Annotated in this window: 122 protein-coding genes and 2 pseudogenes (2 of these 124 cut by a window edge); 94 read left to right on the top strand and 30 right to left on the bottom strand. The window is 33.5% G+C overall.

Annotation, left to right across the window (positions count from 1 at the left end; all coding sequences use genetic code 11):
- The 4 genes from dapA to BAQ48_RS16670 all read left to right on the top strand — a co-directional run.
- Nucleotides 1-438, top strand: the end of a protein-coding gene (dapA, locus tag BAQ48_RS16655; RefSeq protein WP_071711964.1) for a 4-hydroxy-tetrahydrodipicolinate synthase. 459 nt of this gene lie to the left of the window's left edge; the window shows 438 of its 897 coding nt (coding positions 460-897); the start codon falls outside the window, past its left edge; the stop codon is at nucleotides 436-438.
- An 18-nt stretch (nucleotides 439-456) separates the two neighbouring features.
- Nucleotides 457-1,941 (top strand): aldehyde dehydrogenase family protein, encoded by a 1,485-nt coding sequence (locus tag BAQ48_RS16660; protein WP_071711965.1) that lies wholly within the window; start codon nucleotides 457-459, stop codon nucleotides 1,939-1,941.
- A 137-nt stretch (nucleotides 1,942-2,078) separates the two neighbouring features.
- A complete protein-coding gene (locus BAQ48_RS16665; RefSeq protein WP_071711966.1) occupies nucleotides 2,079-3,569 on the top strand; it encodes an alanine/glycine:cation symporter family protein in 1,491 nt (496 codons plus the stop codon).
- A 102-nt stretch (nucleotides 3,570-3,671) separates the two neighbouring features.
- Entirely contained in the window at nucleotides 3,672-4,037 is a 366-nt protein-coding gene (locus BAQ48_RS16670; protein WP_071711967.1) for a carboxymuconolactone decarboxylase family protein, read from the top strand.
- Between the two features lie 66 nt (nucleotides 4,038-4,103).
- On the opposite strand, the gene BAQ48_RS16675 is transcribed toward BAQ48_RS16670, so the two are convergent.
- Entirely contained in the window at nucleotides 4,104-4,745 is a 642-nt protein-coding gene (locus BAQ48_RS16675) for an HD domain-containing protein (RefSeq protein ID WP_071711968.1), read from the bottom strand.
- 106 nt (nucleotides 4,746-4,851) lie between these two features.
- Here BAQ48_RS16675 and BAQ48_RS16680 point away from each other — a divergent pair, with 106 nt between their 5' ends.
- The 3 genes from BAQ48_RS16680 (at nucleotide 4,852) to ppaC (ending at nucleotide 7,349) form a co-directional block, all read left to right on the top strand.
- Nucleotides 4,852-5,355, top strand: coding sequence for a GNAT family N-acetyltransferase (locus tag BAQ48_RS16680; RefSeq protein ID WP_071711969.1), 504 nt, complete (start codon nucleotides 4,852-4,854; stop codon nucleotides 5,353-5,355).
- Between the two features lie 238 nt (nucleotides 5,356-5,593).
- Complete coding sequence (locus BAQ48_RS16685) at nucleotides 5,594-6,259, top strand: lytic polysaccharide monooxygenase (protein ID WP_071711970.1); 666 nt, start codon at nucleotides 5,594-5,596, stop codon at nucleotides 6,257-6,259.
- A 160-nt stretch (nucleotides 6,260-6,419) separates the two neighbouring features.
- Nucleotides 6,420-7,349 (top strand): manganese-dependent inorganic pyrophosphatase, encoded by a 930-nt coding sequence (ppaC, locus tag BAQ48_RS16690; protein WP_071711971.1) that lies wholly within the window; start codon nucleotides 6,420-6,422, stop codon nucleotides 7,347-7,349.
- 261 nt (nucleotides 7,350-7,610) lie between these two features.
- On the opposite strand, the gene BAQ48_RS16695 is transcribed toward ppaC, so the two are convergent.
- Complete coding sequence (locus BAQ48_RS16695; RefSeq protein ID WP_071711972.1) at nucleotides 7,611-7,799, bottom strand: DUF4017 family protein; 189 nt, start codon at nucleotides 7,797-7,799, stop codon at nucleotides 7,611-7,613.
- Between the two features lie 253 nt (nucleotides 7,800-8,052).
- Here BAQ48_RS16695 and BAQ48_RS16700 point away from each other — a divergent pair, with 253 nt between their 5' ends.
- Together BAQ48_RS16700 and BAQ48_RS16705 are read left to right on the top strand one after the other, a co-directional pair.
- The gene (locus BAQ48_RS16700) at nucleotides 8,053-8,502 is read left to right on the top strand and encodes a DUF6884 domain-containing protein (protein ID WP_071711973.1); all 450 of its coding nucleotides are present in this window, start codon (nucleotides 8,053-8,055) and stop codon (nucleotides 8,500-8,502) included.
- A gap of 438 nt (nucleotides 8,503-8,940) precedes the next feature.
- A complete protein-coding gene (locus tag BAQ48_RS16705) occupies nucleotides 8,941-9,750 on the top strand; it encodes a GH25 family lysozyme (protein WP_071711974.1) in 810 nt (269 codons plus the stop codon).
- Between the two features lie 571 nt (nucleotides 9,751-10,321).
- Here the strand turns inward: BAQ48_RS16705 and BAQ48_RS16715 are convergent.
- From BAQ48_RS16715 to BAQ48_RS27980, 4 genes are all read right to left on the bottom strand, one after another.
- The gene (locus BAQ48_RS16715) at nucleotides 10,322-10,774 is read right to left on the bottom strand and encodes a hypothetical protein (RefSeq protein ID WP_071711975.1); all 453 of its coding nucleotides are present in this window, start codon (nucleotides 10,772-10,774) and stop codon (nucleotides 10,322-10,324) included.
- A 142-nt stretch (nucleotides 10,775-10,916) separates the two neighbouring features.
- A complete protein-coding gene (locus tag BAQ48_RS16720; protein WP_000606231.1) occupies nucleotides 10,917-11,273 on the bottom strand; it encodes a hypothetical protein in 357 nt (118 codons plus the stop codon).
- A 129-nt stretch (nucleotides 11,274-11,402) separates the two neighbouring features.
- The gene (locus BAQ48_RS16725) at nucleotides 11,403-12,026 is read right to left on the bottom strand and encodes an acetylglutamate kinase (protein WP_071711976.1); all 624 of its coding nucleotides are present in this window, start codon (nucleotides 12,024-12,026) and stop codon (nucleotides 11,403-11,405) included.
- Between the two features lie 687 nt (nucleotides 12,027-12,713).
- Nucleotides 12,714-12,875: a hypothetical protein gene (locus BAQ48_RS27980; RefSeq protein ID WP_165613802.1), complete on the bottom strand. Its 162-nt coding sequence runs from the start codon at nucleotides 12,873-12,875 to the stop codon at nucleotides 12,714-12,716.
- 261 nt (nucleotides 12,876-13,136) lie between these two features.
- Between BAQ48_RS27980 and recQ the strand changes: the two genes are divergently transcribed.
- The 19 genes from recQ to BAQ48_RS16820 all read left to right on the top strand — a co-directional run bounded on the left by recQ (nucleotide 13,137) and on the right by BAQ48_RS16820 (nucleotide 28,019).
- Nucleotides 13,137-15,254, top strand: coding sequence for a DNA helicase RecQ (gene recQ / locus BAQ48_RS16730; RefSeq protein WP_071711977.1), 2,118 nt, complete (start codon nucleotides 13,137-13,139; stop codon nucleotides 15,252-15,254).
- Nucleotides 15,255-15,279: 25 nt separating this feature from the next.
- Nucleotides 15,280-15,663, top strand: coding sequence for a gamma-glutamylcyclotransferase family protein (locus BAQ48_RS16735; protein ID WP_071711978.1), 384 nt, complete (start codon nucleotides 15,280-15,282; stop codon nucleotides 15,661-15,663).
- A 163-nt stretch (nucleotides 15,664-15,826) separates the two neighbouring features.
- Nucleotides 15,827-16,114 (top strand): hypothetical protein, encoded by a 288-nt coding sequence (locus BAQ48_RS16740; RefSeq protein WP_000812679.1) that lies wholly within the window; start codon nucleotides 15,827-15,829, stop codon nucleotides 16,112-16,114.
- Between the two features lie 171 nt (nucleotides 16,115-16,285).
- Nucleotides 16,286-18,355: a HelD family protein gene (locus tag BAQ48_RS16745; RefSeq protein WP_071711979.1), complete on the top strand. Its 2,070-nt coding sequence runs from the start codon at nucleotides 16,286-16,288 to the stop codon at nucleotides 18,353-18,355.
- 85 nt (nucleotides 18,356-18,440) lie between these two features.
- A complete protein-coding gene (locus tag BAQ48_RS16750) occupies nucleotides 18,441-18,773 on the top strand; it encodes a DUF952 domain-containing protein (protein ID WP_071711980.1) in 333 nt (110 codons plus the stop codon).
- Nucleotides 18,774-18,941: 168 nt separating this feature from the next.
- Nucleotides 18,942-19,289, top strand: coding sequence for a PadR family transcriptional regulator (locus BAQ48_RS16755; RefSeq protein ID WP_071711981.1), 348 nt, complete (start codon nucleotides 18,942-18,944; stop codon nucleotides 19,287-19,289).
- On the top strand, nucleotides 19,276-20,277 hold the full coding sequence (locus BAQ48_RS16760; protein ID WP_071711982.1) for an HAAS signaling domain-containing protein: 1,002 nt from the start codon (nucleotides 19,276-19,278) through the stop codon (nucleotides 20,275-20,277). The genes BAQ48_RS16755 and BAQ48_RS16760 overlap by 14 nt, the downstream gene beginning before the upstream one ends.
- Before the next feature lie 50 nt (nucleotides 20,278-20,327).
- Complete coding sequence (locus tag BAQ48_RS16765) at nucleotides 20,328-20,840, top strand: GNAT family N-acetyltransferase (RefSeq protein ID WP_071711983.1); 513 nt, start codon at nucleotides 20,328-20,330, stop codon at nucleotides 20,838-20,840.
- Nucleotides 20,841-20,993: 153 nt separating this feature from the next.
- The gene (locus BAQ48_RS16770) at nucleotides 20,994-21,770 is read left to right on the top strand and encodes a serine hydrolase (protein ID WP_071711984.1); all 777 of its coding nucleotides are present in this window, start codon (nucleotides 20,994-20,996) and stop codon (nucleotides 21,768-21,770) included.
- Nucleotides 21,767-22,138 carry a hypothetical protein gene (locus tag BAQ48_RS16775; protein WP_071711985.1) on the top strand — a complete coding sequence of 124 codons (372 nt, stop codon included), beginning with the start codon at nucleotides 21,767-21,769 and terminating at the stop codon, nucleotides 22,136-22,138. Before BAQ48_RS16770 ends, BAQ48_RS16775 begins: the two co-directional genes overlap by 4 nt.
- A gap of 26 nt (nucleotides 22,139-22,164) precedes the next feature.
- Entirely contained in the window at nucleotides 22,165-22,581 is a 417-nt protein-coding gene (locus BAQ48_RS16780; RefSeq protein WP_071711986.1) for a GNAT family N-acetyltransferase, read from the top strand.
- Between the two features lie 35 nt (nucleotides 22,582-22,616).
- A complete protein-coding gene (locus BAQ48_RS16785; protein ID WP_071711987.1) occupies nucleotides 22,617-23,021 on the top strand; it encodes a GNAT family N-acetyltransferase in 405 nt (134 codons plus the stop codon).
- A 15-nt stretch (nucleotides 23,022-23,036) separates the two neighbouring features.
- The gene (locus tag BAQ48_RS16790; protein ID WP_071711988.1) at nucleotides 23,037-23,417 is read left to right on the top strand and encodes an MmcQ/YjbR family DNA-binding protein; all 381 of its coding nucleotides are present in this window, start codon (nucleotides 23,037-23,039) and stop codon (nucleotides 23,415-23,417) included.
- Between the two features lie 73 nt (nucleotides 23,418-23,490).
- Nucleotides 23,491-23,877, top strand: a complete 387-nt coding sequence (locus BAQ48_RS16795) for a ribosomal maturation YjgA family protein (RefSeq protein ID WP_071711989.1) — start codon at nucleotides 23,491-23,493, stop codon at nucleotides 23,875-23,877.
- A gap of 24 nt (nucleotides 23,878-23,901) precedes the next feature.
- Nucleotides 23,902-24,831 carry a phosphotransferase enzyme family protein gene (locus tag BAQ48_RS16800; RefSeq protein WP_071711990.1) on the top strand — a complete coding sequence of 310 codons (930 nt, stop codon included), beginning with the start codon at nucleotides 23,902-23,904 and terminating at the stop codon, nucleotides 24,829-24,831.
- Nucleotides 24,828-25,334 carry a DNA topology modulation protein gene (locus tag BAQ48_RS16805; protein WP_071711991.1) on the top strand — a complete coding sequence of 169 codons (507 nt, stop codon included), beginning with the start codon at nucleotides 24,828-24,830 and terminating at the stop codon, nucleotides 25,332-25,334. Before BAQ48_RS16800 ends, BAQ48_RS16805 begins: the two co-directional genes overlap by 4 nt.
- 158 nt (nucleotides 25,335-25,492) lie before the next feature.
- Complete coding sequence (locus BAQ48_RS16810; protein ID WP_071711992.1) at nucleotides 25,493-26,173, top strand: formylglycine-generating enzyme family protein; 681 nt, start codon at nucleotides 25,493-25,495, stop codon at nucleotides 26,171-26,173.
- A gap of 83 nt (nucleotides 26,174-26,256) precedes the next feature.
- Nucleotides 26,257-27,453, top strand: a complete 1,197-nt coding sequence (locus BAQ48_RS16815; protein WP_071711993.1) for a macrolide family glycosyltransferase — start codon at nucleotides 26,257-26,259, stop codon at nucleotides 27,451-27,453.
- A 53-nt stretch (nucleotides 27,454-27,506) separates the two neighbouring features.
- Nucleotides 27,507-28,019, top strand: coding sequence for a hypothetical protein (locus BAQ48_RS16820; RefSeq protein ID WP_071711994.1), 513 nt, complete (start codon nucleotides 27,507-27,509; stop codon nucleotides 28,017-28,019).
- 55 nt (nucleotides 28,020-28,074) lie between these two features.
- On the opposite strand, the gene BAQ48_RS16825 is transcribed toward BAQ48_RS16820, so the two are convergent.
- The 3 genes from BAQ48_RS16825 to BAQ48_RS16835 form a co-directional block, all read right to left on the bottom strand.
- Nucleotides 28,075-28,509 carry a GNAT family N-acetyltransferase gene (locus BAQ48_RS16825; protein ID WP_071711995.1) on the bottom strand — a complete coding sequence of 145 codons (435 nt, stop codon included), beginning with the start codon at nucleotides 28,507-28,509 and terminating at the stop codon, nucleotides 28,075-28,077.
- A gap of 111 nt (nucleotides 28,510-28,620) precedes the next feature.
- Nucleotides 28,621-29,286: a ribose 5-phosphate isomerase A gene (rpiA, locus tag BAQ48_RS16830; RefSeq protein ID WP_071712144.1), complete on the bottom strand. Its 666-nt coding sequence runs from the start codon at nucleotides 29,284-29,286 to the stop codon at nucleotides 28,621-28,623.
- A 4-nt stretch (nucleotides 29,287-29,290) separates the two neighbouring features.
- The gene (locus BAQ48_RS16835; RefSeq protein ID WP_071711996.1) at nucleotides 29,291-29,611 is read right to left on the bottom strand and encodes a 2Fe-2S iron-sulfur cluster-binding protein; all 321 of its coding nucleotides are present in this window, start codon (nucleotides 29,609-29,611) and stop codon (nucleotides 29,291-29,293) included.
- A gap of 142 nt (nucleotides 29,612-29,753) precedes the next feature.
- On the opposite strand from BAQ48_RS16835, the gene BAQ48_RS16840 reads away from it, so the two are divergent.
- Together BAQ48_RS16840 and clpP are read left to right on the top strand one after the other, a co-directional pair.
- Nucleotides 29,754-30,440: an RNA polymerase subunit sigma-70 gene (locus tag BAQ48_RS16840; protein ID WP_071711997.1), complete on the top strand. Its 687-nt coding sequence runs from the start codon at nucleotides 29,754-29,756 to the stop codon at nucleotides 30,438-30,440.
- Between the two features lie 20 nt (nucleotides 30,441-30,460).
- On the top strand, nucleotides 30,461-31,042 hold the full coding sequence (gene clpP / locus BAQ48_RS16845) for an ATP-dependent Clp endopeptidase proteolytic subunit ClpP (protein WP_071711998.1): 582 nt from the start codon (nucleotides 30,461-30,463) through the stop codon (nucleotides 31,040-31,042).
- Between the two features lie 44 nt (nucleotides 31,043-31,086).
- Here the strand turns inward: clpP and BAQ48_RS16850 are convergent, their stop codons facing one another.
- Nucleotides 31,087-31,944, bottom strand: coding sequence for a glycine betaine ABC transporter substrate-binding protein (locus BAQ48_RS16850; protein ID WP_071711999.1), 858 nt, complete (start codon nucleotides 31,942-31,944; stop codon nucleotides 31,087-31,089).
- Nucleotides 31,945-32,115: 171 nt separating this feature from the next.
- On the opposite strand from BAQ48_RS16850, the gene BAQ48_RS16855 reads away from it, so the two are divergent.
- Both BAQ48_RS16855 and BAQ48_RS16860 read left to right on the top strand, forming a co-directional pair.
- Nucleotides 32,116-33,321 carry a quaternary amine ABC transporter ATP-binding protein gene (locus BAQ48_RS16855; protein WP_071712000.1) on the top strand — a complete coding sequence of 402 codons (1,206 nt, stop codon included), beginning with the start codon at nucleotides 32,116-32,118 and terminating at the stop codon, nucleotides 33,319-33,321.
- Nucleotides 33,314-34,150: an ABC transporter permease gene (locus tag BAQ48_RS16860; protein ID WP_071712001.1), complete on the top strand. Its 837-nt coding sequence runs from the start codon at nucleotides 33,314-33,316 to the stop codon at nucleotides 34,148-34,150. The genes BAQ48_RS16855 and BAQ48_RS16860 overlap by 8 nt, the downstream gene beginning before the upstream one ends.
- Nucleotides 34,151-34,199: 49 nt before the next feature.
- Here BAQ48_RS16860 and BAQ48_RS16865 read toward each other — a convergent pair whose 3' ends face one another.
- The gene (locus BAQ48_RS16865; RefSeq protein WP_071712002.1) at nucleotides 34,200-34,436 is read right to left on the bottom strand and encodes a hypothetical protein; all 237 of its coding nucleotides are present in this window, start codon (nucleotides 34,434-34,436) and stop codon (nucleotides 34,200-34,202) included.
- A gap of 215 nt (nucleotides 34,437-34,651) precedes the next feature.
- Here BAQ48_RS16865 and BAQ48_RS16870 point away from each other — a divergent pair, with 215 nt between their 5' ends.
- From BAQ48_RS16870 to BAQ48_RS16900, 7 genes are all read left to right on the top strand, one after another.
- Nucleotides 34,652-34,819 carry a glycine zipper domain-containing protein gene (locus tag BAQ48_RS16870; RefSeq protein ID WP_071712145.1) on the top strand — a complete coding sequence of 56 codons (168 nt, stop codon included), beginning with the start codon at nucleotides 34,652-34,654 and terminating at the stop codon, nucleotides 34,817-34,819.
- Nucleotides 34,820-34,930: 111 nt separating this feature from the next.
- Nucleotides 34,931-35,410: an HIT family protein gene (locus BAQ48_RS16875; RefSeq protein WP_084064757.1), complete on the top strand. Its 480-nt coding sequence runs from the start codon at nucleotides 34,931-34,933 to the stop codon at nucleotides 35,408-35,410.
- Nucleotides 35,394-36,230, top strand: coding sequence for a PP2C family serine/threonine-protein phosphatase (locus BAQ48_RS16880; protein WP_084064760.1), 837 nt, complete (start codon nucleotides 35,394-35,396; stop codon nucleotides 36,228-36,230). Before BAQ48_RS16875 ends, BAQ48_RS16880 begins: the two co-directional genes overlap by 17 nt.
- Before the next feature lie 63 nt (nucleotides 36,231-36,293).
- Nucleotides 36,294-36,611 carry a DUF4181 domain-containing protein gene (locus tag BAQ48_RS16885; protein WP_071712004.1) on the top strand — a complete coding sequence of 106 codons (318 nt, stop codon included), beginning with the start codon at nucleotides 36,294-36,296 and terminating at the stop codon, nucleotides 36,609-36,611.
- A gap of 35 nt (nucleotides 36,612-36,646) precedes the next feature.
- On the top strand, nucleotides 36,647-37,093 hold the full coding sequence (locus tag BAQ48_RS16890) for an NUDIX domain-containing protein (RefSeq protein WP_071712005.1): 447 nt from the start codon (nucleotides 36,647-36,649) through the stop codon (nucleotides 37,091-37,093).
- Nucleotides 37,094-37,107: 14 nt separating this feature from the next.
- Nucleotides 37,108-37,491, top strand: a complete 384-nt coding sequence (locus BAQ48_RS16895) for a DUF4181 domain-containing protein (RefSeq protein ID WP_071712006.1) — start codon at nucleotides 37,108-37,110, stop codon at nucleotides 37,489-37,491.
- 120 nt (nucleotides 37,492-37,611) lie between these two features.
- Nucleotides 37,612-37,977, top strand: a complete 366-nt coding sequence (locus tag BAQ48_RS16900) for a DUF4181 domain-containing protein (RefSeq protein ID WP_071712007.1) — start codon at nucleotides 37,612-37,614, stop codon at nucleotides 37,975-37,977.
- 88 nt (nucleotides 37,978-38,065) lie between these two features.
- Here BAQ48_RS16900 and BAQ48_RS16905 read toward each other — a convergent pair whose 3' ends face one another.
- Both BAQ48_RS16905 and BAQ48_RS16910 read right to left on the bottom strand, forming a co-directional pair.
- A complete protein-coding gene (locus tag BAQ48_RS16905; RefSeq protein ID WP_071712008.1) occupies nucleotides 38,066-38,575 on the bottom strand; it encodes a GrpB family protein in 510 nt (169 codons plus the stop codon).
- A 41-nt stretch (nucleotides 38,576-38,616) separates the two neighbouring features.
- Complete coding sequence (locus BAQ48_RS16910) at nucleotides 38,617-39,462, bottom strand: oxidoreductase (protein ID WP_071712009.1); 846 nt, start codon at nucleotides 39,460-39,462, stop codon at nucleotides 38,617-38,619.
- Nucleotides 39,463-39,709: 247 nt separating this feature from the next.
- On the opposite strand from BAQ48_RS16910, the gene BAQ48_RS16915 reads away from it, so the two are divergent.
- The 5 genes from BAQ48_RS16915 (at nucleotide 39,710) to lpdA (ending at nucleotide 45,036) form a co-directional block, all read left to right on the top strand.
- A complete protein-coding gene (locus BAQ48_RS16915; RefSeq protein ID WP_071712010.1) occupies nucleotides 39,710-40,189 on the top strand; it encodes a DinB family protein in 480 nt (159 codons plus the stop codon).
- 169 nt (nucleotides 40,190-40,358) lie between these two features.
- Complete coding sequence (gene acoA / locus BAQ48_RS16920) at nucleotides 40,359-41,357, top strand: acetoin:2,6-dichlorophenolindophenol oxidoreductase subunit alpha (RefSeq protein WP_071712011.1); 999 nt, start codon at nucleotides 40,359-40,361, stop codon at nucleotides 41,355-41,357.
- Between the two features lie 17 nt (nucleotides 41,358-41,374).
- The gene (gene acoB / locus BAQ48_RS16925; protein ID WP_071712012.1) at nucleotides 41,375-42,409 is read left to right on the top strand and encodes an acetoin:2,6-dichlorophenolindophenol oxidoreductase subunit beta; all 1,035 of its coding nucleotides are present in this window, start codon (nucleotides 41,375-41,377) and stop codon (nucleotides 42,407-42,409) included.
- 26 nt (nucleotides 42,410-42,435) lie between these two features.
- Entirely contained in the window at nucleotides 42,436-43,641 is a 1,206-nt protein-coding gene (locus tag BAQ48_RS16930; protein WP_071712013.1) for a dihydrolipoamide acetyltransferase family protein, read from the top strand.
- 15 nt (nucleotides 43,642-43,656) lie between these two features.
- Entirely contained in the window at nucleotides 43,657-45,036 is a 1,380-nt protein-coding gene (lpdA, locus tag BAQ48_RS16935) for a dihydrolipoyl dehydrogenase (protein WP_071712014.1), read from the top strand.
- Nucleotides 45,037-45,118: 82 nt separating this feature from the next.
- On the opposite strand, the gene BAQ48_RS16940 is transcribed toward lpdA, so the two are convergent.
- Nucleotides 45,119-45,715, bottom strand: a complete 597-nt coding sequence (locus BAQ48_RS16940; RefSeq protein ID WP_071712015.1) for a hypothetical protein — start codon at nucleotides 45,713-45,715, stop codon at nucleotides 45,119-45,121.
- Between the two features lie 221 nt (nucleotides 45,716-45,936).
- Here BAQ48_RS16940 and BAQ48_RS16945 point away from each other — a divergent pair, with 221 nt between their 5' ends.
- Nucleotides 45,937-46,593, top strand: a complete 657-nt coding sequence (locus BAQ48_RS16945; RefSeq protein ID WP_071712016.1) for a DUF4085 family protein — start codon at nucleotides 45,937-45,939, stop codon at nucleotides 46,591-46,593.
- A gap of 46 nt (nucleotides 46,594-46,639) precedes the next feature.
- Here BAQ48_RS16945 and BAQ48_RS16950 read toward each other — a convergent pair whose 3' ends face one another.
- Nucleotides 46,640-47,131 (bottom strand): hypothetical protein, encoded by a 492-nt coding sequence (locus tag BAQ48_RS16950; RefSeq protein WP_071712017.1) that lies wholly within the window; start codon nucleotides 47,129-47,131, stop codon nucleotides 46,640-46,642.
- A 251-nt stretch (nucleotides 47,132-47,382) separates the two neighbouring features.
- Here BAQ48_RS16950 and BAQ48_RS16960 point away from each other — a divergent pair, with 251 nt between their 5' ends.
- The 7 genes and pseudogenes from BAQ48_RS16960 to BAQ48_RS27145 form a co-directional block, all read left to right on the top strand.
- Nucleotides 47,383-48,153, top strand: coding sequence for a DeoR/GlpR family DNA-binding transcription regulator (locus BAQ48_RS16960; protein WP_071712018.1), 771 nt, complete (start codon nucleotides 47,383-47,385; stop codon nucleotides 48,151-48,153).
- A 12-nt stretch (nucleotides 48,154-48,165) separates the two neighbouring features.
- Nucleotides 48,166-48,720, top strand: coding sequence for a GNAT family N-acetyltransferase (locus BAQ48_RS16965; protein ID WP_071712019.1), 555 nt, complete (start codon nucleotides 48,166-48,168; stop codon nucleotides 48,718-48,720).
- 15 nt (nucleotides 48,721-48,735) lie between these two features.
- Nucleotides 48,736-49,074 (top strand): NIPSNAP family protein, encoded by a 339-nt coding sequence (locus BAQ48_RS16970; protein WP_071712020.1) that lies wholly within the window; start codon nucleotides 48,736-48,738, stop codon nucleotides 49,072-49,074.
- Nucleotides 49,075-49,387: 313 nt separating this feature from the next.
- Complete coding sequence (locus tag BAQ48_RS16975) at nucleotides 49,388-51,238, top strand: sigma-54-dependent Fis family transcriptional regulator (RefSeq protein ID WP_071712021.1); 1,851 nt, start codon at nucleotides 49,388-49,390, stop codon at nucleotides 51,236-51,238.
- 112 nt (nucleotides 51,239-51,350) lie between these two features.
- The gene (locus tag BAQ48_RS16980) at nucleotides 51,351-51,605 is read left to right on the top strand and encodes a DUF3977 family protein (protein WP_071712022.1); all 255 of its coding nucleotides are present in this window, start codon (nucleotides 51,351-51,353) and stop codon (nucleotides 51,603-51,605) included.
- 262 nt (nucleotides 51,606-51,867) lie between these two features.
- A complete protein-coding gene (locus BAQ48_RS16985) occupies nucleotides 51,868-52,335 on the top strand; it encodes an SRPBCC family protein (RefSeq protein WP_071712023.1) in 468 nt (155 codons plus the stop codon).
- Between the two features lie 62 nt (nucleotides 52,336-52,397).
- Nucleotides 52,398-52,505: pseudogene (locus BAQ48_RS27145) on the top strand (NUDIX hydrolase); the annotation flags it as partial.
- A 35-nt stretch (nucleotides 52,506-52,540) separates the two neighbouring features.
- On the opposite strand, the gene BAQ48_RS16990 reads toward BAQ48_RS27145, so the two are convergent.
- Nucleotides 52,541-53,152 carry a TetR/AcrR family transcriptional regulator gene (locus BAQ48_RS16990; protein WP_071712024.1) on the bottom strand — a complete coding sequence of 204 codons (612 nt, stop codon included), beginning with the start codon at nucleotides 53,150-53,152 and terminating at the stop codon, nucleotides 52,541-52,543.
- 159 nt (nucleotides 53,153-53,311) lie between these two features.
- Here BAQ48_RS16990 and kynU point away from each other — a divergent pair, with 159 nt between their 5' ends.
- From kynU to BAQ48_RS17015, 5 genes and pseudogenes are all read left to right on the top strand, one after another.
- A complete protein-coding gene (kynU, locus tag BAQ48_RS16995; protein WP_071712025.1) occupies nucleotides 53,312-54,598 on the top strand; it encodes a kynureninase in 1,287 nt (428 codons plus the stop codon).
- A 2-nt stretch (nucleotides 54,599-54,600) separates the two neighbouring features.
- Nucleotides 54,601-55,230 (top strand): arylformamidase, encoded by a 630-nt coding sequence (kynB, locus tag BAQ48_RS17000; RefSeq protein WP_071712026.1) that lies wholly within the window; start codon nucleotides 54,601-54,603, stop codon nucleotides 55,228-55,230.
- Nucleotides 55,231-55,263: 33 nt separating this feature from the next.
- Nucleotides 55,264-56,109, top strand: coding sequence for a tryptophan 2,3-dioxygenase (gene kynA, locus BAQ48_RS17005; protein WP_071712027.1), 846 nt, complete (start codon nucleotides 55,264-55,266; stop codon nucleotides 56,107-56,109).
- A 110-nt stretch (nucleotides 56,110-56,219) separates the two neighbouring features.
- Nucleotides 56,220-57,137, top strand: a complete 918-nt coding sequence (locus BAQ48_RS17010) for a serine hydrolase domain-containing protein (protein WP_071712028.1) — start codon at nucleotides 56,220-56,222, stop codon at nucleotides 57,135-57,137.
- 16 nt (nucleotides 57,138-57,153) lie between these two features.
- Nucleotides 57,154-57,779 (top strand): annotated as a pseudogene (locus tag BAQ48_RS17015) (Pr6Pr family membrane protein).
- 50 nt (nucleotides 57,780-57,829) lie between these two features.
- On the opposite strand, the gene BAQ48_RS17020 reads toward BAQ48_RS17015, so the two are convergent.
- Nucleotides 57,830-58,162 carry a YqzG/YhdC family protein gene (locus BAQ48_RS17020; protein ID WP_071712029.1) on the bottom strand — a complete coding sequence of 111 codons (333 nt, stop codon included), beginning with the start codon at nucleotides 58,160-58,162 and terminating at the stop codon, nucleotides 57,830-57,832.
- Nucleotides 58,163-58,307: 145 nt separating this feature from the next.
- On the opposite strand from BAQ48_RS17020, the gene sleB reads away from it, so the two are divergent.
- From sleB to BAQ48_RS17050, 6 genes are all read left to right on the top strand, one after another.
- Entirely contained in the window at nucleotides 58,308-59,087 is a 780-nt protein-coding gene (gene sleB / locus BAQ48_RS17025; protein ID WP_001249057.1) for a spore cortex-lytic enzyme, read from the top strand.
- A 15-nt stretch (nucleotides 59,088-59,102) separates the two neighbouring features.
- Nucleotides 59,103-60,443, top strand: a complete 1,341-nt coding sequence (gene ypeB / locus BAQ48_RS17030; protein WP_071712030.1) for a germination protein YpeB — start codon at nucleotides 59,103-59,105, stop codon at nucleotides 60,441-60,443.
- 26 nt (nucleotides 60,444-60,469) lie between these two features.
- The gene (locus tag BAQ48_RS17035) at nucleotides 60,470-61,066 is read left to right on the top strand and encodes a YhcN/YlaJ family sporulation lipoprotein (RefSeq protein WP_071712031.1); all 597 of its coding nucleotides are present in this window, start codon (nucleotides 60,470-60,472) and stop codon (nucleotides 61,064-61,066) included.
- A gap of 108 nt (nucleotides 61,067-61,174) precedes the next feature.
- Nucleotides 61,175-61,531, top strand: coding sequence for a hypothetical protein (locus BAQ48_RS17040; RefSeq protein ID WP_071712032.1), 357 nt, complete (start codon nucleotides 61,175-61,177; stop codon nucleotides 61,529-61,531).
- 26 nt (nucleotides 61,532-61,557) lie between these two features.
- Entirely contained in the window at nucleotides 61,558-62,055 is a 498-nt protein-coding gene (locus tag BAQ48_RS17045; RefSeq protein ID WP_071712034.1) for a GNAT family N-acetyltransferase, read from the top strand.
- Between the two features lie 123 nt (nucleotides 62,056-62,178).
- Nucleotides 62,179-62,715, top strand: a complete 537-nt coding sequence (locus tag BAQ48_RS17050; protein WP_071712035.1) for a DUF1697 domain-containing protein — start codon at nucleotides 62,179-62,181, stop codon at nucleotides 62,713-62,715.
- Between the two features lie 44 nt (nucleotides 62,716-62,759).
- Here BAQ48_RS17050 and BAQ48_RS17055 read toward each other — a convergent pair whose 3' ends face one another.
- Nucleotides 62,760-63,161 carry a hypothetical protein gene (locus BAQ48_RS17055; protein WP_084064764.1) on the bottom strand — a complete coding sequence of 134 codons (402 nt, stop codon included), beginning with the start codon at nucleotides 63,159-63,161 and terminating at the stop codon, nucleotides 62,760-62,762.
- Between the two features lie 208 nt (nucleotides 63,162-63,369).
- On the opposite strand from BAQ48_RS17055, the gene BAQ48_RS17060 reads away from it, so the two are divergent.
- Both BAQ48_RS17060 and BAQ48_RS17065 read left to right on the top strand, forming a co-directional pair.
- On the top strand, nucleotides 63,370-64,539 hold the full coding sequence (locus BAQ48_RS17060) for a ParM/StbA family protein (protein ID WP_071712037.1): 1,170 nt from the start codon (nucleotides 63,370-63,372) through the stop codon (nucleotides 64,537-64,539).
- Between the two features lie 11 nt (nucleotides 64,540-64,550).
- On the top strand, nucleotides 64,551-64,886 hold the full coding sequence (locus tag BAQ48_RS17065) for a hypothetical protein (RefSeq protein WP_071712039.1): 336 nt from the start codon (nucleotides 64,551-64,553) through the stop codon (nucleotides 64,884-64,886).
- Between the two features lie 122 nt (nucleotides 64,887-65,008).
- On the opposite strand, the gene mleBCA is transcribed toward BAQ48_RS17065, so the two are convergent.
- Nucleotides 65,009-65,863, bottom strand: a complete 855-nt coding sequence (gene mleBCA / locus BAQ48_RS17070; protein ID WP_071712040.1) for a BCA family alpha/beta fold macrolide esterase — start codon at nucleotides 65,861-65,863, stop codon at nucleotides 65,009-65,011.
- Nucleotides 65,864-66,058: 195 nt separating this feature from the next.
- Here mleBCA and BAQ48_RS17075 point away from each other — a divergent pair, with 195 nt between their 5' ends.
- Nucleotides 66,059-66,985: an NADP-dependent oxidoreductase gene (locus tag BAQ48_RS17075; protein ID WP_071712042.1), complete on the top strand. Its 927-nt coding sequence runs from the start codon at nucleotides 66,059-66,061 to the stop codon at nucleotides 66,983-66,985.
- Nucleotides 66,986-67,082: 97 nt separating this feature from the next.
- Here the strand turns inward: BAQ48_RS17075 and pdxR are convergent, their stop codons facing one another.
- A complete protein-coding gene (pdxR, locus tag BAQ48_RS17080) occupies nucleotides 67,083-68,516 on the bottom strand; it encodes a MocR-like pyridoxine biosynthesis transcription factor PdxR (protein WP_071712044.1) in 1,434 nt (477 codons plus the stop codon).
- Between the two features lie 148 nt (nucleotides 68,517-68,664).
- Here pdxR and BAQ48_RS17085 point away from each other — a divergent pair, with 148 nt between their 5' ends.
- On the top strand, nucleotides 68,665-69,582 hold the full coding sequence (locus tag BAQ48_RS17085; protein WP_071712046.1) for a DMT family transporter: 918 nt from the start codon (nucleotides 68,665-68,667) through the stop codon (nucleotides 69,580-69,582).
- 391 nt (nucleotides 69,583-69,973) lie between these two features.
- Here the strand turns inward: BAQ48_RS17085 and secY are convergent, their stop codons facing one another.
- A complete protein-coding gene (gene secY / locus BAQ48_RS17090) occupies nucleotides 69,974-71,281 on the bottom strand; it encodes a preprotein translocase subunit SecY (protein WP_071712048.1) in 1,308 nt (435 codons plus the stop codon).
- Between the two features lie 534 nt (nucleotides 71,282-71,815).
- Here secY and BAQ48_RS17095 point away from each other — a divergent pair.
- The 7 genes from BAQ48_RS17095 to BAQ48_RS17125 all read left to right on the top strand — a co-directional run bounded on the left by BAQ48_RS17095 (nucleotide 71,816) and on the right by BAQ48_RS17125 (nucleotide 90,339).
- Nucleotides 71,816-72,331 (top strand): DinB family protein, encoded by a 516-nt coding sequence (locus BAQ48_RS17095; protein WP_001020419.1) that lies wholly within the window; start codon nucleotides 71,816-71,818, stop codon nucleotides 72,329-72,331.
- 583 nt (nucleotides 72,332-72,914) lie between these two features.
- Nucleotides 72,915-74,873 (top strand): bifunctional metallophosphatase/5'-nucleotidase, encoded by a 1,959-nt coding sequence (locus BAQ48_RS17100; RefSeq protein ID WP_071712148.1) that lies wholly within the window; start codon nucleotides 72,915-72,917, stop codon nucleotides 74,871-74,873.
- Between the two features lie 334 nt (nucleotides 74,874-75,207).
- Entirely contained in the window at nucleotides 75,208-76,911 is a 1,704-nt protein-coding gene (locus BAQ48_RS17105; protein WP_002018517.1) for a M4 family metallopeptidase, read from the top strand.
- Nucleotides 76,912-77,395: 484 nt separating this feature from the next.
- Entirely contained in the window at nucleotides 77,396-79,954 is a 2,559-nt protein-coding gene (pulA, locus tag BAQ48_RS17110) for a type I pullulanase (protein WP_071712050.1), read from the top strand.
- 854 nt (nucleotides 79,955-80,808) lie between these two features.
- Nucleotides 80,809-81,786, top strand: a complete 978-nt coding sequence (locus BAQ48_RS17115; RefSeq protein WP_071712052.1) for a SagB/ThcOx family dehydrogenase — start codon at nucleotides 80,809-80,811, stop codon at nucleotides 81,784-81,786.
- A 32-nt stretch (nucleotides 81,787-81,818) separates the two neighbouring features.
- Complete coding sequence (locus BAQ48_RS17120) at nucleotides 81,819-88,829, top strand: non-ribosomal peptide synthetase (protein ID WP_071712054.1); 7,011 nt, start codon at nucleotides 81,819-81,821, stop codon at nucleotides 88,827-88,829.
- 55 nt (nucleotides 88,830-88,884) lie between these two features.
- Nucleotides 88,885-90,339: a pyridoxal phosphate-dependent decarboxylase family protein gene (locus tag BAQ48_RS17125; protein ID WP_071712055.1), complete on the top strand. Its 1,455-nt coding sequence runs from the start codon at nucleotides 88,885-88,887 to the stop codon at nucleotides 90,337-90,339.
- A gap of 120 nt (nucleotides 90,340-90,459) precedes the next feature.
- Here the strand turns inward: BAQ48_RS17125 and BAQ48_RS17130 are convergent, their stop codons facing one another.
- Nucleotides 90,460-91,416: an alpha/beta hydrolase gene (locus BAQ48_RS17130; protein WP_071712057.1), complete on the bottom strand. Its 957-nt coding sequence runs from the start codon at nucleotides 91,414-91,416 to the stop codon at nucleotides 90,460-90,462.
- 508 nt (nucleotides 91,417-91,924) lie between these two features.
- The gene (locus tag BAQ48_RS17135; RefSeq protein WP_000577713.1) at nucleotides 91,925-92,926 is read right to left on the bottom strand and encodes an alpha/beta hydrolase; all 1,002 of its coding nucleotides are present in this window, start codon (nucleotides 92,924-92,926) and stop codon (nucleotides 91,925-91,927) included.
- A 582-nt stretch (nucleotides 92,927-93,508) separates the two neighbouring features.
- Between BAQ48_RS17135 and BAQ48_RS17140 the strand changes: the two genes are divergently transcribed.
- Nucleotides 93,509-94,939, top strand: coding sequence for an ABC transporter permease (locus tag BAQ48_RS17140; RefSeq protein ID WP_071712058.1), 1,431 nt, complete (start codon nucleotides 93,509-93,511; stop codon nucleotides 94,937-94,939).
- An 11-nt stretch (nucleotides 94,940-94,950) separates the two neighbouring features.
- Nucleotides 94,951-95,628, top strand: coding sequence for an ABC transporter ATP-binding protein (locus BAQ48_RS17145; protein WP_000447849.1), 678 nt, complete (start codon nucleotides 94,951-94,953; stop codon nucleotides 95,626-95,628).
- Nucleotides 95,629-95,923: 295 nt separating this feature from the next.
- On the opposite strand, the gene BAQ48_RS17150 is transcribed toward BAQ48_RS17145, so the two are convergent.
- The 4 genes from BAQ48_RS17150 to BAQ48_RS17165 form a co-directional block, all read right to left on the bottom strand.
- The gene (locus tag BAQ48_RS17150; RefSeq protein WP_000273233.1) at nucleotides 95,924-96,106 is read right to left on the bottom strand and encodes a hypothetical protein; all 183 of its coding nucleotides are present in this window, start codon (nucleotides 96,104-96,106) and stop codon (nucleotides 95,924-95,926) included.
- 201 nt (nucleotides 96,107-96,307) lie between these two features.
- Entirely contained in the window at nucleotides 96,308-96,844 is a 537-nt protein-coding gene (locus tag BAQ48_RS17155; protein ID WP_001167130.1) for a DinB family protein, read from the bottom strand.
- A gap of 319 nt (nucleotides 96,845-97,163) precedes the next feature.
- Entirely contained in the window at nucleotides 97,164-98,636 is a 1,473-nt protein-coding gene (locus BAQ48_RS17160) for a sensor histidine kinase (RefSeq protein ID WP_071712060.1), read from the bottom strand.
- A complete protein-coding gene (locus BAQ48_RS17165; RefSeq protein ID WP_000800739.1) occupies nucleotides 98,629-99,294 on the bottom strand; it encodes a response regulator transcription factor in 666 nt (221 codons plus the stop codon). The genes BAQ48_RS17160 and BAQ48_RS17165 overlap by 8 nt, the downstream gene beginning before the upstream one ends.
- Nucleotides 99,295-99,740: 446 nt before the next feature.
- On the opposite strand from BAQ48_RS17165, the gene BAQ48_RS17170 reads away from it, so the two are divergent.
- The 4 genes from BAQ48_RS17170 (at nucleotide 99,741) to BAQ48_RS17185 (ending at nucleotide 102,494) form a co-directional block, all read left to right on the top strand.
- A complete protein-coding gene (locus BAQ48_RS17170; RefSeq protein WP_071712062.1) occupies nucleotides 99,741-100,433 on the top strand; it encodes an HAD family hydrolase in 693 nt (230 codons plus the stop codon).
- A gap of 174 nt (nucleotides 100,434-100,607) precedes the next feature.
- A complete protein-coding gene (locus BAQ48_RS17175; protein WP_071712064.1) occupies nucleotides 100,608-100,979 on the top strand; it encodes a DUF4180 domain-containing protein in 372 nt (123 codons plus the stop codon).
- An 84-nt stretch (nucleotides 100,980-101,063) separates the two neighbouring features.
- Nucleotides 101,064-101,588, top strand: coding sequence for a MepB family protein (locus BAQ48_RS17180; RefSeq protein ID WP_084064772.1), 525 nt, complete (start codon nucleotides 101,064-101,066; stop codon nucleotides 101,586-101,588).
- Between the two features lie 138 nt (nucleotides 101,589-101,726).
- Nucleotides 101,727-102,494 carry an arylamine N-acetyltransferase family protein gene (locus tag BAQ48_RS17185; protein WP_071712067.1) on the top strand — a complete coding sequence of 256 codons (768 nt, stop codon included), beginning with the start codon at nucleotides 101,727-101,729 and terminating at the stop codon, nucleotides 102,492-102,494.
- A gap of 19 nt (nucleotides 102,495-102,513) precedes the next feature.
- On the opposite strand, the gene BAQ48_RS17190 is transcribed toward BAQ48_RS17185, so the two are convergent.
- Nucleotides 102,514-102,696 (bottom strand): hypothetical protein, encoded by a 183-nt coding sequence (locus BAQ48_RS17190; protein WP_071712068.1) that lies wholly within the window; start codon nucleotides 102,694-102,696, stop codon nucleotides 102,514-102,516.
- Nucleotides 102,697-102,840: 144 nt separating this feature from the next.
- Between BAQ48_RS17190 and BAQ48_RS17195 the strand changes: the two genes are divergently transcribed.
- The 8 genes from BAQ48_RS17195 (at nucleotide 102,841) to BAQ48_RS17230 (ending at nucleotide 109,891) form a co-directional block, all read left to right on the top strand.
- Nucleotides 102,841-103,494 (top strand): YdeI/OmpD-associated family protein, encoded by a 654-nt coding sequence (locus BAQ48_RS17195; RefSeq protein ID WP_071712069.1) that lies wholly within the window; start codon nucleotides 102,841-102,843, stop codon nucleotides 103,492-103,494.
- A gap of 127 nt (nucleotides 103,495-103,621) precedes the next feature.
- Nucleotides 103,622-104,737, top strand: coding sequence for an NAD(P)/FAD-dependent oxidoreductase (locus tag BAQ48_RS17200; RefSeq protein WP_071712070.1), 1,116 nt, complete (start codon nucleotides 103,622-103,624; stop codon nucleotides 104,735-104,737).
- Nucleotides 104,738-104,907: 170 nt separating this feature from the next.
- Nucleotides 104,908-105,357, top strand: a complete 450-nt coding sequence (locus BAQ48_RS17205; RefSeq protein WP_071712071.1) for an NUDIX hydrolase — start codon at nucleotides 104,908-104,910, stop codon at nucleotides 105,355-105,357.
- Between the two features lie 179 nt (nucleotides 105,358-105,536).
- A complete protein-coding gene (locus BAQ48_RS17210; protein ID WP_071712072.1) occupies nucleotides 105,537-106,499 on the top strand; it encodes a helix-turn-helix transcriptional regulator in 963 nt (320 codons plus the stop codon).
- Nucleotides 106,500-106,573: 74 nt separating this feature from the next.
- A complete protein-coding gene (locus tag BAQ48_RS17215; RefSeq protein ID WP_071712073.1) occupies nucleotides 106,574-107,206 on the top strand; it encodes a type 1 glutamine amidotransferase family protein in 633 nt (210 codons plus the stop codon).
- Between the two features lie 433 nt (nucleotides 107,207-107,639).
- Nucleotides 107,640-108,212, top strand: a complete 573-nt coding sequence (locus tag BAQ48_RS17220) for a histidine phosphatase family protein (RefSeq protein ID WP_071712149.1) — start codon at nucleotides 107,640-107,642, stop codon at nucleotides 108,210-108,212.
- A gap of 195 nt (nucleotides 108,213-108,407) precedes the next feature.
- Nucleotides 108,408-108,791, top strand: a complete 384-nt coding sequence (locus tag BAQ48_RS17225) for a hypothetical protein (RefSeq protein WP_071712074.1) — start codon at nucleotides 108,408-108,410, stop codon at nucleotides 108,789-108,791.
- A gap of 440 nt (nucleotides 108,792-109,231) precedes the next feature.
- Nucleotides 109,232-109,891 carry a protein kinase family protein gene (locus BAQ48_RS17230; RefSeq protein WP_071712075.1) on the top strand — a complete coding sequence of 220 codons (660 nt, stop codon included), beginning with the start codon at nucleotides 109,232-109,234 and terminating at the stop codon, nucleotides 109,889-109,891.
- A gap of 144 nt (nucleotides 109,892-110,035) precedes the next feature.
- Here the strand turns inward: BAQ48_RS17230 and BAQ48_RS17235 are convergent, their stop codons facing one another.
- Nucleotides 110,036-110,293, bottom strand: coding sequence for a hypothetical protein (locus BAQ48_RS17235; protein ID WP_071712076.1), 258 nt, complete (start codon nucleotides 110,291-110,293; stop codon nucleotides 110,036-110,038).
- 137 nt (nucleotides 110,294-110,430) lie between these two features.
- Here BAQ48_RS17235 and BAQ48_RS17240 point away from each other — a divergent pair, with 137 nt between their 5' ends.
- From BAQ48_RS17240 to BAQ48_RS17255, 4 genes are all read left to right on the top strand, one after another.
- The gene (locus BAQ48_RS17240) at nucleotides 110,431-111,861 is read left to right on the top strand and encodes a PQQ-dependent sugar dehydrogenase (RefSeq protein WP_071712077.1); all 1,431 of its coding nucleotides are present in this window, start codon (nucleotides 110,431-110,433) and stop codon (nucleotides 111,859-111,861) included.
- 122 nt (nucleotides 111,862-111,983) lie between these two features.
- The gene (locus BAQ48_RS17245; RefSeq protein ID WP_071712078.1) at nucleotides 111,984-112,556 is read left to right on the top strand and encodes a YybS family protein; all 573 of its coding nucleotides are present in this window, start codon (nucleotides 111,984-111,986) and stop codon (nucleotides 112,554-112,556) included.
- A gap of 27 nt (nucleotides 112,557-112,583) precedes the next feature.
- Nucleotides 112,584-113,147: a GNAT family N-acetyltransferase gene (locus BAQ48_RS17250; RefSeq protein WP_071712079.1), complete on the top strand. Its 564-nt coding sequence runs from the start codon at nucleotides 112,584-112,586 to the stop codon at nucleotides 113,145-113,147.
- A gap of 77 nt (nucleotides 113,148-113,224) precedes the next feature.
- Nucleotides 113,225-113,605: a nucleotide excision repair endonuclease gene (locus BAQ48_RS17255; RefSeq protein WP_071712080.1), complete on the top strand. Its 381-nt coding sequence runs from the start codon at nucleotides 113,225-113,227 to the stop codon at nucleotides 113,603-113,605.
- 51 nt (nucleotides 113,606-113,656) lie between these two features.
- On the opposite strand, the gene BAQ48_RS17260 is transcribed toward BAQ48_RS17255, so the two are convergent.
- Nucleotides 113,657-113,863 (bottom strand): hypothetical protein, encoded by a 207-nt coding sequence (locus tag BAQ48_RS17260; protein WP_071712081.1) that lies wholly within the window; start codon nucleotides 113,861-113,863, stop codon nucleotides 113,657-113,659.
- A 132-nt stretch (nucleotides 113,864-113,995) separates the two neighbouring features.
- Between BAQ48_RS17260 and BAQ48_RS17265 the strand changes: the two genes are divergently transcribed.
- Complete coding sequence (locus tag BAQ48_RS17265; protein ID WP_071712082.1) at nucleotides 113,996-114,775, top strand: undecaprenyl-diphosphate phosphatase; 780 nt, start codon at nucleotides 113,996-113,998, stop codon at nucleotides 114,773-114,775.
- A gap of 72 nt (nucleotides 114,776-114,847) precedes the next feature.
- Nucleotides 114,848-115,343: the start of an FAD-dependent monooxygenase gene (locus BAQ48_RS17270; protein WP_071712083.1), read on the top strand. It continues 827 nt past the right edge of the window; 496 of the gene's 1,323 nt are visible here — the first part of the coding sequence; it begins with the start codon at nucleotides 114,848-114,850; its stop codon lies off the right edge, out of view.

The raw sequence follows: 115,343 nt of genomic DNA on the forward strand, positions 1-115,343 counted from the left end.
GGAAAAGAGTGTGAAAATGTTACACATATTAAAGAATCTAGCGGAGATGTTCGTAAAGCGAGAGATTTAGTAAGACAAGGCAAGGGTGCTTTTCAAGTTTTCTGTGGATCTGAAGATTTAGTTATGGAATCTTATTTAGTTGGTGCCTCGGGATGGGTTTCAGTAGCAGGAAATATCGTTCCAGGTCTCGTTACGAAAATGTATGAGCATTTTCAAAATGGTGAACTAGAAAAAGCGTGGGAAATAAACGATGCTATTCTACCTCTTTGCGAGTTTCTTGAAGGATCAGGGAAATATGTACAAATCGTTAAACGTTCAATGGAATTACACGGGCAAGCCGGAGGGCCTTCTCGCTATCCAAGACTAGGATTAACGGAAGAAGAAGATCAAAAGCTTCAATCAATTTTATCAAATATCACAGCTCATACAGCTGTTTAATTGAGGAGGAGTGTATTTATGTTAACGACAAACATTGAGTTGAAACCAAAAGTGAAAGCGTTTTTAAATGAAGAAATTAAAATGTTTATTAATGGTGAATTTGTTTCTTCTATTAGTGGGAAGACGTTTGAAACATATAATCCAGCAACAGAAGATGTTCTAGCTGTCGTATGTGAAGCGCAAGAAGAAGATATTGATGTCGCAGTAAAAGCAGCAAGAGCTGCATTTGAAAGTGGACCTTGGGCAGAAATGACTACGGCTGAAAGAGCACATCTTATTTATAAATTAGCAGACTTAATTGAAGAGCATGGAGAAGAATTAGCACAGCTAGAGGCGTTAGATAATGGAAAACCATATCAAGTAGCACTCGATGATGATATTGCAGCGACTGTAGAAAATTATCGTTACTACGCGGGATGGGCTACAAAAATTGTCGGGCAAACCATTCCGATTTCAAAAGATTATTTAAATTATACACGCCATGAACCGGTTGGCGTTGTAGGACAAATTATTCCGTGGAATTTTCCGCTCGTTATGTCTTCTTGGAAGATGGGGGCTGCACTTGCGACAGGTTGTACAATCGTATTAAAACCAGCAGAACAAACGCCTTTATCATTATTATATACAGCGAAGCTTTTTAAAGAAGCTGGTTTTCCAAACGGTGTTGTAAACTTTGTACCAGGTTTTGGTCCTGAAGCAGGAGCGGCAATTGTAAACCATCATGATGTTGATAAAGTAGCCTTTACTGGTTCAACAGTTACGGGAAAATATATAATGCGTCAATCAGCTGAAACAATTAAACATGTAACGTTAGAACTTGGTGGTAAGTCCCCAAATATCATTTTAGAAGACGCTGACTTAGAAGAAGCGATTAACGGTGCGTTCCAAGGAATTATGTACAATCATGGTCAAAATTGTAGTGCGGGATCTCGTGTGTTCGTTCATAGAAAGCACTATGAAACAGTCGTAAATGAACTTGTAAAAATGGCAAATGACGTAAAGCTTGGAGCAGGTATGGAGAAGGAAACTGAAATGGGTCCACTCGTATCTAAAAAACAACAAGAGCGTGTGCTACATTATATTGAACAAGGAAAAGCTGAAGGCGCTACTGTTGCTGCTGGTGGTGAACGTGCATTTGAAAAAGGTTATTTTGTACAGCCGACAGTATTCACAAATGTTACGGATGATATGACAATTGTTAAGGAAGAAATTTTTGGACCGGTTGTCGTTGTACTTCCATTTGATTCGACGGAAGAAGTAATTGAAAGAGCAAATAACTCTTCGTATGGGCTTGCTGCAGGGGTATGGACACAAAATATTAAAACTGGACATCAAGTTGCTAATAAGTTAAAGGCAGGAACAGTGTGGATTAATGATTATAACCTAGAAAATGCAGCGGCACCATTTGGTGGGTTTAAACAATCTGGTATCGGTCGTGAGTTAGGTTCATATGCGCTAGATAATTATACAGAAGTGAAAAGTGTTTGGGTCAATATTAAGTGAAACGTTATTTAATAGAAGCCTTATAGCCCGTAAATAATGAGATAAATAAGAGAAGCGGACAACTGGAATGCAAGTCAAAGGTTGTCCGCTTTCTATATATAAATATTCTTTTCAAAACAAGTAAGAGGGGGACTTTGATGGAACAGTTAGTAGAATGGCTAGTAGGGCAAGTATGGAGTATTGGTTTAGTTGTTTTTGCATTAGGGGCAGGCATATATTTCACAATTGCGACACGCTTTTTACAAATTCGTTATTTTAAAGAGATGATTACATTACTATTCGAAGGGAAAAGCTCAGAGACTGGAATTTCATCTTTCCAAGCATTCTGTTTGGCCTTATCAGGTAGGGTCGGAATAGGTAATATTGCAGGGGTTGCGACAGCTATCGCTTTTGGCGGTCCTGGAGCTGTATTTTGGATGTGGATAATGGCTCTTTTAGGAGCAGCAAGTGCGTTCGTTGAATCAACATTATCTCAAGTGTATAAAAGTAAAGTTGGGAATGAATACCGCGGTGGTACACCATATTTCATTGAAAAAGGTTTAAAAATGAAATGGTTTGCAGTCATTGTAGCTGTGGTTGTAACACTTTCATATGGCGTTTTATTACCAGGTATTCAATCAAGTAGTATCGCTGTTGCATTTGAAAACTCTAATGGTATTAGTAAATATATTACTGGTATATTGTTAGTTGTATTGTTAGCAGCAATTATATTTGGAGGCGTAAAGAGAATTGCTGGTGTGTCTCAAATGCTTGTTCCTTTTATGGCAATTGGTTATGTAATTGTGACATGTATCGTTTTAATTGCGAATGTAACAGAAATTCCAAATATGTTTGCTTTAATTTTCTCAAGTGCATTTGGTGTAAATGAAATGTTTGGCGGTATCGTTGGTGCAGCTATTGCCTGGGGCGTAAAAAGAGCTGTATTTTCAAACGTTGCTGGTGTTGGAGAAGCGACATATAGTTCAGCTGCTGCTGAAGTATCACATCCTGCAAAACAAGGATTAGTTCAAGCGTTTTCCGTATATATCGATACAATTGTCGTTTGTACAGCGACAGCGCTTATGATTTTAATTACAGGTATGTACAATGTAATACCTGAAGGAAAAAAGGCTATTGTACAAAATATAGGAAATGTAGAAGCAGGTCCAATTTATACACAACAAGCAGTTGAAACTGTTATGACGGGATTTGGTCCAATATTTATTTCAATTGCAATCTTCTTCTTCGCATTTACAACTTTGCTTGCTTACTATTATATCGCTGAAACAACACTTACTTATTTAGATCGTGAGCTTAAATATAACTGGCTAAAACCCGTTTTAAAAATTGGATTTTTAATTATGGCTTACATCGGTAGCGTAGAATCAGCATCACTATTATGGAACCTTGGAGATTTAGGAATTGGTAGTATGGCATGGTTAAACCTTATTGCGATTCTATTATTAAGTAAAACGGCATTAAAAGTATTAAAAGATTATGAAGCGCAGAAAAAAGAAGGGAAAGATCCAGTGTTCGATCCAGAGAGTGTGGGGATTGAAGGCTTAACATTTTGGGAAGAGAGAAGTAAAGAAGTTGAAAGAAAAAGCTCTAAAGAACAAGCGGTAATGGATGATAGTCTGAAATTGTAATTGTAATAAACTGAATATTCATTCTATTAATCGGGGTATATTGCCTTCTTTTCATCACATACTACAGTAGGTACAGATCATTTGAATGGGGGTAATAATAAGATGGAACACGAACAACATAATTCAGTAAATGACGTTCTACATCATTATAAAGAAGGAATCGGTAGTTTTACAAACAAAATTCCTGAAATTGCTGAAACATATAATGCATTCACGCAAGCTTGTTTTCAAGAGGGCGCTTTAACAAAAAGGGAAAAACAACTTATTGCATTAGGAATTAGTCTAGCAACGCAAGATGAATATTGTACCATTTATCATACAAAAGGTTGCCTTGATCAAGGGTGTTCAGATAAAGAAATTCTGGAAGCATGTGGTGTGTCAGCAGCATTTGCTGGCGGAGCTGCGATGAGTCAAGCGGTAACTTTAGTGCAGGAATGTTTAACAGAACTGAAAAACCAACAGCATTGAATATAAAAAACGTTTTAAACTTTATGTTTAAAACGTTTTTTATGTGAAATTAAATTTGTATTCACTTTAATATTCTATATCTTCATAAATCGAATTCTCTATGTCAGGAAGAACTGTGTATATGTTTTTACCGATTAAAGCTTCTAATTCTTTCTTAATTGCATAAAATCCTTTCCAATGTAATGATGTATGAGACGTTGTACCATGACGTAAACCAACGGAAATCAATCTTCTTTCCAGCGTAGTAAAACCATCCGCTTCAGCAAGAGCATCACAAAGAGTAATTACTTTATTGTATAAATCGTAGTTACAATATTCATTCAATATTTCAACTAACTGGATTCTCATATGGTCAGGAACGAGACTCCACTCTGCTGCGATATCTATATGTTCATTTTTGCATGGGAATGAGTGTGTAACACAAATAACAGCGTTTCCTGTATACCCTAAATCATTCATATACATATAACCATCATAGGAATGAATGACCGATTTGGTAAAACCTTTGTATCTTCCGATATCATGCAAAAGGGCAGCATTATATGCTATATCAGCATTTAGGTCGTACCCATTATTAATAAGTTCTACAATTATGTTTTCAGTTGCAAGTGCAACATTACATGAATGTTCGAACCACGGACCTGGGTTTTGTTCATATGCCCACTCGAGTAGTTCTCTCGCGTATGTCCTATCTAATATATATTTCATATAGGTATCCTTTCTCTAAAAATTCATATTTTAAATAATTTCATCTTAATATTTAATTATTCCTGCTTTAAAAATTGTTAAAATAAAAATAAAAGGGGGAAAAGTAATGGGGAATTTAGTAATTGAAGAAATTAAGAAATTAGAAAACAATATTGAAGAGCTTACTAAACTTTTGAAAACTGTAGTAGATGATGGGGCATCAATCGGATTTTTACCGCCAATGGAACGAGAAGAAGCGACGAAGTATTGGCAATCTGTCTTAGTGCCGGAAGTGATATTATATGTCGCTAAAATAAACAATGAAGTAGCAGGAAGTGTTCAATTACATTTAGTTACAAAGCCAAATGGTAGCCATAGAGCCGAAATTTGTAAGTTAATGACTCATCCAAACTTTAGACGAAATGGCATTGGGCGTTTGCTTATGCAAGAAGCAGAGAAGCGAGCGAAATTAGAAAAAAGGTCTCTTATAGTGTTAGATACGAGAGAAGGAGATCCGTCTAATAGATTGTATAAATCTTTAAACTATCAAGAAGCTGGAAAAATACCAGAATATGCAATATCTCCGAATGGTCATTTAGACGCCACCGTTATTTATTATAAAGTGATATAAAGTGTGATCAAAAGGTTATCATATTTAAAATAATAAACTCCGATTTTTGACACCGTCTATATTTCTCTAGCGGTGTTATTTGAAATTATCAATAATATTTATTCAACGTACTAATTGAATTTGAGAAAGTTTTTAGAGGGTTCTGTTTGTATGGTCTCTCAACTTATAATGAATGTAGAGAAGATGACTAGCCGACTATAGTTATTTTCGTTTTATTATAGGGAAGGGGGATGTAAGAATGAAAAAGAATACTTTTCAAAAGATGAAGAAGGTTATACTAAGCGGCGGGATATTACTTACAGGACTTTTAACATTTGGTTTTTCAGAAAAAGCTTCAGCTCATGGATATGTAGAATCACCAGCGAGCCGTTCTTACTTATGTAAGCAAGGGGTAAATGTAAATTGCGGTCCAATTCAATATGAACCACAAAGTGTAGAAGGAATAGGTGGATTCCCGCAATTAGGACCTTCTGATGGACAAATCGCAGGGGCTGGCCATTTTCCTGCTTTAGACGTTCAAACAGCTGATAGGTGGAAGAAAGTTACGTTAAACGGCGGGACGAATACATTCAAGTGGAAACTAACGGCACCTCATAGTACGAAAGAATGGAAATACTATATTACGAAAAAAGATTGGAATCCAAATAAGCCTTTAACAAGGTCTGATTTAGATTTAGTGCCGTTCTATGTGAAAAATGATGGGGGAGTAAGACCAGGGACTTCAGTAACACATGAAGCGAATATACCAGCTGACCGTAGTGGTTACCATCTTATTTTAGCGGTTTGGGAAATTGCAGATACTGGGAATGCATTTTATCAAGTGATAGATGTTAACCTTGTAAATAATGGTTTGGCATCGAATTTCGCGTTAAATCATGTAGTGCAAGTTCCTACACTATTTTAAATAAAGTATACATTTCGATCATCTAATTCTTTTTAGATGATCTTTTTTATGAAAACGATGAAAAATATAGAAGAAAGTGCAATTATTTATAAAAAAATACGCTTTAAATATTGTCATATTTGCTTCTTTAAGATATCCTTTTCATGAAGAGGTGGAAAACATGGAAAAAGTACTAGTTTTCGGGCATAAAAACCCAGATACAGATGCAATTTGTTCTGCAATTGCTTATGCAGAATTGAAAAAAGAATTAGGAATGAATGCTGAGCCTATACGTTTAGGCGAAATCAGCGGTGAAACTCAATTTGCGTTAGATTATTTTAAAGTAGAAGGACCGCGTTTTGTTGAGACAGTTGCAAGCGAAGTGGACAACGTTATTTTAGTTGACCATAACGAGCGTCAACAAAGTGCTAACGATATCGAATCTGTTCGTGTGTTAGAAGTTATTGACCATCACCGTATTGCTAACTTTGAAACAAGCGATCCTATATACTACCGTTGTGAGCCAGTTGGTTGTACAGCTACAATCTTAAACAAAATGTACAAAGAAAACGGCGTTACAATTCGTAAAGAAGTTGCAGGTTTAATGTTATCTGCAATCATTTCAGATTCTTTATTATTCAAATCTCCAACTTGCACAGAGCAAGACGTAGCAGCAGCTCAAGAATTAGCGGAAATTGCTGGTGTAGATGCAGATAGCTACGGCTTAGAAATGTTAAAAGCTGGTGCTGACTTAAGCGGAAAAACAATGGAGCAATTAATCTCTCTTGACGCTAAAGAATTCCAAATGGGTAACGCGAAAGTTGAAATCGCACAAGTAAACGCTGTTGATACAAACGACGTTCTTGTACACCAAGCGGAACTTGAAAAAGTTATCTCTGCTGTAGTAGAAGAAAAAGGTTTAGACCTATTCTTATTCGTTGTAACTGACATCTTAACTAACGATTCTGTTGGCCTTGCGATCGGTAAAGCAGCAAACGTAGTTGAGAAAGCTTACGATGTATCACTAGAAAACAACACAGCTACTTTAAAAGGTGTTGTATCTCGTAAAAAACAAATCGTACCTGTATTAACAGAAGCATTCCAAGCTTAATATTATTGGATACGGATAAATAGGAAGGACAAGTAGTCAGATTGGCTACTTGTCCTTTTCTCTTTTAAATGGCGGGAAATCTAGGTTTTTAATTAGAGGGAATTGTATCTATTGAATGGCGCAAAGTTGTTAAATTTGGATGAACATAAGAAATGTTATGACTTGGAAACATTAAAAAATTTGATTTTTCGCAAGGAGTAGTACAAAATATGTTCGGGGCAATATTCGATATGATAAGTGAATAAAAAAGGATAGCATTTGCTATCCTTTTAAACGATTCTTATTCACATAAAAAGTAACAATAGCAACAACGAGGAAAATAGGAATTGCATATACTTGCCCAACAAATAATTTCCAACCTACAGTATTATAGCCGTCAGATGCTGGTAGGGTAATTACAATAACGCAAACAATTAAATAAACAAATAGTGCAGGGATAATATTTTTCATTGCTGTTCACCTCCTCCTCAAACTTTAATATATAACATTTGTATATCATGATATTATTAAATAGAGTTGGATAAAAGCAAGTAATTTAAATTTGATTTATATACGTATGTTTTAAAAGACTAATTGTAAATGAAACTAATGAAAAACGTGGAAAATAATGTATTTTCCTTTAGGGTTATTATATAGTGTTTTGTGAAGAAAATGTACAAAAAATTTAACTTTATATAGGAAAGAAAAGAGGTAAGACATAAATATGAAGAGACTATGCATAATCCCATGTGGAAAAAAGAAAATTTGGGATAAGTATGTAGATTACGGGGAGACAGAGGCAAAGTATGTGTATATTAGTCCATTTGGAAAAGCATGCCAGGCATACGCAACTATGTTCTTTGAGAACTGGGTTATCTTATCAGCGAAGCATGGATTTTTAAGACCGAATGATATTGTGAAAGAAAACTATGATCTTGCATTTGATTCAAAGAGTAATGAAATTATTAGTATTGAACAATTACAACAACAGATGGTTGATAAAGAGTTACTTCAGTTTGACGAAATCGTTTTGCTTGCTGGGAAGAAACATAAAAAAGTAGTGACGAAATTATATTCGGAAGAAATCATTACATATCCGTTAGAAGGATGTAAAGGAATTGGGTATATGCTGCAGAATTTGAAGAGGGCAGTGCAGGAAGGAAAAGAATTATAGTTTTGGTTTACTCTTTTTGATTGGCCACAAATTTGGTCACATTTTAATAATCTTTTCGAGTTCTTCAGATAGGGACTTATCCATACTCAGTAACACGTGAGAGTATATATCGAGCCTCTCAGCTTGATGATATATTACATTGAAAGATAAAAATAAGACCGTTTATCCCCACTGCAAGGCATTCTTCTTTTTTATTTTATTCTTCGCCTTCAAAATCACGTAGGCTATCGAGCAATCATGTAAAAGACAAACAGGATAAGTGGGAATCTTCCATTTCCTCTTCTTCGTGGGTATTGAATTGTTTTCAAACGCTAGAAAATGCAGGACACATTGTAATCCGATTTCTACAGTCGTTAAACGTATGTAGTTAAAATTTTAGACGATAATAGCAAAAAGACAAGCTATGAATATGATAATAAAAAAAGGAGATGTTGAAAAATGGGTTACATTGTAGATATTTCGAAATGGAATGGCGATATTAACTGGGATGTAGCAGCACCACAATTAGATTTCGTAATTGCACGTGTGCAAGACGGTTCAAATTATGTAGATCCTCTATATAAAAATTATGTACAAGCAATGAAAGCGAGAAATCTTCCATTTGGTAACTATGCATTTTGCCGTTTCGTTTCAGTAGAAGATGCGAAAGTAGAAGCACGTAATTTTTGGAACCGTGGGGATAAAAGTGCTACGGTTTGGGCTGCAGATGTTGAAGTGAAAACGATGGACGATATGCGAACAGGTACACAAGCTTTTATCGACGAATTACGCCGATTAGGTGCTAAGAAAGTTGGTTTATATGTTGGTCATCATATGTATGAACCTTTTGGCATGGCAAATGTGAAATGTGACTTTGTATGGATTCCGAGATATGGGGGAAATAAGCCGGCGTATCCATGTGACCTTTGGCAGTACACTGAAACAGGGAATGTTCCTGGCATCGGTAAATGTGACCTTAATTCACTCATAGGAAATAAACCTCTATCTTGGTTTACTGGAACAGTACAACAACCAGTACAACCTGTGCAAGTACAAGCAAATAAACAAAACATCATCCAATCTGGAGCTTTTTCACCATATGAAACGCCTGATGTTATGGGAGCATTAACTTCTTTAAAGATGACAGCTAAGTTCGTTTTACAATCGGATGGATTAACATACTTCATTTCTGATCCAACTTCAGACACGCAATTGAATGCGATGAAAGATTATCTTGAGCGTAAAAAATGGTGGTATAAAGTAATATAATAATCGAAGTTTATACCATAGAGCATAATCCACCTAAAAAAATAGCTTCGTATAGAAGGTAAAATAGTATTCTCTTCGAAATGTACCCTCTTATATGTACAAAATATATTTTCTATGTATAAAATAATAGATTATAAGTAATTGTTTTGTGGAAAACCCAAAAAATGGTAGTGTTCATTAAAGATGATATATGTTCTCTAAATCTTAAAACTAGACAAGTACACAAGCCCTTCTATTATTTTAAACATAGAATATAATGAATTCTATTTAGGAGGAAGTATATTCATGGGGAATCATTGTCATTGTAGACGTTCATTTTGGGATGGTTTAATGTTTGGAGGATGTCAATGCAGGAATTGTCATACATGCAGTTGCAAAGAGAAACCGAAATGCAATTGTGAAAAGTGTAGTTGCAAGGAGAAACCGAAGTGTGATTGTGAAGAGTGTAAGTGTAAAGAGAAACCGAAGTGTGATTGTGAAGAGTGTAAGCATAAAGAGAAACCGAAATGCCATTGTAAACATGAAGGATACTAGTAAAAAAGAGTACGCAAAGTACTCTTTTTTTATTAGTTTATATTCCATTTTGAACTGATTTTTTTTCAATTTCCCATGAATCTTTCTTTTTAATTTTTATAGATACATAAGATCCGTTAGATTCTTGATAAAAGATATAACCATTATTCGATTTCACATATGTTAATGGTTCACCTATGCAATCTCGTGAACAAGACGTATTAATTAGTTCGATTAATGATAGATTACTTGGATCAGTCTTACTTGTATCTATAAGGGTATCGAGATTTGTTTTACGAAACCCTTGTAAATTTATATTAAAATTTTTTTCGATTTCCCCAGTACCGTTCGTATTTATTACTTCGGCGGAGTTTTTCTTTTCGAGAAGAAAACCACTTGTATAAAGGAATTTTGTATATCCTATCCAGGTGATTAAAATGATTATCAAAAATATACTTGCTGTTCTAAGTTTGCGGAGCCGTTTGCTTACAATTGTTTCTGAGTATTTCATTCAGTCTAATCCTCCAATGTTTTTTTATTTAAAGTATGCCTGGACACATATATTTAGAAGAGGATGAAAGGGAACGAACGGGTTCTTGATTCAAAAAAGAAAGCATCCAGTATGAGATGCTTTCTTTTTTGAATATTTTCTGCTATCTGTTAGTTACTTGTTTCATAAGTGGCCTTATTTCTTTCACAGGAGGCTTTTTATCATATGCATCAACGTAAGAAAAATAATAATTTAAGTTTCTAAGAAGGCCTTTTCCTATTTTTGCGCTTAAGAAGGGGAATACTTGTCCCGTATAATCATCGAGGGATTTACAATAATATTTTTCATCTAAATATATACTGTATTTACACGTTAGTTCTACTAATGGGTTGCCTTCATCATCAAATACTTCCTTAGAATCAATAATGTCTATTAATGCGAATTTTTCATTCAAATAAACTTTCTTTTTTTTCTCGTGCTTATTTGTGAGAATAAATACGAGACCAATGGCGTTAATCAAACTATGTCCTCCTATAAAAAACGGATATTAATAAAATATATCGATATAAGCTAAATGTAAAGAGTCTATGTGAAATATCATGAATAGAAAACGTAATAAGCCGATTTGTTTTTTCAAATCGGCTTATTATTATTGAAATACTTGCGGGAATTGTTTTACGATTGCGTTTGTTATCATGTCTGCCATTTCTAATGCTTCTTTTTCAATTTTATCGTACAGTTTTACTCCTGCTTCATAATCTTTATTTAAGAAGGAAAGTGCTTCTGCTTTCGTTAGTGCTAAATGTTCATAGAACATTTTTCTAAATTCCTCTTTTTCTATATATGGGTTGATGCCAGAAAGAAACGCAACAATCTCGTCCCCGTTAGCGTACCATTTTTTCTCTATCGCGGCAGCGGCATTTTGATCACCAGCTTTTGCAGCTTTAACAAGATCAGCGGCGATTACTAAATGATCTTTAATTAATGCACTATATTTTTTTACTGCATCCTCACCATAGAATGGTTCAAGGGATAGTCCCATGTGTGTTGCGTTTTGTAGAAGCCGTCCAACTGAAACGCTAACATCTGGTAAATTAAAGACAATACTTATAATCGCTAATCTCGTCCAAGCGACATGTTGTTCCCATAATGAACGCATATAACCTTTTAAAAAGTTCTCATTTTTACTAATTCGGTAATTACGTACGGATACATCAAAGTTTACATAAGGGTTATGATAGGGGGAGTAATATGATTGCCAATAGGTATACATAAGTAGTAACACTCCTTTGAACATGTATATCTCAAAGTATGATGAAATTTATTTTTTAGTTACGTGTCCTAGATTTTTTTCGAAAATTACATAAGCGGAAGGTTGAAAGTGGATTTGTGGTATATGCGGATTAATTGAATATGAAGTAAAAGAGGCTCTGCAAGGGAAGTTGCAGAGCCTCAAAAGGGTATTGCCGAGATGTCGGACTCGACTACGTAATAATACCATAAAATTTTTTTGAAAAAACCTGGTAAATCCGTCCAAATGAATGACGTAACACTTTAATAAAGTGAAAAGGAGCTGCTTCCCGCGGCAACCCCCTTTCACTAGATAATGTTGATGAGTAAAAACTCATCTAGAGTACCTTTATAGTAACAAGTAAAAATAGTTTTGTGTATTGAGAAAAAAAGAATTACATAATTAGACGTAAAGAATTTATATTTAAAATTTTTTCGATTATTATCATTTGTTGCGATTAGATTATGTTTATAAAATGTAGAAAAGATTTGTATGCGAGACTAAGGTGTACCGAAATATGTGATTATTAAAAAGACCTGCTAACGTAAGCAGGTCAACTTAAGGGGTTTATTCAACAGATTATTCTATATGTTAACAACTGTATTGGAGTAAGTCTATAAGTTTTATATTGAGAAAATTTATATGAATTATATATTTTTTGCACATGTATTATCGTCTAAAAAGTTGAAGTAGAAAGTTACATACCTTCCTATACGAAAATAATGGCTGATATTTATAATATGATTCATATTTCCACGCATCATTATTAGAGAATTGGAATTTATTCGTTACTGTTTTATGTTTGATGGAACTAATATTACGATGCTTCATATAGTAACCTCCTGAATTTATACGTATACGATTAGTAGTATTCAAGGAAGGAGAAGAAAATGAATATTTAAATTGAAATTCTTTCTTTTTGTATATTGAATATGCGTCGTAGCTGTTAGGAGACGTAGAATGTAACTAAACATCTATGTTCATTAATATATAATACGAAAAGGAATAAGCATGTATTCATTACTTTCAAGTCACATAAGTGATGATATAATAGGGATAGATGAAAGATAAAGAAAAGCAGGTGAATCTTTTTTGTTTACAAAAGCACAAGAACTTTTAGCGACTTACTTCGGTTATTCGTCATTCCGAAGAGGGCAAGATGAAACAATTAAAAATGTATTAGATGGGAAAGATACAGTTTGTATTATGCCTACGGGTGGTGGGAAATCAATTTGTTATCAAATTCCCGCATTAGTATTTGAAGGAACGACGTTAGTAATATCACCTTTGATATCACTTATGAAAGATCAAGTAGATACGTTAGTACAAAATGGTATTTCCGCTACGTATATTAATAGTTCTCTTTCTATTACAGAAGCAAATCAACGAATTCAATTAGCAAAACAAGGACATTACAAGTTGCTTTATGTTGCTCCTGAGCGTCTTGATTCAATGGAGTTTGTTGACCAACTGATCGATATGAAAATCCCGATGATTGCGATTGATGAGGCACACTGTATATCGCAGTGGGGTCATGATTTCCGCCCGAGTTATTTACATATACATCGTATACTAGATTACCTTCCAGAAAAGCCGCTTGTTTTAGCATTAACTGCAACGGCAACACCACAAGTACGTGAGGATATTTGTAACACGCTTGAAATTAATCAAGAAAATACAATTATGACAACGTTTGAGCGTGAGAACTTATCGTTTTCAGTTATTAAAGGACAGGATCGTAATACGTATTTAGCGGATTACATTCGCCAAAATCAAAAGGAATCTGGGATTATATATGCAGCTACTAGAAAAGTAGTCGATCAGTTGTATGAAGATTTAATGAAAGCCGGAGTTTCGGTGTCAAAATATCACGCTGGTATGAGTGACCATGATCGAAATGAGCAGCAAGAACTCTTTTTACGAGATGAAGTCAGTGTAATGGTAGCAACATCTGCATTCGGTATGGGGATTGATAAATCGAATATTCGTTACGTTATTCATTATCAGCTACCAAAAAATATGGAAAGTTACTATCAAGAAGCAGGACGTGCTGGTCGTGACGGATTAGATAGTGCATGTATATTGTTATATTCTTCGCAAGATGTGCAAGTACAACGCTTTTTAATTGATCAATCAACGGGAGAATCACGTTTTTCAAATGAACTTGAAAAATTACAAAACATGACCGATTACTGTCATACCGAACAATGTTTACAATCATTTATTTTGCAATACTTTGGAGAAGAACCGAAAGAAGATTGTGGACGCTGTGGTAATTGTACGGACGATCGTGAGAGCATCGATGTGACAAGAGAATCACAGATGGTGTTATCTTGCATGATTAGAACGAACCAAAGATTCGGAAAGCAAATGATTGCACAAGTTTTAACAGGATCAAAAAATAAGAAAGTCATTGAATTTAATTTTCATACTTTACCAACTTACGGTCTTTTATCAAACCGTAGTGTAAAAGAGGTAAGTGAGTTTATTGAGTTTTTAATTTCAGACGAGTTAATTGCAGTCGAACATGGCACTTATCCGACATTAAAGGTCACAGAAAAAGGGAAAGAAGTATTACTTGGTAAAGAGAATGTGTTACGTAAAGAACGAGTAGAGACAAGACAAATTGTCCAAGACCATCCATTATTTGAAGTGCTTCGTGAAGTTCGTAAAGAAATTGCGCAAGGAGAAGGTGTGCCGCCGTTTGTAATTTTCTCTGATCAAACGTTAAAAGATATGTGTGTAAAAATGCCGCAAAGTGACTCTGAACTTCTAACTGTAAAAGGAATTGGAGAACACAAACTTGTGAAGTACGGTTCTCACTTTTTACAAGCAGTTCAACAATTTATTGAGGAAAATCCAAACTATGCGGAAACAATTAAGACAGAAGTTGTTTCAGAGCGTAAGAAGCCAGGAAAAGCTTCAGCTAATTCCCATTTAGAAACGTATGAAATGTATAAACAAGGTATTGACCTAAATGAAATTGCGAAAGAGCGTGGGTTATCGAGACAAACGATTGAAAATCACTTAATTCGTTCTTTTGAAGATGGTATGGAAGTAGACTGGAATAGTTTCGTTCCGAAAGAGTATGAATCTCTAATTGAAAATGCTGTACAAAATGCAGAAGGCGGTTTGAAGTCGATTAAAGAACAACTTCCAGGTGAAGTGAGTTACTTTATGATTCGTGCCTATTTACAAATAAGAAAGTAGAGACATATAAAGGGGATAGGGATATATGCATCGTGTTTTCGTGTACGGCACGTTAAGAAGAGGACAAACGAATGCCCATTATATGCAAGGTGCGACATGCATCGTTGACATAGCATGGGCATATGGAAAATTATTTGATACAAACGAAGGGTATCCAGCGATGATTTGTTCACATGAAGAAAAGGTATATGGGGAAGTTTATGAAGTAAATGATGCCATTTTGAAAAAATTAGATGAACTTGAAGAATATACGGGTAACGCAGAGACTGATTTATATGATCGGATAACGAAAACAGTGTATACTGCTGATAAGGAAATATATGCATATGTGTATATTGCTCAGGATAAACAGATGTTAAAGAAAAGTATTGATTCTGGGGATTGGCTCGTACATCAAAAAATAAAATAAAAATAGCTATGAAAAATTGGAAAACAGATAATGGAATAATTCATTATCTGTTTTTGTTTTATTAATAATAAAAAGATAAAATTGACAAAATATAAAGCGGTGTTATAATGTTACTTTGTTATAAAGGTAACATTATAACATTATGTGGTGAGGGTGTGTAATTATGAAACAAAATACTGAACAAATAAATGAAAAAAACATAAAAATGAAAGTTGAACGTGTACAGACTGGAATTAGGATGGAAAAAAGAATGGTAAAAGTTTTGAAAGCGATGGCAGAATATCATGATATTTCACTGGGTGTTCTTCTGGAAAGAATCGTTCTGCATTCATTTGAAAATAAACCAGTATTTAGCGATGAAAGTCTTGAAAAAGTGAAAGCTATAAAAGAAGTTTATGAAATGGATTATGGCCTTGAAATGAGTCGTCAGTGGAATGATTCGGATAACTAGACTGACTTAAAATTTCACTTTATTTTAGGATATCTTAAGTGAAAAAGTATATTTTTTATGCTTTTCTTTATTTCGGAAAATTCTCATTTTAACTATTGACTTTATGAATGGATTTTTAATACAATTATATTTCGACTGAAAAAATTGGAACGGACAGGAGGGAATCATCAAATGAGTAACATATTTGAAGAAGAATTACAGAAAATGAAAGATATTTTATGTACGATGGATGAGCAACTAGAACAGCTTGAAAAAATCCCGGTTTATTATGGGGAGGATTTTAAAGAGCAAATTCTTGAAAGTATGAGGGAGTCTAATAGACAAAACTTACGTATCGGTGTACAAGAGCCGTACTTTGGAAGATTGGACTTTCAGGAGGATGGCAAAGAAGAGGTTATGCCGATTTACATCGGTAAAGTAGGTGTTTCAGATAAAGATACGATGAAACCGATGGTTATAGATTGGCGAGCACCTGTCGCAAGTATGTTTTATTCATTTACCGGTGGTGATGAATTAGCATTTTATCAGTCACCAGACGGGTTGGTAGAAGGCGATGTTTATTTAAAACGAAACATTTCTATTCGAAAAAGAGAGCTTGAACGTGTTGTAGATACATATGTAAAAGGAAATGAAGATGTATCGCATGCCGATGATTTTCTTCTATATCGATTAGGTGAGAATAAAGATAATAAATTGAAAGATATCGTTTCGACTATACAATCGGAACAAAATGATATTATTCGTGCAGAAAGAAACTTACCATTATTAATCCAAGGGGTTGCAGGGAGCGGAAAGACAACAATCGCTTTACATCGCCTTGCTTTTTTAATTTATGAATATCGTGAACAATTAGAAGCGGAGAGAATGATTGTATTTGCTCCAAACAGTTTGTTTTTAGATTACATTTCTAGCGTACTTCCTGAATTAGGGGTAGGAAATATTAGTCAAACAACGTTTCCAGATTGGGCGTTACGTACGTTAGAGGGTTCGGTGAAACTAAAGCAAACAGAAGAAAAATTGAAAGAAGCTTTTTCAATTAATCGCGATGAAAAAAAGGTAATGCTCGGTAAATTAAAAGGAACGCTGGAATTTAAGACGTTTATAGAAGAAAGAATGATTCAATTTGAAAATGATTTAGTGCCAACAAAAGATTTTGAGGCGTGGGATAAAGCTATTATTCCAGTGGAAGACGTTAAAAGATGGATGCAAGTGGAATATAAACATTATCCATTAAAGAAAAGAAGAGAACGTTTAGTTGGCCGTATGAAACGCTGGATTGAAATTGAGCTTAAAAAGTATGGAGAAACAAACGAGAAAAAGTTACTAAAAAAAGAAGCAACAAAGAGATTGAATACCTATATGAATTTTTGGCCAAAAATGAGCCCGCTTTCACTATACAGTTCAATGTTGAAAAGTAAAGAAATACTCGACGTACTACCTGAAGAACTTGTTCAAGAAACAGAAAAGAGTTGTCGTAAAAAAGAAGTGTATGTAGAAGATTTGCCTGCTTTAATTTACATACATCACCGCACGACAGGAATTGAAATCGGACAGAAGTTTCATCATGTCGTTATTGATGAAGCGCAAGATTTCTCGCCTTTCCAAGTGTATGTATTAAAAGAAATTACATTAGGTAATTCTTTCACTATATTAGGTGATTTATCGCAAGCGATTTATGATTATCAAGGAATTGAAGACTGGAGTGCTTTTAAGGACGTATTCCAAGAAACAGGTTACTTTGAATTAACAAGAAGTTACCGTTCTACAAAAGAAATTATTGAATTTGCAAATGAAATAATTAAAAATGCAGAAATTCCTGTGGGGCTTGCAACACCAGTTTTCCGTAGTGGTGAAGATGTGAAAGTAATTGGTACAGAAGATCAATTCACTGAAATTGTGAAAACGTTGCAACAGCTGCAAAATGAAGATGTGAAAACAATTGCGGTAATAGGTAGAACAGATGATGAATGCCGTGAAATGTATGAGAAATTAACGAACGCAGGATTAAAAGTGAATGTAATTGAAGCCGATCAAAGTAAATATGAAGGTGGTATTTCTGTAGTACCTGTCTATTTAGCGAAAGGTTTAGAATTTGACGCTGTATTATTAATCGATGTGGATGATGAACATTACACAAATACAAAACATGATGCGAAGTTACTATACGTCGGATGTACGAGATCACTTCATGATTTATGGATTTTTTATAGTGGGCAAGCGTCTCCGTTAATTAAAGGATAAAATAAATAAAAAACAAGAGGATTTTCTAGTAAGGCACAGAAAATTCTCTTGTTTTTCTATAGAAAGATAGAAGGGGAAAATGAGTATGATTACAAAAGTAATAACAAAAAGGAATTGGGAAATCGCAAAAGCAGCTGGAGAAATTAATGAAGCCTCTCTTAAGAATGAGGGGTTTATTCATTGTTCATTATTAGACCAAACCCTAAAAGTTGCAGAAAAACATTTCATTCACGAAGAAGATGTATTATTACTTACAATAGATCCATCACTAGTAAAAGCAGAAATTAAATATGAACTTGCTTCAAACGGTCAAGAATACCCGCATGTATACGGAGTAATCAATGTTGAGGCGATTGTAGAGGTTAGCTCATTTCCTAAAGAAAAAGGAGAGTTTATATTACCAGAGGTACAAAGTTAAGAGTGTTTTAGCTATTTAAGTTAGCTAGAAAAGCACAAATTATATAATTTGTGCTTTTTATTATCCTTTTTTTGTAAATAAGTATTGTTTTTGTCACAATGATACTGTACGATACATAGTATAAAACATATACTGTATGACATATAGTAATGGAAATGAGGTGAATAAATGGATGCTTTATTAAATTCATTAATTACTGAGCTAAGAAGAGGGACTTTAACATTGGCGGTTTTAAGCCAATTAAGAACGCCGCAATATGGATATTCACTTGTCCAACTATTAGAGAAATCAGGAATCGTAATCGATCAAAGTACTTTATATCCACTACTTCGCCGATTAGAAAAGCAGGAGTTAGTGACGAGTAGTTGGGATAAAACGGAGAGTAGACCTCGTAAGTATTATGTTTTAAGTAATTATGGATCAGAGATATTTTTACAATTGAAAAAGCAGTGGGTAAAGGATTCGAAAGAACTTTATAACTTATTAAAGGAGGAGGATGAAAATGAGTTTGATTGATATGTACGTCCATGAAGTTGCGAAGAGATTACCTGAAAAAAATCGTGAAGATATTACACTTGAACTACGGTCAACAATAGAGGATATGTTACCAGACGATTATAATGAGGAAGATGTGAAGGGCGTACTCGAAAAATTGGGAAGTCCAGTTTCATTGGCTAATGGGTACTTGGATAGACCAATGCATTTAATTGGACCACGTTATTTTGATGTATATACGACGCTATTAAAAATGATTATACCAATTGCAGCTGTTATTGCGCTCATTTCAATGGTTGCAGAAAATTTTATAGGCTATAATGGTGATCAAGCGGTATTAAATGTTATTTTACAATTGATAGGTAAAGGTATTGGGGAAATTTTTGAGGTGGGTCTCCATGTATTTTTCTGGTTAACACTTGTATTTGCTGTTTTAGAAAGAACTGATAAAGAAAAGGATCCACACCCATTAACAACAAGCTTAAAAAAATGGACACCAGATGACTTGAAAAATGTTTCGTATATCCCGAAGAAAAAGGCGATTTCAAAGTTTGAAGTTTTTGGAGGGTTAATGTGGACGGCAATATGGGCTACAATTTACTTTTATTCGAATCATCTTGTAGGCGTATATCATGGTACAGAAAATGGACTGAAGTTTGTCGCGCCGACGTTTAATCAAGATGTTTTACTTCAATACTGGCCAATCGTTTTGGTTATAATCGTTTTCGAAGTAGCTATATCTCTTTATAAGTTAGTACAGGGACAATGGACGAAAAGATTAGCAATTGGAAATGCGATTCTTCAAGTAGTAGGAACAATCATATTTATTGTAATTGTAGTAAATCCTCATTTATTTAACGAAGGATTCATTACGTATTTGGCAAATGCATTTACTACTTCCCCAGAGGAATTTAAAACGTGGTTAATTGGCGGTGGAATTTTCATTTACACATTATCTGCTGCAATAAATATATTTGATGGTTTCCGAAAAGCAAGTATTCGTATGTGAAAATGAATCAGAAATTCCAATAAGATAATGATTATGAAAGGAAGAAAACAATGATAAGGGAAGCAACGATAAAAGATTTAGCCTTTATTTTAGATATTTATAATGATGCGATACTGTATACAACGGCTGTGTATGCATATAAACCTGTGACCCTTGAAAATAGAATAGATTGGTATGAACAAAAAAAGGCTGACGGTTATCCCATTTTCGTATACCAATTAGGTAATAAAGTAGTAGGATTTGCGACATTTGGACCATTTAGAGCTTGGCCTGCTTATAAATATTCAATTGAGCATTCGGTGTATGTTGATAAGGAATATAGAAAAAATGGGATTGGGACTTCTTTAATGAAAACATTAATCGAAATTGCAAAAGAAAGAGAATATATGACCTTAATTGCTGGAATTGATGCGGAAAACGAGAAAAGTATTGCTTTGCATCAAAACTATGGATTTGTTCATGCAGGGACAATAAAAAAAGCAGGTTATAAATTTGATAAATGGCTAGATTTAGCCTTTTATCAATTGGAGCTTAATGGACCTGTAAATCCTTTAGAAGAATAGAAGTTTTTCGTGAAATTTATTTTTAGGTAGCAAGGAATAATCCGTGCTACCTTTTTCTTATTGTAATAGCAAAAATGATCTTACAGAAAGGAATTTTATATTCTATATTGAATTATTAGAAGGTGATATTACGATGTGAAAAGAGGAATGGAAATGGAAACTGTCATTCAAAAAATAAAAGAGATACAATCTGGTCATGTAGGAGTAGCTATTTATTCTACAAAAAATGAACGTGTAATTGCTTCATATAATGATGAACTATATATTCCATTAGCATCAGCAGCTAAAGTGGCAATTGGATTTGCACTAGCAAAGATGGTGAGGGAGAAAAAAGTTTCTTGGAATGATATACTTCATCACATTAAGTTTAATTCAGGTGAAGATAGTGCACAGCTATATCCACATTTACAAGGAAGAACTACATTAACACTTAGTAAAGCGGTGGAAGTGATGATAGCTTGTCATGACAGTTATGTTGCGCAGTCAATTGTAATGCATTGCGGAGGATGGAATACTGTCAGAGAATATGTTTTAACATACTTTTCGAAGATTTATATCCAGGAAAACCCTAAAGACGAGAAAAATATTGGAGAGTTAAATCAAGTTCTTTCGCTTTTAGTTCATATTTTTCAAGGGTATAAAACAGAACCAGAATTATGGGAACCAATTGTAAACGGGATAGTAAGACAACAAGGTGAATATGATGGAATACCTTCATATCATTTAGCTCATATGACGGGTGGATTGTCCACAGCTACAATAAATATTGGTATAATAGGAATGTTTAATGAATTCCCGTTTCTTTATGTTATTGGAGGAAAAGATTTACCTAATCGACGTGAAAATAAAGAGGTAGATGAAGAGTTTGCAGCAGCTTTGAACCACATATACAAAGAATATATTGAAAACATGCTAGAGGTGAACAATTGAAGAGAAACTTAAAAACTTCAACGATTATCATTTTAATTGTAACAATTATTGCTCTTGAAGTTGGAATCGCACTATATGATCACAATTTGTCATTAGATACAATTTATTTTGCAGCGATCCTTATTTGTATTGTATTGCTTTTTGGCACACGTGTTTCTGAAGAGAAAGAAAATACATCGAAACAAGGACTAAGAAAAACAACTCTTATATTTTGGTCATCTATTTTATTGTCTATCGCTTGTTTTGCAGTTATAAGTTACATAAGGGTAGGCAGTGTCTCTGTACCAGGGATAATTGGCTTTTCATGCTTTGTTACATATGGTGGATTCGTATTTATTAGTATTTTAAAGAGAAAAAATAAAATGTAGCTTACTAAGCTGAAAGGATGATATATATGAAACATATAGAAAGTGGTACTCGCAATGAAGGAGAATACATAAAAAATAAAGTAATTCAATATAACATGTCCATCTTAACAGAGGAAGTAAAACAACAGATGGAACAAGTAAGTTTTGTAGTGAAAGATGAAGAAGGGAAAATTTTTGGTGGTGTAACAGGAACGATGTATTTTTATCATCTTCATATCGATTTTTTATGGGTTGATGAATCAGTTCGCCATGATGGATACGGCAGTCAATTGCTACATAAAATCGAAGAAATTGCGCAGGAAAAAGGGTGTAGATTAATATTATTAGATTCATTTAGTTTCCAAGCGCCAGAGTTTTACAAAAAGCATGGTTACAGAGAATATGGTGTTGTTGAAGATCACCCGAAAGGGCATAATCAACACTTTTTCGAAAAGAGATTATAATAATATTATGTAGACTAGATGGCGGGAGTATTAAAATGTACACTTATAAATTGCAACACGAACAACCGATCTGCGTGGAGAAAATAAAAACACTTTATGATTCTGTCGGTTGGTGGCCAGAAAGAAAAGAAATAGATATTGAAAAAATGTTAAAGAATAGTATAGCAATTGGAGTATGGAAAGAAAACGAATTAATTGGATTTGCTAGAATCGTTTCTGATGGTGTTTTTCGAGCATACATAGAAGATGTTGTCGTACACGAGAGTGTAAGAAATCAAGGTATTGGAGAGAAGATGCTTACAATGTTACTCGAGGAAATATCTCATATTCATATTGTTAGTCTATTTTGCGAAGAGAAACTACTGCAGTTTTATGGTGAACAGCAATTTCAAGCGACGAAGCAAATTGTGATGCACCGTAATCAAATCGTGAAAGAATAAGAGGTGCCAATTAGAATGAATGCAACAAGAGCATATTGTTTATCGAAAAGAAAAGCGACAGAGGATTCTCCAGATGGCTGGAGCGCAACGTGTATGAGGTTAAACAATAAAATATTTGCGATATTGAACCATGAAGAAGGTGAAAAAGCTGCGATTACATTAAAATGTGATCCAGAACTCGCATTAAGAATCAGAGAAGATTATCCTGAAACAATTATTCCAGGGTATCATATGAATAAAAAGCATTGGAACACAGTGTACATACATAAGGATGTAGGACAAGAACAAATTAATAAGATGATAGATTGGTCGTATGATTTAATACTGCACTCATTTTCAAAGAAAAAGCAGCAAGAGTTAATGGATGAAATGAAAAGTGAAGATGCTCAAAAATAACTTGTGAAATTATTTTGCAAGTTATTTTTAGTTTTAGTTTGATAAAGAAAAGTATAAACTAGGAGAAGTTGTAATGAAAAATAAAAGAAATAGAATGCTATATGCAATCTTTACTATCATCGTCATTGTTTTAGGTCTGAGTTCAAGAAAGTTTGCTTTTGCGTTACCGGATCTATTAAATGCTTACTTAGGTGATGCTTTATGGGCATTAATGATTTTTACTGGATTTGGATTTTTATTTCCTAAAATAGAAACGAAGAAGTTAACTTTTATTAGTTTACTATTTTGCTACGGGATTGAAATGAGCCAATTGTACCATTCACCATGGATTGATAGTATTCGTGCAACGACTTTAGGTGGACTCATATTAGGTTACGGATTTTTGTGGAGTGACTTAGTTGCTTATACAATTGGTGTGGGGATAGGAATACTTTTAGAGCTTAAGTTAAAAAAGAAATAGGAATTAATAAAGGGGTATTTGTATATGGAGAATGCATTGAAAATTGCAAAGTTTTGGTTTCAAAATGAACAAGTGATAGCTACAGTCATTCAATCGAAAGTCACGAAGCTTACGTGTAATAATAAAGTGTATATATTAAAGGAAAAGGGATTGATAGAGCAGCTTCTAGTTGAACTAGATGTATTAGAAAGGCTTGAAGAAAAAGGAATAAAAGTACAAAAAATAGTGCGAACGAAAAGTGATGAAAGGTATGTATTTTATAAAGAGAAGTATTATTGTTTGTATGAGTATGTTGTTGGAAATGTACTAGAAATAAAAGATACAGAAAATCTGAAAGAGCTAGGGAGCATAATTGGAGAAGAAATAGCTAATCTACATCAAGCATTAAATTCAGTGAATCGTGCAAATGAGTTAATAAAAAGAGATTTATACAAAGTAGTGTATGGGTGGGCTTTACCAATTTTAGAAAAGAAAGAGCATATTCATAGGGGTGTAATTAAACGAATGCAACAATTACATACGGCTTTCAAGGAAACCGTTCAATCATTACCAAAACAAATCATTCATCGCGATATGCACTTATCGAATGTAATCTTTAAAAGTAATCAATTTCAAGGATTTATAGATTTTGAGCTTTTAGAAAACAATGTAAGAGTATTTGATATATGCTATTGTTGTACGAGCATTTTAAGTGAGTTATATAGTGATGAAACATTAAGAGGGAAATGGTTACATATAGTCAGCAAAGTTTTTGAAGGGTATTATAAACAAAATAATTTAACACATGAAGAAATAAATGCCATTTGGTACGTTATGCTTTCAATTCAAGTAATCTTTGTTACTTATTTTGTCCAATTACCAGACTTATTAAGGCTAAATGAAGAGATGTTCTTATGGATTTTTGCTAATAAGGAGGATATTGAAGAAGCAATAGGAGGCATTGTAAAGGTATGAACAAAATAATATTAATTGGTTCCGGTGGTTCAGGAAAATCTACATTGGCAAAGCAGTTAGGAGCTAAATTAAATATTAAGGTGCATCATCTTGATGCACTATTTTGGAAACCAAATTGGGAAGGTGTTTCGAAAGAGGAACAAAGAACAGTTCAAAATGAATTAATTAAAGAAGAAAATTGGATTATTGATGGGAATTACGGCGGGACGATGGATATAAGACTTAAAGCAGCTGACACTATTATCTTTCTTGATATTCACAGAACAATTTGTGTTTATCGCGCTTTTAAAAGGATAATCCAATATCGAAATAAAACAAGACCAGATATGGGCGCGGGATGTGAAGAAAGATTTGATTTACCATTTTTCAAATGGATATGGGAATATCCAAAGGCGAAGCGACCTACAATTTTAAAAGGATTAGAGCAATTGCCCAAAGAGAAAAAGATTATTATTTTAAAATCCCCCAATGAGGTTCGGGAGTTTTTAAAGCACATAAAATAATAAACTGTAGCACAACAAATCCTTTTGGATATTACCGATTAGTTTAATAAAACTAATCGTTTTTTATTATGATAAATTTAATACTTACTACGAATTGTATTTTGTAATGAGTACATCATAATTAATCTATGAAAAATGAATGCTTGGAGGAATAGAAAATGACTAACGATTTAATTCACATGATCGATTCATTAATGGTCAATATTCCAGCAGGAGAGGTAGTATTGCGAGATGATCGTATAAAAAAAGAATGGCAAGTTCAAATTCAACCATTTCTTCTATCAAAGTATGTAGTAACAGCGGAATTATATTATGCTATTACGAATAGTACATCAAATGGTTATAAAGATAGTAATAAGCCAGTTGTAAATGTTTCATGGAATGATGCAATTGTATTTTGTAATTTACTTTCTAAAAAAGCGGGATTAACAGAGTATTATTCTATTAGTAATGGTGATCAAAAGGTGAGTTGTAATTTGGGATCTAACGGTTACCGATTACCGTCTGAGGCAGAGTGGCAATACGCATGTAAAGCAGGTACAGCGGGATATATATACGGGGAACTTCAGAAAATAGCATGGTATAATGAAAATTCAAATGGACAAATTCATGATGTCGGCAAAAAAGAACCGAATGCATGGGGACTATATGATATGTTAGGGAACGTTTGGGAATGGTGCTATGATTTGTATGATAAAAAAGTGTACGGATCGTACCGAATTTTTCGTGGAGGCAGTTGGGCTGAAGCAGCTAGAGGTTGCGGTGCTACTTGTCGCCGGCGTAGCCATCCTACGTTTCACATAGATGATCTTGGTTTTAGGCTTGCTAGGTCAATTTAGTAGGAAAATAACACAAATAACGAAGAAATGGGTATCTGTACTCTTAACGATATAGAAATGATTTAACTTAAGGAGTGTTTATAATGGCTAGAGTTTTGTTCATTAACACCGGTTCAGAAGGGCATATCAATCCAACCTTGCGAGTTGTCGAGGAACTGATTTCCCGCGGTGAAGAAGTCGTTTATTTTTCAATAGAGGCTTTCAGGGAGCGTATTGAAAAGACAGGTGCTACAGTGCGAACAATTGATGATCAAAAATTTTTAAAAGCGTTTCTGTCTGGTGGTAGAAATTACTTACATGAAAGAATAAACGGGCTTCTACATACAGCAGATGTTGCAATCCCCAGTATTTTAGAGGGAATTGAAGGGGAACATTTTGATTACATCATTCACGATTCTATGTTTGGATGCGGTCGTTTAATTGCTCAAATTCTTAAACTACCAGCAATTAATTCCTGTACATCTTTTGCGCAGGATGAAAAATCATTTGAACAAATGTTAGATCATCTTTCAAAAAATATCCCAGCGGAAGTCCATGATAGGATACATAATGATTTTCAAAACTTAGCAAAAGGAATTGCAGAAAAATATGGTGTTGAAATAAAATCTCCATATGAAGTTTTCTGTAATCCAGCACCACTCACTATTGTGTATACAATTAAGGAGTTCCAACCTTTTGGAGATACGTTTGATGACACATTTAAATTTGTGGGACCATCTATCGCTGCACAAGTAAAAAATGAAGACTTTGATTTTAATTCAATTGAAATAAAGCGCTCAATTTATATTTCATTAGGTACTGTTTTTAATGAAGCGATTGATTTTTATAAACTTTGTATTAAGGTGTTTGAGAATAGTGAGCATACAATTGTTATGTCTATTGGTAGTAACACGAAAATAAGTGATTTAGGCGATATCCCTAAAAACTTTATTGTGAAAAATTATGTACCTCAAACTGAACTGCTTACATATACGAAACTATTTATTACACACGGTGGTATGAACAGTACGCATGAAGGACTCTATAATGGGGTTCCACTCATTGTAATCCCGCAAAGTGCCGATCAGCCAGTAATTGCAAAGCAAGTGGAGAATATCGGGGCAGGAGTTACATTGCAAATGAAAGAATTAACTGAAGGACAAATATGTGAAAGTGTAGAGCATGTGTTACATAATTCATCATTTAAGGAAGCTGCATTGAATATGAAAGAGTCTTTCCAAAAATCAGGTGGGTATAAACAAGCAGTTGATGAGATTTTCACATTTACAGATCGTGATTAAATTTTGATTTAACAGAAATGTAAGTAGCTTATTCTGTTAAGAAGGAGTAATGAATGATCAATAAACTATACGAAAAGTATAAAATACGTAGCATCCCAAATGAATTTTCAATAACTGAAATTGATCGGATTTTGAAGGAAGAGTATAAGGCTACCGAAATCGACAAAGACAAAATTGGTTCTATGATGCATGATCCGTATACAAATTTTGAGGAGATAATAAAATGTTACAAGATTGATCAGCAAGATATTTTATCGAGTTTGTTTAGCAATGAGGAAAAAAGTAATTTTGCTGAAATGATTCAATTCAATCAATCTGAGCAAAGCACACAGTATGATGAGCAAGATTTCTTTAATCAGCAAATCCAAGAAGGTAAGTTAATCGTTATATTTTTAGCAAGTACGGAAGGGACATATATGAATTACTTCAACCTATTAGGACATTCGGAGAAATTGTATCATAAACTCACTGTCCTTATGGGAGTAGAAAAAGAAGAATGTAACTTAGATAATCCTTTGTTCAAAAAATATTTACAGGCATTAGATGCTACTGGATATTTAGAATAATAAAGAAAGGGTACTATATGTATCTATAATGCGTAATCATTTAGTACCCTTTCTATTATGATAATATTTTCGTCATAAGGATGTGCGGAATACCATCTTCCATAAATACATCAGAAGAAGTTTGATAGCCTAATTTTTTATAAAATCCTTCTGCTTGTGTTTGCCCATGTAATTTCACTTTTGTTGCTTCTTTGTTTTGAGCAATCTCTTCTAATACTTGAATGATTACTTTCCCTAGTCCGTATTTACGATAGTCTTTTAAAATACAAATGCGCTCTAATTTTCCTATGCCATCAACAAATCGTATACGACCTGTACCTACAGGAAGCTCGTTATAATAAACTAAAATATGTTTACATGCCTCACCGATTTCATCAAATGTATCGAATTCATCTTCAAGAGGGACATCTTGTTCTTTTACAAATACTTCTTTTCGAATATGAAAGGCAATTTCTAAATCTGTAAGTTCTGTTATGAGTTTGGATTGCAAAATGTTCAGCCCTTTCTAGTATGATGTGCGTATGTTTTCATAGTATATCATACTAAGACGCTATTAAGAGAAGCAGAACACATTAAAAAGCCGACTTCAAACAGTCAGCTTTCATGATAATTCTTTTATCCCATTTTTAGTTCCGATAATTGCTTTACTCGTCATATTTATAAACAAGCCTGTTTCAACTACACCAGTAATCATTTTTAATTGTTCGTGTAAAGTAGCTGGATTAGATACATGGTTAGGAAATACACAATCGATAATCATATTGTTGTTATCCGTTATAAATGTATCGTTATTTTTTAAACGTAACGTTGTTTGACATCCTAAAGACTGAATTTTATTTTCCGTTTGTTTCCATGAAAAAGGTATAATTTCAACAGGCAATGGGAAAGTACCTAAATGCGTAACGAGTTTCGATTCATCAGCAATGATAACCAGTTTTTTAGAGGAGGCGGCAACGATTTTTTCCCGAAGTAAAGCACCACCGCCACCTTTTATTAGCTGTAAATTTGAATCAATTTCGTCAGCTCCATCGATTGTTAAATCAAGCATTTGTATGTCATTTAACGAAATCAGCGGAATGTTTAGTTGTTGTGCTAATGCTTCAGTTTCCTTAGATGTAGGTACAGCTTGAATGGATAAACCTTCTTGTACACGTTGTCCTAACTTTCGTATCGTCCAATATACAGTTGAGCCTGTACCAAGCCCAACGTTCATTCCATCTTGTACAAAGTTAGCGGCGTATTCACCTGCAAACTGTTTTAAATTTATCATGTCACTCTACCGGACGTGGCCCAGCATCAAGACCTGAATTTTCGACTGTAAGCACCGGACGAACAACTATATCTTTATGTACGCGCATTTGACATGATAGTCGCAAATGATCTTCAATCCCTTTTTCCGTCATCGCATTTTTTTCATTCGTACTTACTTCACAGAAGTCACCCGCTATTATTTCTACTCTACAAGTTGTGCAACGCGCTTTTCCACCGCAACGATGGAGTATGTGTACACCGTTATCTTCAATTGCTAATACTAACTTTGTGCCTTCTTTTACATCAAAAGTTCCCGCACCTTCAATTGTTAATTTTGGCAAATTTGTTCCTCCTCACGTAAAATTGTACATAACATATTTATGACCGCGAATTATTGAACATAAACATATTTTTTTATATGCCCCGTAACTTTTTTATTAGTTGTATCGTTTATAAAGTAAGCGCTGAAAAGGAGTGGTTATTTTGTGCACAAAAGTAACTCAGATTTTAAAGAACCATATCGATATGAATCATTCAAATAAAAGCTTTTTAATTGAGAACTATACAGAGCTAAAAAGGTACTGCACATTTTTAACGAAAAACAAGTGGGACGGTGAAGATCTCGCCCAAGAAACAGTTTGTAAAGTTCTTCAAAAATATAGTAATAAAGATATTTGCATGACGCTTCTATATAAAATAGCTAGAAATCGCTGGTTAGACCAGATGAAGTTGAAATCAGTTTATGAAAAAATAAAGGAACAGATTACTTTTGAAGAGCCACATGAGAAGATTGCAGATCTACATGAAATGGTAGGGAAAGTATTGACTTCATTAAATGTACAGCAATCCGCAATTTTATTATTAAAAGATGTGTTTCAATATAGTATCGCTGATATTGCTAAAGTATGTGCTGTATCGGAAGGTGCAGTGAAAGCTTCTTTATTTCGGAGTAGAAACAGACTAAAAACTGTAAGTGAAGAAGGAATTGAGATAGTCGAATTCACAGATGATATTGATATTGTTGTAACGTCTATTCGTGAAGAAAGCCCGGAATTATTAACAAAACTTCTTCCGACAATAGATTTTACTAAGTTACCATCTAAACAGCCAGTCTTATTATTTAATGCGAAAAAGCCTTCTTCCTACAGTTGTATGCTATGCGCAGCATAACAATTATTGGAGGGATAAAAATGAATACAATTCCATACGTCGTAGAACAAACGAAATTAGGAGAACGTTCCTATGATATATATTCAAGGTTATTAAAGGACCGCATTATAATGATCGGTTCAGAAATTAACGATCAAGTAGCGAGTAGTGTAGTGGCGCAATTATTATTTTTAGAGGCAGAAGATGCAGAAAAAGACATATTCCTGTATATTAATAGTCCTGGCGGTTCAACGACAGCTGGTTTTGCGATATTAGATACGATGAATCTAATTAAACCGGATGTGCAAACACTTTGTATGGGATTTGCGGCGTCATTTGGTGCATTGCTATTATTATCAGGTGCAAAAGGAAAACGATTTGCGTTACCTAATAGTGAAATTATGATTCATCAGCCGCTCGGTGGTGCAAAAGGGCAGGCAACGGAAATTGAAATAACTGCAAAAAGAATATTAAAGTTAAAGCATGATATTAATAAAATGATTGCAGAAAAAACAGGGCAATCACTTGAACGAGTAGCTCATGATACAGAAAGAGATTATTTTATGACCGCTGAAGAAGCAAAGGAATATGGGATTGTAGATGATGTTGTTGCGAAAAAATAACATAAAACAGGCTAGAGAATATCCATTATTCTCTAGCCTGTTTTTTAATCTTTTATCCATTCGTCAACTAACGATTGATTCTTTTTAATCCATTTTCGCGCAGCTTCTTCTGGATCTTTCGTTTTATTGAGCATGATCATTAGCGTACCAAGCTGTTCATCATTCATTTTCCATTTATCAAAGTATTTCACAACTTCTGGATGATCCGTTTCAAAACCTTTTCGTAATGAGTAATAAATATCATCTTTTTCACCATATACTTTCTTAGGGTCTTTTAAATATTTTAAGTCAAATTCTGAAAAGCCCCAATGTGGATTCCAAAGCGTTACCGCGATTGGTTTCTTTTTCGTATATGCTTTTTTTAATTCGCTCATCATCGCAGCTTCTGAAGATTGGACAAGTTTTAATTTAATATCATATTCTTTCATAGCTTTATTCGTTAAATTCATAAGACTACTACCAGGTTCTATACCAATGATTTTGTTATCTAGCTCATCTTTATGGGCATTTAAATCTTCAATACTGTTAACATTTTTCACATAGGAAGGAACGACTAAACCGAGACCAGTCCCTTCGTACCATTTTGACTTTAAGACAATCTCATCTTTATAACGATTATTTAATGGTTTGTCCGTAACGGGAAGCCATACTTCTAAATTTGCATCAACATCCCCACGAGCAACACCAGTCCAAATCGCAGCTTTTTCTAAATACATGAGTTCAACTTTATATCCCTTATCTTCTAATAAAACTTTCCACATGTTTGCAGTTGCAATATTTTCTTTCCAACTTGTTACACCAAGTTTAATTTTCCCTTTCGAATTTGCATTTGTTGCATTACATGAAGTGAAAATCATAGTAATAAATAATGCAAGGCATATAAGCCATATTTTCTTTCTCATCGAAAACCTCCTAAGAAACGTTTGCCATTTTAAATAAATGTATAAGTAAGCATTCTTATTATGAACGGAAACGAGAATTTTAAAGAAATCTTATGAATGTCATTTTTATGTAATATTTCTTTGCAAAATCGCAACACTATGTGAATAGATGGGTAGAAAAGGAGTAGTGACATGGATAATACAAAGGTGCGTGTTGAAAACGTAACAAAAGTATTCGGGAAACATCCGCAAAGAGCCCTTTCTTTATTAAAAGAAGGAAAAAGTAAATCAGAAATTTTGAAAGAGACAGGAATGAACGTTGGTGTGAAAAAGGCAACGTTTGAAGTATATACTGGAGAAATTTTTGTGATTATGGGGTTATCTGGTAGCGGGAAATCTACGTTAGTTCGTATGCTAAATCAATTAATCAAACCAACAGCAGGTCATATTTACATAGATGGTGAAGACATAGCTACGATGGGAAAAGAAGAGTTGCGGAGAGTGAGAAGAACAAAGATGAGTATGGTGTTTCAAAAGTTCGCTCTCTTCCCGCACCGTACAGTAATACAAAACGTTGCGTACGGATTAGAAATACAAGGAGTTCCAGTAGAGGAACGTGAAAGTAAAGCGTTAGAATCACTGCAGTTAGTAGGACTTGATCATCATAAAGATAATTATCCAAGTCAACTTAGTGGCGGTATGCAGCAGCGTGTTGGCATCGCAAGGGCATTAACAAATAATCCGGATGTTTTACTAATGGACGAATCATTTAGTGCATTAGATCCACTTATTCGAAAAGAAATGCAAGATGAGTTATTAGAACTCCAAGATAAAATGGAGAAAACTATCATATTTATTACACATGATTTAGATGAAGCTCTTCGAATTGGTGATCGGATCGCGTTAATGAAAGATGGAGAGGTTGTCCAAATTGGAACGCCAGAAGAAATTATGATGAGTCCTGCTAATGAGTTTGTTGAGAAATTCGTTGCGGACGTGAATTTAGGGAAAGTAATTACGGCGGAATCTATATTAAAACGACCGGAGACATTATTAATTGATCGTGGACCACGTGTAGCGCTTCAAATTATGAGGAATGCGGGTGTTTCTACAGTATATGTTGTAAATAAGAAGTATGAGTTTTTAGGAATATTAACTGCAGATGACGCGAGTAAAGCAGTGCAAAAACAGTGGCCGATTGCTGATTTACTACTTAACGATATTCCACATGTTTATTTAGATACTTTACTGGAAGAGACCTATGCGAAAATGGCCGAGATGAAATATCCGTTACCCGTAATTGATGAGAAGAAAAGACTAAGAGGAATTATTAAACGTGAAAGTGTCATTCAAGCTCTTGCAGGAAATATTGAAGAAGAGGTGAAAGACGATGAATAGCATACCTCGTATTCCATTAGGGGAATGGGTCGATTCATTTGTTGCGAATTTATATGAGCACTTTGAAAGCTTGTTCCGAGGATTCTCTTATATTATCGATGGATTCGTTGATTTACTCACTAATTTTTTAATAATAATACCGGCTATATTGATGATTATTATCTTATGTTTCCTCATTTGGTACACGACGAGAAAAGTATCTTTAATCATTTTTACGCTTATCGGATTATTATTTATTTTAAATATTAACTACTGGGAACAAACGATGCAAACATTAGCACTCGTACTTACATCTGTTATTATTTCAGTGATTGTTGGAATTCCAATTGGGATATTAGCATCTCAAAATGAACGCTTCTCAAAATTTTTAAAACCGACATTAGACTTTATGCAAACAATGCCCGCATTCGTATATCTTATTCCGGCGATTACATTTTTTGGGGTAGGTGTTGTTCCTGGTATTATTGCATCAGTTATTTTTGCAATGCCGCCGACAATTCGTTTTACGGACTTAGGAATTAGACAAGTTCCAGAAGATTTAATTGAAGCAGCGAATGCATTTGGCTCTACCGCATCACAAAAATTATTTAAAGTACAATTACCACTTGCGACGGGAACAATTATGGCGGGTGTAAATCAAAGTATTATGCTCTCATTATCAATGGTCGTAACAGCTTCACTTGTAGGAGCACCAGGGCTTGGTGTCGATGTATATCGCTCTGTTACACAAGTTAATATCGGAATGGGATTTGAAGCGGGACTAGCTATCGTCGTGATTGCGATTATATTAGACCGCATTACACAAGGATTTCATCAAAAAAGAAGATGAAAAAAAAACACACTTTAGTATACAAAGTGTGTTTTTTTGTTCGTAAAGATTACATACGAACAATAACAGAACCGCCAGCTGGTGCGCAAACTTGGTTTTGTTGTTGCTCCATTGATTTTATTAATTGATTATTTTCTTGGATTAATGAGATTAATTTCGCTAATTGGCTTTCAAGACTTGCGATGCGCTGCATCATATATTGAGAATCATGGTGCAGTGTATTTCTTACTGGATGCGGGGAGTAAGTATATTGTTGATTTAAATTTGGATGCCAATGAGGATGCATTTGAATCGTTCCTCCTTCAATAAATTACTAATCTTTCCTATAGTAAATGCCTATGTATATGTAATGGTGACTTGAAAATCTTTTCAAATGAAGAGGATTATGTAGAGGGAATGGAAAAGTAATAAAGTACATTTTTTGGAATTTATTAAGTTGAATAGAGAATATATTAGGAAACAGCGACGTTCATGTAAATGGGTATTGTATGGGGAGAAATTATGAGAGGAGATGCTGTGGTGGCTAATAATAAAAAAAGAAATGATGCGATGGCGATCGGTATCGCTATAGGTATTGTAATCGGTGTAGTACCTAGATTGTTTACTGATAATTTAGTAATCGGAATTGTTATTGGAATTGTAATTGGGATTGCGTTTTTGAAGAAATAATGAGTTGTAAATTCAATTCAAAAATTCCTTCATTAAAAGATTGAATTTTCGGAATAAAAAACCTATTTTTCCTTTTTTTATGATATTATAAATAAAAGGATGGTGATGGATATGTCAACAAACAATCAGGTAGAACAAAACTGCTTTATTTGCGAAAAACATATAGGAAACATTACAGTTCCAGGTGGAGCTATTTACGAAGATGAACTCGTTTACGTTGGACATGTCCACTGGGATAGTGAAAAAACATACCTTGGTTATGTAATGATAGATATAAAAAGACATGTACCTGGCCTTGCCGAACTAACAGATGAAGAAGCAAAAGCGTTCGGACTTATAACAAGTAGAGTAAGTAAGGCGCTAAAAGAAAGTGAAGGTGCAGAACATATTTACACTTTTGTTTCAGGGAATGGTGTACCACATATGCATATGCACATCATACCGCGTTATCCAAATACACCCAAAGAGTTTTGGTCACCGACTGAAGTAGCGAAATGGACAGATGCGCCATATGGTGACGCAGAGAAAATCAAAAAACTATGCGAAAGAATACGAAAGTATATGGTGAGTAAATATGCATACAACAAATAATAGACAATATTCATGGGTTGGAAGTAGGGAAATGTGTCTAGGTGAAATCTCAGTTAAGCAATATGGGGATATTGTACTTGGTAAATATGGAGGAAATATAAGTGCTGGAGCAAAAAAGAATGAAGATGGTGCTTTCATTCTATCTAATGGTGATTGGGAATTTACAGCCATTTTAGACGGACATAATAGTGCAGAAAGTGTTGAGCTAGTAGTACACACAATCGAAAAAGAATATGAAAATATCAACACGATTATGAAAGAACCAATTGAAACAGTTTTTCGATCTGTTGAAAATCATATGCTTACAATTTTTCAATCACAATCATTTAAAGAAAAGTGCAAAAGAGTAAAAGGTGAAACAGCTTGCTTAATATGTATAAGAAAAGAAAATTACATATGGTGGCTATCTATTGGCGATTGTTTAGTTTATGTATTTCATGAAGAGTTACATAAATTAGGACAATATACTTTGAATCAACGTCATTTTTATGAGTGGATTGGTAATGTTAACACATTTGATTTACCCGTTCCGTGCTATTCGTCAGGAGTTCGTGAATTGCGCACTGCTAACAATCGAATTGTCATGGTAACAGATGGGGTATTAGAGTGCGGGGAGCGCCGATATGAAAAGTCATCCAATTTGTATGAAGATATGAATGGAAATAAGGAAGAGCTAACAGAGTGTGTTCGAAATGTATTAGAGCACGTTCATCATCAATTAGGACGTGATAGTGCGACAATTATAAGTTGGGACTGCGAAAATGATACATATGCTACGTATCCGAGTAATCAGCCGGAGAAAATTAAAGTGAGAAAATAAAAAGGATGGGGTTTTCTGTCAATTACAAAAATAGCCTTATTAATTTTATGGGTACTATCTTTATTGGTTTTTGAAAGAATAGCGAGAAGACAGTTAAATATACCGAAACAAAAAGGATGGAATAACCAATATGTGAATGATACACATAAGTGGGGAAATAGAATTATCATTTTCTCTTATATAGTTGTTATTGCTATAAGCACTTTTCTTCCAAATCGTATATTTATGGGCTATGTACCTCTATTGTTTTTTATTACGTTATATGGATTTCAATCATATATGGAGTGGAAATATGATAAAGAATCGCGGGAGTTTTTGATTTCATTATTAGGAATTGTAGCATTAATAATAACAGGATTCATACTACATTTCTTCCTTTAATATAATATGAATTTAAAGAAAGAAGGAGAGAAGAAATGAAAAGCCCTTTATTACGTGCAGAAGCGATTATTTTTAATGAAGATCATTCAAGAATATTCGTTCAATGTGACAAGAACGAATCGTTTTATCGTTTTCCCGGCGGGTCAATTGAATTTGGTGAAACGGCCCAAGAAGCTATCATGCGAGAACTGTTGGAAGAATATGATTTAGAAGTCTTTGTTGAGCAATTAGCTGTTGTAAATGAGCATATTTTTACGTGGAATAACGAAAAAGGTCATCATTGTACATTGATGCATTGGGGAGCTACTCGAGAAATAGTTACGAATGCAATAAGGCATAAAGAACATGAGGATATTATATTAACTTGGAAAAGTTTAAATGAATTAAAGGAAAAACCAACATATCCTGAAGGGATTGTAAATTACTTAGAAAATCATAACCGTAATATAGTCCACTTTATTTTACATAATTCAATGGAGTAATAGGAGGAATGGAAATGAGAACCTATACGTTTTGGATTATAATCTTTGTTTTTTGTATAGTTGGCTACTTTTTAGAACAATTTTTAAGAAGAAAGTTGAATATGCCAAAGAAAGGCTTATGGGGATATAATAAACATGTAAATAGCTTACATAAAAAATTAGAAATAGGACTAATTTTTGTTTATTTAATAACTAGCTTTATTTATATATATAAATTAGAAACCACTAATATTGCTTATGTTATTTTTAGTTATTTAGGGGTTTCCTGGATTTTAAGAGCATACATGGAGTGGAAGTATGATAGAGAATCGAAAGAGTATATTATTTCGTTATTCGGATTATCTTCATTTATCCTTATGATTTCGATGATGTTTTACTTCGTTTCTCCTGCTACATGACAAAATAATTATTGAGGGTACATTAATAAATTGATGGAATATTAAATTGTTTAGTAAAAAGTAATCATAATATAATCGAATTTATTTCAAAAAATAAATTAGGTAATAGGAGGGAGCACAATGGGGACCTCTACTATTATTATTATTGTACTAGGTATAGGTGGTTACTTTTTAGAACAGTTTTTAAGAAAAAAATTGAATATGAAGAAGCGAGGGTTCTTCGGGTATAAGCATGTGAATAGTTTGCATGTGAAATTGGAAATAGTATTATTTTTTATTTATTTCATAACTTGTTTTACTTATGTAAATAACGAAAATGTAGGATATGTTATGTTCATTTTTTTCGGAACTTTATGGACGTTACGGGCATGGATGGAGTGGAAATATGATAGGGAGTCGAGAGAATACATTCTTTCGATAATCGGATTAGTTGCATTTATTATTATGATTTCATTACTACTTTACTTCCAGCCGCTTTTAACGTAAAGAAGAAAACAAGGGGATTGAGTGAAAAGCAACCATGTATTTGTTAGGTGATAAATGGTTGCTTTTTGTTTTGAGAATAGGAATATTTTTAAATGTTTGTTTTATCTAATATACATTTAATAAAACTAGTTTTGTCCTCCGCATACTTATGTTTATTGTTATGGTTTGCTTGTGAAAGTCGCATCTTTAACTGTTCATACTGCATACGAGCAGTTTTATTATTTATTAAGTAATCTCTGAATTGTAATTGCTCTATTAAATATTGGTTCCCTCGTTCATACATATGAATTTGATGAGTTCTTGGCTCACCTTTATTAAAATAATATCGTTCAGGCAATACATCTTTTCTATATTTATAGTTTAGTAGTTCTAACTTTTTAATACAATGTATACCGTCCCTATAATTTTCTAATTCGATTGCTATATCAATAATTGGCTTTGCACTTAAATGTGGAATAGAAGTACTACCAATATGGTGTATCGCTAAAATATGTTCGCCAATTTGTTCTTCAATGAATTGTTTCTCTTTTATAAACTCAATTGCCCATTCTTTAGTCCATGGAACTAAAAATACTTTCCCGTACGGTAAACCTAGCATTTGTTTAGCACCTCTTTCAAAATGGTTTTTAATACAGGTAATTACATTTTCTTAAAGCTTCTCGAAACAAGGTATTCCCACAATCTCCAAGGAAGAATCTTCTTCGCAAAGATCATAAATTTTACACCTTTACCGATTGGATAACGTAAATTCGTACGCTTAGATTCAGCAATTTCTGCGATTTTTTTAGCAACATCTAGCGGATTACCAAATGTATCACTACCACTATTAATATGTTTTTGTATTTTATCCATATATTCTTTGTACGGAGAAGCAGTATCAGATTGGTTTACAGCTAGTTGTTTACCAATTTCCCAAATGTTCGTGTTATAAGAACCTGCTTCAAGTAAGGCAACATCTATTCCAAATGGTTTTACTTCTAAACGAAGGGATTCACTCCATCCTTCTAATGCATATTTTGAAGATACGTATGGAGATAAACCAGGGAATCCGACTTGGCCACTAATGCTACTTATGTTAATGATTTTTCCGCTTCTTTGTTCTCTCATATATGGTAAGACAAGTTGAGTGATTGATATAGCGCCAAAAAAATTCGTTTCAAATTGTTTACGGTATTCTTCCACTGGGATTTCTTCTACAAAGCCTCCAGTTGCATATCCTGCATTGTTAATGAGAAGGTCTACTCTATTGATTTCTTTTAAAAATAATTGAAAGTTATGTATAGAATTTTGATCTGTTACATCTAATTGTTGAACTTTTATATTTTGCTGTAACTTGAGTTTAGTAGCTTGAGATAGTAAGTCTACTTTTTTCTCAACATTTCGCATTGTAGCGATAACTATATAGTCTTTTTTCGCAAGTTCAAGTGTCGTTAATAGTCCGAATCCACTTGAAGCCCCTGTAATAACCGCGATTTTTTTATTCATTGGTCGCTCGCTTTCTTTTCTTTTATCATAACGAGTTGTAAGCAGAAAATCTATTAATCTTACATATTGTTTCCATATATATTCATTTTATTTTTAAATTGTAGGAACTGATGTATGGTTCAAGTAAGTACTTATCTATTCTTAATTTGCATATGTATGGAATGCTTTTAAAGAAGGGAATTGTGCAGAATCACCGTATATAGAGTAGAGAGTATAATATAAAAGTTGATGAAATGGAGGAAAAAAAATGGCCCATGTGAAAGATGTATTAGCAGATCAGTTATTAGCAAATGCCAATGATTCTAGTTGGTATATTCCATTTTCAGATGCAGTTAAGGATTTATCAGAGAGAGAAGCTTTTTGGAAACCGAATGAAGAGAGTAATAGTATAGCAGAAATTGTACAACATTTACTGTACTGGAATTCAACGTGGCAAACTAGGTACAAAGAATCAAATGTTAATGCCGTACCTGCTATTGGAGATAATAACAAAAGTTTTATGTTATCAAATAATCAAACATTTGAAGAATTAAGAGAAAAACTATTAGAGAAGCTGTTGCAATGGCAAAATCTCATAAATGAAGAAAAGGTTGAAAGTGATGTAACAGGATTTCCAGTTTCTGCAAAGTGGTGGGAAGTGCTAGCGAATGTCACGACTCATAATGCATATCATATCGGTCAAATTATTTACATTCGTAAATTACAAAAGAGTTTTGAGAATGAATAAAGTAATGATTCTCTTATTAAGGGAACAAAAGTGGACAAAATGAGACATTAGTCTCGTTTTGTCCACTTTTTTATTTTTAAAAGAAAGAGAAAAGCTATTAAATTAAGGATTAGAAATTGGCACGGTACTTGCAATATAAAAGATGAACAAGAAAATAGGAGGGCTGGACATGTTAAAAACAACTGAAAGTAAAGGGAATGAAATTACGAAAGAACAAGCACGTTGGATGTATGAAAAAATGTTAGAGATTCGTAAGTTTGAAGATAAGGTACATGAATTATTCGCGCAAGGTGTTCTACCAGGTTTCGTTCATTTATACGCAGGTGAGGAAGCGGTAGCAGTTGGTGTATGTGCCCACTTAACAGATAGCGACAGTATTACAAGTACGCATAGAGGACATGGACATTGTATCGCAAAAGGCTGTGATTTAAACGGTATGATGGCTGAACTTTTTGGGAAAGCGACAGGATTATGTAAAGGAAAAGGCGGCTCAATGCATATTGCCGATTTAGATAAAGGAATGCTTGGTGCGAATGGAATTGTAGGCGGTGGTTTCCCACTTGCTTGCGGTTCAGCATTAACAGCTAAATATAAAGGGACTAAAGATGTGAGTGTGTGTTTCTTCGGTGACGGAGCAAATAATGAAGGAACATTCCATGAAGGGGTTAATTTAGCGGCGATTTGGAAGTTACCAGTTATTTTTATTGCAGAAAATAACGGTTACGGTGAAGCAACGACATTTGAATATGCTTCAAGTTGTGATTCCATTGCAGATCGAGCGAAAGCTTACAATATTCCAGGTGTTCAAGTGGATGGGAAAGATTTACTTGCAGTATATAAAGCCGCGGAAGAAGCGATAGAACGTGCGCGTAATGGCGGTGGGCCAACAATTATTGAATGTATGACATATCGTAACTACGGTCATTTTGAAGGTGAAGCGCAAACATATAAAACTTCAGAAGAAAAAGAAGAGCATTTAAATGAAAAAGATGCGATTGTGCATTTCCGTAAGCATTTAATTCATGAAGGATTATTAACAGAAACTGAACTTGTAGATATGGAAAAGGCAGTAGATGAAGCAGTACAAAAATCAATTGAATTTAGTGAAAATAGTCCATATCCAGAGGATGCAGAATTATTAAAAGATGTATACGTTTCTTACAAATAAGAGGAGGGTGAAAAATAATGACTAGAACAGTAAGTATGTCAACTGCAATTAATGAAGCGATGAAAATATCAATGCGTCGTGATGAAAATGTAATTTTAATAGGGGAAGACGTTGCAGGCGGTGCGCAAGTTGATCATTTACAAGATGATGAAGCTTGGGGCGGTGTACTTGGCGTGACGAAAGGGCTAGTACAAGAATTTGGCCGAAATCGTATTTTAGATACACCAATTTCAGAAGCTGGTTACATGGGAGCGGCAATGGCTGCTGCTGCAACTGGTTTACGTCCGATAGCTGAATTAATGTTTAATGACTTTATCGGTAGTTGTCTTGATCAAGTATTAAACCAAGGCGCAAAGTTCCGCTATATGTTCGGTGGTAAAGCGAAAGTGCCAGTTACAGTACGTACGATGCATGGTGCTGGTTTTAGCGCAGCAGCTCAGCATTCACAAAGTTTATACGCATTATTTACGAGCATTCCAGGTATAAAAGTTGTCGTTCCTTCTACTCCGTATGACGCAAAAGGCTTATTGTTAGCGGCAATTGAAGATGACGACCCAGTAATCTTCTTTGAAGATAAAACACTCTACAACATGAAAGGTGAAGTGCCAGAAGGGTATTATACAATTCCTTTAGGTAAAGCAGATATTAAACGTGAAGGTTCTGATGTAACAATTGTCGCAATTGGAAAACAGGTTCATACCGCTCTTGCAGCTGCTGAACAATTATCAAAAAAGGGGCTTGAAGTAGAAGTTATTGATCCGCGTTCTTTATCACCACTAGATGAAGATACAATTTTATCATCTGTTGAGAAAACAAATCGTCTTATCGTTATTGATGAAGCAAACCCAAGATGTAGCATAGCAACTGATATCGCAGCAATCGTAGCGGATAAAGGATTTGATTTATTAGATGCACCTATTAAACGAATAACAGCACCACATACACCAGTTCCGTTCTCACCACCGCTTGAAAAGTTGTATTTGCCAACGCCAGAGAAAGTAATTGAAACGGTATCAGAAATGATCGGAGACCAATCTTTATTGCATGTGTAATGAACGATGAGAAGGGAGAGAGAAATATGGCTGTAGAAGTTGTAATGCCGAAGTTAGGGATGGCGATGAAAGAAGGTATTATTACAAACTGGAATATTAAAACAGGCGATAATGTAGCAAAAGGAGAATTAATTGCTAGTATTAACTCAGAAAAAATCGAAACTGAAATAGAAGCACCCGCTGATGGAACTGTACTTGATATAGCTGTAAGTGAAGATGAAGGAGTTCCACCTGGCACTGTAATTTGCTACATCGGTAAACCGAATGAAAAAGTAGACGTTCATGAAAGTACACATGTTGTAGAAGAAAAAACATCTAATATAGAAGTACAAAATGTACAACATCCAGAACCCTACGCGAAAGAAGTGGCGAAGCAAAGAATTAAAATTTCACCTGTAGCGAAGAAAATTGCCAGAACTGAAAATCTTGATATCAAGGCATTAGTTGGTACAGGTCCTGGTGGAAGAATTACCAAGGCGGATGTATTAAAAGCGCTTGAAATAAGAGTGAACGTTCCAGAAGTACCTGAACAAGAAAAAGAAAACAGTAAAATAATTCCTGTTACCGGTATGCGGAAAGCAATCGCAAACCGTATGCATGCAAGCTTACAAAATAGTGCGCAATTAACATTAACGATGAAAGTAGATGTTACTGACTTAGTAGATTTACATAAAAATATGGCTGATACTGTACAAAAACGATATGACAATAAATTAACGATTACAGATTTTGTTTCTCGTGCTGTTGTATTAGCACTTGGGGAGCATAAAGAAATGAACAGCGCTTATATAGATGATGCAATTCATCAATTTGAACATGTTCATTTAGGCATGGCAGTCGCATTAGAAAAAGGGTTAGTCGTTCCAGCTATTCGCTTTGCTAATAATCTATCTTTAGTAGAGTTGTCTAAAGAAATTAAGAATGCGGCACAAAAGGCACGAACAGGCAGTTTAAATAGTGATGATATGCAAGGGACAACATTTACAATTAGTAATTTAGGTAGCTTCGGTATTGAATATTTCACGCCAGTATTAAATACACCCGAAACTGGTATTTTAGGTGTAGGTGCAATTGAACATGTTCCGGTATATAAAGGGAAAAAATTAAGAAGAGGAAGTATGTTACCTTTAAGTTTAACATTCGATCATCGTGTATTAGATGGTGCACCAGCAGCTGCATTTTTACGTACAATTAAAGATTATTTAGAAGAACCTGTAACAATTCTTTTATAAAGAGAAGGTGAGAGAATGAATAAATTAGTTGTTATTGGAGGCGGACCTGCTGGCTATGTAGCGGCAATTATCGCGGCTCAAAATGGAAAAGATGTCACTCTTATTGATGAAGCTGATCTTGGCGGGACTTGTTTAAATGTTGGTTGCATGCCTACGAAATCATTGTTAGAAAGTGCAGAAGTACATGATATTGTGAAAAAAGCGAATCAGTATGGAGTTACGCTTAACGAAGGAAGTATTTCAATTGATTGGAATCAAATACAGACGAGAAAATCACAAATTGTTATGCAGCTCGTTCAAGGAATTCAATATTTAATGAAGAAAAACAAAATTAAAGTAATAAAGGGGAAAGCGAAATTCGAAACGGATCACCGTGTACGAGTGACACAAGGTGATAAAGAAGCTGTAGTAGATGGAGAACAGTTCATTATAGCGGTAGGTTCAGAACCAACTGCATTACCTTTTGCTCCATTTGATGGGAAGTGGATTTTAAATAGTAGCCAAGCGATGTCTCTAGAAGAAATACCAAAATCATTATTAATCGTTGGTGGTGGTGTAATAGGTTGCGAGTTTGCAAGTATTTATAGTCGACTTGGAACAAAAGTTATGATTGTTGAAATGGCACCGCAATTACTACCTGGTGAAGACAAAGATATCGCACATATTTTAAGAGAGAAACTAGAAAAAGATGGTGTAGAAATATTTACAGGAGCAGCTTTAAAAGGATTAAATAATTATAAAAAACAAGCTTCATTTGAATATGAAGGAAGTATCCAAGAAGTTAATCCAGAATTTGTTCTCGTTTCTGTCGGCCGAAAACCACGTGTACAACAATTAGATTTAGAAAAAGCAGGAATTCAATTTTCAAATAAAGGAATTTCTGTGAATGAACATATGCAAACAAATGTATCACATATTTACGCAGCAGGTGATGTGATTGGTGGAATACAGCTTGCTCACGTTGCCTTCCATGAAGGAACGACAGCAGCATTACACGCGAGCGGAGAAGATGTGAAAGTAAACTATCATGCTGTACCTCGCTGTATTTATACGGCTCCAGAAATTGCTAGCGTCGGTTTAACAGAAAAAGGAGCAAGAGAACAATATGGTGATATACTTATTGGAGAATTTCCTTTTACAGCGAACGGAAAAGCACTTATTATTGGAGAACAAACGGGTAAAGTAAAAGTCATTGTGGAACCTAAATATCAAGAAATTGTAGGGATTTCTATTATCGGTCCTCGTGCAACCGAACTAATCGGACAAGGCACTGTAATGATTCATACAGAAGTTACCGCTGATATAATGAGAGATTTTATTGCAGCGCATCCCACTTTAACTGAAGCGATTCATGAAGCGTTATTGCAAGCTGTAGGACATGCTGTACATGCTTAAATGAAAATATAATAAACCACTATTCTCTAAATGAATGAGAGAATAGTGGTTTGAATTTTTATAGAAGAAATTAAATACCCTATTACTTTTTAACGTCAATAGCTGAAGTTTTATCGTTCCATTCATCAGATAAATTAGCAGTTTTACCATACCAATCAGCGTGTTTAAATACAACACCTTTTCCATATCCTTGTGTAGAAGTATGCTCCCACAGTGTCGTTGAATAACTTGCAGAAGGTGACGCTGTGCTTATAGAAGAAATTCTGTCGTTCCAGCTAGATGGTAAGTTTTTAAAGCCACTGCTCCAGTAAATATATTGGCCACCTTTATTTATATGTTCATAAAAATCAGTACTACCAGCACCACTGCCTAAAGGATTAATTTTATTTTTAAGTACTTTTTTATCCTTTTCAATATAAGCATCCAATGTTTCTCGGCTAGTAAAGCCATAAGCTAACCAATCTCCATTTTCATTTTGCTCTGGTAATACCATAGTAATTTGGATGTCTTTTTTCTCCTGCTCACTTAATTTTGCAAAAGAAGTAACATTCTGTTCATCAACTTTTAAATAATCAAATGATTTAATTACATTACTTTTTTCTTCAGCGCTTGCTACTCCTAGTCCTCCAGTTAATGCAAAACCCGCTACTAATGTCCCTGCTACTAATTTCTTCAACATATAACCATCCCTTTTTGTTTAGATTTTTGTACAGGTGAATCTTTGTACTAGTAAAATGTATTCTAATTATTGATTGTTGTAAATATTCTGAAGTTTTAGAAATAAAAGGCAGAATATTTACAGTTTTACATTTTTTCTTTAGAAAAAATAGTTATTGGAATGATATAATAAATAGATATATCGCTTTTATTGGATGTTAAAATGTTTTAGGAGGAAAGCCTTTGAAGTATTTCAATAAAGATTGGTATAAAGAAATGCAAGTGTTTGGATTTTTAATTTTCCCAGAAACATTGGAGGAATGGGAAGATATTTTGCGAGAGAGTAAAAAAATAGGAATGGATTATAAGCAAAGTTTAAGAGAAGACCTGGAAGAAAAGAAAGAAGATTTATTAAAGTTTCTACCTAAGTCATTACATCCATACATTCATGACAATACAATTAATTCAGAATACCCATCGGAAAAATTAAAGAAACTTATGCTTGAGTGGACAATAGATTATGAGAAAAGAATCAATGATTTGGAACAAGCGTATATAGATAATTATAATACTATAAAAGATAAGCTCGCGCAGAATGTCGTTCAACTACATGAATACTCACTACATGACAGTGTAGTCAAATCAGTAGAGAAAAAATCAAAAGATACGCTAATTATTATTTTAGATTGCAGTGGTACTTTCAGTGAATTTGATAAACTGCAAGTAACTTTTACAGGAGTAACGAAATGTTCTATTCCGGAAAATTTTGAAGGTGCTTGGTGGTTATGTCATGAAATAGATCTTGCTGGAGATGGTTTTGAACTGGGGGTTTTATTTGATTGTCCATTTGAAGAAGTGATGATTTGTGCAAATAATGTATTGCTGGAGATAGGTAACTAGTATACTTTATAACTTTACAAATAAAAACAGTCTTATATGACTGTTTTTATTTAGATGCTAAATTATCAAGTTTCCAATATGTTTCTGTTAACGGCGCAGCTTTGCTATCTATATATAAATACATATTATTTAAATCTTTTGGTGAAGTTTTCATATTAAATTCAATGTCGGTAGTTAAAGAGAATTCAGATGGAACCTTTTTAGCATTTTCATTTTGTATAACTTCACCTTCGTATTTTTCACCCGTTTTGTCATCTTTTATGAAATATTTTATTTCTGAAAGATCTATCGTTTGTCCGTCAACACGAGCGTTATTTATAGTAACGCGAGCTGTGAGGCGCCACTCTTTGTCTATTTTTTCGAATTTAGCATTTTCAACAGTTGCTCTATAGTATTCGTTTTTAAATATTTCCCCATAGTGCATTGCATTCTTTTCAAGAGCGCTCTTTTCTTGTTTTGGTGCAGTATTCCCATTACATCCTGCCATTAGTCCTGTAAATAATAATGCTGTACAAGTTACTTTAATTATAGATTTCACAGTAATTCCTTTCTGTGTTAAAAAGTAAAACATAGGAATAATTTTACATCAACAAGGAGGTAAGTGGAAGTATTTTAATAGAATATACAAATATATATTTATTCGGTGTTGAATGTAATGGGATAGAAAGAAGGAGAAAACCTGTACAAAGCTGAAAGAATAAGAATTGAAAATATTGTAAAACAGAAAAAGTATGCATATAATGAAAATAAAGATTAATTTTCTGAATCTTCAATAACGGAGGTGTGAACATGTTTACCGAAGAGCGTAGAGGGAAAATTTTAGAGTTACTTAAGAAAGATGGAAGGGTAATTGCTAAAGATCTTGCGGAAATTTTCGATATGTCTATTGATTCTATAAGAAGAGATTTGTCTATTATGGAGAAGGATGGCTTGTTAAAAAGAACACATGGAGGTGCAATCGAACTTGCTAGAGTAAGGAATTTAGCTGCCGAACCATCAAAACGTTATCGTGATAGTTCACTAGATGAAGGAGCGATTGCGAAAGTTGCTGCATCATTCATACAAGAAGGAGATTCCGTTTTTATTGGCGGGGCATCTATTCATTATGCGATGTTAAAGTATTTACCTGAAACATCATTTACAGTTGTTACAAATTCTATAGAAATTGCTAGTACGTTACGGGAATATAAGAACATTGATACGTATTTAATTGGAGGAAAGGTGAAACCATCAGGAAATATGACAGATACACTTGCCTCAGAATTGATAAGTCAATTCTCAATTGATCTGTATTTTTCTACAAGTGGCGGCATTTCATTGAATGGTATAAGTACTGCAACGCCGGAAGTTGCTTATTTTAGTAAAACAGTAAGTAAGATTGCTAGAAGAAACATTTGTTTAGCTCCTCATACTAAATTCGGAATAGACTGCTTTATAAAAGGAGAGTCACTGATAGAAATTGACCTTATAATAACAGATGGAGACGCTAATAAAGAAACGATTCAAGAATTTGAGAAACAAGGTAAAGAAATTGTAATAGCATCAATAGACTGCATTTAAAAGGAGTTTGAAATGATTATAAAAAGACGAGAGTTTCATATAAATGGATTAGCTTATACGATTCGTTCTGCAGCTGAAACAGATGCTGAGCAATTATCGAAGATTAGAGTTCAGATCGATGGCGAAACTGAAAATATGGATAGAGAAGCTGGAGAGGGATTTATAGATAAGATAGGGTTTCAAAAAATAATAAAAACAGATAGTGAAGAGACAAAGAATTTGTTTTTAGTTGCAGAAGTGCACAATCGAATCGTTGGATTTTCAAGATGTGAAGGGTCAAATCTAAAGAGATTATCTCATAAAGTAGAATTTGGCGTTTGTATTTTAAAAGAGTTTTGGGGATATGGAATGGGTAAGAGTCTATTGCAACAATCTATTTATTGGGCTGATGAAAATGAGATTAAAAAGATATCATTACAAGTATTAGAGACAAACGAAAAAGCCATTCAGCTTTATCAAAAGTTAGGTTTTGAAGTAGAAGGCATTTTGAAAAATGATAAAAGACTGTCAGATGGGAAGTATTATAATACGGTAGTAATGGGGAGATGTATTTCAGTCTGTTCATAAAAGAGGTGATAATGTATGTTTTATAGAAGGAAGTACTATATAGTAAAGAATGAATTTACAGAAATATTTAACGAGCATTTTACTAACACGAACTTACCTAATCAGTTAAAGCATGGCGCTAGGCTAATAGGACGCTGGATGAAAGATAATAATGATGGTACAACTGAAATATTTGCCATATGGGAATATAATAATTATGAACAGTATAAAGAAATTGAATCAAAAATTAGAAGTGACGAGAAACATGTTAAAAGAATACATGATTGGTATGAAAAATATGGCGGGAAAGAATATGTTTTAAAGGAGTACATAGTAGAGGTGAAAAATGAAGAGTTAGTATGTACTATAAAGTGATAGAGGGGTGAGGGATAATGGGAATTAAAACAAAATTATATTTTAGTTTAGTATCCACTATTTTATTTGCAATAGCGGTGATAGTTTTCTTAATAAATGATACTCCGCAAAAGTGGGTTTGGTTATGTATTTTCTTTGCATCCATTATACAAAATATAGTGTTACTAAAAAAGAACAAAGAAGCGCATTAAGATATTCAAATTATTAACATATTTGTGTCGTCTTTCTAGTTTTATTGAAAACGCTTTTATTCAGTTTTATAATAAAAGTATGTTTTATAAATCTCCAAAACAATTAAAAGGGAGATGATACAATGTTAGCTTCACCGTTTTACTTACATACATGGAGAAAGTTTGTTGATGAAGGAGTCCTTGATTCAAACCGTATAAACGAAAGAATTTCAGAGTCATGGCATCGATGTAAACAAGCAAATGTGAATCCTCATATGAATAAAGGTCAGAAAATTTTGTCTACTAATATTTTTCAAGACCAAAAGAAAAAGAGTGAAATCTTCCTAGATATAGCAATACCTCAAATACAAAATATGAGAAAAACCATTGATGAACTGCAAATGATGGCATTATTAATTGATCCAGACGGTTACGTTTTATCGTTAAGTGGAAATCAGCAAACGCTGAAACGAGCGAAACATATTAATTTTATTGAAGGTGTAAAATGGACGGAAGCAGCTGTTGGCACAAATGCGATCGGAACAGCCTTAGAAATTGAAGAGGCTATTATGATAAGTGGTACAGAGCATTATTCTGTCGCATCTCATAGCTGGAGCTGTGCGGCCGCTCCCATTCATAATGATGATGGGAAATTAATAGGCGTTTTAGATTTTTCTTGTCCGATTGAGTTTTCGCATCCATATATGCTCGGGATGGTAACTTCGATTGCACATGCGATTGAACGTGAATGTAGTATTCGAGTGCATCAAAATGAACTTCATTTAATCCATCGTTTTTTAGATGTAATTGACAGTGATGAACAAGTTGTTATTTGTAATCATCGTGATATTATCGTTTCTGCGAGCAAGAGAATTCGTGAACGAGTATGTAATTGGTCACGAATGAAACTTGAAGATTTAATGCACAATGGATTGAAATCTAAGTTAGAAGTACCAGTATACAGTAATAACAGAATGATTGGGAAATGTATTTATTTAAAGGAAAATAAACAAGAAAATTCACTCTATACTTCCTCATTTATAAACGGAATTACTTTCCCTGGAGTTATTGGGACGAGCGGTGCATTTCAACATACTTTAGAAGAAATTAAGCTTGTATCACCAACTGACGCTAGTGTATATGTTTGTGGTGAAACAGGTGTAGGGAAAGAATATGTTGCAAGAGCGATTCATGAAAATAGTCCAAGAAAAAATGGCCCTTTTATAGCTGTTAACTGCGGTTCATTACCGAAAGAATTAATGGAAAGTGAATTATTCGGTTATGCTGAAGGTGCGTTTACAGGTGCGCGGCGCCAAGGATATAAAGGGAAATTCGAACAAGCAGACGGAGGAACAATATTTTTAGATGAAATTGGTGAAGTGCCGCCAGAGATGCAAGTAGCATTATTGCGTGTTTTACAAGAGCGAACAGTAACTCCAATTGGCAGTTCAAAAGAGGTACCAGTAAATATTCGTATTATTACTGCGACACATAAAGATTTACTGCGATTAGTAGAAGAAGGGAAATTCCGTCAAGATTTATATTATCGTTTACATGTTTATCCCTTATATGTTCCATCGTTAATAGAAAGAAAAGAGGATATTCCGTACTTCATAAAACATTTTTGCGAACGAAAGAATTGGAATGTTGTATTTCCAAAGAGTATTTGTAATCAATTTTCTCAGCATACATGGCCAGGGAATATTCGAGAATTATTAAATGTATTAGAACGCATTTACATTTTGTCGCAAGGACGGGAAATATGCGAAAAACAAATCTCTTTTTTATTACAAACAATGATGGGAAATCAACATCAACTTGAATTGCAAGCAGAAAATAAAGCAGAGAACACATTGAATTTCCGTGAAAAAATACAGCGTGATAGCATGATTGAAGCGTTAGAAAAGACGAATGGAAATGTTTCGTTAGCTGCAAAACTTTTAGATGTACCTCGAAGTACATTTTATAAACGAATGCAAAAATATAAGCTATAAAGTAGATTTTTGTAATCTACTTTTTCTTTGTGGGCTCATGTTCTGTCGGAATATGCGCTTACCGGGGAAATAATAGAATAGTTAGAAAATAATTTCCGGAAGGAGGACTTATGTGAAGTATATTGAAATTGGCATCGGAAATAAGTGGTTTGTTCGAACAGAAACCGAAAATAAAGATGGAACTGAATTTGAAGAACGAGGAATTATAAAACCTATTTATTTTGAGTCTTTATATGTACGAATGTGGTTTCGGAAAACGTGTTTAATTTTTGATACGAAAGAAGGGTTTAAGAAGGTTAAGAAGAGGAGGATTGAATATAAATTTATAATTGGAATTGTAAGTAGACTGAATGAGATTAAAGGATAATGAAATACATAGTAATATTGGCTAGGGAATTTTTTGACATGAAAGTTTTCCACGAACAGTATTACACTCGATACAATTTCGTCATGAAGACCTTTTAAAGAGTGTAAAAGATTCGAAATGAATTGTTTAAAAAATAGTATTCTTTTATTTTTCTTCTCTATAATAATGCCTTAATAAAATTTCAAATAACACTTGTATTTCACTATGTAAAATATGACATAATGAGTTAGACATATATAGGGTATTTGAGAGGAGAAGCTTAATGAGTTTTGCATTAGAAGTAGTAATTGACGCACCAATTGAAATGGTGTTTGACTATATAGATAAAGAGGAAAAAATAAAAGAATGGAATACGTTTATAGTTGAAAATCGTTATCCTACAAATATTGATTTAGAAAACCCTCGTGCGGGGGATACATATATTTCTGTTCAAAAAATTGGGAAGAAAATATTTGAAGTTGAAGCAGAAATATTAGAATATGCTGCACCTCATCTTGTTTCCGTTGGTAGTGAAATGAAGCAAGGTTATGGGGCCACAACTTATCTTTTAGAAGAATCTGATGAAGGTACAGTACTTACACTCATTTCAGAATTTGAACCGAGTAATTTTTACTATAAGATTGTTCATAAGTTAACAGAATGGGTATCACGTGAAATGTATGGAGAAGAACTTGAACGCTTAGTAGCATGTGTAGAAGCTGCGTACCATAAAGATGAAGCTTTAATTTAATGTGAAATGAGATGAAACCGTTACTCAATATGCTGAGTAGCGGTTTGTTTTTTGAAGATTTCAGTGGCGAGTTAAAATCGATAGAGGGTGAATCCTTAAAACTATAATATTTCTCATTATCTGAAAAGCCTCCTTTAGCACTACCATACCCAGATAATATATTTTTATAGATGTAAAATAGCACACCTTACTTATTAAAGGTGTGCTATGCATACAACCCTGTCGTATACATTTCAGTTAACGTATATACTATTTCTTCTAGTTCTACCTCTTTGTTATTTTGCACAATCGTCCAAAGAAACATCTCATTCATAGCAAACCAAGCACGCGCTACAATTTCTTTATTTAATTCAGGCTGTGCTAATCCACTTTCTTGAGAGTATGTAATATCCTGCGTAATACCGTTTATAAAACGTTCCCTAATCTCATCCCATTTTTGACGTATCTCTTTTGATAACCCGATCGCTTCTTCTACAACTTGTAAAATAGCCCGTTCTTTCTCTGCTAGTTGGAGGAATGCTCTAACTTGATTTTGAATCATATTACGTGCTTCTTCTTTTGTTTGAGGAGAAAAAGAGCGCTCAGCAATATCATAAAATTGATTCATGACATCTTCCATTAAAACGATGAGGAGATCATCTTTGTTTTTGAAGTATACATATGCCGTTCCATAACCAGTTTCTGCATGTTTAATAATTTGCGTAATGGTTGTTTTCTGAAATCCGTTATTAATAAAAATAGTGTAACTAGAGTGTAATAGTTTCTTTTTTGTTTCTAAGGAGCGGTGTTTTCTTGTTGAAAGTGTAGAGTTTTTCAAAGAATCACCTCTTTATACTGAAATGTCTGAAAATATAATTGTATTGTAAAAGAAGTTCACATATAATGTCAACTGACATAATATCATTGACGTTGTATCAATTAAGGTGATATATTTCAATTAGTTAGAATAAAAAGAAAATTAAAAGAAGGTGACACCATGTATAAAGAACCATTTCAACCAACTTATGAATTTGCGCTTGAATGTGATAAACATGATGAACTGAAAGATTTTCAAACTGAATTCTATAAAAAAGAAGGAACGATATATTTAGATGGAAACTCATTAGGTCTGCTTTCAAAAAGGGCAGAGAAGTCATTACTTACTTTACTAGATTCATGGAAAGAGTATGGCATTGATGGGTGGACAGAAGGAGAACATCCGTGGTTTTTCCTTTCGGAGAAATTAGGTGAACTAACGGCGCCACTTATTGGAGCTTTACCAGAAGAAACGATTGTAACCGGTTCCACGACAACGAACATTCATCAAGTAATCGCAACTTTCTATGAGCCGAAAGGAATACGTACAAAAATTCTTGCTGATGAATTAACATTCCCATCAGATATTTATGCGCTTCAGAGTCAAATTCGTTTAAAAGGATTAGATCCAGATGAACATTTAGTACGAGTGAAAAGCCGAGATGGTAGAACATTATCGGAAGAAGATATTATCCAGGCAATGGAAGACGATATCGCTTTAATTTTATTACCTTCTGTTTTATATAGAAGTGGTCAAATTCTTGATATGAAACGTTTAACAGCGGAAGCTCATAAACGAGGCATTCATATTGGATTTGATTTATGTCATTCAATTGGATCTATTCCACATCATTTCAAAGAGTGGGATGTTGATTTCGCTGTATGGTGTAATTATAAATATTTAAATGCAGGACCTGGTGGTGTTGGAGGCCTTTATATAAATAATAAACATTTTAATAGACTTCCAGGATTATCTGGATGGTTTAGCTCTAGAAAAGATAAGCAGTTTGATATGGAACATACATTAACAGCTGCTGATCATGCAGGTGCGTATCAAATTGGTACACCGCACGTATTAAGTACTGCACCTTTAATCGGTTCACTTGAAATATTTAAAGATGCTGGTATAGAACGTTTACGTGAAAAATCCTTACATATTACAAGATACATGCTTGATTTAATTGAGCATGAATTAAAAGATTTCGGATTTACAATTGGAAATCCATTAGAGGATGAAAAACGAGGTGGACATATTTATTTAGAGCATGCAGAAGCAGCACGCATATGTAAAGCGTTAAAAGCAAATGGGGTTATTCCTGATTTCAGAGCACCTAATGGAGTAAGACTCGCGCCAGTCGCTTTATATAACACATACGAAGAAGTATGGAAATCTGTACAAATATTAAAGAAAATAATGAAAAATGAAGAGTATAAGCAGTTTGAAAATAAGCGAGAGGTTGTGGCATAAGCATGAAAACATCAGAGTGGATTGACATTTCACAACCGCTAAGTAATGATATTGCAACTTGGCCAGGAGATACACCCTTCTCATATGAAGTTTCATGGTCGAAAGAAGAGAGTGGCTCAGTAAATGTCGGAAAGCTAACGATGAGTATTCATACAGGTACTCATATTGACGCGCCATTTCATTTTGATAATGAGGGAAAGAAAGTAATAGATTTAGATATTCAAGTTTACGTCGGACCTGCGCGGATTATTGACGTTTCTAATCTTGAAAGCATCGGGAAAAAGGAACTAGAAAACTTTCATTTAGAAGGAGTAGAACGATTGTTGTTACGCACATCTTCACATGGTAAAGCTAATGAATTCCCAGATGTAATTCCGCATTTACGTGCAGATATAGCACCGTTTCTTTCAAAGAAAGGTATACGTTTAATCGGCGTGGACGTACCATCAGTTGATCCATTAGATGATAAAGAATTAGCAGCGCATCATCAATTATTTAAACACGGTATTCATATTTTAGAAAATGTCGTACTAGATCATGTAGCAGATGGCGATTACGAACTAATCGCATTACCACTTGCCTTAACAGATGCAGATGGAAGTCCAGTTCGAGCAGTTATTAGACCAATATAAGTAGAAATATATATAAAGGGGCGTTTGGCTAATATGAAAGAAAACGAAAAGGTAATTATGGAAAAAGGAATTCATACGGACTTTAAAGAGAATATGACGTATGGGGAGTATTTACAATTAGATAGTTTACTATCTTCTCAAAAGAGGTTATCAGACCACCATGATGAAATGTTGTTCATCGTAATTCACCAAGCAAGTGAACTTTGGATGAAGCTTATTTTACATGAGTTAAACGCAGCAATTGAATCAATTAAGCAAGATAAATTACAACCAGCATTTAAAATGTTAGCACGTGTCTCAAAAATTCAGTCTCAAATTATTCAATCTTGGGATATTCTGGCCACATTAACGCCATCAGAGTACATTGAGTTTCGTGACTCGCTCGGTCAAGCTTCAGGTTTTCAATCGTATCAATACCGAATGATTGAGTATGCACTTGGTTATAAAACACCACATGCATTAAAAATTTATGAAAAGGATCCAGAATTACATGCTCGCCTTCATAAAGCGCTACATGCACCAAGTTTATATGATGTGGCAATTCAAGCACTTGTAAAAGAAGGATTCCCAATTCATAAAGATGTGTTAAATCGTGATATTACGCAGCCTTACGAAGAAGATGCAACTGTAGAAGCAGCTTGGATAGAAGTATATGCGGACGTGAAGAAATATTGGAATCTATATCAGCTTGCTGAAAAATTAATCGATATTGAAGACTGGCTACAACAATGGCGTTTCCGTCATATGAAAACGGTAGAACGAATTATCGGACATAAAATGGGAACAGGTGGCTCTTCTGGTGTATCATATTTAAAACGAGTACTTGATCAACAGTTCTTCCCAGAGCTTTGGAATGTTCGTACGAAATTATCGAAATAAACCTGTCAGCTAAAACTGACAGGTTTATTTTTTTATTTGAACACAAGTATGTTTTAATTAAACCTACAAGATATAATAAATCAAGTAACTATTTAATTGGAGGTAAAGTTTTGGATTTCAAGCAACTAGAAAATAAATTTGAAAAGAAAAAAGTAAATACATTTCTCGTTTATCAAAAAGGTGAGCTAACAAATGAATATTATAAAACGATAGAAAGTGCAAGTAATTTATATAAAATAAATTCGATTACAAAAAGCATTGTATCTATATTAATAGGTATTGCAATAGATAAAGAATATATAAATGATATACATACACCAATAACAAAATGGATTCTAAATGTACCAAAAGAAAAAAGTGAATTAACAATTTATCATTTATTAACGATGACAACAGGAGAAGACTGGAAGGAGTTTGGGAATGGGGTCGTTTTCCCAAATGATTTTGTTGAATCAGAGAACTGGATTCAGTACATATTAGCAAAGCCAATAATTGAAGAGCCTACTACAAAAATGAATTATAACTCTGGTTCTTCGCATTTACTTAGTTACATTATCCAAAAAGCTACTGGAATGACGACAGAGCAGTTTGCGAAAAGATATTTATTTGATCCATTAGAAATTACCGAATATGAGTGGCAACAAGATCCACAAGGAGTACATGTCGGTGGCTTCGGTATGAAAATGAAATCTAAAGATTTATTAAAGTTAGGAATATTGTGTTTACAGAATGGATATTGGCAGGGGAATCAAATCGTATCATCGAAATGGTTAGAAGAATCAAGTACGGCTCTATTTGAAACGTATGAACATGTCGGGGCATATGGATATCACTGGTGGGTATTGAATAACGAAAGATTTCACATACCGTATTGTATGTACTTTGCTATGGGATATGGCGGGCAATACATCGTTATCATGCCGCAGTTAGAAGTCGTAGCTATAATAAGTAGTCATATGCCTAAACGTGGGCTCGTTCCATTAAAGTTATTTATTGAGCATGTACAAGAGAATTATAAGTTTATATAAGGAGAGGAGAGAATGTATGAAAGGTGTAAAAACGTTATCTTTATTTAGACTATGTTTAAGCCTTTTAGCATTTAGCGCCCTTATTACGCAATTTCTAATAAGGGCACAAGTGAAACCGTTTAATCCAGTTAATTTCTTTAGTTTCTTTACAATTGAAAGTAATATTTTAGTTGCATGCATTCTCCTTTTAAGTAGTATTGGAACAGCCACATTTGGTCGTTCAGAACAGTTTGGTATACTTCGTGGTGCGGCAACTGTATACATACTTACGACTGGACTCATTTATTTTTTATTATTAAGAGGTTTAGAAGAATCACTTCAAACTGCAATACCATGGGTAAATACGGTGCTACATTATATCATGCCAATTGCAATGCTTTTAGATTGGATTCTAAATCCACCTAGAGTAAGAAAATCACTTGGAAACAAACTGCAAGTTGGCTCTTATTCCCGTGTTTTTACGTTGTATATAGCTTAATGCGTGGTCCACTTGTGAATTGGTACCCTTATCCGTTTTTAGATCCGAGAATAGGTGGATATGGTAGAGTATTTTTATACAGTATCGGGATAGCAGTTGTGATTGGTGCTATTTGTATATTGGTAAGATTTTTAGGGAATCGAAATTTTAAAAATGAATTTTAGAAATGAAAGAACCCCACTGTTAAAAATGTAAACAGTGGGGTTCTTTCATTTTATCTACTTGTCTTCTGGAACGACATCTTTATAAATTTCTCTGTCTTCGTATCAAACTCTACATCAACAAAAACACCGTATTCTTTTCCATCTTCCCGTAGCCACAATTTAAATTTTTCAACTGTTACTTGAACGGTTTTTGGTTTTCTACCTATATGAAGATAATCGACAATTTCTGCTTTTGGGTATTGTTCTTTCGTCTTTTCTACAGCAAGTTTACCCCATTTCGCATAAGGTGGCTGCGCATGAACAATTGATGAGCCGGTATATATATTTGAACATGTTGTTATGAACAGAATGACGAGTGCGACACGCTTTAACAATTTCTTCATGATGAACTCCTTTTATTCTTTTTGTATATTGTTTACATATTTTTTCAACGATATTAGTTTGGATTTTTTTGTCTTCTTTACATAAAAGCGAGGCTTTTACAAAACATAACCAAGAAATCATTACCGTAATTAAGGAGGGAAAATTATGCGTCAAAAAGCTATTTTTAAAATAGCAGTTTTACTTGCATTCATAGGACTATCTTTGATGGTTAGTAGTATACAACTAAAAAATGTAGAAGCCTTTTCTAATCAAGTCATTCAAAGAGGGGCATCTGGCGAAGATGTCATTGAACTGCAGTCTCGTTTGAAATATAACGGATTTTATACAGGAAAAGTGGATGGTGTTTTCGGATGGGGTACATATTGGGCACTGCGAAATTTTCAACAAAAATTCGGATTGCCAGTTGATGGTTTAGCAGGGACGAAAACGAAGCAAATGCTTGTAAAGGCAACGAAGTATGACAAGTCAACTGCTAATAAGGGTACTACAACGAATAAAGGAAATAGTGGTGGTACTGCACAAGAAAATAAACCACCACAAAATAAAGGGACGAATGTTCCAAATGGTTATTCTCAAAATGATATTCAACTTATGGCAAACGCAGTATATGGAGAATCTCGTGGTGAGCCGTACTTAGGACAAGTTGCAGTAGCTGCGGTTATTTTGAATCGTGTTACAAGCGCATCATTTCCAAATACCGTTTCGGGTGTAATCTTTGAGCCAAGAGCGTTCACTGCGGTAGCAGATGGGCAAATATATTTAACACCAAATGAAACAGCGAAAAAAGCTGTACTCGATGCGATTAACGGATGGGATCCAACAGGAAACGCATTATATTATTTCAATCCGGATACCGCAACAAGTAAATGGATTTGGACTCGTCCACAAATTAAAAAGATCGGTAAACATATTTTCTGTAAATAGAGCGGAGGTGGCAACATGTTACGAGGTATTATCATTGTATTATTAACAGTCGGTGTAGTAGGAACAGGATATTGGGGTTATAAAGAACACCAAGAGAAGAATGCAGTATTAATTCGAGCGGAAAATAGTTATCAACGTGCGTTTCATGATTTAGCGTATGAAGTTGATTTATTACACGATAAAATTGGCACAACACTTGCGATGAATTCGCGTTCATCTTTATCACCTGCATTAGCGGATGTGTGGCGTTTAACATCTGAGGCTCGTTCAGATGTAGGACAACTTCCTTTAACATTAATGCCATTTAATAAAACAGAAGAATTTTTAGCGAATATCGGTGATTTTAGTTACCGTGCAGCCATTCGTGATTTAGAAAAAGAACCGTTAAATAATCAAGAATATAAAACGTTACAAACTTTATATTCGAATGCAGGAAATATACAAGATGAACTAAGAAAAGTACAACATCTTGTTTTGAAAAACAATTTACGTTGGATGGATGTAGAAATGGCGCTGGCATCAAACCGAGATCCAGCAGATAACACAATTATTGATGGATTGAAAACTGTAGAGAAAAACGTAACATCATATTCTTCTACAAACTTCGGACCGACCTTTACAAGTGCACAAAAAAATAAAAAAGGTGGATTTGAAGCAGAAGGGAAAGCAATTTCGAAAGATGAGGCTGCCAAAATTGCAAAATCGTTTTTGAATTTGAAAGGAAACGAAAAAGTCGATGTTGAGAAAAGTGGAAAAGGTGCAAAAGAGTCTTTCTACAGTGTGAAAATTAAAGATCCGGCAACAAATAATGAGTATTATATGGATATTACAGGTAAAGGTGGATATCCAATTTGGGTAATGAATAATCGAGAAATTAAAGAGCAAAAAATCAGTTTAAATGACGCAGGAAGTAAAGGATTGACATTTTTGAAAGATCATAAGTTTAAAAATATGGAGCTGTATGATAGTTCTCAGTACGACAATATCGGTGTGTTTACGTATGTAGTAAATGAGAACGACGTACGTATTTATCCAGAAGCAATCCAAATGAAAATTGCTTTAGATGACGGTTCTATCGTTGGATTTTCGGCGAAAGAATATTTAGCATCACATCAAAAACGAACAATCCCTTCGGCAAAGCTAACTGCAGCAGAAGCAAGAAAGAAAATCAATCCTGATGTAAAGGTAATGGAAGAGCGAAAAGCAATGGTAGTAAACGATTTGCATAATGAAGTGCTTTGCTATGAATTTGTTGGTACTTTAGGAAAAGACACGTACCAAATTTTCATTAATGCTAATAACGGTGCAGAGGAAAAAGTGAAAAAAATGCAAGCTGTTGAAAAAATTTATGATTAAACTTTAATAGTAAAGTGGTGAAAATAGTGAAAACCCTAATATATATATTGATGCTCTGTTTCGTTATTACTGGATGTAGTATCGGAAAAAAAGATAATCCAAACGAAAAACCAGAACAAAAAAATGTCTCAATGAAAAATGTTAATTATACAAATAAATCAAATAAGCCAAATGAAAAAGCAGCAGATCATTTAGCATCGTTAGCTGCAAGCGTGCCTGGTGTGAATGATGCGACAGCAGTAGTAGTTGGGAAATATGCTATTGTAGGTATTGACGTAAAAGCGAAACTAGACCGAACTCGAGTGGAGTCAATTAAGTACTCTGTTGCAGAAAGTTTAAAAAACGATCCAGATGGTGCGAATGCAGTCGTTGTAGCAGATGTTGATACGTATGAAAGACTGAAACAAATTGGAAAGCAAATTAAAAAAGGAAAAACAGGCGAAGGTATACTTGATGAGTTAGCAGCAATTGTTGGCCGAGTAATGCCACAAGTTCCAAATGACATGATTGAAAATCGAGAAACGAATCCAATTAAAGATAATGATAAACAATTACCTAAAGATGAAGAGAAAGAATTGAGAAAAGAACAAGATGACCAATCGAATAATCACTTAAATAAGTAAAATGAGCCTCGTACTACATTGTGCGAGGCTTATTTTACTTATTATTAAATATTCAGTTTATTTATAAGGGAATATATGGTTTAATTATGTATGGGAGGGACAACTGTTATGATGAAAAAAAGTGCATTGATATTATGTAGTTTATGCCTCAGTTTCAGTATGACAGCGTGTGAACAGACGAAAGAAGTGAAACAGCAAACAGCTACTTCTTCTACTGTGACGGAAATTCAGCAGAAAGAATCTATAAATATAAACCATTTCACGAAAATAAATGAAGGAATGACTTATATGGAAGTGAAGGATTTAATCGGTTATGAAGGGGATTTACTCATAGAAGAAGGAGTAGAAGATTCTGCACAAATTAAACAAATTTTTGCTTGGAAGGGAAGCAGTCCTAAATCAATTGTTGAAATTACATTTCTAGATGGAATAGTACATTCTAAATCACAACAAGGTTTAAGTTAAAAAGATAAAAAACAGGAGAGTTTAGCATGAACATACATACAGGGGAAATTCAATTAGTTCCATATAAAGAGCAATATAAAGAAAGAATACAATCATTTACTTTACCAAGTGAACAAGTTCAATTTACATCCGATCCAGGTGAATTACTGGAGAAAGCCAAAAATGATCGCACGAAAAATGTGATTGTTATTTTAGATTACAACAGGGTACCTGTAGGTGTTTTCGCATTACAAACGGGAGATAGAGTACAGGAATTTACAAATAATGAGAATGCTTTACTTTTAACATCCTTTTCTATAAATCACAATCGTCAAAGGAAAGGATACGCTAAAAAGTCATTGTTACTATTAGCAGAGTTTGTAAAACACTATTTCCCAATAAAAAATGAAGTTGTACTTGCTGTGAATGAAAGGAATATTCCAGCACAAAATTTATATGAAAAAGTTGGCTTCCAAGATAAAGGTTTAAGAAGAATGGGCCCCATTGGCCAACAAATCATAATGCATTTACCTATAATGAAATAATGAGATGAAAACTTGCTCTTGAATAATCATGTAGTAAGTTTTTTTATTATAATCACTTTCGGTGTAAAATATATGTGTATAAAATGAAATTGTTAAGTCCATTTAAATGTAAGGGGTAATGATATGACAATCTATATCGCACTACTAAGGGGAATCAATGTAGGTGGACATAAAGTAATTAAAATGGCTGATTTGAAAAAAGTGTTTGAATCAATAGGATTAAAACAAGTAAAAACATATATACAAAGCGGTAATATCGTATTCGAATCAGAGGAAGATATAGACTTTCTAAAGGGACGAATACAATCTGAAATTAAAAACGTTTTCGATTTCGATGTTCCAGTCATGCTAAGAACATATGATGAATTTATAAATATTATAAAAAGGTGTCCTTATGAAGCTCATTCATTGCTAGAGGGAGAAAGTCTACACGTTGCTTTCTTAGCGAATGAACTTTCTGAAAAAGAACAAGATCAGTTGCTTATTCAAAAAAATGAGACTGAAGATTGTTATATACATGAAAAAGCTGTGTACTTATTTTTCAAAAATAGCATTCGGAATTCTAAATTAATGAACCAGTTGCAGAAGTTACATATACTAGCTACAGTAAGAAATTGGCGGACTGTGAATAAATTAAAAGCGATGGTTGAGGCGATGTAAATATAAAAAGATGAGATTTTCTGTATAAAGAAAATCTCATCTTTTTATTTATATTGTTTTGCGACTATAAGTTCGACAATAGGATAAATAAAGAATGAAGAGCAAAGTGCGATAAAAAGAGGTAGATTCTTTATTTCATCAAGTAATAGGAATGCAAATCCTTCTGATAATATTAAAATAAAAAACATAAGGCATATAAGTACAAAATAAGCAATTTTAAAGCTTTTATATTTGATTTGCTGTCCCATTTCATCTTGGCTTTCTTCCGATACTCCATTTGGATCTCCCCAAGTAATTTGATTAATTAAATTACCAAGTATTAACGAAAAAGCGAATATTGTTCCTCCCAAAATCGAACCTTCTGTTACATATTTATATGCGCCATGTATGAGGACTCCGATTAATGAAAAAACGATAATCATGAAAATAAATTTTTTATGCTTCAATTTAGAAATGACACCTCCATAGTTGTAAAAAACTCTTTACACTAATAGTATAAAATTGGAAAAGTTCTATGTCAAATACTTTTTACATAAAGGGCGAGAATATGATATTTTGTTTTAAAGATAAATAAAAAATTACATTACATTTGAATGTAAAAGAATGGGCTCGCATATATTTGGAAGGGATGTCAGATTAATTTAGGGGGTAGTTATGTCTATTCTTTTAAAAGCTGGTGCTGATGCAGGAAATAACGGTTTGAAGTTAATGGTGAAAGGGCAAGATCCTATTTTTATTCCGAGTATATATTCTTTATATATAGGAGAGCCTACAGGATTGTTAGATGAGGGAGATGTTTCATTATCTGAATTAGAAAATCACATTGACGTGACCATTAGTTCTCCATCGTTAATGTTAAATAACGTGAGGTATATCGTTGGAGAAAAAGTCATTCAAGATCAATTAAAAGGTACTGAGGTTGAGAAAAAATCGAATAAGTCGACGGATGAGTTAATGGTTATTACAATACTATCAGGTTTAGCGGTAAGTGCTATGCGTCAAAGTCCAACTTCTAGTCATATTAACATTCGATATGATTTATCTGTTGCTCTTCCTATGCAACTTATTACGCAAGAAATAGCTGCGGAAAATGCAAAACGTTATATGGGTAACCATAAAGTTGTGTTCCATTATCCAAACGGACGTGATGTGACAATTAATATTTCTATCGAATATTGTAAATGCCTACCTGAGGGCGCTTCTGGGACGTGGGGCATTGTATATGATGAAGAAGGAAATGTTGTGAAACATAAAATAGAATGTGAACCGAATCAAGTTTCAGAAATTGATTTTGTTGATAAAACACTATTATCTTTTGATATTGGCGCAGGGACGACAGAAGAAGTAGTTTCACTAGGTGTAAACTTTCGACCGCAACTAAGTAAAGGCTTATCATACGGTGTGAAAGAAACATTACTACAAGTAATTACGAGATGGAACCGGAAGTATCCAACAAAGACGATTGATAGCATTACAGAGTTTAACCAAATTTATTTAAATGAAAAGCATCCAAGAAATGCGTTATTAGTTGAAGAGTCACAACCAGCATTATTAGGTTTAGCAGCGCGTGTCGCAACGGATATTATAAACAAAATTGATGATATGAAAGACGATCCATACGTGTTTATTTATGGTGGGGGCGCAGTTATCATTAAAAATAGCTTGAAAATGATTTTAAAACAAAAAGGACGTTTAACGAATGTAATCTTTGTAGATAATCCATTATTTACAAATGCAAGAGGATTATTAGTCTACACTTGTTCGCCAAAGTATAGAGAACATAAACAAAAAGAGTTAGGATTTACAAACTTAACGATAAGTTAGTTGGTGGAAACATGCGATCTAGGCGATATAAACGTGGTGATCGAGTAAAAATCAATATTCATAAATCAGTATCACCTGAAATGCTTGCGTGGCTGAATAAACAATCAAACCCAACTAATTTCTTTTTCTTTGCAGCACAGCAATTATTTAAACAAGTAGGAGATATTGATGTGTCAAAAACTATACCAAGTAGCCATGTTTTCTCATTATATATAGAGCCAACATCACTATTAAAGATTGAAGTAAATCCTTTTAAAAACATACCACTGGAAGTAAATAAATCCACCGAAAGTACAAAAAAAAAATCATGGGATTCTGTTGATCAATTAGATTGTCCTTTTTTTTAAACATAGAAAAATTAATGAAGTGCCCATCACTATACATACGGATGCAGTGATGGGCTTTTGTTTGTGTATAGCCAATAAATAGAAGGAGCACTAGATGTGCCCCTTCTATTTATTGGTTCTATCTATATTTTTGATGTATGTTCTATAACTGCTTGCACTATGTCCTCCCAGTCATCAGGATGATTTTCATGTCCCGCGCCTTCAAGAGTTAATAGTACTGATTTTGGAATTGCATCAATTAGCGCCAGACCATGTTCAAATGGGAGTGCTGTATCATCTGTTCCGTGAATGACTAATGTGGGTGCTTGTATGAAGTGGAGTATACCTTCATAAGCATCATCACCTTGAAGTAAAGCGTGATTAAACATACTCAATAGATTGTTAGCACGTTCTATTTCTTGTTTTACTTGTTTATAAACCCTATTTTCATCAAAGATTCGTTTTGATCCGCAAAGTAGACGAGAGCCTGAGACTAAATACTCTGCTACAGCATTTTGATTTGTCCAATCTATATTTTTACCATTTACGTGATGTGTTAAAATTCTTTCATCCATTGGGGGTAAATCACGAGTGTTGTTATCAGATCCTATTACACTTGTAGCTAGTAAAGTTAACGTTAATATTCTTTCAGGGTGTTTTACAGCGGCAATTTGAGCAATCATACCACCTAATGACATACCAAATAGATGTGCTTTATCAATATGATACGCATCTAGTACCCCAATCGCATCTTCAGCCATATCCGTAACGGAATAATTAGAAGTTCCAGGTTCATATGCGATAGAGCGTCCCACATCACGGTTATCAAAACGAATAACAAATTTCCCTGTGTTCGCCAACCGTTCACAAAACTCTTCATCCCAATAAACCATTGAGCACGTAGCACCCATAATTAATAAAATAGTTGGATTTTTAGGGTTCCCAAAGCTTTCTGTACATATATCAATCCCGTTTATTTTAAATATTTTTTCAGTCATAGCGTTCTCTCCATTTCTTTTGAATTTAATTAAAAATACAATTTTGAATGATTCTTAGCTGTGTGTAAGTTTCGTTTTGGAATGCATAATGCTTCTTACGTAATTACCCCCAAAAATAAGTTTATGATAATTCAAAGCAAAAAATTTTGAGAAATATTTGTATGTTATTAAAATAAACAGCAAGGAGGAGAGGAAATGAAAGCAATTGTTATTGAGCAATACGGTAGTGTTGAAGAATTACAAGAAAGACAAGTTTTAAAACCGGTTGTTAAAGGTAACGAGGTATTAATTCGGATTTTCGCAACATCTATTAATCCTGTTGATTGGAAAATTAGAAAGGGAGACTTACAAAAACAGTTACAGTTTTCATTTCCGATTATTTTAGGGTTAGATGTAGCTGGAGTTATTGAAGAAGTTGGGGAAGAGGTAGAGTGTTTCAAAATAGGAGATAGGGTGTATACGAAACCTGAAAATATAGGGCAGGGCTCTTATGCTGAATTCATTACAGTAAAATCGGACTTAGTATCCTATATGCCTACAAATCTAAGTTTTGAAGAGGCAGCTTCTATTCCTCTTGCAGGGCTTACAGCGTGGCAAAGTCTTGTAGATTATGCAGAAATAAAAGAACATGACCGAGTACTCGTTCACGCTGGAGCTGGTGGAGTTGGAAGTTTGGCAATCCAAATTGCAAAATCATTTGGAGCTTTTGTTGCGACAACTGCGAGTAGTAAGAATGAAGAGTTTTTAAAGTCTTTAGGAGCAGATCTTGTTATTGATTATAAAAAAGATAAATTTGAAGAACTACTATCAAATTTTGATATTGTATTAGATACAATAGGTGGGGAAGTACAAGAAAAAAGTTTTCAAATTATAAAGCCTGGTGGTGTTTTAGTTTCGATTGTCCATGAACCAATTCAAAAAGTAAAAGGGATAAAATCAGGGTTTTTATGGCTAAAACCAAACGGAAAGCAATTAGAAGTATTATCAAACTTAATTTTATACGGAAAAATAAAACCAATTATAAGTAAAGTAGTACCGTTTAGTGAGAAAGGGATTAGAGAAGCCCACATATTGAGTGAAAGTCAGCATGTTAGAGGTAAGATTGTAATTAAAATGGAATGATAATGAAAATATTATTTATATGGTGAGTTGTATTTAATAAAAAGCAATTAGAACGCGTCAGAATTTAATACCCCAAAATATTTTGGGGTATTTGCTTTTATAGCATAAACTTTCGCATTGTATCATGTAATCTCTCTAATCCAATTACCATATCTTTTTCATTTAACATCGAATAGCTAATTCTTAATTGATTATTATTTGTTTCGGGATTTAATAGACAAGCTGTTCCTGGTAAAAAAGAGACATCTACTTCATTTGCCGTTTGTAATAAGGGAAAGGGTTCTATCGAATCAGGAAGTGTAATCCATAAATTAAAGCCACCATTTGGTATTTCAAAGTGTATTTCTTTAAGTGGTAATAACATATCAATCGTTATATCACGTCTAATTTGTAAAGCTGTACGTAATTTTTCTAAATGATTTTTCATACGTTCTGCACGTAAAAAAGGTAGAAGTGCTTTTTGTGTTAATAAAGGGCTACCGATATCCATTGAACCTTTTACAGCATATAGCCATTCAAAAATAGGCCCTTCGGCTATAAGTGCAGCGATTCGCAATCCTGGTGCTAACGTTTTACTAAATCCTTTTATATATATTACATGGCCATGCGTATCAAAATTTTTGATCGGAGGGGGAACAGTAGCGCCCTCAAAATATATTTCTCCGAAAGAATCATCCTCAATTATAAAAAACTCATATAGCTCTGCTAGTTCTATAAGTTCCATTCTCCGTTCTTTACTCATTACTGTCCCCGTAGGGTTTTGGAAAGTTGGATTCGTATACAATAAAACAGGATTTTTACTTTGACAAATATCATCGATTAAGTCTGAACGAATTCCATGTTTATCAAGAGAAACCGGAATGATTTGAACACCTTTATTGACAAAAACATCAAGCGCAGCACCATAACATGGACTTTCCACTAATACGATATCGCCAGACTTTAATAATGTTTGAGCAATTAAATCAATTCCTTGTTGTGCTCCGCTTGTAATTAATAATTGAGATGGGTCTGTCAGTAATTGCTGGTGTTCATTTAAATAATTTGCTATTTCAACTCGCAGTTCATAATCACCTTGAATTGGTCCATAAGTTGCTAGGATCATCTGATCTTTATTTAGTATTTTATGCATTTCGTCTGCTAAAAACGGATTTGGCAATAAACGAGGATATAAAATCGCTTGTGAAAAATCATAATATTTCCGGTGCTGATTCATTGCATATTGAGATCGCATAACATTAATCGTTTTCGTTTGTTGCCATTTAAACGGAATTGGTTTGAAATCTTTCTTTACATGTTTATGTATATAAGCGCCTTTCCCTTGCTTAATGCGTATATAGTCTTTCGTTTCTAATTGCTTATACGCTTTACGAACAGTTAATAGGCTGATCTGTAAATCTTCAGCCATGGAACGTAAAGATGGAAGGGAGTCACCATGTGCAAGCATGCCATTTTGTACTCTTTCAACAATCTGCATATATATTTGTTGATAATACGGAATGTTGGATTCTTTGCGTAGTACAATTTTCATAGCTTCACCTTTTTTTCTTTTTATTTTTATTAAAGCGAAAAATATATAGGGAATCAACTACAACTTGAAGTAACTGTTATATGCACTGATACACTGTTATACACCATACCCTCTATACTCATTTTAAGAGTAAAAAGGGGGAAGTAAAATGGTCATTTTCAATTATATTTTAGTATGTATCATCTTCGGGACAACATTTTTAACGATAAAGGTTGGAATTGAAGCAGGAGCACCACCATTGTTTGCAGCAGGAATTCGTTTCTTTTTAGCAGGCGTCATCCTTATGATTATATTTAAGCTAAAGCGAAAAGAGATTACACCACATGTATTTTCAAAACGTATTATGTATGCTGGATTTTGTTTAACGTTCATGACATTTGCAACTTTGTACTGGGCTGAACAATATATTTCTTCGGGATTAGCTGCTGTTCTTTCTGCTACAGGTCCAATGATGATTTTGTTATTACAAGCTAAGAGAAATAAAACAAAATTACAAAAGGAACAACTCGTTGCTTTAGTTATCGCACTAATTGGTGTTATCTTTGTTTCTTTACAAGGAATGCATCAAGAAGTAAGTTTCATATGGGGTATTGCTTGTATTGTTTTAGTAATAGGAGAGTTATTTTACGGAATAGGCTCTATTCACTCAAAAAAAATACTCTCGGATTTATCAAATGTCTCACCATTTCTCATTAATGGTATTCAAATGTTTTATGGAGGGGGTTTATTACTAATCGTATCTGTCATAGTGGAACAGCCAAATGTAGCTATATTAACATCATGGAGTGTACAATGGCCTATTTTGTATCTCGTATTTATCGGGTCAATCGGTGGGCATGGTTTATATTATTGGCTTTTATCAAAAACAAATCCAGTGTTTCCATCAACGTGGTTATATGTTTCACCGTTAATTGCAATAATTGTGGGATATATCATTTTAGGAGAACCTTTGAATCCTACTATGGGAATAGGTGCTTGTTTCATATTGATTGGTGTATTTTTAGCTAATCGTTCCACACTCCGAACTTATTTCAAACAAGGAAGATTATTTGAGAAGGAAATGTAGTTGGATAAAGCAACAGCCCTGTAATTTACAGGGCTGTCATGTTCATAAAGATTGAATTACTATTTGGGATAAGTAAAGAAAGTATTACGGCCTAAAATAGTAGAAAAATCATTTATGACATGGATTAGAAATACAAAAGTTAGTTTAGAAGGGAATATAATTTCAAGTACCGTACTGAAATTATTGAGAAAAAGTGCAACATTAGGTTTTATATACAATTAAAAACCATTGCTACATCGCATGCTTATAACGTGCAAAATAATTGATTTTCTTCTGTACAGAAGGAATTCAAAACAATTTATTAGGAAATGTGAATTGATATATTAGTGGGGAAATTAGAGGCATTAGAATCAAAAACACAGTTGGAAAAATAACCAACTGTGTTTTTTACTTAATTCGCTTTTTTTATAAACCCTTTATAATGACGTTTCACAAGTTGAGTTTCTAACGTTTTCATCGTTTCTAACGCTACACCAACGATGATCAGTAAGCTTGTACCACCAATTTGTGCAGAAGGTGGTAACGTAGCAATTTTTGTGAATAGGAGCGGTAATATTGAAATTGCACCTAAGAAAATTGCACCGATAAATGTTAGTCGGTATAAAATTTTAGTTACATATTGTTCTGTTGTTTTACCTGGACGAATACCTGGAACATATCCGTTTTGCTTTTTCAAATTCTCAGCCATTTGTTCAGGGTTTACTTGAACAAATGCATAGAAGTAAGTGAAAGCAACGATAAGACCAACATAAAGGATCATTCCGATTGGATGTGCGAAATCAAGATTCGTAATTAACCATTTTGATACGCTTGAATCAGGGAATAGCTGCGCAATTGTACGCGGCGTCATTAAAAATGCGGAAGCAAAGATAACTGGAATTACACCAGCACTATTTACTTTAAGAGGTAAATGAGTGTTTTTTGCTCCTTGATATGGATTATTGTTTCCTGAAACTGCTTTTGCATATTGAATTGGTATTTTACGCACAGCTTGTTGGATGTAAATAACGCCAACAACTATTGCTAAAATAACGAGACCAATTAAAACCATTTTTACAATGTGCATAAATAACTGATCGCCTGCGTTTTGGAATTGTTGTAAATAAATTTGATTTGCAACATTTGGAATCGCTGCAACAAGTCCGGCGAAGATAATCATAGAGATACCATTACCAACACCTTTAGCAGTAATTTGTTCACCTAACCAAAGTAAAAATGCAGTACCGGCAGTTAAAACTGTCGCAATAAATAAGTATGTAGTCCAGCTTTGATCTGTAATTAATTGTCCACCTGCTATATTATTAAAACCATAAGACATCCCAATGGATTGTATGAATGCGAGAATGATTGTAAAGTATCGAGTAAATTGAGCTGATTTCTTACGGCCCATTTCCCCTTGCTTTGCCCATTCTGAAAATTTAGGTATAACGTCCATTTGTAGTAACTGTACTATGATGGAAGCTGTAATATATGGTGTAATACCTACAGCAAAGATTGAGAAGTGTTGCAGTGCTCCTCCGCCAAATACGTTTAGCATACCTAAAACGTTAGCTTGATCTTGTACTTTTAATACCTCTGCGTTAGTATGAGGAACTGGAATAAACGTGCCAATTCGAAATACAATTAGCATCGCTAGTGTAAAAAGAATTTTGTTTCTTATCTCAGCTACTCTCATGAAATTTGAAATCGTACGAAACATTATGTCGCCTCCTATATTTTTATCAGTTCAAAACTGATTATTATACCCTAATGAAGTAACCACAAACCTCCTTCCGCATTAAATTCATTTGACAAATGGATTTCATACATTTTGTAGTTTTCATGGATATAAAAATATAAGGTGTTTTTTAGCGACCTATAAGCTTTTCGTAATCATTCAATACACATAATATATCGAATAAATTAACAAATGTACATACATACGCATGAAAAATGAGTGAATAGAGGCATTTTTTACACTTATTTAATGCTAGATTGATAATTAGGAACGTTTTATGTAGTTGTATTGAAAGGATTGCGTGGAAAGTATTATGGTGTAGCTGTAGCACATGATAACCTCAAGGAAATCTTCAAGGATGTTGAGAAAACTCATATATTTAGTCGTGAATTAGAGAAACTATTAAAGCAAGAAAAGATTTGATTGAAATAGTAGTGAAGGAAAATCTTTTTTCTATAGAGAATATTTCTAACGCAGGAATCTAAGTATATAGGTTCTAATGAAAGGAGAATTCACATGAATATATTTGTAAAGGACAAGTTTTATGAAACGAGAAATCAATTATTTGAGGAAATTACTTTGTTAAGTGATGCTCAATTTAATAGAAAACCAGATAAGGATAAATGGAGTATAGCACAAGTTTGTCATCACTTAGTTTTATTAGATGATAGAGTTATAACGGTTATTTCGTCAGGATTAAAAAAGATGGATAGTTTCCAAAATGAGCGTAAAGAAATTCATACTATTGTATTAGATAGATCGATAAAATTTATAGCACCAGAAATGATTGAACCAAGTATAGAATCATTTGAAGTGCTGCAAATGGTTGATTTGTTAAACGACTCTAGAAAAGAATTGATGCGTTTTCTGAGTACAATAGAAGATGAATCTAAATTGGCAAAAAAATCAGTGATGCATCCAGCTCTTGGAGAATTACTTCTTGATCAGTGGATAGAATTAATCTATTTGCATGAACAGCGTCATATAGAACAAATCAAAGAGGTCAAATTGCTTTGTGAAGTTGAAAAGTAAAAATTATTATCTATTTATTGAGCGATTTAGGATAGCATCAAGGGTTCGAGTGATAAAATACAAGTCTTGATTAAAATTATGATGAATTTAGTTGAAAGTAGCCAATAAGCAGAAGAAAATACGAAACTAGCAGATCTTACTCTTGAATAGGAAACGAACATTCAAAAAAACTGAATCCGAATTACTGTATAAGTGTAACCCCGTCTTAAATGAAGAACGGGGTTATTATTTTTGGAAGTGATCTCAGCATTTTCATTTAGAAGGAAATAAATTAGCAATGAAATCCGAAAATGTAACCAGCATTACACACTATATCTTTAAGTTATAATGATTTCCGGAGATGAGTTTTATGTCCATAATTTTGACAGTACATATACATCTACCGTTGGTTTAGCGCTCTTCACACGTTAGAGGAAGAAGTAAATACTATTCTGCTAGGGGGGATATGCATTTTATTCTCTATATTTTCACAGCAGAACCACCTTCAAAATTATCTTTTGTAGTTGAAGTTTCCCGAATAATAAGTTACATTTTTAAAGTTCAAACAACTTTACGAAAGTACAAAAAGGGGAGGAATATTATTGTGCAAAGAATGAAATGGAAGAACTATGTATGTTACTTTGTAATTCTATTACTGCTCGGAACAGCAGTAATAGTCAAACCACCTATCTCTAAGGCTGAGGAATCTGAAGTTAATATTACATTGTTAGGTACTGCAGATATTCATGGTAGATTTATGCCGTGGGATTATGCACTTGATGGAGCAAATATGAGTGGAAGTTTGACGCAGCTTTATACGGTTATAAAGAAGGTCCGTCAAGAAAATCCAAATACCATATTAGTAGATGCTGGGGATACAATTCAAGGAAACTCAGTAGAATTATTCAACGATAAGCCACAATCGCCAATGATGGTAGCGATGAATACAATGGGATATGACGCCTGGGCATTTGGAAATCATGAATTCAACTTTGGATTAGATACATTGAAAAAAGTTAGTGAGCAATATAAGGGAAAAACGTTAGCAGGTAATATTTATAAGGAAAATGGAGAGCGCTTTCTTCCTGCATATACAATTGTAGAAAAAGGTGGAATTAAAGTTGGGATTATCGGTATGAATACACCAATGATTAGTGATTTTGAAAAAGGGACAGATCACTTAGATGGTTTAGTGGTGAAAAATCCGGTAGAAGAGACGAAAAAGGCAATTAAGGAATTAGAAGGTAAAGTAGATGTAATGGTAGGAGTTATGCATATGGGATTAGAAAATGAGAATGGTATCCCTGGTACTGGTGTTCAAGATATTGCAAATGCTTGTCCGGAACTAAGTGCTATTTTTGCGGCTCACATGCATAAACTTGTAAAAAAAGAAGTTGTAAATGGCGTAATTATTACAGAACCAGATAAATATGGAACACATATTTCACGTATTGACCTTACTTTTACAAAGCAAGATGGGAAGTTGGTTTTAAAAGATAAAACTGCTACCGCTATACCTGTAAAAAATGCTGATGGAACAACGATATTATCTGATCCTACACTTGAAGAAACACTAACACCTTTTCACGAATATGCGAGAGGAGATGCAAATGTTGTAGTCGCTCAATTAAAGGGTAGAAATCTTGTTCCTGAAAATGAAATAAAGGGTATTCCAAGTGTTCAGATTCAAGAAACACCTTTATCAGATTTCTTTCATGAAGTCATGCTCTACTACAGTAAAGCAGATGTAGTAGCCCATCAAATTGATAATGATTATGCCCGTTTGGATACAGGTCCTATTAAGAAAAAAGATATTGCGTATAATTACCAATATGCCTTGGGAGAAATTACAGTATATAAGATTTCTGGAAAAGATTTAAAAGACTATATGGAATGGGCAGCAGGATATTTTAACTCATCTCGTGCCGGAGATGTAACCGTTAGTTTTGATAAAACCCGCCGTGCGTCTAAATATAGTACGAACGATTTCTTTGGAGGCGTAAAATATGAAATTGACTTAACAAAACCATATGGAAGCAGAATTACAAATTTACGCTCTATTCGTACAAACAAACCAATCAAAATGAGCGATGTTATGACGCTGGGAATGAATGCATATAGAATGGAGGCTCTTCAGGCAAAAGGGGGAGCTTTAGAGGGGCGTAAGTTTGAACAAATTTGGTCATCTAAACAAGAGAATGCATTCGGAGAAACAGGTGGAACCATTCGTAACCTTGCTATTACATATTTAAAAGAGGTAAAGAACGGTGTATACACGCCAAAAGTTATGCGTAATTGGAAAATTACTGGTGTAGATTTACATTCTTCAGAGCATAAGGCTGTAGTTGATCTTGTGAATAAAGGGATTTTAGAAATTCCAAAAACAGAAGACGAAAAATACACAAATATAGCATCTATAAATACTAAAGATTCAATTACAAAAGAAGAGATTGTAGCACTCTCACAAAAAGTAAATATTAATCCAAATCAGTTTAAGCATATAAAAACGAAAGGTGAATTTTACAAAAAACTTAGTAGGATTACTAAAAAATATAAATTATAAGGTTTCTTATAGTAATTGTTATTTTAATAACATTAAACCCACTCTTAAAATAGTAAAGAGTGGGTTTTTATGTTGTTATTTAGATGTAAGTGTACTTTTATTAGAATGAGTATAGATAATTAATAATTAACCAATTGGATGAGCGTCTAAAAGGACTCTTTTTTTATTCAAATTAATGTACATATGTGTTCCGTTCATTATTTATAATATTGACCACAATTTATGTAATTTTGCATAATGTTACGTAAATTGTGTATTTTCTCTTTTTTCCGACAGTAATAGACAGTATACTTTGTACAAGCTTTCTATTTCAAAAATTATACGAGGTGAAATAATGAAAAACAAAAAGACATTAACTAAGGTAGCATTAACAACAGGATTAGCTTTAACAGCTGTGGCACCATATGGGGTAGGTCATGCAGAGGAAACAGATCAGCTACAAGTTCAAATTCAGGAGGAATCGTTCCGTTCGGGTGAACTTACACAACCGTCACAAAAGGCACCAGAAAATGTAGTAAAGGATGCACTTAAGGAGAAAACAGAGCAAGCTCTATCCCAAAAACAAGTCAATGGAGAAGCAGGAGTAGATTATAAAGTCCTTCAAAAACGTGGTTCGTATGATGGAACTACACTTGTACGTATGCAGCAAACATACGAAGGAAAAGAAGTATATGGCCATCAATTAACTGCACATGTAGATAATAATGGTGTTATTAAAAGTGTTTCAGGTGATAGCGCGCAAAATTTAAAACAAGAAGAATTGAAAAAACCTATTAATCTATCAAAAGATGAAGCAAGACAATTTATTTATACGAAGTACGGGAACGATATCAAGTTTATTACTGAGCCAGAAGTTAAAGAGGTTATTTTTGTTGATGAAAATAATGGACAAGCTAAAAATGCATACCAAGTTACCTTTGAAGCTGCAACACCAAACTATGTTTCTGGTACTTATTTAGTAAATGCACAAAATGGTGATATGTTAAAAAATATGGTACAAGAATCTAACTTAAAGGCCAGTGACAAACTAGTTGGAGCTTTAAAGAAAAGTAAACAAAGCAGTCTTACATCATTAACCGGAACAGGAAAAGATGATTTAGGTATTTCTCGTTCATTTGGTATCTCTAAACAAAGTAATGGCAAATATGCTCTTGCTGATTATACAAGAGGGCAAGGAATTGAAACATATGATGTGAATTACAGAGATATTACTAAAGAAGAAAGCTATTATCCTGGTACATTAGCGACTAGTACTTCGGCAACATTTAACGATCCAAAAGCGGTAAGTGCTCATTACTTAGCAACAAAAGTATTTGATTTTTATAAAGATAAATACAAGCGTAATAGCTTTGATAATAAGGGACAAAAGGTAGTTTCAGTTGTACACGCTTGGGATTCTGAAGAGACGAATGATCCGAAGAATTGGCAGAATGCATTAAGTGCTAATAATGGAAGTATGCTTGTATATGGTGATCCTATTGTTAAAGCATATGACGTAGCTGGACATGAATTTACACATGCTGTTACTTCTAGCGAATCTAATCTTGAATATTACGGGGAATCTGGTGCGATTAATGAGGCACTATCTGATATTATGGGAACATCTATTGAGAAATACGTAAATAATGGAAACTTTAACTGGACAATGGGAGAACAAACAGGATCTGTTTTCCGTGATATGGAAAACCCAGCTTCTGTTCCATCTTCACTAGGAGTACCTTATCCAGATGATTACAGTGAATTTAACGATTTTAATGGATGGGATCAAGGCGGTGTTCATTTTAATTCAAGTATTATTAATAAAGTTGCGTATCTCATTGCAAAAGGCGGTACTCATAACGGAGTAACTGTTAAAGGAATTGGTGAAGATAAAATGTTTGATATTTTCTATTATGCAAATACTGATGAGTTAAACATGACTTCTAATTTCAAAGAATTGAGATCAGCATGTATTCGAGTGGCAACTAATAAATATGGTGCGAATACAGCTGAAGTTCAAGCAGTTCAAAAGGCATTTGATGCAGCAAAAATTAAGTAATTTAGAAATATAGTTATCATTCATATATTAATACATTATGAAAAACAGCTAATATCATTTTAAGGATATTAGCTGTTTTTTTACGTAGCTATGTATTGTTGAAAATAAACTGACTAAGCAATAATTAGGTGCGTTATCTGTAAGAAGTTGCGACAAATAAATAAGGTTTAAAGTATATAAAAACAGAAAATTAATAATATATTGACCTCTTGATAGAAAGTCTATAAAATGAAAGCGATAACAAACGATTGCTTTAAAATGATTTCCCTGACCTTTTAGCATTTACAAATATATGAGGGCATACACAAATCTATTTTTTTAAATATTAATGCAAACGTTTTCGTATTAAAAGGTCATTGAAATACATACGTGAAAATAGCCAATATGGAGGTGAATTAAAAAAGATTTCTAGATTAATTTAAGTAGTGTTATTCAGTGTAAGCATAATAAATCGCTAGTAATATTTGAAGAAAGGGTGTATGTGGTGCAAATTACAAAAAGATTAATTAACAAATCAGTTTTATTACTTACTATAATCGTTATGTTATCATCTGTTTTCTCCTTTCAAAGTGTAAAGGCAGTTTCAAATTCGAAAACAACTGAAGTTATCATTCATTACAAAGAGCAGTCTGGAAATACAAAAGACTGGAACCTTTGGGTTTGGGGAGAAAACGCAAATGGTAAATCATATGAATTTACTGGTGAAGATGAATTTGGAAAGTACGCTAAGATGAATATAGATGGTGACTATAATCGTGTAGGATTTATTATTCGTACAAATGAGTGGGAAAAAGATGGTGGCGATCGTTGGATTGAAAATATAAAGGACGGTCGTGCTGAAGTATGGATTCTTTCGGGTGATGAAAAAGTATATAACTCTAAGCCTTCTTCGGATCTATCAATTCAAAAAGCAACTATTGATAGTTTCAATGAAATTACTGTAACGACTAATGTCCCGTTTAATATTAAGGAACGGAAAATTGAAATTGAAGGCATTAAAATTAAGAATATTAGTCCTTATGATATAAACAGTGGAAATATTACTAATAAGGTGAAAGTAATTACGGAGCAGAAAATTGATTTAAAACAGACATACAAAGTTAAAATTGAAAACTTAGCAACTACGAATACTGAAATCGGTAAAGTCATTCGTAGTGAGGAGTTTGATAATTTATTTTATTATGGTGGTAACGATTTAGGTAATGTATATACACCACAATATACAAAGTTCCGTGTATGGGCTCCTACTGCAAGTGAAGCAAAGTTAGTTACATATAAAAAATGGAACGATAAAATAGGTACTGAAATAAACATGCAACAAGGTGAAAAGGGCACTTGGAAAGCAGAGCTTAAAGGGAACCAAAAAGATCTCTTTTATACGTATAAGGTGAAAATTGGTGATAAGTGGACTGAAGCCGTTGATCCGTATGTGCGTGCTGCTTCTGTAAATGGAGATAAAGGTGCGGTTGTTGATTTGGAAGAAACAAATCCGAAAAAATGGAAAGCAAACAAAAAGCCAAAATTTAAAAATCCGGAAGATGCTATTATTTACGAATTGCATGTACGTGATCTTTCTATTCAGCCCGAAAGTGGCATTAAACAGAAAGGGAAATATTTAGGTGTAGCAGAAAAAGGAACAAGAGGGCCTGAAGGTTTGAAAACGGGACTTGATCATATGAAAGATCTTGGTGTTACACACGTTCAGCTTTTACCGATATTTGATTATGCTTCAGTAAATGAAGAGAATTTAAACGAACCACAATATAACTGGGGATATGACCCGGAAAATTTCAATGTTCCAGAGGGATCCTATTCTACAAATCCATATGAGCCAACTGTTCGAATAACTGAATTAAAGCAAATGATTCAAACACTGCATGAAAATAATCTTCGTGTTGTTATGGATGTAGTTTATAACCATATGTATAGTGCTACTGAATCTAATTTTCATAAGTTAGTTCCAGGTTATTATTATCGTTACAATGAAGACGGAACATTTGCAAATGGAACCGGTGTAGGAAATGATACTGCTTCAGAACGAAAAATGATGAGGAAATTTATGGTCGATTCTGTAGCATATTGGGCAAAAGAATACAATTTAGACGGATTCCGTTTTGATTTAATGGGTATTCATGATTATGAAACGATGAATGAAATACGTAAAGCTGTTAATCGAATTGATCCTTCTATTATACTGCATGGAGAAGGCTGGGATTTAAATACACCTCTTGCAGCTGATTTGAAAGCAAATCAAAAAAATGCAGAGAAAATGAAAGGGATTGCACATTTTAACGATAATATACGTGATGGATTGAAAGGTAGCGTATTTGAGGAAAAAGAAAATGGATTTGTAAATGGAAAGGAAAATATGGAAGACCGTATTAGAAAAGGTATTATGGCAGGCATTGACTACGATACAAATTCGTCGACTTATCAAGACCCGGAGCAGGTGCTAACTTATGTGGAAGCGCATGATAATCATACATTATGGGATAAACTTGAGTTGACTAATCCAGGTGACAGTGAAGAAGTGCGAAAACAAATGCACAAATTGTCTTCTTCGATTTTATTAACATCACAAGGCATTCCATTCTTACATGCAGGACAAGAGTTTATGCGTACGAAATATGGTGATCATAACAGTTACAAATCTCCAGATTCAATTAACCAGATGGACTGGTTGCGCCGTGCATCGTTTAATAATGAAGTAGATTATATGAAGGGCTTAATAGAATTACGCAAAAAGTACTCAGCTTTTCGAATGACATCTGTAGAGCAAATAAAAACACATGTATCATTTATTGATGCCCCGAAAAACACTGTAGCTTATACAATAGAGGGGAATAAAAATGAATACTTTACGGTGGCTCACAATGCAAATAGGGAAGCGGTTGAAATAACACTTCCATCGAAAGGTCCTTGGAAAGTACTAGTAGACGGGAAGCAGGCGGGAAGTAAACCACTTTATGTTGTCCATGACAATAAAATTAAAGTTCCTGCATTAAGTTCATTAGTTTTAAAATCAGAAAAACCGATTAAATAAAAGCGAAGAATATGGAAATAAATACTGAATTGAGCAAATTTAATAAGGATTGCAAATGAAAAAAGTGAAGTAAAGGTTATTCTCGCTCTACTTTTAAAGATAATGTAATATAATTTCACATACTGCAATTATATTACAATTCAATAAAAAATAAGCAATAGGTTATCGCTATTATAACAGTAGGAGGAGAAGATATCTTTGCATTTATTGATAAAATCATCTGAAATCCATTCGTAATTTATATAATTTTTATTATATATTTGAACATATAACGAGCTAGATGTTCAAGTTGTATTAATTCCTACAAATCGTTTAAAAATAACAAAGGCATAAAAAGTATATGGAATCAAAATAGAGAAAAGACACCCTTCAAGGTGTCTTTTCTCTATTTTGAATATGATATGTAATTAACTCACTTGTATGTAATAGTATGTTATATTTTTACACTAAATTCTTAAGAGAAATTTAAAACTCTTTTCTTAATCTATTTGTAATAAATCGCATCATAAAATTTTATTACTATAATAAGTAAAACTTTCTCAATATTATTTGATTTAATAACTATATTCAACTGCTCTCCAATCCATTACAATAATTTCACATTGGAAATAAATGAATATTACCAATGTTTTAAATGGTTTATACCTTATAGGAATACTGTGGGAAAGGATGTGAAATGTCTAATAAAAAATCATTTTTTATGATGAAATAAAAAAATTAATGAGAAAAATGTTATTTCATTATCCCAAAATTCCCTTGAAGTACATGTTATAACCACCATGAGAGAAATGATGATTTTTTGTAGTTTGGAAAAGCGTATTGTAAAAATAAGTTAAACATTTATGGAGGAGTATATGAGCGAGCAAATTTATTATTGGTCTCCTATTAAGCATTGGAAGACGCTGCATAATGAAGTTTTGATAGGGGAAATGAGATTCACAGGTATTCTGTCTGAGTGGTTTCCTGATTTTTATTTTATGGCTCAAAAAGGTGTGAAAATTAGTGAACTAATAGAGCGCTTTTCGTTAGGAAATGTAGAAGAGACACAAAAAACCATAGAGCTTATGATAAAAAATCGTGTGTTAGTAAGTAACATATTACACCCAAGAGAAGTATTTTCTTCACAAGAAAAAATTTTTCCAAATCCATATAGCGACCAAATTCGCTTTTCTAAAGAAGAGTTAGATAAGTATATTAGTGAACAATTAAATCGCACGCACGTTACTGCACGGTCAACCGAAATTCAACTTGAAACAACAGATGAGCTACCCACTATAATCAAGAAACGTAGGTCTTGTCGTCAATTTGATATGGAAAAACATATTAGTTTTTCGGAATTTTCCCAATTCACATCAACTCTAAAACAGGTTAGGGAAAAAAAAATATACTATCATTACGCAAGTGCAGGCGGGCTCTATCCCATTGATATCTTTGTTTATGTAAAACCAAAACGTATAGAGGGTATGAAAGCTGGGTTTTATTATTATAACCCATCAAAAAATAGTCTTGTGATTGTAAACAACATTGATCAAGTAATCAAAAGTGATCATGAGTTAATTAATCAGGATTTATTTACTCAATCTGCCTTCTCAGTTTATTTGGTTTATAATGCGAACGCTTCCATCCCGAAATACGGTTCAGATGGATATTTATTTGCTTGTATTGAGTCAGGCATTATCACTGCTACCTTAAATATGGTTGCTGAGACATTAAATTTAGGGGTTTGTTCAGTTGGTCATATGAAATTTGAAGAGATTCAGCAATTTTTATGTTTGGATAACCATCAAGTGTTTCTTCATGGGCTTGAAGTTGGTTTGAAAATTAACGAGTAGAAGAAATGAATATTAGGGGGATAAAGATAAAAATGCACATTAAAGATCGAAGTTCGATTCATGAAAATAAAGAAGTAGAAGCGTTTTGGAAGGAGCAATTATCTTCCGAGGTTCTCGATTTTTCTGTATTTAATAGCGATTACCAACTAAATAAAGAAACACCTTGTGAGTACGTTCAAGTCATAGTGAATGTAGAGCTTAGTAAAAGTATACAAAAAGTAAGTAAGTCTCAAGATTTATTATTATTTAGCTGGTTTCAAGCCGCTTTAAGGGTTTGTTTGGCACATTATACAGATCAAGAAAGAATTACTATTGGTATTCCTATAATTGAAAAGAATCTTGAACAAAGTGAGAATCTTAATAAATTGATTCCTTTAGGAAGTGAAATCCATCCGCATCACACCTTTAAACAATTAGTAAATGAGATTGAACAAACGACTTTATTCGGGTATGAAAATCAGGAGTATCCGCTCTCTGAATTATTAGTTAAACACAATTTAACTCCTTTTCAAATTGTTATCGGGATGGAAGGATTACATAATGAAAATTCGCTAGAAGAATACGCAGAGAATAATTTAGCCCTATGGATACGGAGAAAATGGAATGAAATACATAATGAATTTGAAATTCAAATTTCTTGTAAGTCCCATTCATTCTCTTCTTTGCAACAGTTTGTAAATTCGTATTGTTATGTTTTAAAGCAAGTTTCACAAAACCCGAATTTGGCATTGAAAGATATTTGTATTATTGCAGAAGAAGAAAAAGAGTTGTTAGAAGGATTGAATACTTTTCAAACGGGCATAGACTTGTTTCAATCATTTCAAGATTTGTTTGAAGCGCAAGTATTAAAAACTCCAGATCAAATTGCTGTTGTTTGTAATGATCAATCTTTGACATATAGAGAATTGAATAAGAAAGCGAATCAATTGGCTTCTATTCTTCAAAGTAAAGGTGTTTCAAAAGAAAGTATTATTGGCGTTATGGTAGATCGGTCATTAGAAATGATTATTGGTATGATGGGGATTTTAAAAGCAGGAGCAGCGTATTTACCAATCGACCCTAACTACCCAACTGAACGAATTGAATATATGTTACAAGATAGTCAAGCAAAATGTTTACTTAGTAAGCGAACAGGGGAAGTATTGCCACAATTTACGGGTGAAGTACTGTATCTTGATAAAGAATATCTTTTCCAAGGTGAAGAAAGTAATTTATTACGAGAACATAATCCTAATGATTTGGCTTATGTTATTTACACATCAGGATCGACAGGAAATCCAAAAGGGGTAATGATAGAACAAAAATCTCTAGTTCATTTTTTAAATGTAATGAGAGAAAAAGTAAAGGATAATCAATCCTTCTTGTTTCTTGCTAGTGTATCTTTTGATATTTCCTTGTTAGAAATATGTCTTCCTTTAACGCAAGGTTCAAAAGTAATAATTGCTACAGAGGACCAGTTTGCAACAAAAGAATTGGCTCATTTGGTCAAAAAACATAAGGTGGATTTATGGGAATCAACGCCATCGCGAATGGAAGTGATTTTGAGTGATCCAGAAGGGGCAAATTTTCTAAAAGATTTAAAATCTATTTTATTAGCAGGAGAAGCATTTTCCATTGATTTGGTTGAAAAAATTCGTTGTATCAGTGAAGCGACAATTTTAAATATTTATGGTCCCACAGAAACAACCATTTGCGCAACAGTAAAAGACTTGAGCACTTCCAAAGAAGTTACGATTGGCAAACCTAATCCGAATTATCATTCCTATATATTGAATAAGTATGGCCAATTAAAACCATTTGGAATTCCCGGTGAACTCTGCATTGCTGGCGTAGCGGTAGCACGAGGGTATCTTGGTAAAAATAAACTGACAGATGAAAAGTTTGTACCGAGTCCTTTTACGGCAGGAGAAATGATGTATCATACAGGTGATCTCGTTCGTTGGTTGCCTAATGGAGAACTTGAATATTTAGGTCGAATGGATCATCAAGTAAAAATTCGGGGGTATCGGATTGAATTAAGAGAAATCGAAACTCAATTAAGGGAATACCCAGAAGTAAATCAAGCTATCGTTGTTGATCAAGTGTATGGAAATAGGAAATTATTAGCTGCTTACTATGTATCGGATAACAAGGTGTCTTTTGGTGAAATCAGAAAATATTTAAGTGATAAATTACCTGAGTTTATGATTCCTGAAAAAATGATTCAGGTAGAAGAGATTCCATTGAATCCAAATGGAAAAGTGGATAGAAAAAGGTTATTGGATATAACACAAACGAATTATGTATCAATTCCATACGTTGCCCCGCGCAATGAAATTGAACAAAAATTAGTGCGTGCATGGGAAAAAGTTATGGAGATTGAGGGAATCGGTATTCATGATAATTTTTTTGCATTAAAAGGAGAATCCATTAAAGCACTTCAGGTAATTAATTTATTAAGAAAAGACTGCTTAAAAATAAGTACAACAGATTTTTTTAAGCACCCTACAATCGCTCAACTGAGTTCTTGTGTAAAGTTAGAGCATAAAGAGGAAAATTTTGAAAGTAGACCAACTCATGTTAAAGATTTGTCTAAGCCATTTTCCTTAACAGAAGTTCAGACAGCGTATATGTTAGGACGGAATTCACAGTTTGAATTAAGTGGTATTTCACCTCAAACATATTTTGAATATGAAACAGTATTGGATATCAATCGTCTTTCAAAAAGTTTTCAAAAGGTAATTCATCGTCATCCAATGTTGCGAGCTGTAATTTTACCAGAGGGAAAACAGCAAATATTACAAAGCGTTCCTGATTACGAGATTGAAATAGTGAGTCTCATAGATTTAGATAATAGGAATCAAAATGCTCGCTTACAAGAAGAGCGTTCTCGAATGACTAACCATGTATTCCCTTTGGGGCAATGGCCATTGTTTGAATTAAAAGCCTTTCTTTTAAAAGAAGACACGTATTTATTATGTTTTCGATACGATGCTTTATTAATGGACGGAGCAAGCATGAACATTGTTGGACAGGATTTGTTGCATTATTATTATAAACCAAATCAAAAATTAGAATCTCTATCTTTTGATTTTCAAGATTACATGTTTATCTATGATGAAATGGAACAAAGCGAAGAATATAAAACAGCAAAAGATTATTGGACAAGTAAGCTTCCTGACTTTCCGTTTGCACCTTCTTTGCTGTTAAAAAAGGATCCAGCAGAAATTGCTACTCCTAAATTCCAATCACTTACTAAGATCCTGGACAATGAAAAATGGACAAAGCTACGAAAGTTAGCACAAGAGAAAGAGGTAACTCCTTCCGCTCTACTTTGTACAATATATAGTGATGTATTGGCATATTGGAGTAATCAACGTAAATTGGCAATTAATTTGACTGTATTTAACCGTTATCCTGTTCATGATGAAGTAGAGCAGATTGTGGGAGATTTCACATCGCTTATTTTGTTGGATGTTGATGTAAAACCAGAGCAAACTTTCTTTACTAGAGTAAAAGAAACGCAATCTACTTTATTAGATGGCCTTGAACATCGTCATTACGATGGAGTTAACTTTATTCGAGATTTTACTCGATATCACCAAATGACGCCAAAAGCAGTTATGCCAATCGTTTTCACCTCGATGTTAGCAGGTGCAGGTGCTTTCTCTTGGGAACAACTTGGTTCTCTTCGCTATATTCATGCTCGAACTCCACAAGTGTATTTGGATAATGTAGTAATTGAAAAAAATGGAGAGTTATTAATTAGCTGGAACTATGTTGAAGAGTTGTTTGATGTTGATGTGATAGAAGCAATGTTTTCCCAATTTGTTGACTTATTGGAACAATTGGTGAAACAAAGCGATGTAACATCTTTGCAGATGAAAGGATCGGATCAAACTTTAATTGAGCAATACAATGAAACAACAGAAAAAATACCTTCAACTACTCTGTATCAATTATTTACAGACCAAGTAAAACGTACACCAGATGAAGTAGCAGTGGTATTTGAACAAGAATGGTTAACATACTCGGAACTTCATAAACGCTCCAATCAAATTGCCCACTTCTTAAAAGAGCAAGGCATTGGTCTAGGTGACAAAGTGGGTCTGTTAGCAAAAAGGCGAGTTGACACAATTGTTAATATGCTAGGTATTTTAAAAGCAGGTGCCGCTTATGTTCCGATTGATCCCGATCATCCTTTAGATCGTCAAACATATATTTTAAAAAATAGCTCATGCAAACTTTTATTAGAACCTAGTCTTTATGAAGAAAATCATTTGTCATTTTATACAACAGAAGATATGCCCGCTATTGCTGGTCCAGAAGATATTGCCTATATTATATACACTTCAGGAAGTACAGGGAAACCAAAAGGAGTAATTATTACTCACCAAGCGGTTACAAATACTATTCAAGACATAAATCAAAAATATGAGGTAAATGAAGATGATCGTATTATTGGTATCTCTTCCATGTGTTTTGACCTATCTGTATACGATATTTTCGGAACTTTAAGCACAGGTGCAATGTTGGTAATGATCCGTGATCCAAGAAACATGCAAGAATTAATCCGTACCGTCGAGCGTAGAGGGATTACAATTTGGAATACAGTGCCTGCAATCATGGATTTGGCATTGGATCAAGTAGGTTCTCATTTTGAGCATTCTTCTTTGCGTTTAGTTTTACATAGTGGAGATTGGATTCCACTTTCTTTACCAGAAAAAATAAAACGACATTTTCCGATTGCAGAAGTAGTTTCACTAGGAGGAGCAACAGAAGCATCGATTTGGTCAATTTATTATCCGGTCAAACAGGTGGAATCACATTGGAATAGTATTCCATACGGGATGCCCTTGGCAAATCAAACGTATTATGTGTTGAACTATGAAAAGAAAATGTGCCCTGTTGGTGTAATTGGGGATTTATATATCGGGGGAGTGGGCCTTGCTAAAGGATATTTAAATGATGAAAAGAAAACAAATGAAGCGTTTGTGTCACATCCTGATTTTGGTCTTATATACAAAACAGGAGATTGTGGAAAAATGCATTCTGAGGGATATATTGAATTTTTAGGCCGCCAAGATTACCAAGTGAAAATTCAAGGATATCGAGTAGAGTTAGAAGAAATCTCTCATTGTCTTCTAACTTATAAACAAGTCGAACATGCTGTCGTAATTGATCAAACAGATGAGAACGGAATAAAATTTTTAGTTGCATATGTGGTAACTGAGCAAAATATTAGTACAACAGAACTACGAAAGCATTTGCGAGATCACTTGCCAGGTTACATGATTCCTTCTTATTTTGTTTATTTGGACCAATTACCCCTGACTCCAAACGGGAAATTAGATAGAAAAGCGCTCCCTACTCCAGAGAAACAAAAAAATGAAGTATTTATTGCTCCAAAAAATGAAATGGAAAAAATATTAACTAGTATTTGGAAAGAAGTACTCAAAATAGATCAAGTTGGAGTAAATGATCATTTCTTCGCCTTAGGTGGAGATTCGATAAAAGCGATTCAAGTGTCCGTCAGACTGTATAGACAAGGATTTGAGCTTGAACCAAAAAATCTATTTTCATTTCCTATATTAAGGGACATGGTTCAATTCGTTAAAAAGCTAGACCATTTTTCAAGTTCGCAAACAAATGATGTAAACATAATGAACGATAATAAAGCTACATTACTAAATGTTAAAGATAAACAACTTAATCAACATACACTTACCAAAATACAAGAAAAAATGCCGGATATAAAAATAGAACGTATTTACCCGTTAGCACCTTTCCAAGAAGTTATTTATGAACATGCTACGAATGAACCTGATACAAATGCATATTTTGAACAAACAATTTGGGCACTTGAAGGGGAGCTGGATATTAAACTCTTTATTCAGTGTTTCCAACAATTAGTTGATCGTCATGCTTCTTTAAGAACAATAATTGTACAAGATGAACAAGCACAACCTTGGCAAGCTGTTCTATATGATGTTCAAATAATTTCAGAGATAAAAAACTTGATTGAGATGACGAAACAAGAACAGCAAGAATTCCTAAAACAGTGGATGAATGAAAATTTAAGTCGAGGATTCAAAAATGATGAACTTATGACACGTCTCTGTATATTCCAACTAGGTAATAACGAGCATAAGATAGTTTGGAGTTCCCATCATCTATTATGTGATGGTTGGAGCGTCAGCATTTTGATAGACGAATTATTCCAGCTCTATGAAACAATAAATGCGGGCACTACGGCGGGGTTACCTATGGTAAAACCTTTTGAGACATTCATAGATTGGACTGTAGCACAAGATCATGAGAAAGCACGTCATTTTTGGCGGGATTATTTATCAGGATACAATCGAAAAATTAGTATTCCTAAAAAGAAAGTACCAACTCAAAGTGAAGAATTAAACTTCACATTTATGGACTTAACATTAGATAAGGATTTGACTAGTCAGTTACAGACGTTTGTAACTAAAAATAATATAACTATGAATACGGCATTACTAGCTGTATGGGGAATATTGCTTGGCAAATATAATGGAACGAGAGAAGTAGTATTACCTAATCTCGTATCAATTAGACCTCCTGAAGTAGAAGGAATTGAAAATATGTTCGGTCTGTTCACAAATGTTTTGCCTATCCGACTAGCATGGACAGAAACGCAATCTTTTGTGGACCTCCTGCAAAAAGCACAACTAGAAACATTGAAATGTAATGAGTATGCATACTATTCATTTGTTGATATACAAAAGCAAAGTGAATTAAAAGCTGAGTTGACTGACCATCTTTGGGTTTTTGAAAACTATCCAACTAATCCAGCAATCTTTTCTTCAAATGAAAACAGACATTTTGCCATCACAGATTACGAAGTTGTTGATGAGCCGCATGTAAAGTATGGAATTATGTGCTTCCCTGAAGAAAAACTTACAATAAAGTTTGGATATGATCAAACCGTATATGAAGCGGAGAAAATACAGGAAATATTAAATCACATCCATCGGTTAATCAACATGATTCTTCAAAATCCAATACAGGCAATCGGTGATTACAAATTATAAAAAGTGAAAAGGCGAGCAAGAACTCGCCTTTTTAAATAGAATAGGAGTAAACCAAATGACAAAAAACTTGCAGTTATCAGCCGAAGAGATGCGTCAGTTAGGATATCAAGCGGTTGACTTGATTGTTGATCATATGAATCATTTAAAAAGTAAACCAGTTTCGGAAACAATTGATAGTAATATTTTTAGAGACAAGCTAATTGAAACGATTCCGGAAAACGGATCTAATCCAAAAGAATTACTTCATTTTCTTAATAACAATGTGTTTAATCAAATTACTCATGTGGATCATCCTCATTTTATGGCTTTTGTGCCAGGTCCTAATAATTATGTTGGTGTATTAGCAGATTTTTTAGCAAGTGGGTTTAATGTATTTCCTACAGCTTGGATAGTAGGTGCAGGTGCTGAACAAATTGAATTAACGACAATTAACTGGTTAAAATCAATGCTAGGATTTCCTGATTCAGCTGAAGGACTATTTGTCAGTGGCGGTTCCATGGCTAATTTGACTGCACTTACTGTAGCGAGACAGGTCAAGTTGAATAATGACATAGAAAATGCGATTGTTTATTTTTCTAACCAAACTCATTTTTCTGTAGATCGAGCACTTAAAGTATTAGGTTTTAAACAGCATCAAATTTGCCGAATTGAGACAGATGAAGATTTAAAAATTTCAGTTAGTACTTTAAGAAAGCAAATAAAAGAAGATCGATTAAAAGGGAAAAAACCATTCTGTGTTATTGCTAATGCAGGGACAACGAATTGCGGAGCGGTGGACTCCCTCGATGAATTGGCTGATCTATGTGGTGATGAAGATATATGGCTACACGCGGATGGGGCTTATGGGGCTGCAGCAATTCTTAGCGAAAAAGGAAGAGGGTTGTTAAGTGGAATTCATCGTGCCGATTCTTTAACGTTAGACCCGCACAAATGGCTTTTTCAGCCTTATGATGTTGGTTGTGTACTCATTCGAAATAGCCAATATTTAAGTAAAACATTCCGTATGATTCCAGAGTATATTAAGGATACGGAAACTAATATAGAAGAAAAGGTGAATTTTGGGGAGCGTGGAATTGAACTTTCTCGTAGATTTAGGGCATTAAAGGTATGGCTTTCTTTTAAAGTATTTGGAGTCACAGCTTTTCGCGAGGCAATTGATCATGGCATTATGTTGGCTGAACAAGTTGAAGAGTTTTTAAGGAAAGAAAAAGATTGGGAAGTGGTAACACCTGCACAGTTAGGAATTGTTACTTTTCGTTATATTCCATGTGAGCTAACATCTACAGATACAATTCATGAAATAAACAAAAAATTGGTGGAAGAAATTAATCAGAGAGGATTTGCTATGCTAAGTACGACTAAATTAAAAGAAAAAGTAGTAATTCGACTTTGCTCTATCAACCCAAGGACAACAAAAGAAGAAATACTTCAAATCATGATGAACATAAAAGCATTAGCAGAGGAAATAAACAAATCGCCTAAACATCTTATATCTGTTTCTCAACCTTGATATATTAGGTGAATTTTACATATTAATAGCCGATTTTAAATGAGAATCGGCTATTATATTTAAATGATAAATAACACTCACAAATGTATACTATTTATGAGTGTTTCTCTTGTAATGGGATTAAGCCTCAACCTTAGATACTCGTTTGAACCCAGTTTTTATTGCTTGTACTATTTCGTTTACAGCATAAATAGATACATCGGCATTTGGATTTAACCCTTCAAACCAGTGATAGGCATTTGGATATAAATGAAACTCGACATCAACACCAGCTTGCGCTAGTTTGCTTACATAGGTTAATGTTTCGCTTCGGAATGGATCTAATTGACCAACAAATGTGTAAGTATACGGTAAGTCACTATAATCCTCAGCTCGAGAAGGCGCTGCATAGGCAGGGATTTGATCCGTTCCATACATTTCTCCTAAATACATTTTCCAGCCAGCTTCATTTGCCTTTTGGTTCCAAACAAATCCCTCTTTAATTTCATTCGCTGAAGGTGTATTATTTCGGTCATCAATCATTGGATATAGTGGCATTTGTAAACAAATTGAAGGATATTTTCGATCTCGGGCTATTAATGATAATGCTGCTGTTAGTCCACCGCCAGCGCTTACTCCTGCAACCCCAATTCGATTTGAATCAATGTTTAATGACTTTGCATTATCAGCAATCCATTTTAAAGCTGAATAACAATCCTCAATTGGTGCTGGATAAGGGTGTTCAGGTGCTAAGCGGTAGTCTACAGACACGACCACACAGCCAGCTTCTTTTACAAACCTCATACAAGTATCATCGTTATCATCTATAGACCCTAAGATATAACCACCACCATGTATCCATAATAAGACAGGTAAAGGTTCATGATTTGATTTTGGACGATAAATTCTTAATGGTAACGGATTATCATCAGGTCCAACAATGACTTTATCTGTTAAAGAAAGGGAGTCATCAACAACGGTAGGTGGTCTCATTTGAGCTATTCCTTCTCTGATTGATTGCAAGTTTTCCGGGCGTAAATCGAGATCCGGAAACATTTCTAACCCTTGTAATAATTCTGGATTTACTCTAGTTTTCATTTTAGCACCTCTATTTGTAATTGTTTTCAAATAAATGAAGTGTATTCTAAGTAGTTTAATTGTGAAAGAACACCACAATTAAATTGTAAATTGGATATGTTATAATGGTCAACAGAATATTCGGAAATTAAAACCTTTCTCAAGAAGGAGTTTCATGCAATTAATAATACAAGTAGTGGATTTAAGAGCAAAGTGTTTTAATGTCGTTGCATTTATGTACATTTAGTTGTCTGATTAAACCAAGTGATACTTGTTCGAATGCATACTCGGAAAAAATTCATGCATATATATGATTTCATGAAATCCTCATACACAAGTATTAATATAGGAGAACAGTAGAAAAATTTCTTTTTGAGTTTAGAAAAGGATTAGATTCTTTTTCCTTAATTAGTTTTTTATTTTATTTCATTTTCAAATCGTGTAAGGTTAAGGGCAAAGATTTACAAATGTGACTAGTAAAAAAACTAATAATACAAGTATAAGATTATGTACTTAGTAATCTCTCACTTTAAGACATGACATTGGATAAGTGCGGGAAGTTCAATTGATTTTGAATAAAATTGATAGTATCAGTTGCAATTTTTTTACGTTTAAGAACTATCCCGGCATGCCCACATGTATAAATATATCGTGTAGGTCTTTCCCAAGATTCCCACAAGTAGTCTGTATCCTCAGAATGCACATATAGATCATGCTTACCTGAAATTAATAAAATATTTTCTTTTTGTACTTTTGGCAATGCTTGACTCGGTTCAGTGATTCGCCAATAATCTATTAAATCATCATACGTAACACCATGATGTTCTAAGTCTTCTCTAATAAATTTACCCGGAGTTGTATTCCAAATAGAATAAGAAAGTCGATTTGCATAGAAAATGGATGCTAACACATCAATTTCTTCTTCAACAAGAGAGGTTAAGTTAGTAATAAATCCACCTAAACTAATCCCTATTAGAATCAGGGGACCATTTTTATTTGCTTTAATCCATTTGATCAAAGCTCGTAAATCAGCTACCGCTTGTCTAGTTGCTTGTACTGTTCGTTCAATATTTGCACTTACCATGTACTCGCCACTGAATAGGGATTGATCGGGTTTTCTTTCAAAATGATAGGGTAGAGTGAAATAATACATATTCCACTTCAGGCTGGTCATATGATCGTGGAATATTTTTTTAACACGTTCGTTAGAATCCATTCTCCAACCGTGAACGAAGATGACATGAGGTGCATCTTCATTTTTATGTAAGAATAATTCCCCAGTTACAGAATCGTTGCGTGAATAACCAGATTGAACCGCGCTTTTATATTTGAATTGCCCAGCCACGTATTCATTTTCCTGCTTTAAATACTTAATGTTAAAATGAATATAGGGTGGTTTTACTTTATAAAAAGATTCTATGTCCTTTATATTTAATGAAGTGTTAGAAAGGGAAGTATACTGAAACGCTACACTTCTTTTTTTGTGTAAATCATATAAGGCGTACCGATCAATGAGTTTTGAAAAAATCAAATTAACCTCCTCCAAAATACATATTGTTTAAAACATAGACAAAATTTATGTTTTAAATCAATTAGGAAATATCCCCTTTTCCTAATAGTAGGTGCTTGAATTATAAAAACAGGTCATAAAGTTTTATATTATATTATAAAACTTGCAATAAAATAAAACTATAAAAAATTCATACTAAAATTTAAAAAGCAAGTTAATATTCTTATCCATATAAAAGAATGTTAACTTGCTTCTTTTCTTATTAAAAGATGTAATCTCTATGAAGGAACTTAACAATAGATATTTACAAATAGGTTCTCTATATTTATCGTGTAGAAATTATACAATAAATATATTTTTCATGTTACATACATTAAATTAAGCTTAACCTCTCTCTTTTTTCTATAAGTCTCTTAAATTGACTAACTCCTTACCAATATTCAAAAACGACTGCGTTTTTGAATTTGTGTTCTAGCTTTTCTTGAACAGGTAAATGAATAACTACACATGAACTCCTTATATCTCTAGTTAAACTACCGATTAGCTCCATATAAACTCTAGATAACCTATATAGAATACAAGTTATCAAGGAGGTAAGAAAAAATGAATTTTATGAAACGAGCAATTCTCAGTATGAAAAAAAGAGTAGGAACATCATTAATTTTGATGGCAGTATTTCTGATTGTTACAAATTTGGTACTTTCAGGTTTCACAATCCAAAATGCATCAAAAAAAGCGGCGGATGCTGCAAGAAAAAAACTAGGTGCAGATGTTACTTTAAGTCTTGATTTCGACAAATTAGGTCAACAAGCTCGTGAAACCGGAGAGATGTCTAATCCACCGAAGCTTAACACAAAAGAAGCAGATCAATTAGCGAAGTCAAATTATGTAAAAGACTATAATTACATAGGCAATACTTTCGGAATGTCTGATGGGCTTAAACTAGTAGGAGCTTCAGAGGGAGAAGATGAAGGAAAAGGTAAAGTGGGAATGGCGGCTGTACGAGGCGGTTCAAGCTCCGGTACAGAAATAGATATGAATGCTTCTTTTATGATTGAGGGAGTTCGCAAGACAACATTGCAAGAAAGCTTTAAAAACGGAAAAAGTAAAATCATTGATGGAAAACCAATTACAGAACAGATGAAAGATCAGAATGTAACTTTAATGGAAAAACGATTAGCGGAATTAAATAATTTGAAAGTAGGAGACAAAGTTAAAGTGCAATCAGGGGATAAGAAGGAAACCCTCGAGATTGAAATTATCGGTATTTACGAAACGAATGAGCAAGCAATGGGTCAACAAGCCCCCCCTATAATGGATCCCGCTAATAAACTATATATGCCACATTCAACTATGAAAAAATTAGAAGTAGACCAAGGTATAAGTAGTGTTCAAGTCGTGTATTTCTTGAATGATCCACAATACATTGATGCATTTAAAAAAGAAGCAAAAAAATCTAATATTGATTTTAATTATTATAAATTAGATGCACATGATTCATTGTACAAACAAATGATTGGTCCTATCGAGAATATCTCTTCGACTTCTCAAATGATTATTTATATTGTATCGATTGCTGGTGCGGTTATTTTAGGATTAATCATTATGCTATCAATTAAAGGACGTCGTAAGGAAATGGGGATTCTGTTATCTATTGGAGAGAAAAAGTGGAAACTGATGGCGCAGTTTGTAGTAGAAGTAGTATGTGTCGCTATTTTAGCATTTGGATTATCCGTAACAACAGGGGATAAAGTTTCTCAATATATCGGGGATCATTTACTTTCGAGTGAAATTGCTACTGCAAGCGAAGAAACAGACACCTCGCAAAATGGTACTGTAATGATGGCTGGACCTGGTGGTACATTACAAAATCCAAAAGAAGATCCAATTGATAAAATTGATGTAAGTGTAACAGGAGAAGATGTAGGGAAAATGGGTGGAATTGGACTAGCTATTGCTATAATAGCAACGCTTCTTCCAGCATTATCTATTCTACGTTTAAATCCAAAACAAATTCTTTTAAAAGATGAATAAGGAGGCTCAATATGGAAACGATTTTACAATTTAAAAATTTGGATTATTATTATGAAAGTAATGGGAAAAATGTAGCGATACTAGACAATGTTAACTTTTCTTTTCAAAAAGGGCATTTCTATACAATTTTAGGACCATCCGGATCTGGCAAAACCACAACTCTAAGCTTAGGTTGTGGACTAGATGTCCCTAAAAATGGTTATGTACTGTATAATGGAAAAGATATTCGGAAAATTGGTTTGGATCGATATCGTAATCAAAATGTATCTGTAATTTTCCAATCTTATAATTTGATTACCTATATGACTGCTCTTCAAAATGTCTTAACAGCGATGGAAATTACAGGTGTTAAAGTGAAAAATAAGACGGTAAGGGCATTAGAGTTATTAGAGAAAGTAGGACTCACAGAAGTAGAAGCGAAACGTAACGTCTTGCAACTAAGTGGCGGGCAACAACAGCGTGTAGCAATTGCTCGAGCGTTATCTTGTAATGTTGATTTACTGATTGCGGATGAGCCGACAGGAAACCTCGACGAGGAAACCGCAATGGATATTATAGAACTGTTTCAAGAACTTGCACATAAAGAGAATAAATGCATTATTGTTGTGACGCACTCACAGGAGGTTGCTAAAAAATCAGATCGTGCAGTGTATTTAAGTAAGAAAAAGTTGGTCGTAAGTGAAATCTAATATAAACATCGTAGCTGTTAAATTCACATAATTTTCAAAATCTAAACCTTTCAAAAGCTTATATTTGATTTATAATAAAATCAAGCCATAATCAAAATGGTCTCCCTGTACTGAATATTAAGATAGTTTGTTGTTCCCGTTTTAATAATATTTGAAAAAGAACTTGTAGGATATTCTACAGGTTCTTTTTATTATAATTGGTTACTTATATCATGGGATAATTACACATAAAAAACGGGACATTACCTAGATGTATGATCTAAATATCGTCCCGTTTACCTATGTATCTGTATAGTTATTGCAGAATTAAACCTACAATCATAATTAAACTAAATACTATCATCCAACCAAACGCACAATAGCCGAATATTCTAATCCATTTAGGTAATTGATGCATGTTAATTTTATTTGTGGGAACTCCTTGCATGGAAAACATCATTTTTTGATCTCTATCTCTATTATTTTGTTGTTCATACATAATATCATCACCTTTCCAGAACTACTGTGTATATAGTATATCAACCTAAAGAAAATTATGTACAGAATAAGAGGGGATAGCATATATATTATGTGGTGAATTTTATAAATAAAGGCATTTAATCGCCATGATTCTAAGTGTTAATCCGTTATAAATACTGAAAAAGAGCCCTACATAAATAGGATTCTTTTTCTTCAAATATTAACTTTCTGGATATGCATCAGAACCAAAATAACGTTCTTTTATAATTTGAAGATGATGAAGCTCATGACCAGCAATGATGTATGCTAATGCACGAACTGTAACTTCAGAATTATTCGCATTTCCTCTTTGTGACCAAGCTTCTTTATCTAAGCTTCTAAGTAAATACAGGGTAGATTGGCGAACAACTATTAAATTCTCAAGAAGATCTTGCATAGATTGCTTATCAAAAGCAGCCCTAAGAACATACATATCATCATTATAGCCTGGAAGTTCTGCTGTCTCGCCTCGAGCGATAGATAGCAATCGATACGCCATAATACGTTCTGTATCTGCTATATGACCGATTACTTCTTTTATACTCCATTTAGTAGGAGCATACCGGAAAAGTCCCTCACTATCAGAAATTCTCTTTAATAAAAGATTCGTTTCCTTCATTTGTTGTTCTAGAGTATGTATGATATTTCCGTCTGATACCAAGTTGGTATACGTTGCATAATAGGAGTTATATTCACTTACCTTTGGTCTTATTTGCATACGAATCATCCTTTATGTTTAATCTTTACATATAGCTTATCATAAAAGAATTCCAAATTAATCTGAAAAATGAAGGTAAATATACATTTTTCATCCTCCTTTTCAGTTTCATAGATGAAATGCATCTCAAATAAGAGAATCTAATTTGCTGCTAAGCGGAATTTTGTTTTTTGCTGTTATAGTAGAAGGTGAATATTTAAGTTAGATACAGTATTGTCACTACTTATGATGATTACTATGTAAAAAGTAGCATACGTCATTAAACGAAAAGCCTGTTATAAGTTTATACTTACTACAAAAACAAACAAACTCGTCCTATTTAAAGGAGAGTTTGTTTGTTTTTGTGTTTAGATAATGGAATACTCATGCTAAATTGCACACTATGTTCCATATTTTTTATAGAATACTTTATATCTAGTCTTTCGAGAATTTGTTTAACAATATATAGCCCTAAACCACTTCCTCCAGTATTTCGATTCCTAGATTTTTCAATTCGATAAAATGGTTTGAAAATTTGTTGTATATCTTCATCTTTAATATTGACACCTGTATTTATAATTTGCATTTCGATTTGACCTTGTTTCGAATCCCTACTTAACTTTATATAGACTTTTTCATTATGTGGTGAATACATAACCGCATTATGGATAATATTTTTACATGCTTTTTCTAAAAGAGCACAATCTGTATAAATAGAAAGATCAGAATCAATTTCTTTTATTATTTCGATGCTTTTTTGAGAAGCAAAAAATTCGAGATCTTTTGTGATTGTACCTATTAACTTTGAAGGATTAACTTCCTCTACTTTTAGTTTGAAGGTGTGTTGTTCTAATTTCGATACACTTAAAATTTCACGAACTAATTGTTCCATACTTTCAATAATTTGATGATTTTTCTTTAAATATTGATCGCGATTTTGATAAGGGCCAATATTGTATATCATCCCTTCTAAGTATCCTTTCATTACAGTAAGAGGGGACTTTAATTCATGTGCTACAATCGCAAAAAACTCTCTGCGTTTTGTTTCTATTTCTCTTTCTTTTTCAATATCATTTTTTAATTGTTCATTTGCTTTTTTTAAATCAAACATAGCTTGTTGTAAGTTAATAGACATGTCATTCAAACTATTAGACAATTCTCCTAACTCATCTGTAGAGCGAACCTCAATTTTTTCGGAGAAATCTAAATTTGCCATCTTTTGTGCACCTTCATTAATATAAATAAGTGGCTTTGTAATAAACCTGGAATAAAAATAAGCACTCCCTATACCAATTACGAGTACAATGATACTAATATAGGGGAGAAAGCGTACTAAAACCTGTGAAGCTTCATCAATCGGTTGAAATGTAGCAAACACTACAAGCGTTAAACTACCATCTTGAAATTGAATTGGTTTCGTAACGTTATATGAATTGCTAAGGGTACTTGCATTCTCGAACCGTGTTGCTCTAGTAACTACTGTTGTTTGCGAACCACTTTGAGTAAAAGAAAATGAAGGAGAGTATTTAATTATTCCCTCATTATTTTGAAGATAAAGCATCGCATTATTTTTTTTTGCATATTCATCAAAAAGTGGTATCGCATCTTGAAACGTAAGATCTTTAGACTTATCAATGATTTCTTTTATCCCTGTTTGAAGTTGATCTGTTTTGTATTGCTCATAAAATGTAGGGAGAAAGAAGTATAAAGTTAAATAAATCAATACTGCAAAGGATAACAAAATGAGAGATGTAGTCATAAAGAGTTTATAAGTAATTTGCTTCATCTTCATGAGTTTCACAATACTATTCATCAATTTTATAACCAATACCTTTTATTGTTTTAATATAAGGGATAGCTAATTTTTTGCGTAGATTTTTAATATGTGTATCAATTATTCGTGTTTCTCCAAAATAATCGTACCCCCAAACCTTCTCTACGATATTTTCTCTTGTAAGTACTTTTCTCTCATTTTGAAATAGTAGTTGTAGAATTTCAAACTCTTTTGTCGTTAATATAATTTCAACGTCATTTACATAGACTCTATATGCATCCACATCGATACGAACTTCTTTAAATATCAAATGATTATTTACATTTTTATCATAACTTCTTCTAAGTACAGCTTCGACTCGTCTAATCAAAACATGAAATGAAAAGGGTTTTGTTATATAATCATCGATCCCAAGATCGAATCCTTTCATTTGATCTTCTTCTTCTTCCAACGCAGTTAGCATAATAATTGGTACGTTTGACTGACTTCGAATCATTTTAGAAACTTCAAATCCATTAAGATTGGGCATCATGACATCTAGAAGAATTAAATCAAAGGATTGCTTATTAAATTGTGTCATACCCTCTAGTCCATCTGAAGCGACTACCACTGTATACTGCTGTGTCATTAAAAATTGTTTAATTAATTCCTGAATTTCTTGATCGTCCTCAACCACGAGGATATGATAATTTTTCATAATATCACCTCTGGTAGTCATTATAGCCGTACAATCTGGAGTTTATGTGGAGATACAGTAGTAAACTTCATAGGACGTTTACTACCAAAAAGTATTATTAGCTATATTCCTTTTTTATGGAGAAATAATTGCTTAAAAAAACTTATCGTATGAATTGATGTACGATTAATATTTACGAAAAACTAATGTATAATAACGTGAATTGTATGTAGTTTCTTAAATTTCGAAAAATATACTTCTGCTTCTTTACCAAAAGAGGAAAAGGAATTTCAATATAGAAGAAGCTACTGTAATACTAGAGTGTGTGCCAAGAACTTTGGATTTCTTTCATCTAGTTTCTATTTAATCGTTAATCACTACATAACAATGTTCTTGCTAAACCAAAAGTTTAAAGGTACAAACTTGGAGAGATTTATATAATGCTAGAAAGGTTGTGAAATGATTTGATGAGTTATAAAGCGATGCTGTTTGATTTAGATGATACATTACTTGATAGGGATAAAGCAGTAGAAGCATTATTTTTAATTGTTTTAGAAAAGTGGTATGAAAATGTAGATGGTGCGACTAAAAGCAACATGTTACAGAAATTCAAAGAATACGATAAAAGAGAATATGGCATAAGTAATAAAACGACAGTTTTAGAATCATTGTTTGATGAATTCACGCCGAAGTATAGATTGCCACGCAATTGCATCCAAGATTTTTGGAATAATAATTTCCCTAGATGTTTTTCAATAGACCAAAATACTATTCATTTCTTAAATCAAATAAAGAAGCACTTTAAAGTTGGAATTATAACAAATGGCTCAACTCAGAGGCAAAAGGCTAAAATAATTAACACGAATTTAAACAATTACTTTGATACGATCATTATTTCTGAAGAAGTGGGATTTAGTAAACCTGATAAACGTATATTCGAACTAGCATTAAATAAGCTAAATTTACAGCCGGAAAATACTTTATTTGTTGGGGATGACTTAGAAAAGGATATTGCTGGTCCTCAAAATGTAAATATAAAAGGGGTGTGGTTTAACCCTCAGAAAATCAAGAATACTACCAAAATACAACCATATGCCGAGATTAACACTTTGGATAGTTTGTTAAGTTATGTTACTCCACAATATTTTTATAACAAGTAAAATCAATTTCATATATATTCAAAAATTTCATTGACCGTATTGGTAAGATAAAGATCTATATTTACAATAAAAAAGAGGCAATTTTAATAGCTGCGGCTAATTTAATCTATGATTAATATGAAGTTTTGTAAAACAATTTCACTCATACAGTGTACATTATAAAGGGGTGGGACTATGGAAATAAAGAAAGTAGTAATCGATGGAATCAATATTGCGGTCATTAGAAACGATAAGGTATTAATATCCGATGTTCAATCTGCATTAGATACTATGGCAACAGTTCAATATGAGGTAAATGCGAAACATATTATTATCCATAAATCTTTAATAAGTGAAGATTTCTTTGATCTAAAAACACGTCTGGCGGGCGATATCCTTCAAAAATTTATAAACTACAAGGTAAAGATTGCTATCATTGGAGATTTCTCTATGTATACTAGTAAAAGCTTAAAGGATTTTATTTATGAATGTAATAAAGGGAAAGATATTTTTTACTTAGCAACTGAACAACAAGCAATTGAAAAACTAAGTACATTAAAGCAATAATAATAACCTAGTAAAATTCCCCTCTTTTTCACATCGCTTATTATTTACAACATATAAGAACTGACGTTTGTGATAAACTAAGAAATGAATAAAGGGGGAATTTTCTTGAACAATTTTAATGATATAATCCACAATTTAAACAGCATAGTTTACAAACCTAACAATTTAATGATTACGAATCTAAAAGAAGAAAAACAAAACGCAGAATATGCAGGATGTATATTTCACTTAAATAACAAAACCATTCGTTTTAGAAAATCAAAAATTACTCCTAATAAAATTGGTCAATTTGTTTCTTTTTGGGAGAAAGATGATAATATGCAAAATCAAGCGTTTTCTTATGACGCTGCTCCTGACTTATTAGTTATTACTTGTATAGATGAAAATAAACTAGGACAATTTATTTTCCCTAAAGAGATTCTTCTTAAGGAAAAAATCTTGAGAACACAAAATCAAAAAGGCAAGATGGCTATGAGGATTTATCCGATCTGGGATAAGCCTGTCAGCAACCAAGCTAAAAAGAGCCAAATGTGGCAGCTTCAATATTTTGTTAATTTAAGTGATCATCATAATTTACCTATAGACAAACTATTAAATTTGTATTCATAGCTTCTTATCTTAAGTAATCTTGTAGGTTAGACTTTTTGTACCGGTACAGTTACATGAAATGTACATTGTTTCAGTACCCCATCAAATTTACAATCAGCATATACTGTTTTAACTTATACATTTTAAGGGGTGCTGACTATGACAAGTCTACAACATAAGCTTTTTACAAGATTGAATATTGCAAAGCGTACTGAAGTGAAGTTTGAAGAATTAAATACAATTCTCTTTGCATTTGCACACACTATACCATTTGAGAATTTAGATGTTATAGCAGGTAATACGCATACAATTACTATGGAAAATTTACAGGATAAAATTTTAACTAGATCCCGCGGCGGACTTTGTTATGAATTAAACACTCTTTTTTACTACTTTTTAAAAGATTGTGGTTATGATGTACAACTTGCATTAGGTACCGTATATAAAAATGATATAAACGCTTGGGCACTTGAAGATGGGCATATAACGATTATTCTAAATTACGATAACGTACGATACGTAATTGATGTAGGTATTGCTTCTTTAGTACCTCTAGTTCCTGTATCTTTTACTGGTGAGCCTGTTTCTTCTAAAAATGGTACGTATCGAGTTAGACGAAAAGATACGAGTAAAGGGAATTACGTTCTAGAAAGAAAAGATACGAATGGTGAGTGGAAAGTATGTCATGCTTTTTATAATCGTATCATTGATGAGGCAGTAGTGAATGATGTTCAAAAAAGAGTAGTAGAAGATGAGAAATCTATTTTCAATAAAGGACCCATTGCGGTCAAATTGACGGACTCTGGCCATGTCTCTTTAACAAATACTAGTTTCACTGAAATAGTTCATGGTGAAAAAGCGAAACGTGAAATTACAGAAAATCAATATAGAAAGCTTTTATATACTTTATTTGCTATTGAGTTGTGAATATACAAATAGCCGGTTCTTATTCAGAATCGGCTATTTGTATAATTTTTGGTTTGAAAGGTTTTCTTCTAATGTGTTTAGGGAACTGTGGTATAGTTAATGTTTTTAATGTTTCTGCAGCCTCTTCGTATGAATTAAAAACTGGTTCTTTTCCATCATCCCCCTGTAAAACTAGTCCTTCATCTCGGATTACATACGGCATAAAACGACCCCTTTAAATAAAGATTTTTGTTCTTTTGAAACAGAATAACACTATTTAAAGTTTGATTTTCTTAATAGATATAATACACTAGAACAGTATAAAAAAAGTATATAAAATGAATATTGGATGTAAAGGAAGATTATTATGTCAGTAATTGATAAATTGAAACTAAATAAGTATACAAATATGGTTGTTATTAATGAACCAAGTGATTATGACATTTTTACAGGTAAAGAAACATCATTTTCAAAAGAACATGATGCTGTTTTTATTTTTGTAGAAACGCTTGATGAGATGGTAGAGCATACAAATTTCATTATTAAAAATGAAGAGTTGTTACTTGAGAAAGGGTATGTATTTTTTGCGTATCCGAAAAAAGGTAATTCTCGTTATAGTACTTTTATTCATCGTGATGAAATGTTTCCAGCTTTAAATGTTGGAGAAGATGGGTATGTAGGAAAGAGCGATATTAAATTTGCGCGAATGGTAAGTATGGATGACGTCTTCACTGTTGTAGGCTTAAAGTGTGAGAAGAAAAAAGCGACGAAAACACCTGCAATGAGCCAATGTGTAGCTGATTATGCAGATCGAATTCAAGATGTTGAAGCTTTATTAGCTAATCATCCAAATGAACTTACGTTTTATCAAAGTTTAACACCTGGATACCAAAAAGATTGGGCGCGTAATTTATTTTCTGTAAAACAAGAAAAAACACGTGAAAAACGTCTTGAGAAAATGATTGAAATCCTTTCACAAGGATATAAAACAATTGAATTATTCCGTAAGAAGAAAAAATAATGATTAGGAACGTCACAATGATGCAACAATTAATTGGGATGAGTACATTGAAAAAAGTATTCCTTCCATTATACTAAGGAATGTTCTTATATTTATATAATTAGTAAAAAAAGAAAAGGTGTTTAAAATGAAATCGTATATTGTAGTTGGAGCCGGTATTTTAGGAGCGTCTACTGCTTATCATCTTGCTAAGGCTGGCGCGAACGTTATTATCGTGGATCGTCAACAAGTAGGTCAAGCAACTGATGCAGCAGCCGGTATTGTCTGTCCATGGCTTTCACAACGTCGTAATAAGGCATGGTATAAAATCGTTAAAGGCGGTGCGCGTTACTATTCTTCGTTAATTCAGCAATTAGAAGAAGACGGTGAAACGGATACAGGTTACAACCGTGTAGGTGCAATTAGTTTACATACTGATGAGAAAAAATTAGATCAAATGGAAGAGCGAGCGTATAAACGCCGTGAAGATGCACCGGAAATTGGTGAAATCACTCGCTTATCAGCTGAAGAAACGAAAAAATTATTCCCAGCATTATCAGAAGAATATAGTTCTGTTCACATTAGTGGTGCTGCACGAGTAAACGGAAGATTATTACGCAACGCATTAATAAGCGCTGCGAAAAAACATGGTGCAACTTTTATAAAAGGCGATGCAGTATTAGTCCGTGAAGGTAATCATATTACGGGAGTTAAAGTAAACGATGAAACAATTTTATCAGAAAAGGTTATTGTAACTGCAGGTGCATGGGCGAATGAAATCTTAAACCCATTAGGAATTAATTTCTTAGTTACGTTCCAAAAAGGACAAATTGTTCATTTGCAAATGGAAAATACAGCAACAGAAAATATGCCTGTTGTTATGCCGCCAAACGATCAATATATTTTAACGTTTGATAATGGTCATTTCGTAATTGGTGCAACACATGAGAATGATACTGGTTTCGATCACCGTGTAACTGCAGGTGGTTTAAACGAAGTTTTCCATAAAGCAATAACAGTTGCACCTGGATTAGAAAATGCTACCATGCTTGAAACGAGAGTTGGATTCAGACCATTTACGCCAGGATTCTTACCTGTTATTGGCCCGCTTCCTAACTTTGAAGGTATTCTCGTTGCGAACGGATTAGGTGCTTCAGGTTTAACGGCAGGTCCATATTTAGGGTCAGAACTTGCTAAATTAGCGCTGGGACAACCGATTGAATTAGATTTAAATGATTATGACGTTGCTGGCGCAATTGAATAACATGGAGTACTAATCAGTTTTTCTTCGTTAAGAGTAAGCCTGTTTATGAAAAATAAAATACTTTAAAAATAGAGGGCCGACACGATAAACCTGCATTATTAATGTAGAATTGTGATGTTGGCTCTTTATTCATATTTATTTAAAGCTTATTTTCGAGAGGAGGTTAAGCAATGCGAGCACCCTATCAAGTATTGATATTTCCTTATATAAAAACTGATGATTCTATTCAATATGCCATTTTCAACCGAAGTGATTATGGTTATTGGCAAGGAATTGCTGGTGGTGGAGAGGACGGTGAGATTCCTATTGAATCAGCAAAACGGGAAGCGTTTGAAGAAGCTGGTATTATAAGAGAATATCCATATATAAAATTAGATTCTGTGTCTTCACTACCAGTAGAGGATGTAGTTGGAGGATTCCTTTGGGGAGAAGACGTTTATGTAATAAAAGAATTTTCTTTTGGAGTTAAAGTCCCTACAAAAAACATCTCATTATCTAAAGAACATTTCCATTATAAATGGTTATGCTTTGAGGAAGCAGTAAAGCTTTTGAAATGGGATAGTAACAAAACAGCATTGTGGGAATTAAACAAAAGACTATTAAAACAATTAAAGTGTTAGCTAACAAAAATATTAGTGGAATAAGAATTGAACAATTAAGACAAGCCTTGCTACACTTCATATGTAGCAAGTTTTTTCATAGCGTCGTTTTTTTAAACCAAATTGTGATCAAATGATGAGTTACACCAAATATCGGAAATATATAATAGAAAATAAATTTCATATAGAGGTGAAATTATATGCCTAAAATTGATAATATGTTAGCGATTCTATGGATGCTTCGTTCAGGTAAAAAAATTACTGCAAATCAAATCTCAGAAAAGTTAGAGATTAATATAAGGACTGTGTATCGTTATATTGATACACTTTCAACAAGTGGCGTACCTATAATTTCAGAACCAGGACATAACGGTGGATACACTTTACTGAATAATTTTATTGAGGCTCCTCTTTTTTTTGATTTTGAGGAGCAAACTTCACTATTTCACGCTGCTGTTTTCGCAGAAGAAGCCGGATATTATGGAGGTGAAGCACTAAATAGGGCCATTTCAAAACTAAGTAAATACTCAAATCAAGAGCAGGAAACAAAGATAAACCAACATTTAACTAATCTTGAAGTAATAAGTCGATTACGTCCACTCTCTATAGAACCTTTTTTGAAGGAGTTGGAGCAGGCCGTAGCTGACGGGTATTCAGTAAAAATTCTTTACCATAAAAGTGGCGAAAAGCAATTAAATTATAGATTAGTCGATCCATACAGAATTATCTTTTGGAATAATAAGTGGTATGTGATTGGATTTTGTCATCTTAGGAATGATATCCGTAGTTTTAGAGTAGATCGAATTGAAAGTCTAATGCTAACCGAAAATAAGTTTAACCGGCCAAAAGATTTTTCAGCACGTGACTTTTTTATAAAAAACCTCCTTCCAACTATAGAAGATAAGGAAGGGATTATTTCTTTGGTTATTAATGGAGATAAAAGTGTATTGGCTGATATTTGCCAGCATTGGTTTTTAGGACATTATTTACAAGAACGGACTTCAAATCAAGCAGTTTTTCTTCTTGAAAAAGATATAATTCATACATATGTACCTTATTTACTTTTACCGTACAATAAATCTATTAAAGTTATTGAGCCGATAAGTCTTAAGAAAAGACTTATTGAAGTTCTGTCGGAATTAATAAAATTTCATCAAGTATGATAACTTCCCTGACGTTAGCTGTCAGGGAAGTTATCATATAATAGCTATATCAATTGTGATTGGAGTGCTATTGGATGCAAACAAAAAAAGTTTTTCTATATGTATTTAATACAATGTCGGACTGGGAATATGGATATTTAATTGCTGAACTAAACTCAGGAAGATATTTCAAAAAAGATTTAGCACCTTTAAAAGTAATTACAGTAGGAGCTAATAAAGAATTGATTACTACTATGGGAGGACTGAGCATAAAACCAGATATTTCCCTTGATGAATGTATTCTTGAGAGTAAAGATCTTTTAATTTTACCAGGAGGGACTACTTGGAGTGAAGAAATTCATCAACCTATCTTGGAGAGAATTGGCCAAGCTTTAAAGCTGGGCACTATTGTTGCTGCAATTTGTGGTGCAACTGATGCCCTCGCGAATATGGGATACTTGGATACTAGAAAACATACAAGTAATAACCTAGAATATACTAAAATGGTATGTCCTAATTATAAAGGAGAAAAGTTCTATGAGTTGGGATCTGCGGTATCTGATGCGAATTTAGTTACTGCATCAGGAATAGCTCCTCTGGAATTTGCAATGGAGGTACTGAAAAAAATAGATGTATTTACACCAGATGCATTACATTCATGGTATAACCTAAATAAGACTCATAAACCTGAATACTTCTTCCAGTTAATGAATTCAATAACTAGATGAGCTAAAAAAAAACAACTTAGCAGATTTATATTAGTTTAAATAAAAACCATGCTTTAGACAACGTCAAAGCATGGTTTTTGAATATAATTTAAAAATGCTTATAGGGCTTATAGGGGTTTGATCCCTTATAGAGGAATAGGAATGAAAAAGCCCAATTTCTATTAATTAACGGTGAAGTTGGATTTTTTAGTATTGAAAAATCCTTAACGTTGTAAATCCGCATTTTCCTGACGGTACCCCAATAATCAAGCTTGTTTAGAAAGAAAAACGTTTTTTATACCTGAGGATAGTGAAAACTTCGCGTCTTTCTTACAATTATCGTGAATTTATTTCGAATTCACGCGGTTTTCTGTCAATTAAAAGAGACAAACTTGGATATATATGCTAACATCAGGGAGGAATTGTAAAGGAAGTTGGAAAAATGGAGGTAATTATGAAAACTTTCATATATATGGTGAGACACGGAGATTCACCGAAATTTGGAAAAGAAGAGACAAGAGGATTAACTGAAAAAGGAAAATTAGATGTTCAACGAATAACAGATGCATTACAAGGTGAGGGAATCGACGTTGTTATCTCAAGTCCATACAATCGCTCAATTCTAACTGTTCAGCAGTTAGCAAAGCAAATAGGACAAGAAGTTATAGTATTTGAGGACTTAAAAGAGAGAATTTTTATTGCTGAAGAGGAACGAATGTCGGATAAAGAATTATTCCCTTTGATAGAAAAGTCATTCTTAGAGCCCGACTTTGCTTTAATGGGAGGAGAGTCGAATATCGACTGTCAGAAACGTGCTATAAAAGGTTTAAAAGAATTATTAAACACCTATCGAGGACAGAAAGTAGTATTAGGCACTCATGGAGCTGTAATGACTTTGATGATGGGATATTATGACAGCAAGTATGATTTGAATTTTTTACTACAGACATCAAAACCAGATATATATAGAATGGAATTCAATGGGCAGGAATTGGTGGAAGTTAAAAGGTTGTGGGAAATTTCATAGATTGACTTTATTCATCCATAGCTTACCTAAATGGCGTGTATTATAAGAAAAAGGGTTACTGTGGTAACCCTTTTTCTTATGGCACTGACGGGGATTGAGTTCAACAATATAAAAATTCGGTTCTTAGCGTACACTTAGCGTACAAAATTCACTTTTTGTTCTTGCTATCCCGAGGTGAAATGGGAGGGAATGTTTTTGGACAGGATATTTTTAAAATTATTTTTTAAATCAATCCTATTTGTTTTCTTATGCGGTATTGTTGTTTTTTCTATATTTCAGATTATTTTTGTCTGGAGTGTTTCGACAGGATTAGGGAGAGATGATATAGTCGGATTTTCTGATAATAAGTATGTAATTGGTCGTCCACCTGTTAGTTATAATTTATATAAAAAAGATAGCGGGGAAACTATATTAGATAATGTTATTGGTTATAAAAAAGGAAAAACTAAAAGCTATATTCGGAATGAAATTGAATTTGTAGTGATAAATGAGACACAGGGTAGCTATGAATTGTATAAAATAGAAAAGGCTTCAGAAAAGGATATAGAACGGCTGAAAGAAATGAAGAGATTAGAATAAAAGAGACTATCTGAAAGGTAAAAATGTACACTTGTTATTGTTAAATCTAAAAAATGGTTTAGACTGATAACTAGGTTTTATTTTATAAAAAGAATTATTATTAAAATAAAGCATTAGGGGTTCAGTCCCATGCCCTTAAGCTAATATTTTGAAGTGTGCTCAAAACGAAAATTTTCTTCGTTTTGGGGAACTACCAATTTCTTAAGTTGATGGGCATGTGACGGTACCCCTAGATGATAAAATAGAGTACTATTTTTATGTTGTATGGTTTTTGGCTATGAATAGTGGAATAAATATTAAGTATTCAACAGTTCAAATAAAACGAGTCATCTTTTTATTTTAGGAAGAAAGATGACTCGTTTTATGCTAAAATTCGCTTAGTGTATATTTTCGTTAAAATGTGGGTGCCCCCCCCTTTTAGCAAAACCGGAGTGGAAATGATGAGTATAAATAGTTTTGTGGGATTGATAAAGGACGAATTATTAAAAGAGGTAAGCATAAGAAGTGAGGATGCATTCGAGCCTGTAGTAGTTAAAGATATTCCTAGACTTTGGAAGTGTTTAGGGAAAGGTAACTATGCCGCAGTATTCATGCACAGAATGTACAAAGATTGGGTAGTGAAAGTTTACGCGCGAGAAGGAGAAGGAATTGAAAAAGAGTCAGAAGTATACCGAAGAATCGGAAATCATCCTTCTTATTCGAAGCTTATATATAAAGGAGAAAATTTCATAGTATTGAAACGTTTAAAAGAAATTACCTTATACGATGCTATTCATAAGGGGATTAAAATTCCTAAGCAGGTGATCCTTGATATCAATGAAGCTTTAGAGTATGCAAGGGAACAAGGATTAACTCCTTGTGATGTTCACGGGAAAAATGTAATGATGGAAAAAGGAAAGGGATATGTAGTCGATGTATCTGATTTCTTAAAAACAAAAGAAGATAGTAAGTGGAGAGACCTAGAAAAGGCATATTTTACATTTTATGTGCCTTTCATTTATAAATTGCCTTTCCCTGTTAAAATACCGTATTTTATGTTAAATATTGTTAGACGTTCGTATAGAAACTATAAGAAGCTAAAAAAGAAATTCGAATTGTAAAAGGACCGTACATTTTAGATATGTCTAATTTGTACGGTCCTAATTTTATAAGTTCATAAAGTACGTCCTTTTTGTTTTCCATAAACATTTCTTCTTTTATAAAACAAAAGCAATCTAACAAGAATATATATACAGCATTACAAATCAATATTCTCCTGTTAAACCACCTTTTTTAAATAGAAATACGACTGATAAAACGATAACAACAGCCTTCAAACTGCCCCAATATGGATAAATAGCATGATTTGTTAGATTAGCATGTTGAAAAATGTTCTCTAAACCAAAAATCCCAATAATGACTGCTAAAAGAAAAGCGGCTTTTCCTATAGTCGTATTACGATAGAGGGTAAATAAATATAGTGCAAATATAAGTGGTACGATGATTTGTAGTAAAAGTGTCACAAGTAGTCCTCCTAGTTTATTTATAATTATATTATATACAAAATTGTAATAAAAAGGAATATCAGTTAATTGATACTAATAAGACTACTCTAATCATACTCTTCTATTAAAAAGAAGAAAAAGGGGTGGAAAGTTAATTGACAAAAGTTAAGGTTCGTTTACAACCCATCGTTCATAACATAAATTTACCTACTGTATTGAAAACAACTATTCTTCCAGGTGAATCGACCGAAAGACTATTTATCGCAACTCAATTAGGAGAGGTTTTTTACATAGGAGACGGAGTTATAAAAACATTTTTAAATATTCGTCCACGAATTATTAAATTAGGTACATTTGAAGAAGGTGTTGCTAGTAGTGGGTATGATGAGCGAGGATTGCTAGGACTTGCGTTTCATCCTCAATTTCATCATAATGGTTTGTTTTATCTTCATTATTCAGTAGCTGGAACTCAAGGACCTGGTGCACTTTCTGAACAATTTAAACCGAATCCGTGTGACCCTAAAACGTTAAACTTAAAGTGGGCTAATAGAAATACGCAATATGATCATATTGATACAATTGAAGAATGGGTTTTACAATCAAATGCTCAACCTCAAAAACGAAGAACATTACTTAATATAAAACGCCCATTTTTTAATCATAACGGAGTAAATACGTTAAACTTTTCTCCTGAAACGGGAAAACTTGTTTTTACAAATGGAGATGGTGGATCGGGATATGATCCATTTAATTTAAGCCAAGATGATTTAGAAATAGCAGGTAAAATAATTGAAATCGATGTAAGTAGAGATACATTCATAAATAATCCTCCAGTAGTTACGCGCTTTAATGAACTTCCTCTATCTACACAAGAAACACTTACAGTAATTGCGAAAGGTGTTCGTAATATAACCGGTATTTCATTCCAAAGGTTTTATAATCAATATATTAAATATACAGGTCATGTCGGACAGGATATTGCAGAGTCTATTTTTTCATTTGTTCAATATAAACCGATACCGGTTACCGAACTTGTTCAAATGCATGTAATGAGGTTCCCTTCCAATCAAGATGGATTTATTAATTTTGGTTGGAGAGGATGGGAAGGAGAATTACCTACTTCTTTTATAAGGCACTGTTCTGAGAATCCTACTTTGGATGAGAGAACAATGGCTTATTATAATGAAACAATAATATTATCCGCAAAGCGTATTCAGCCACTAATTAGTTATTTTCATAAAGACCCCAGACCAGATAAGTTTGGAGGAACTTCACTAACAGGCGTTCAGCCATATATGGGAACTGCAATCCCGAATTTAAATGGTAGTGTTGTATTTAGTGACCTTGCTAAGAAAGAAGATTCTCGGTCGCCAGTTAAAGGTGTTTTAGCATATACTAGAGCCGGTACAGACGTTAAACATACTGACTTTCATGTTATTGAAACTAATTATGATTTCGGTACGCAAGCAGCTTATTATATGAGTTTAGGAACAAATTTGGATCAAACTAGGTTATATTTAGGAGTTTACGGTTCTATGAAAGTAACTGATTTTAACAAAGGTACTATTTTTGAAATTGTTCCTTGATACGATATAAATTCTCAGATTCATTCTTTTTACAATTGTCTATTATATAGTGATTGTTTTCTAGAAGAAGGTAACAAATAAACAATAAGTGTATGAATTAGATATCTTTAGGGGGTATTTCGATGAATCGGTTTGTACGTTATTGGTGTCAACTTATGATAGAGAATGATGCGAACTGTGTTCACAAAAGAAAATTGTCCCTAACAAATAAGTTAGTCATTACAGCTTTAATGAGCGCTTTGGCCACCATGTTTCAAGCGGCGGGGAATTTAATTCCTGGTATAGGATTATTCATTAGTCCTTTTGCGACGTTACCAATTTTTTTTGCTATTTTCTACTCCATTCGTGAGGGAGTACTTTCTTATCTACTTACTATTCTCCTATTATTTATTATTGAGCCGAGTGAACTAATTGTATTTCCCTTTACTACAGGCTTATTAGGTATAACCTTAGGGCTTTCCTTTAAACAATTCAAGAGAAGAATTTGGGTGGTTTCCTTTTCTGCGATTTGTCTACTTATAGGAATTATGATTGTTCTAGATATTTTCCGTTTTCCCGTACTTGGTCCTACTATTCATACAACTATGGATATAAACATTATTTTATCTATATTTATACTGAGCTTTCTATACTGCTGGATCTATGCAGGGCTTTGTAGAATATTGTTGAATAGAGTATATAAAGTCTGGTTTTAACAATCGTATAGAATGGAGATTTAAAACATGTATAACGTTGAAATTAGGAGACCGAATGCGGATGATTTAGAGGAACTTCACTTGTTTTTCCGTATAGTTATTACGAATACATATAAAAACGAAGGATTATCACAATTATTGGATGACATAGAAAATGAAATTAACATGAAAAAGCAATATTTGAAAAATGATTTTGATAGTAATGGAGAAAAACGTTATTTTTTATTAGCGATTGATACAAATAATGATAAAATCATTGGAACAATTGAAGTTGGTCGAGCAAGTACATTGATTAATAGTTGTACAGGCGGCGTATTTAAAGAGTTGTATGAAATAGGAACTGTATTTATACTTCCGGAGTATCAAAGAAAGGGTATAGGGAGTTTACTACTAAATACAATGTTTCTTACATTACTTAGCAGAGGAATAACAGAATACTGTTTAGATAGTGGGTACAAAAATGCGCAAAGTATATGGACAAAGAAATTCGGAAAGCCTAGTTATATATTGAAAGATTATTGGGGAGATTCAAATGACCATATGATTTGGAAAAAAAGTTTACATGATACACCTATAATATTTGAATTATAAAATGAAATATGCCTCTGAACATAGATTTTCTTACGCATGTATGCTATTATTTATCTTTATAATAAAAGAGGACGTGAATGAATTTGATTAAAATTAATATCCCTGAAGCTGATGTTTCAATTACTGAACGTAAACAAGTTATTAAAGGAGACGAGCCAATCATTACTCCAATTAGTGGATTTATCGATTTCCACTTGTTCCCTAGAGATAAAGGCGGCATTTTTATGTTTTACAATATTAATGACGAACTTCTTTTCGTAGGTAAAGCTCGTAAAATTAGACAACGTATTAAGAAACATTTCGAAGACAATGTTTCACCAATTAAAAATCACCGTGATGAAGTATACCGCATTGATGCATGTATCGTAGAAGATCCAACAGAAAGAGAAATTTACGAAACATATATCATTAATGAATACAAAGCAAAATATAACGTTGATAAAGTATTCTATAAATAAGTAACAAAAAACAATCCTAGCACATATACTGGGATTGTTTTTTATTTAAAATTAATCCTCATATTTTTCTCCTTTTTTCAAATGATTAGCAACAATAAAACAGCATACCCCTATACATATAAGTACAATTCCACTTGTTTTATGTTTTCCTTCAAAGAAAGGAATATCAGAAATAACATTTGTCATGCATAACCCTACAAACACAAGGATAGGTCCTACCCACAGTAATACATTGCCGAATTTCGTATGTTGCCACATAGTAAGCCTCCTCACCTATTTTTACATATATATCCATAAAATAAAAGTAAATTCATAGAGAAATATAGTTTTTTTCATATCAAAAATTTAACCTTCATATATTGGTACAAGCAAACAAGAAAGGGGACCATCATGAATTGGTTAGAAGCTTTTATATTAGGGATCATACAAGGTTTAACAGAGTTTTTACCGATAAGTAGTACAGGTCATCTTTATTTAGGAAGGCATTTATTTCAATTAGATGAAGCAGGATTGTTTTTAGATACGATGCTGCATATTGGGACTTTACTTGCAGTGTTTATTTATTACAAAAAAGAATTTATATATTTAATTAAAAATCCATTTTCAAAACTAATGCTGCTACTTATTGTCGGGACGATACCCGCAGTTGTAATCGGATTGTTATTTAAAGACTTCTTTGAAGATATTTCAAAAACAGGTATTACGATTGGTTGGGAGTTTTTAGTGACAGGATTCTTTCTCTATATGGCAGATAAACAAAAGAATGGTCGTAAAAAAATGGACGATATTACATATAAAGATGCATTTATTATCGGTTCATTTCAAGCAGCGGCTATTTTCCCGGCTATTTCTCGTTCTGGAATGACAATCGTCGCTGCATTATGGAGGAAGTTAGATCGTGAAACTGCTGCTTACTTTTCTTTTTTATTATCAACTCCAGCTATTGCCGGAGCTATCATTTTGCAATTTGCAGATGTTTTTCAAGGGAAAGCAGAATCTATTTCAAGTACATCTTTAATTGTCGGAACGTTATCAGCTGCGTTTTTCGGTTACATAGCCGTTTCATGGATGATTCAATACTTAAAAAATCATTCCTTAAAAGTATTTGCGTATTACGTATGGGGATTAGGTATTTTAATTTTAACGTTGCAATTCACCCATGTGTTTTAATGTAAGTAACTATTTGTTTAGATCCTGTTTCATTCAAACAAGGCAGGGTCTTTTTTCATTAAGGGGGAAAATATGTTTAATAAGGCTGTTGTTATTGGCGGAAGTTTGGCAGGAAAACTCGCAGCAAAAGCATTATCAACTACTTTTAAAGAAGTAATAATTATAGAAGCTGGCGAAAAATGGGATGGAAAAGCTTCGAGAAAAAGAGTTCCACAAAGTAATCACCCTCATGTGTTATTAAAAGGCGGAGAAAAAGCCATTGAAGAATTGTTTCCTAATATCACCAATGAACTAATTGAAGCAGGGAGTATCGTAAATAACTTTACTCGTGATTTAAAATGGCATCAATTTGGTTTATGGAAACAGCCATTCATAGGAGAAGTACAAATGATTCAACAAAGTAGGCTTTTGCTGGAATGGCATATTCAAAAACGAATCGATCAAATTTTAAATATTACTATTAAATATGAAACATTGGTTGAGGGATTATTAGTAGATGTAAAGATTCACAAGGTATGTGGAGTAAAGGTTAAATGTTTAGAAACAGGCATGCAAGAAGAAATTCATG

Origin of the sequence: Bacillus luti (assembly GCF_001884105.1) — a bacterium.
GTDB classification, from domain to species: Bacteria; Bacillota; Bacilli; order Bacillales; family Bacillaceae_G; genus Bacillus_A; species Bacillus_A luti.

Coding starts and splice junctions, on each gene's coding strand:
- BAQ48_RS16660 (WP_071711965.1), top strand. CDS start 457: ATGTTAACGACAAACATTGAGTTGAAACCAAAAGTGAAAGCGTTTTTA.
- BAQ48_RS16665 (WP_071711966.1), top strand. CDS start 2,079: ATGGAACAGTTAGTAGAATGGCTAGTAGGGCAAGTATGGAGTATTGGT.
- BAQ48_RS16670 (WP_071711967.1), top strand. CDS start 3,672: ATGGAACACGAACAACATAATTCAGTAAATGACGTTCTACATCATTAT.
- BAQ48_RS16675 (WP_071711968.1), bottom strand. CDS start 4,745: ATGAAATATATATTAGATAGGACATACGCGAGAGAACTACTCGAGTGG.
- BAQ48_RS16680 (WP_071711969.1), top strand. CDS start 4,852: ATGGGGAATTTAGTAATTGAAGAAATTAAGAAATTAGAAAACAATATT.
- BAQ48_RS16685 (WP_071711970.1), top strand. CDS start 5,594: ATGAAAAAGAATACTTTTCAAAAGATGAAGAAGGTTATACTAAGCGGC.
- ppaC (WP_071711971.1), top strand. CDS start 6,420: ATGGAAAAAGTACTAGTTTTCGGGCATAAAAACCCAGATACAGATGCA.
- BAQ48_RS16695 (WP_071711972.1), bottom strand. CDS start 7,799: ATGAAAAATATTATCCCTGCACTATTTGTTTATTTAATTGTTTGCGTT.
- BAQ48_RS16700 (WP_071711973.1), top strand. CDS start 8,053: ATGAAGAGACTATGCATAATCCCATGTGGAAAAAAGAAAATTTGGGAT.
- BAQ48_RS16705 (WP_071711974.1), top strand. CDS start 8,941: ATGGGTTACATTGTAGATATTTCGAAATGGAATGGCGATATTAACTGG.
- BAQ48_RS16715 (WP_071711975.1), bottom strand. CDS start 10,774: ATGAAATACTCAGAAACAATTGTAAGCAAACGGCTCCGCAAACTTAGA.
- BAQ48_RS16725 (WP_071711976.1), bottom strand. CDS start 12,026: ATGTATACCTATTGGCAATCATATTACTCCCCCTATCATAACCCTTAT.
- BAQ48_RS27980 (WP_165613802.1), bottom strand. CDS start 12,875: ATGAAGCATCGTAATATTAGTTCCATCAAACATAAAACAGTAACGAAT.
- BAQ48_RS16735 (WP_071711978.1), top strand. CDS start 15,280: ATGCATCGTGTTTTCGTGTACGGCACGTTAAGAAGAGGACAAACGAAT.
- BAQ48_RS16740 (WP_000812679.1), top strand. CDS start 15,827: ATGAAACAAAATACTGAACAAATAAATGAAAAAAACATAAAAATGAAA.
- BAQ48_RS16745 (WP_071711979.1), top strand. CDS start 16,286: ATGAGTAACATATTTGAAGAAGAATTACAGAAAATGAAAGATATTTTA.
- BAQ48_RS16750 (WP_071711980.1), top strand. CDS start 18,441: ATGATTACAAAAGTAATAACAAAAAGGAATTGGGAAATCGCAAAAGCA.
- BAQ48_RS16755 (WP_071711981.1), top strand. CDS start 18,942: ATGGATGCTTTATTAAATTCATTAATTACTGAGCTAAGAAGAGGGACT.
- BAQ48_RS16760 (WP_071711982.1), top strand. CDS start 19,276: ATGAGTTTGATTGATATGTACGTCCATGAAGTTGCGAAGAGATTACCT.
- BAQ48_RS16765 (WP_071711983.1), top strand. CDS start 20,328: ATGATAAGGGAAGCAACGATAAAAGATTTAGCCTTTATTTTAGATATT.
- BAQ48_RS16770 (WP_071711984.1), top strand. CDS start 20,994: ATGGAAACTGTCATTCAAAAAATAAAAGAGATACAATCTGGTCATGTA.
- BAQ48_RS16780 (WP_071711986.1), top strand. CDS start 22,165: ATGAAACATATAGAAAGTGGTACTCGCAATGAAGGAGAATACATAAAA.
- BAQ48_RS16785 (WP_071711987.1), top strand. CDS start 22,617: ATGTACACTTATAAATTGCAACACGAACAACCGATCTGCGTGGAGAAA.
- BAQ48_RS16790 (WP_071711988.1), top strand. CDS start 23,037: ATGAATGCAACAAGAGCATATTGTTTATCGAAAAGAAAAGCGACAGAG.
- BAQ48_RS16795 (WP_071711989.1), top strand. CDS start 23,491: ATGAAAAATAAAAGAAATAGAATGCTATATGCAATCTTTACTATCATC.
- BAQ48_RS16800 (WP_071711990.1), top strand. CDS start 23,902: ATGGAGAATGCATTGAAAATTGCAAAGTTTTGGTTTCAAAATGAACAA.
- BAQ48_RS16805 (WP_071711991.1), top strand. CDS start 24,828: ATGAACAAAATAATATTAATTGGTTCCGGTGGTTCAGGAAAATCTACA.
- BAQ48_RS16810 (WP_071711992.1), top strand. CDS start 25,493: ATGACTAACGATTTAATTCACATGATCGATTCATTAATGGTCAATATT.
- BAQ48_RS16815 (WP_071711993.1), top strand. CDS start 26,257: ATGGCTAGAGTTTTGTTCATTAACACCGGTTCAGAAGGGCATATCAAT.
- BAQ48_RS16820 (WP_071711994.1), top strand. CDS start 27,507: ATGATCAATAAACTATACGAAAAGTATAAAATACGTAGCATCCCAAAT.
- clpP (WP_071711998.1), top strand. CDS start 30,461: ATGAATACAATTCCATACGTCGTAGAACAAACGAAATTAGGAGAACGT.
- BAQ48_RS16850 (WP_071711999.1), bottom strand. CDS start 31,944: ATGAGAAAGAAAATATGGCTTATATGCCTTGCATTATTTATTACTATG.
- BAQ48_RS16855 (WP_071712000.1), top strand. CDS start 32,116: ATGGATAATACAAAGGTGCGTGTTGAAAACGTAACAAAAGTATTCGGG.
- BAQ48_RS16860 (WP_071712001.1), top strand. CDS start 33,314: ATGAATAGCATACCTCGTATTCCATTAGGGGAATGGGTCGATTCATTT.
- BAQ48_RS16865 (WP_071712002.1), bottom strand. CDS start 34,436: ATGCATCCTCATTGGCATCCAAATTTAAATCAACAATATACTTACTCC.
- BAQ48_RS16870 (WP_071712145.1), top strand. CDS start 34,652: ATGAGAGGAGATGCTGTGGTGGCTAATAATAAAAAAAGAAATGATGCG.
- BAQ48_RS16875 (WP_084064757.1), top strand. CDS start 34,931: ATGTCAACAAACAATCAGGTAGAACAAAACTGCTTTATTTGCGAAAAA.
- BAQ48_RS16880 (WP_084064760.1), top strand. CDS start 35,394: ATGCATACAACAAATAATAGACAATATTCATGGGTTGGAAGTAGGGAA.
- BAQ48_RS16890 (WP_071712005.1), top strand. CDS start 36,647: ATGAAAAGCCCTTTATTACGTGCAGAAGCGATTATTTTTAATGAAGAT.
- BAQ48_RS16895 (WP_071712006.1), top strand. CDS start 37,108: ATGAGAACCTATACGTTTTGGATTATAATCTTTGTTTTTTGTATAGTT.
- BAQ48_RS16900 (WP_071712007.1), top strand. CDS start 37,612: ATGGGGACCTCTACTATTATTATTATTGTACTAGGTATAGGTGGTTAC.
- BAQ48_RS16905 (WP_071712008.1), bottom strand. CDS start 38,575: ATGCTAGGTTTACCGTACGGGAAAGTATTTTTAGTTCCATGGACTAAA.
- BAQ48_RS16910 (WP_071712009.1), bottom strand. CDS start 39,462: ATGAATAAAAAAATCGCGGTTATTACAGGGGCTTCAAGTGGATTCGGA.
- BAQ48_RS16915 (WP_071712010.1), top strand. CDS start 39,710: ATGGCCCATGTGAAAGATGTATTAGCAGATCAGTTATTAGCAAATGCC.
- acoA (WP_071712011.1), top strand. CDS start 40,359: ATGTTAAAAACAACTGAAAGTAAAGGGAATGAAATTACGAAAGAACAA.
- acoB (WP_071712012.1), top strand. CDS start 41,375: ATGACTAGAACAGTAAGTATGTCAACTGCAATTAATGAAGCGATGAAA.
- BAQ48_RS16930 (WP_071712013.1), top strand. CDS start 42,436: ATGGCTGTAGAAGTTGTAATGCCGAAGTTAGGGATGGCGATGAAAGAA.
- lpdA (WP_071712014.1), top strand. CDS start 43,657: ATGAATAAATTAGTTGTTATTGGAGGCGGACCTGCTGGCTATGTAGCG.
- BAQ48_RS16940 (WP_071712015.1), bottom strand. CDS start 45,715: ATGTTGAAGAAATTAGTAGCAGGGACATTAGTAGCGGGTTTTGCATTA.
- BAQ48_RS16960 (WP_071712018.1), top strand. CDS start 47,383: ATGTTTACCGAAGAGCGTAGAGGGAAAATTTTAGAGTTACTTAAGAAA.
- BAQ48_RS16965 (WP_071712019.1), top strand. CDS start 48,166: ATGATTATAAAAAGACGAGAGTTTCATATAAATGGATTAGCTTATACG.
- BAQ48_RS16970 (WP_071712020.1), top strand. CDS start 48,736: ATGTTTTATAGAAGGAAGTACTATATAGTAAAGAATGAATTTACAGAA.
- BAQ48_RS16975 (WP_071712021.1), top strand. CDS start 49,388: ATGTTAGCTTCACCGTTTTACTTACATACATGGAGAAAGTTTGTTGAT.
- BAQ48_RS16985 (WP_071712023.1), top strand. CDS start 51,868: ATGAGTTTTGCATTAGAAGTAGTAATTGACGCACCAATTGAAATGGTG.
- kynU (WP_071712025.1), top strand. CDS start 53,312: ATGTATAAAGAACCATTTCAACCAACTTATGAATTTGCGCTTGAATGT.
- kynB (WP_071712026.1), top strand. CDS start 54,601: ATGAAAACATCAGAGTGGATTGACATTTCACAACCGCTAAGTAATGAT.
- kynA (WP_071712027.1), top strand. CDS start 55,264: ATGAAAGAAAACGAAAAGGTAATTATGGAAAAAGGAATTCATACGGAC.
- BAQ48_RS17020 (WP_071712029.1), bottom strand. CDS start 58,162: ATGAAGAAATTGTTAAAGCGTGTCGCACTCGTCATTCTGTTCATAACA.
- sleB (WP_001249057.1), top strand. CDS start 58,308: ATGCGTCAAAAAGCTATTTTTAAAATAGCAGTTTTACTTGCATTCATA.
- ypeB (WP_071712030.1), top strand. CDS start 59,103: ATGTTACGAGGTATTATCATTGTATTATTAACAGTCGGTGTAGTAGGA.
- BAQ48_RS17040 (WP_071712032.1), top strand. CDS start 61,175: ATGATGAAAAAAAGTGCATTGATATTATGTAGTTTATGCCTCAGTTTC.
- BAQ48_RS17045 (WP_071712034.1), top strand. CDS start 61,558: ATGAACATACATACAGGGGAAATTCAATTAGTTCCATATAAAGAGCAA.
- BAQ48_RS17050 (WP_071712035.1), top strand. CDS start 62,179: ATGACAATCTATATCGCACTACTAAGGGGAATCAATGTAGGTGGACAT.
- BAQ48_RS17060 (WP_071712037.1), top strand. CDS start 63,370: ATGTCTATTCTTTTAAAAGCTGGTGCTGATGCAGGAAATAACGGTTTG.
- BAQ48_RS17065 (WP_071712039.1), top strand. CDS start 64,551: ATGCGATCTAGGCGATATAAACGTGGTGATCGAGTAAAAATCAATATT.
- mleBCA (WP_071712040.1), bottom strand. CDS start 65,863: ATGACTGAAAAAATATTTAAAATAAACGGGATTGATATATGTACAGAA.
- BAQ48_RS17075 (WP_071712042.1), top strand. CDS start 66,059: ATGAAAGCAATTGTTATTGAGCAATACGGTAGTGTTGAAGAATTACAA.
- pdxR (WP_071712044.1), bottom strand. CDS start 68,516: ATGAAAATTGTACTACGCAAAGAATCCAACATTCCGTATTATCAACAA.
- BAQ48_RS17085 (WP_071712046.1), top strand. CDS start 68,665: ATGGTCATTTTCAATTATATTTTAGTATGTATCATCTTCGGGACAACA.
- secY (WP_071712048.1), bottom strand. CDS start 71,281: ATGTTTCGTACGATTTCAAATTTCATGAGAGTAGCTGAGATAAGAAAC.
- BAQ48_RS17095 (WP_001020419.1), top strand. CDS start 71,816: ATGAATATATTTGTAAAGGACAAGTTTTATGAAACGAGAAATCAATTA.
- BAQ48_RS17105 (WP_002018517.1), top strand. CDS start 75,208: ATGAAAAACAAAAAGACATTAACTAAGGTAGCATTAACAACAGGATTA.
- BAQ48_RS17115 (WP_071712052.1), top strand. CDS start 80,809: ATGAGCGAGCAAATTTATTATTGGTCTCCTATTAAGCATTGGAAGACG.
- BAQ48_RS17120 (WP_071712054.1), top strand. CDS start 81,819: ATGCACATTAAAGATCGAAGTTCGATTCATGAAAATAAAGAAGTAGAA.
- BAQ48_RS17125 (WP_071712055.1), top strand. CDS start 88,885: ATGACAAAAAACTTGCAGTTATCAGCCGAAGAGATGCGTCAGTTAGGA.
- BAQ48_RS17130 (WP_071712057.1), bottom strand. CDS start 91,416: ATGAAAACTAGAGTAAATCCAGAATTATTACAAGGGTTAGAAATGTTT.
- BAQ48_RS17140 (WP_071712058.1), top strand. CDS start 93,509: ATGAATTTTATGAAACGAGCAATTCTCAGTATGAAAAAAAGAGTAGGA.
- BAQ48_RS17145 (WP_000447849.1), top strand. CDS start 94,951: ATGGAAACGATTTTACAATTTAAAAATTTGGATTATTATTATGAAAGT.
- BAQ48_RS17150 (WP_000273233.1), bottom strand. CDS start 96,106: ATGTATGAACAACAAAATAATAGAGATAGAGATCAAAAAATGATGTTT.
- BAQ48_RS17155 (WP_001167130.1), bottom strand. CDS start 96,844: ATGCAAATAAGACCAAAGGTAAGTGAATATAACTCCTATTATGCAACG.
- BAQ48_RS17160 (WP_071712060.1), bottom strand. CDS start 98,636: ATGAATAGTATTGTGAAACTCATGAAGATGAAGCAAATTACTTATAAA.
- BAQ48_RS17165 (WP_000800739.1), bottom strand. CDS start 99,294: ATGAAAAATTATCATATCCTCGTGGTTGAGGACGATCAAGAAATTCAG.
- BAQ48_RS17170 (WP_071712062.1), top strand. CDS start 99,741: ATGAGTTATAAAGCGATGCTGTTTGATTTAGATGATACATTACTTGAT.
- BAQ48_RS17175 (WP_071712064.1), top strand. CDS start 100,608: ATGGAAATAAAGAAAGTAGTAATCGATGGAATCAATATTGCGGTCATT.
- BAQ48_RS17180 (WP_084064772.1), top strand. CDS start 101,064: ATGAATAAAGGGGGAATTTTCTTGAACAATTTTAATGATATAATCCAC.
- BAQ48_RS17185 (WP_071712067.1), top strand. CDS start 101,727: ATGACAAGTCTACAACATAAGCTTTTTACAAGATTGAATATTGCAAAG.
- BAQ48_RS17190 (WP_071712068.1), bottom strand. CDS start 102,696: ATGCCGTATGTAATCCGAGATGAAGGACTAGTTTTACAGGGGGATGAT.
- BAQ48_RS17195 (WP_071712069.1), top strand. CDS start 102,841: ATGTCAGTAATTGATAAATTGAAACTAAATAAGTATACAAATATGGTT.
- BAQ48_RS17200 (WP_071712070.1), top strand. CDS start 103,622: ATGAAATCGTATATTGTAGTTGGAGCCGGTATTTTAGGAGCGTCTACT.
- BAQ48_RS17205 (WP_071712071.1), top strand. CDS start 104,908: ATGCGAGCACCCTATCAAGTATTGATATTTCCTTATATAAAAACTGAT.
- BAQ48_RS17210 (WP_071712072.1), top strand. CDS start 105,537: ATGCCTAAAATTGATAATATGTTAGCGATTCTATGGATGCTTCGTTCA.
- BAQ48_RS17215 (WP_071712073.1), top strand. CDS start 106,574: ATGCAAACAAAAAAAGTTTTTCTATATGTATTTAATACAATGTCGGAC.
- BAQ48_RS17220 (WP_071712149.1), top strand. CDS start 107,640: ATGAAAACTTTCATATATATGGTGAGACACGGAGATTCACCGAAATTT.
- BAQ48_RS17230 (WP_071712075.1), top strand. CDS start 109,232: ATGAGTATAAATAGTTTTGTGGGATTGATAAAGGACGAATTATTAAAA.
- BAQ48_RS17245 (WP_071712078.1), top strand. CDS start 111,984: ATGAATCGGTTTGTACGTTATTGGTGTCAACTTATGATAGAGAATGAT.
- BAQ48_RS17250 (WP_071712079.1), top strand. CDS start 112,584: ATGTATAACGTTGAAATTAGGAGACCGAATGCGGATGATTTAGAGGAA.
- BAQ48_RS17255 (WP_071712080.1), top strand. CDS start 113,225: ATGAATTTGATTAAAATTAATATCCCTGAAGCTGATGTTTCAATTACT.
- BAQ48_RS17260 (WP_071712081.1), bottom strand. CDS start 113,863: ATGTGGCAACATACGAAATTCGGCAATGTATTACTGTGGGTAGGACCT.
- BAQ48_RS17265 (WP_071712082.1), top strand. CDS start 113,996: ATGAATTGGTTAGAAGCTTTTATATTAGGGATCATACAAGGTTTAACA.